Here is a 115343-nt window from a genome sequence, read left to right on the forward strand (position 1 = left end):
CGGTGGCGGCGATGGCCGACTTGCGGTTGGCGGCGTTGTTCTTGTGGATGACGCCCTTGCTCACGGCCTTGTCGAGGGAGCGGGTGGCAACCTTCGAGAGCTGGACGGCCTTCTCGTTCTCACCGGCGGCGACGGCCTCGCGGAAGGAACGGATGTGCGTGCGCAGCTCGGACTTGATGGCCTTGTTGCGCTGGCGCGCCTTCTCGTTGGTCTTGTTGCGCTTCTTCTGGGACTTGATGTTCGCCACTGGGGCTCGCCTCACTAAATGTCTACTCGGATTTTTCAGTCGCGCACTCGGCGCGACGACCCATACTACTGTCGCCCGACCCGACGGGCCAAATCACGGGTGAGAACTCCCTCCCGCGCTTCTCATCCACTCTAATCCTCGGCCGATGTACTGGGACCATGCGAAAGACCCTGATTGCCCTCACCACGGTTCCCCTCGTCCTCCTGGCCGCGTGCTCCGGCGGGCCCGCGGAGCCCGAAACCGTCACGCCGGCGCCCACCGTCTCCGGTGCTCCCTCCCAGACCACCCCGGCCGAACCGGCCACCACGGCCGAGGCCACCCCCGCCCAGGACGTGACCGCCGCGAGCACCCCGGACGCCGACGCCACCGGAGAGCAGACGGGTGGTTGTGCAGTCACTGACGACGACCTGGTCATCCGCGACGGCGAGGTCTGTGCGCTCACCGGCGCCACCGTCGGCGGCAACATCGAGGTGGAGCGGGGCGGCACCCTCGTGGCCACCGACGTCACCGTCGACGGCGACGTTCAGGGCGAGGGCCACGCGGCCATCACATTCGTCGACGGCAGGGTCGACGGCAACATCCAACTGGAGGAGGGCGGTTCCGCGACTGTGACGGGCACCACCATCGACGGCGACCTGCAGGCCGAGGGCAACTCGGGCGCCCAGGAGTTCAGTGGCAACACCGTCGGGGGCAACCTCCAGTGCGAGGGCAACCACCCGGCCCCCGCGGGCGGCGGCAACGCCGTCGAGGGGGACGCCGAGGGCCAGTGCGCCGCCCTGGCCTGACACGGGGCTGATCACCGGCCGATCGTCGCCACGCAACACCCCCGGGGGCTGACCCCTGACGGCACCCCCGACCCGACGCGCCGACGAGAACCGTCGAAGAGGGCACCCGCGACCCTTCCCAAGATCTTCGTCGGCGTGTCCGGTCGGGGCGAACGCTGGCGGCACGCGGCGACGCGGAACGGGCGCCGCTGTTTCGCCGCCCGGGGGTTCCGTGCGAGAATGTGAGTTCCCTGAGACCGACGAGGAATTGAATGCGCGCACCGAGTCCCGGCAGCACCCAGCCGGAGATCATTCGCAACTTCTGCATCATCGCCCACATCGACCACGGAAAGTCGACGCTCGCGGACAGGATGCTCCAGCTGACGGAGGTCGTCGACAACCGAACCATGCGGGCGCAGTACCTGGACCGCATGGACATCGAGCGCGAGCGCGGCATCACCATCAAGTCGCAGGCGGTGCGGATGCCGTGGACCGTCGACGGCCAGGTGCACGTCCTCAACATGATCGACACCCCAGGCCACGTGGACTTCACCTACGAGGTGTCGCGGTCCCTGCAGGCTTGCGAGGGCGCACTGCTGCTGGTGGACGCGGCCCAGGGCATCGAGGCCCAGACGCTGGCCAACCTCTACCTCGCCCTCGAGGCGGACCTGCACATCATCCCGGTCCTGAACAAGATCGACTTGCCCGGCGCCCAGCCCGAGAAGTTCGCCGAGGAACTGGCCGGCATCATCGGCTGCGACCCTGACGACGTGCTGCGGGTCTCCGCGAAGACCGGCGTTGGCGTGCCCGAACTGCTGGACCAGATCGTCAAGCAGATCCCCGCCCCCGTCGGTGACGCCGACGCGCCGGCACGCGCGCTGATCTTCGACTCCGTCTACGACACCTACCGCGGCGTGGTCACCTACGTCCGGGTGGTCGACGGCGAACTGAACCACCGTGAACGCATCCAGATGATGTCCACCAAGGGCACCCACGAACTCCTGGAGGTGGGCGTCATCTCGCCCGACCCCACCAAGTCCGACGCCATCGGCGTGGGCGAGGTGGGCTACCTGATCACCGGTGTGAAGGACGTGAGGCAGTCCCGAGTCGGTGACACGGTCACCACCATGTCGCGGCCGGCCGAGCAGGACTTGGGTGGCTACCAGCACCCCAACCCGATGGTCTACGCCGGCCTGTACCCGATGGACGGCGACGACTTCGGCAACCTCCGCGAGGCGTTGGAGAAGCTGCAGCTCAACGACGCCGCCCTCACCTACGAACCGGAGACCTCCGGCGCGCTGGGCTTCGGGTTCCGCATCGGCTTCCTCGGGCTGCTGCACATGGAGATCGTCCGCGAGCGCCTCGAGCGTGAGTTCAACCTGGACCTGATCTCCACCGCACCCAACGTGGTCTACCGCGTCGTCATGGAGGACGGCTCCGAGCACACGGTCACCAACCCCTCGGAGTACCCGGAGGGCAAGATCGCCGACGTGTACGAGCCGGTGGTCCGCAGCACCATCCTCGCGCCGGCGGAGTACATCGGCACCATCCTCGAGCTCTGCCAGACCCGTCGTGGCGTCCAGCTCGGCCTCGACTACCTCAGTGAGGACCGGGTGGAGATCCGCTACCAGCTGCCGCTGGCCGAGATCGTCTTCGACTTCTTCGACGCCCTCAAGTCCCGCACCAAGGGTTACGCGTCGCTGGACTACGAGCCCGACGGCGAGCAGGCCGCGCACCTCGTGAAGGTGGACATCCTCCTGCACGGCGACCCCGTCGACGCGTTCTCCGCCATCGTGCACCGCGACAACGCCTACAGCTACGGCCTGTCGATGGCGGCCAAACTCAAGGAGCTCATCCCGCGCCAGCAGTTCGAGGTGCCCATCCAGGCCGCCATCGGGGCCCGGGTCATCGCCCGTGAGACCATCCGCGCCATCCGCAAGGACGTCCTCGCCAAGTGCTACGGCGGCGACATCTCCCGCAAGCGCAAGCTGCTGGAGAAGCAGAAGGAGGGCAAGAAACGCATGAAGATGGTGGGCCGCGTGGAGGTCCCCCAGGAGGCCTTCGTAGCCGCGCTGTCCACGTCGGAGCCCACCAAGAAGTAGGCGGACCACCGGAGGGCCGGCTCAAAGGTTGGGCACAGGTTGGCCGGGTATCGTCGCAGCAGACCACTGCGTCCGGACGAGGTCCGGTGCGCAAGCACTCGAACACCAAGGATCCCCCTGAGATGAAACTGCCCTCCCGGACTATCGCTGCTCTCGGCGCCGCCACCGGTCTCCTGCTCGCAGGGTGCGCCACCCCCGCCCCGACCGATTCCGACGCGGCCTCCGAGCCCAGCGCGTCGGTCACCCAGCCCGCACAGGAAACCGACGCTCCCGTCGTCCCCGAGACCGGGGGCACCTGCGACGTGACTGCGGGCGAGGACGAGGCTGACATCACCGCGGACGCCGACACTTCGCTGGCCGCGCTGGAGACCGTCACCATCAGCGACGACGACTCAGCGCCGACGGTGGCCTTCGACGCGCCCCTGTCCATCGGGCAGGAGACGGTCCGCGTGGCCGCGGACGGCGACGGTGAAACCGTCGAGGCCGGTCAGCTGGTGACCTTCCACTACCTCGTGTGCGACACCGTTACCGGTGAGAAGCTCTACTCCACCTGGGGCCTGGCCCCCGAGGACGACGCCCCGGAGACATACGAACTGTCCGTGACCAGCTTCGGTGAATCGCTGTCCGCCGCCATGGACGGGGTTCGCGCCGGCGCGAAGCTGCTGTGGGCACAGCCAGGTCTGAGTGCCGAGGAGAGCCAGACGGGGGAGGCTGTCAACGGCTTCCTCTACGCCATGACCATCACCGGCTCCCAGGCCGTCGGCGAGTCCGCCGAGGGCACCGAGGTGGCTGTCGCCGACGAGTCGCTGCCGGTCATCGAGTTCGTCGACGGCAAGCCGGCAGTGAGCGTCCCGGACACCTTCACGGACCCGACGGAGCTGGTCGCCCAGCCGCTCATCCAGGGCGATGGCGCGACCGTTGAGGCCGGCCAGAACGTCCTGGTCAAGTACACCGGCTGGCTCACCGACGGCACCCAGTTCGACTCGTCCTGGGATCGTGAGGCCCCCAATGACGTGTTCACGTTCCAGGCCGGTGCGGGCAGCGTCATCCAGGGCTGGGACGAGGGCGTCCAGGGCCAGACGGTGGGCAGCCGCGTGCTGCTCGTCATCCCCTCGGAGCTGGGCTACGGGCCGGACGGCAGCGGTGAGACCATCCCGCCGGACTCCACGCTGGTCTTCGTCGTGGACATCCTCGCGGCGTACTGAGATCCGGGGCGCGTCGGCACGGTTCTGCGTGCCGACGCGCCCCGTTTCGCAGGGTTCGAACGTCTGCCCGAACCCCGGTATGATCCCAAGCCGTATGCGTGCTTCACCCTTCGAAACCCTGTCTCCCGCCTACCCCCGGCGGGCCCCTTGGGGAACCGCCTCCAGCCTGCGGGCATGGCAGCAGGAGGCCTTCGACCTGTACTGCGAGACCAACCCCCAGGACTTCCTGTGCGTCGCAACGCCGGGCGCGGGAAAGACCACCTTCGCGCTCCGCGTCGCCCACCACCTGCTCACCTCCCGCACCATCAAGCGGATCATCGTCGTGACCCCCACCGAGCACCTCAAGGTCCAGTGGGCCGACGCTGCGGCAAGGGTGGGCATCCAGTTGGACCCGGGGACCGGCGGCACCCGCAAGGGCCGGTCCAAGGAGTACGACGGCTCCGTGGTCACCTACGCCGGAGTCGCGATGCGGGCCTACGCCTACGAGGCCATCTGCCACAGCTCCGACGTGCTCGTCATCTTCGACGAGATCCACCACGCCGGCGACTCCCGGTCCTGGGGCGACGCCGTGGCCGAGTCCTTCAAGCCCGCCGCGCGTCGCCTGTCCCTGACCGGCACACCCTTCCGCTCCGACGACCACCCCATCCCCTTCGTCACCTACGACGAGGGCGCGGGCGGGGTCAAGACGTCGCGGCCCGACTACATCTACGGCTACGCCGAGGCCCTCGCCGACCACGTCGTGCGGCCCGTGCTGTTCATGAACTACGGCGGCCCCATGCGCTGGCGCACCAAGTCCGGGGAGGAACTCTCCGTGGACCTCGGCACGCCGCTGACCAAGGACCTCACCTCCCATGCGTGGCGCACCGCGCTGTCGCCGACGGGGGAGTGGATCCAGGCCGTGCTCAGCGCCGCCGACACCCGGCTCACAGAGGCCCGGCGCCACGTCCCCGACGCCGGAGGCCTCGTGATCGCCACGGACCAGACCCAGGCCCGCGCCTACGCCCGGATCCTGCAAGGTCTCACGGGGAGCAAGCCCACCGTGGTCCTCTCCGACGATACGAAGGCCAGCTCCCGCATCGACGAGTTCTCCGCCTCCGAGGAGCGCTGGATGGTAGCGGTCCGGATGGTGTCGGAGGGGGTCGACGTCCCCCGGCTGGCCGTGGGTGTCTATGCCACCGCCACGTCGACGCCGCTGTTCTTCGCGCAGGCAGTGGGCCGGTTCGTGCGGTCCCGCCGCCGCGGCGAAGTGGCCACCGTGTTCCTGCCCACGGTGCCCATCCTCCTCAGCCACGCCGCCAACCTCGAACGGCAGCGCGACCACGTCCTGGGCCGTCCCCGCAACCCCGACGACCTGTGGAGTGAGTCAGAGGCGTTGATGGCCGACGCCAACAGCAACGACTCCGCCGCCGACGACCTCCTCGGCTCCTTCGAGGCCATCGAGTCCCAGGCCACCTTCGACCACGTCCTGTTCGACTCCCAGGCCTTCGGCATGCACGCCGAACCCCTCAGCGAGGACGAGCAGGACTACCTCGGCCTGCCCGGGCTGCTCGAGCCGGACCAGATGCAGTCGCTGCTGGCCGATCGTCAGAGTCGGCAGCTGAAGCGGCGGGACAAGCAGGATCGCAAGGAGCGGGCCGAGCCTTCCGTCGCGCTCCACCGGGCCCTGGCCACCAAGCGCAAGGAGCTCAACTCGCTGGTCTCGCAGTTCGCCCAGTCCAAGGGGATGCCGCACAGCCACGTGCACGCCAACCTGCGTCGCGAGACGGGTGGCCCGAAAGTGCCCGAGGCGTCGCAGGAACAGGTGGACGAGCGCATCACGGTGATGCGCCGTTGGCTGCGGGGAGCCTGACACCGCACGACACCCGAACCCGGCGACTTCCGCCCCCGGCCGCGGCGGCGGGGTTAGGCTTGGGCATGAGGATCTCAGAGGTAATCAAGCGCAAGGGGAGCAGGGTGGTGACCATCGCCCCGGATGCGTCCGTGGCGGATCTCCTCAAGTCTCTCTACGACAACAAGATCGGCGCGTGCGTCGTCAGCCTCGACGACGGCGCGACGGTCGCAGGCATCGTCAGCGAACGCGACGTCGTGATCGCCCTGCACGAGCGGGGCACCGGCGTGCTCGAGAAACCGGTCAGCTCCATCATGACCCCCGAGGTGCAGGCATGCGCCGAGGACGACGAGCTCCGCACGCTCGCCGTGCGGATGACCGAGCACCGCGTCCGCCACATGCCCGTCCTCGACGACGACGGGAAGCTGCTGGCGATCGTGTCCATCGGCGACGTGGTGAAGAATCGGCTGGACGAACTCGAGGACGAGACCAAGCAGCTCTTCCACTACGTGCAGGGGGACCGTTCGACGGTGTGAGTGGTCATTCCTTCACCGGGGATCATTCCTTCACCGCGCCGGTCGAGGCGTTCATGATCCGCTTCTGGAAGATGATGAACACGATCGCGACGGGGATGGTCATCAGTGCGGCGGCGGCCAGTTTCAGCGGGTACTGGGTGCCCTGCGAGAGCTGACCCGATGCGAGCTGGGCCACGCCACGGGTCAGGGTGGTCAGGGCGGGGTCCTGCGTCGAGATGATGAAGTGCGTCAGTTCGTTCCACGAGCCCTGGAAGCTGAGGATCGCCAGTGTCATCAGTGCCGGGCGTGCCATGGGCAGGACGATGGACCAGAACGTCCGGAACGTGCTGGCGCCGTCGAAGCGAGCCGCCTCCTCCACGGCGGAGGGGATCGACTCGAAGAAGTTCTTCATGATGAACACGCCGGCGGCATCCACGAGCAGCGGCAGCACCATGCCGGCGTAGGAGTCGTAGATTCCCAACTGGTTGATGACCAGGAACTTGGGGATCAGCAGCACCACTCCCGGCACGGCCATCACGGCGATCACCATCCCGAAGACGACGGCGCGCCCCGGAAACTTCAGCCTGGCCAGTGCGTAGCCGGCAAGTGAGTTGAAGAACACGCGCCCGGCTGTCACCAGCACTGTGACGATGAACGAGTTCTTGAACCACGTCTGGTAGTCGGAGTGCTCGAAGAGCCGTTCGTACGCCGCCGTGGTGAAGGGGTTCGGGACCGGCGTCATCGGGTTGGCCGCCGCGTCGGCGTCCGTCTTGAAACTGGTGGCCACCTGCAGCACGAACGGGAAGAGGTAGGTTTCCGGGAGGAGTCCCTCCGTGTCGCCGAGGGCCTGCTCCGGGCTCTCGATGGCTTCGCCAACAGAGCACCCGAACTGTTCGGCGGCCAGTCCTCGGACGAGGGCTGGCCCCCCTTGCCGTACCCCGCCAGTTGCCGGCCGCAGGCGTGGGCCGCCGCGTCGGCGTGGGTGCTGGCCGAGGTCCTGGGGAGCTAGGCAGGCGTCAGCGCAGGCCGGAGGTGGTCAGTCCCCGTACCAGGAAGCGCTGCAGGAACAGGAACACGATCACCATCGGCACGATGGCCACCAGCGAACCCATGAACAGCTCCGGGTAGCGGACGCCCTGACTGGTCATGAACTGGCTGAGGGCCACCTGCACGGTGCGGGTGGCGTCACGGCCGACGAGGCTGGGCCACAGGAACGCGTTCCAGGATCCGATGAGGATGATGGTGCCCACGGCGGCGATGATGCCCTTGGAGTTGGGCACGACGATGCGCCAGAAGCTGGACCACGGGTTGCAGCCGTCGATCAACGACGCGTCCTCCAACTCGCTGGGGAAGTCCAGGAAGGACTGCCGGAACAGGTAGGTGGCGAACGCGGAGAACATGCCCGGGATGACCAGGCCGCGGAAGGTGTCGATCCAGCCGAACTGGGCGGTGATGATGAACATCGGCACGAACGTGGTGGCGGCCGGCACCATCAGCGTGAACAGCGTCATGGCCAGCAGGATCCGCGAGAACCGGTGCGTGTAGCGGGCCAGGGCGTAGCCGGCCAGCAGCGAGACGACGACGGTGCCGCCGGTCTGCAGCACCGCCATCACCGCGGAGTTGAACATGGCGCGCACGATCCCGATGGAGTCGTTGGCCAGCAGTGAGGTGAGGTTGGTCCAGTCCAACTGGTTCGGCAGCCAGTTCCAGTTGGCGGAGGTGATGTTGTCGTTGGTGGAGAACGCGTTGCGCACGATCACGTAGAAGGGCAGGCAGAACAGGGCCGCCAGCGCCACGAGTGCGACGTAGCGCAGCACCGTCGTCGAACGTCTGGTCCTCACTTCTTCTCACCCCGGTTCAGCACCCAGTTCTGCGCGAGGCCGAACAGCACGATGATGGTGGTCAGGATCATGGTGCCGGCACCGCCGACGCCCAGGTCCTGCTGCCCGCCGCCGAGGGCGGTGATGTACAGGTGCACCAGAGGGGGCCTGCCGTAGGGCGGGTAGGAGCCGATGGAGCCCAGCATGTTGTAGAACTCGTCGAAGGCCTGGAACGCGTTGATCAGCAGCAGCATGATCACCGCCACGCTGGTGGCCCGCAGTTGCGGCAGCGTGATCCAGCGCAGCAGCCGCCAGCCGGAGGCGCCGTCGAGCGCGGCCGCCTCGTAGGTCTCGTGCGGGATCCGCTGCAGGCCGGCGATGAACAGGATCATGTAGAACCCCACCTGCAGCCACAGCCGCACGCTCACCAGCGCCACCCAGTACAGGTCGTTGGTGCCGCCCAGCCAGTTGACCGGCTCGCCGCCGAGGGAGCGGATGATGGAGTTCAGGAACCCGAACCGGGCGCCGTTGAAGAACACGAAGCGCCACACGATGGCGGCCACCACGTAGGAGACGGCCGTCGGGATGAAGAACACCGATCGGAAGAACGCCTGGCCCCACTTGAGGTTGTTCAGCAACAGCGCCAGCCCCAGGGAGCAGACGTAGGTGACCGGCACGATGAACACCGCGAACACTACGAACACCAGGAGCGAGTCGATGAACAGGCGGTCGTTCAGCAGCCGCGCGTAGTTGTCCCAACCGACGAATCGCGTCGGGTTGACGGTGTTGCGGGCCTCGAAGAATGAGAGGTAGGCGCTCCAGACGATGGGCAGGTAGACGAACACCACCAGACCGACGAAGAAGGGCGCTACGAAGGCGGCGAACCAGAGGTTGCGGCCCTGCCGGCCCTTGATGCGTCGCCAGAGTCCGGCCCGCCCCTGGCTGGGGCGGGCCGGACTCGTGCTGGTGGAGGTGGACATCAGCCCTGGAGCTTCTCCAGTTCGGAGGCGGCCAGGTCCGCGAAGCCGGCGAACTCGGCTGCGGGATCAGCGTCCTGCTTGATGACGTTGCTGACCGCGGCGCCGAACGCGTCACCGAGGGCGCCGGACCACATGATGTCGTTGGCGAAGCCGCTCTCGGCGACGAAGCGGGCCGCGTCGGCGCCGGGACCACCGGAGAGCTTGTCGGCCTTCGCGACGAGCGCGTCCTTGGCGGGGATGTGGGTGCCGTAGGCATTGGAGAAGTCGACCTGCTTGTCCTCCTGGTCGATCCACAGCCACTTCACGAAGTCCTTGGCGGCCTCGACGTTCGAGCCGTCGGCCGCGACGCAGGCCCCGAAGGCGCCGAACGGCACGGCGACGCGGCCGTTCGCCCCGATCGCGGGGAAGGGCAGCACGCCGACGTCGTCACCGTGGGCCTCGATGATCTGCGGCAACGACCACAGGCCGCCCCACTGGAACGCGGCCTCACCGTTGATGAACGCTGCCCCGTCGTACCACTCGGCGGAGGCGGCCTGCACCACGCCACCGGACTTGGAGAGGTCGCGGTAGGCGACCAGGGCGTTGTAGAAGTCCTCGTTGAGGAACGCGGCCTCGGTGCGCTCGGCGTTGAGCTGGTCGTTGCCGGAGGCCCAGATGAACAGGGTGCCGAGGACGCCGACTCCGCCGTCGTTGCCGGCGAACAGGCCACCGATCTCGTCGGTCTTCACGGCCTCGATGGCGGCCACCAGCTCGTCGAAGGTCTGCGGCGGGGTGACGCCGGCGGCCTCGAGCAGGGAGGGGCGGTAGTAGAGCAGCTGCATGTCGATGGTCTGCGGGATGCCGTGGACCTTGCCCTCGAAGGTGAAGCGCTCCATCACCGACGCGTTGAACTGGTCACGCACGGGCTCGATCAGGTCGGTCAGGTCGGCCAGCTGGCCGCTGCGGATCATGTCCAGCGAGCCGCCCTGCTCCACCTCGAACACGTCCGGGATGTCGTCGGTGAGCAGCTGCGCCGCCAGGATGCTGCCGTAGTCGCCGGGGGTCCACTTCACCTCGACGGTGGCGTCGGGGTAGTCGGCGGCGTAACCCTCGACGGCCTCCTTCACGCCGGCCTCGCCGTACTCGTGGTACCACTGCTGCAGCGTGATGCCGGCAGCGGTTCCCTCACCGGTGGTCTCGGCGGTGGTGCCTGTGGTGGGGTCCTCCGAGGCGAGCGGGTTGTTGCTGCCGCATGCGGCCAGGGTGGCGGTGGCGGCGAGGCCACCACCGAAGGTGAGCAGGGTTCGTCGATTGAGCTTCATGGCCCAAGCATCCCACCGTGGCGGTCACCCCTGCCCGGAGCGCCACGCCCGTTCGCCACAGGCGGACTCGGAACGTAGGCTCGGGTGGTGCCCTCCCAACTCCCAGACGGCGTGGAACTGCCCGCCGACGGCTCGCTGCCGGAGTCCGCGCTCGTAGACCTCGCCGGCCGGCCGCTCTCGCTGTACCTGCACGTGCCGTTCTGCCGGACGCGTTGTGGCTACTGCGACTTCAACACCTACACCGCCTCCGAGCTGCCGGGCATGTCCACCTCCAGCTACCTCGCCGGAGCCCTGTCTGAGATCCGTCTGGCCCGCCGCGTCCTCGGAGACGCAGCCCCCGCCGTCGGCACCGTCTTCTTCGGCGGTGGCACCCCGACCATGCTGCCCGCCGCGGAACTGAACACCCTGCTGGGTGCCATCCGCGACGAGTTCGGGCTGCTGCCCGACGCGGAGGTCACCACCGAGGCCAACCCGGACACTGTCACGCCCGCCTACTTCGAGGAACTCCTCGCCGGCGGCTTCACCAGGATCTCCTTGGGCATGCAGTCGGTGGTGCCGCACGTCCTCCAAGTGCTGGAGCGCGTCCACACCGCCGGCCGCGGGTTGGACGCCGCCCGCTGGGCCAGCGAGGCCGGCTTCGAGCACGTCAGCCTCGACCTGATCTACGGCACCCCCGGCGAGTCCGCCGACGACTGGCGCCGCTCGCTGGAGGCCGTGGCCGCCACCCCCGTGGACCACGTCTCCGCCTACTCCTTGATCGTCGAGGAGGGCACCCGGCTGGCGCTGCAGGTCCGCAAGGGAGAGGTCCCCATGCCCGACGACGACGTGCTGGCGGACAAGTACCTGATGGCCGAGGAGTACCTCGCGGGACAGGGCTTCTCGAACTATGAGGTCAGCAACTGGGCCAGCCGGGAGTCAGGCCGCTGCCGCCACAACCTGGCCTACTGGCACGGCGCCAACTGGTGGGGCATCGGACCCGGCGCCCACAGCCACGTCGGCGGGGTCCGATTCTGGAACCGCAAGCACCCACGCTCATGGGCTGCCGAACTCGACGCCGGCCGCTCGCCCGTCCAGGCGGGGGAGTACCTGGCCCCCGAGGACCAGCGCGTCGAACGGGTGCTGCTCGAGCTCCGCCTGGCCGAGGGCCTCGCGCTCGACGTGCTCACGCCGTCGGAGCGGGCGAGGGTGCCCGACGTCGTCGCCGCCGGTCTGGGCGTGGTCACCGACGAGCGGCTGGTCCTCACGCTGCAGGGCCGGCTGCTGGCCGATGGCGTGGTCCGCGACCTCCTGGACTGAAGGGTCCAGTCTGGGAGGCCTTCTGACTGACTGTTGCGTTCGGCCTCGGAGACGGAGCAAATCGCGCCAGCCAAGTGCGCCACACCAATTGCGTGGCGCAGTTGGCTCCGTCTGCGAGGCCAAGTGCGCCACTGCATTCGCAAGGCTCGCGGCCGACGTCACAGGTTGGGCTGAACCAATGCGAACGGGCTTCGATGAACGATGGTCGGAGATCGTGTGCGAGCGACTCGACACGGTATTCGAGTCCGGCGGTGCCGGTTTCGCCAGGTCTCTGCCACGACAGCCCCAGAGCGGGACCGCGGAGGACATGCTCTGGGAAACAACGCCAGAGAAGTTTCTCGAGCGTTACCCGGACAGCGGGATCGTGGAGTCATACGGGCCGCAATCCCCGCCCATGTGCATCGACTTCTGGATCTATCTTGATGTTGAATCTCGACGGGCCACGCTGTCCACGGAAGGGTTGGGGGCCGGCACGCCAGAGGTCGAGCTGAGTGGCGACGGCTTCGAGGACGCGAACCGTCTGGAGAAGGTTGTCGCCCAAGCCCTGAGGGCCGAAGCCTGAGCCGAGTCTCGCGCTCGGTTGCCGCCGCCGCATCCCTGGCGCTCACCGTGGAGATCCAGATGGTTCACCGTCAGAGTCTCCACAGTGAGCGAGATGGCCGGAGGAGGGCCGACGCACGGGGGGGTCGCTAGCCTTGTGGCCCATGGCAGTCACGAGCAGTTCGAACCCGGCAAGCGGCACGGTCGTCACCCTGGGAGGCGGCGGCTTCTCGATGTCGGACGACGGCAGCTCGCTGATCGACGATCATCTTCTCGAGCTCACCGGGACTGACCGCCCGAAGGTCTGCTTCGTCCCGACGGCCAGTGGCGACTCACGCGACTACAGCGAGCGGTTCGAGCGGGCCTTCGCGGGCCGGGCCCGGACGTCGGTGCTGTCGCTCTTCTGCCAGGACCCGTGGGGCTACACCGACCCGTCGATGCTGCTCGAGCAGGACCTCGTCTACGTCGGTGGCGGCTCGACCGCCAACCTGCTCGCTGTGTGGCGCCACCACGGCCTGCCGGAGATCCTGCGCCGGGCCTGCGGGCAGGGGACCGTTCTCGCGGGGATCAGTGCCGGAATGACCTGCTGGTTCGAAGCCTCCTCGACGGACTCCTACGGGCCCCTCGCCCCGCTGCGTGACGGGCTGGGCTTCCTGCCCGGGGGAGCGTGCCCCCACCTGCTCGGCGAGGATGGCCGCCGCGCCAGCCTGCGCCGCTGGGTGGCCACCGGTGAGATGCCGACGACGCACGCCGCCGACGACCATGTCGCCCTCGTGTGGCGCGACGGCGCCCTCGTGGAGGCGGTCGGGGAGGCCGAGGGGCGCCCGGCGTTCCGGGTCGAGCGAACCGGTGACCAAGTGGTCGAGCACGAGATCGCAGTCCGACTGCTGGGCTGAGCCCTGCCTCCGCTCCGGCCGCACACCTCCCTGCGGGCGCCGCCCCCGTTCCTTGACTTGGTCCTTCCCCACGGTCCCTCCGCGTGCTACTGTATTAAGCACTTAGTACAGCAACACAACCCGCGAGGAGGTGGCCCATGGAGTTCGACAGCACCCAACCGATCTGGCTCCAACTGGTCGCGGAGTTCTCGCGACGGATCGCCGTCGGCTCCTGGCCGGCGGGAGAGCGGATCGCAGGAGTGCGGGAACTCGCGGCAGACCTCGGGGTCAACCCGAACACGGTGCAGCGCGCGTTCGGTGAACTCGAGCGGGACAGCCTCGTGCGCTCCGAGCGCACGACGGGACGGTTCGTGACTGATGACGGGGACCGCATCAGCGGGCTCCGACGGCGGCTCGCCACGGCGGCCGCGGACGACTTCGTACAGCGCGGGCGAGGGTTCGGGATGACCCTCGACGATGCCCGCGCACTACTGGAACAGAGGTGGAGCGATGACATCGACCATGAATTTGACGGCACCGGAAGGGAGGGCTGAAGCCATGACCGGTAACGCGATCGAGGTCCGGGGTCTGACCAAGACCTACGGCAGTCTCCGGGCCCTGGACGCCCTGGACCTGAACCTGCCCTACGGCCAGGTGGTCGGCCTGCTCGGGGAGAACGGCTGCGGCAAGACCACCCTGCTCAAGGTCCTCGCGGGGGTGCTGCAGGACCACGAGGGGGCGGTCGAGATCGCAGGTGCGCCGCTCGGACCGGAGTCGAAGGCCCGGGTCAGCTTCCTGCCCGACGTGAGCTTCCTGCCGGACAGGGCCAAGGTCTCCTACTGCCTGGACCTGTACGAGGACTTCTTCACCGACTTCGACCGCGCGGGTGCGCAGGACCTCATCAAGTTCTTCGGTCTCGAGCAGTCCATGCGGCTCAGGCAGATGTCCAAGGGCATGCGGGAGAAGGTCCAGATCGCCCTCGCCATGTCACGCCGGGCACGCGTCTACCTACTGGACGAGCCCATCTCCGGCGTCGACCCGGCCGCTCGCGACGTCATCGTCCAGGGCATCCTGCGCAACCTCTCCGAGGACTCGCTCCTGCTGATCTCCACCCACCTCGTCCACGACCTCGAGGCCATCCTCGACGGCGTCGTCATGATGCGCCACGGCAAGGTGCTTCTGGGCGGTCAGGTGGACGACCTGCGCGCGGAGCACAACAAGTCAATCGACCAACTCTTCAAGGAGGTCTACTCATGGTCGGCAAACTGATCAAGCACGAGGCCATCCGCACCGGCGGAATGCTCGGCGTCCTGTTCGGCGCCGCGACGCTGCTGGCCGTCGTCGGCGCCCTGCTGGCCGCCACCGGCTGGCCCGTGATCGCCCAGTTCGGGCTCGTGGTCTCCTTCGTCGGCGCCGTCGGGGTGCTGCCGGCCACGCAGCTGGCGCTCGGGCTGGACTACTGGCAGACCGGCTACCGGCGGATCGGCTACTTCACCCAGACCCTGCCCGTGAAGGGCGCCACCATCTACTGGGCCAAGTTGGCCTGGGGGACGCTCGTCGTGGTCGCGTCACTGCTGGTCGCGCTGGTGCTCAGTGGGATCACCTTCATGGGCAACGCTGAAACCCTGGGTTACGCCCCGATGGACCTGTTCGGCCTGGTCGGCCAGTGGTGGGCCGCGGTGGTCGCGGTGATGCCGTGGTGGGGATGGGTGGTCGGTGTGCCGATGCTCCTGTTGCTGGCCGTGTTCAACCTGCTGCAGTACTACTTCGCGGCATCGGTGGGCAGCGAGAAGCGGTTCGGCTCCCTCGGGCTCGGCGGACCAGTCCTGGTGTGGTTCGCGCTCTACATGGCCCTGCAGATCGTGCTCGTCGGCTTCATGCTGATCCCCCTCGGTGTGGGAGTGGAGGGCGGCTCCCTGACGCTGGTCTCGGAGAACTACCTCGCCATGGTGCTGAACAACATCAACCCCGCGACGGCGCCCATCGGATTCCTGCCGGGCTTCCTGGTGGCCGCAGTGTTCCTGGTGTGGCGCACCGTGGTCTCCTGGAACAGCAAGGTCTCGCTGGCCTGACCCAGGAATCCTTGGGTCGACCGCTGGTGGCTTCGGCTCGAAGGGTCTCGTGAAGGCCCTTCGAGGCTCGCTGCCGCTCGCTCCTCACGGAAACTGTGGGGCGGTCACGGGCACAGGCGGGCGGTCTCCCAGCCTCCCTCGACCGCGGTGAAAACCACCCGGTCGTGGAGGCGGGAGGGCCGCCCCTGCCAGAACTCGATCTCCTCCGGCACCACCACCAGCCCGCCCCAGTTGGGCGGGCATGGCACGTCCTGGCCCTCGAAGCGCCGCTCTGCCTCGGTCACCTTGGCCTCTAGTTCCCCGCGCGAGGCGATCCGCGCGCTCTGCCGCGACGCCCACGCCGCCACCTGCGACCCGCGCGGGCGCATCGCGAAGTACTCCTCCGAGACCGCCGTCGACGTCCGGCGCACGGTGCCGTCGATCCGCACCTGTCGGTGGAGTTCGGGCCAGTGGAAGTGCAGGCAGGCGCGGGCGTTGTCGTCGAGGTCCCGCCCCTTGGCGGAGTCGTAGTTGGTGAAGAACATGAACCCGGCCGTGTCCCAGCCCTTCAGCAGCACCACGCGTGTGCGCGGCTGCCACGTCCCGTCCGGGGTGGGGTGCGCGGTGGACAACGTCATTGCCGCCGCCTCGAACAGCTTGCCGGCGTCCTGGGCGTCGGTGGCGTCGTCCATCCAGTCGGCGAAGAGGTCGAACGGGTCGGCGGTGCGGCCGTCGTCGAGGGTCGTGGAGTCGTAGTTAATCCGTCGGTTCCGGAGGTCGTGCACGCTCATGGCTCCAGTCTGCTCCCCACCTCCCGGATTCCGGGGAGGCGGGGTGGCGTTCCGTGGATTCCCGGTGGGGAGGGCCTAGCCTTCCTCGGGTGAACCGCTACTCCCAAGACGTGCTGCGCCCCGGCTGGCAGAAGGCGCACCTCAAGCAGACCCGTGACGTCCCCGTCGAGAAGGACATCGTCGTCGAGTTCGACGACTTCGTGGGGGCCGTCGTCGGTTGGGAGAACGGCATCGTCGTCCTCGAGGACCGCAAGGGCAAGCGGCGCAGCTTCCCGTTCGGTCCCGGTTTCCTGCTGGAGGGCCAGCCCGTGGCGCTGCGGCCCCCGTTGCGCAAGGCCGCGAGCAAGCCGAAGTACACCGCTTCCGGGTCGCGCGCCTCGGCCACGCCGGAGCCGGCCCGCACGGCCCTGCCCAGCCGCATCTATGTCGAGGGCCGCCACGACGCCGAACTGGTGGAGAAGGTCTGGGGCGACGACCTGCGCCACGTCGGTGTCGTCGTCGAGTTCCTCGGCGGCATCGATGACCTGCCCGACGTCGTGGCCCAGTTCCGGCCCGAGCCGGGGCGACGCCTCGGGGTGCTGGTGGACCACCTGGTTCCCGGTAGCAAGGAGTCCCGGATCGTCGCCCAGGTCCACAAGGCCGGGTTCCGCGACGTGGTGCTCGTGGAGGGCCACGAGTACATCGACGTCTGGAACGCGGTGCGGCCGGCCCGCGTCGGCCTCAAGAAATGGCCGGAGATCCCGCGCGACGTCGACTTCAAGAAGGGCACGCTGAAGGCGCTCGGGCTCCCGCACGCGGACCAGAAGGACATCGCACGCGGCTGGCAGGCAATCCTGGCCCGAGTGGAGTCCTGGCGAGACCTGGAGCCCCGCTTCAACACCTTGGTGGAGAAGCTGATCGACTTCGTGACACAGGACCACGTCGGCCCCTGAGGGTGGCATCGTTGGGAGCCCGACCGGAAGGACTTTCCCAGATGACCGACCTCGGACAGGAGAAGACCGAACTCCTGGACATGCTGGACCTGCGCCGAAACTTCCTGCTGAGGACCGTCGAGGGCCTCACCGACGAGCAGGCCTCCGCCACCCCAACCGTGTCCACGCTCCGGCTCGCGGGCCTCGTAAAGCACGTCACCGCCAACGAGGCCGGGTGGGTGGACTTCATGCGGCACGGACCGGCCGCCAAGGCCGACGAGGACTGGGGCTCGCTGGACTGGGAGGCAATCTCGGCCGGCACCCAGGAGATGCCAGAGTGGCTCGCCGCCCAGGAGGCGCAGTGGAGCCTCGCCGTGGGCGAGACCCTCGCTGACCTGGTGGCGGGCCTCAACGAGCAGGCGGCCCACACCCGCGTCGTGGTCACCGACGTGGACCTGGACCACAAGCACGACCTGCCCGAGGCGCCCTGGTTCGAGCCGGGAGCGCAGTGGTCGAACCGTGAGGTGCTGCTCCACCTGATCGGCGAGACCGCCCAGCACGCCGGCCACGCCGACATCATCCGGGAGACCATCGACGGCCAGAGAACCATGGGCTGAGCGCTGGATGCCAGCCGCGGGTGCGCGGCGCTAGGGTTGCCACATGGATACCGCTGCCGTCCTCGAACTGATGCAGGAGACCGCTGCGGAGGTGATCAACCCCCGCTTCCGCGCGCTGGCCGACGGCGACGTCGAGACCAAGAGCCACGCCAGTGACTTCGTCACCGTCGCCGACAGGGAGGCGGAGGTCATGCTCACCGAGCGGCTCCGGGCCGCCAACCCGGACGCCGTGGTGGTGGGGGAGGAGGCGATCTTCGCCGAACCGGACCTGCGCGAGAAGCTCAACAACGCCGACCACGCGTTCATCATCGACCCCATCGACGGCACCGCCAACTTCGTCCGCGGCAAGGACGAGCACGGGATCATCATCGCCGAGACCAAGGGTGGCGTGACCACCCGCGGCTGGATCTGGCAGCCGCAGACCGGCCGCGCCTACGTCGCCGAGCGCGGTGCGGGCGTGCGGCTGAACGGCGAAGTTATCGTCCCCGACAAGCCGGAGCGGCTGCCGCAGGGCGCCACCTCCAAGGACGCCCTCCAGGGCTACGACGGCGGCGGCAAGCTCAGCCCCACCATCCACACGAAGTTCGCCTGCTGCTTCGACTACCCGGCAGCCCTGCACGGCGAGTACGACTTCATCTACTACACCAGCCTGATGCCGTGGGACCACCTCGCGGGTGCGCTGATGCTGACGGAGAACGGCGGCGTCAGCCGGACCATGGACGGCCTGGCCTACACCGTGCTCTCACGCAGCAAGGGACTGCTGGTGGCCAACGACATCCTCGTGTGGCTGACCGCCCAGCAGAACTGGAAGCGCTGAGTCACACCCCCATGATGGGCAGCTGGGTGCGGGGCTTGATGCCCTTGGCCTCCAGCTCCGCGTAGATCAGGGGCAGCGCGACGGCCATGGTCTCCGCGCTGAAGGGCCACTCCGCCTCAGTGGCCGCGTCCTCGAGTTTCACACCCTGCTGGATCAGCGCCTCGGTGGTCCCGTAGAGCATCCCCACCTCGGCGCGCTGGATGAACCCGAAGTTGCGTTCGACGACCTCGCCGTGGCCGGGCACGAAGCGGGTGCCCTCCCGGGACGCGCCGAGCACGCCGTCGAGGGCGGTGGGCCAGTTGCTGATGTTGGAGGTCTCGTCGAACTGCGGGTCCTGTCCCTCCTCGAGCATGTCCCCGACGAAGGTGATGTCGTCGTCCGGGACCAGCACGAACGCGTCGGCGCCGGTGTGGCCGCCGCCGAAGTGGACCACCTCGACACGCCGTCCCCCGAGGTCGACGGCCTTCGCGATGGAGAACGTGTCACTGGGGCGGGGGAGCTCGGCCAGGCCGAGCTCCGAGGCCTTGGCCGCCGTCTCGGCGGAGGGCTCGGTGTCGGTCAGGTTCTCGTGCGCGATGCTCACCAGGTCCGGCATCCCGGTGATCCCGAACCAGTGGTCCCAGTGGTTGTGGGTGACCACCACATTGGTCACGGGCACACCGGCGCGGGCATTAGCGGCTGCCAGGAGTGCTGCTCCCTGCTCGGCGGAGGAACCGGAGTCCACCAGCAGGGCCCGCTCCTCACCCACCACCAGCCCGATGTTCACGGAGGCCGGCTCCAGGGTGGTGAGCAGGACGTTGGGGGTGAGTTCACGCCAGGTGATGGTGTCGCTGTCAGGCATGCCCGCCAGCTTATGCCCTCCGTGATTCGCCCCTCCTGCGCAACCACAACTACACTGGCACTCGCATGCCGTGAGTGCCAGAATCGATCCCGGAGGTGAACATGCTCGACGACCGCAAGCTGTCGGTGTTGCGTGCCATCATCACCGACTACGTGGACCGCCGCGAGCCGGTCGGGTCGAAGGCACTGGTGGACCGCCACCGGCTGGACGTCTCGTCGGCCACCGTCCGCAACGACATGGCCGTGCTGGAGGAGGAGGGCTACATCACCCAGCCCCACACCAGCGCGGGGCGCATCCCGACGGACAAGGGCTACCGCCTGTTCGTCGACAAGCTCGCCAGCGTGAAGCCGCTCTCGGCGGCCGAGCGGCGGGCCATCTCGACGTTCCTGTCGGGCGCCCTCGACACCGACGACCTGGTCACCCGCACCGTGCGGCTGCTCGCGCAGCTGACCCGGCAGGTGGCAATCGTGCAGTACCCGGTGGCACAGCGCGCCGTGGTGCGGCACTTCGAACTCGTCCCGTTGACCACGGACCGGCTGCTCGTGCTGGTGGTGAACTCGACCGGGAAGGTGGACCAGACCGTCGTCGAGTTCCCCGTCCCCGACGAGCGCATCCTCGCCCCCATCCGCGCCAAGCTGCTCGAGGCCGTGGTGGGGCGCACCGCACCGGACGCAGCGCAGGCCCTCGGCAAGGTGCTCGACGAGTTCCCGCCCGTGGACCGTGCGCTGGCCGCACCCGTCGTGGCCACCCTCCTCGAACTCCTGGGACCGGACCACGCGGCACACGTCGTCGTGGCAGGGGTGCCCAACCTGGCGTCCTTCGACTCCGGGTTCCACAGCAATTTCCGCCCGCTGCTGGAGGCCCTCGAGGAGCAGGTGGTGCTGCTGCGGCTGCTCGACGAGGCCGCCGGTGACGACGTCACCATCCGCATCGGCCAGGAGAACCGGGCAGCCGGCTTCGAGTCCACCTCGCTGGTGGCATCCGGCTACGGATCAGAGGGGGACCTCGCGGCGAGCCTCGGTATCGTCGGTCCCACCCGCATGGACTACCCATCAACCATCGCATCCGTCCGCGCCGTCGCGCGGTACGTGAGCCGATTCCTGACGGAAGGCTGAACCCACCCGAATGAGCAAGGACTACTACGGCATCCTCGGCGTCGAGCAGGAAGCGACGGCCGAGCAGATCAAGAAGGCCTACCGCCGGCAGGCGATGAAGGTCCATCCCGACGTCGCCCAGGGCGACGACGCCGCTGACAAGTTCAAGGAACTCAACGAGGCCTACGAGGTGCTCAGCGACCCGAACAAGCGGGCCGTGTTCGACCGCGGCGGGGACCCGATGTCCAACCAGGGCGCCGGCTTCTCCGGGTTCGGCGGCGGCTTCGCCGGCGGGTTCGACTTCTCCAACCTCGTCGACGCCATGTTCGGCGCCCAGGGCACCCGCGGCCCGCGCTCCAGGGTCCGGCACGGCCAGGACGCGCTCATCCGCGTCAGGCTGCAACTGCACGAGGCCGTGTTCGGCGTCACCAAGTCCATCAAGGTGGACACCGCCGTCGTCTGCCCCAAGTGCCAGGGCCGTGGCGGCGAGCCCGGCTCCGAGCCCGTGACCTGTGTCACCTGCGACGGCGCCGGCGAGGTCTCGCAGATCCAGCGCAGCTTCATCGGCGACATCCGCACCGCGCAGCCGTGCCCAACCTGCCGCGGCTACGGCACCACCATCCCGCGCCCCTGCGGCGAGTGCTCCGGCGAGGGCCGCGTCCGCTCCGCCCGCAACATCTCCGTGCGCATCCCCGCCGGCGTCTCCACCGGCATCCGCATCCACCTGGAGAGCCAGGGCGAGGTGGGGCCCGGTGGCGGCCCCGCGGGTGACCTCTACGTCGAGGTGCAGGTGGCCGAGCACGAGACCTTCCGCCGCGACGGCGACAACCTCGAGATGGTCGTGAAGCTGCCGATGACAGCCGCGGCGCTCGGCACCACCGTCGACGTCACCACCCTCGAGGCGGAGTGGGAGAACTCCGACGAGGCCGACCGCAAGGTGGCCGTCGAGGTCCCCGCCGGGACCCAGTCCGGCACGCGGATCGCCATCAAGGGCCGCGGCGTCCCGAAGCTGCGCGGCGGTGGCCGCGGCGACCTCGGCATCACCTTCCTGGTCCAGACCCCCACGAAGCTCGACGAGCGCCAGCGCGAACTGCTGCGCGAGTTCGCCGACGTCCGCCACGAACGCCTCGACGAGGTGGAGGCCCACAGCGGCGGCAAGGGCGTCCTGGGGTGGCTGCGCGAGGCCTTCAAGTGAGCCTTCCCCTGTTCCTGGCCGAACTGGCCGGCGTCGTCGTCGGTGGCACGGCCACGGTGACGGGGGACGAGGCGCGCCACGCCGTGGCGGTCAAACGCATCCGGGTGGGGGAGCGGGTCCTGCTCTCCGACGGCGCCGGCCGCACCGCCACCGGTGAGGTGGTGGAGGCGGGCAAGCAGGAACTCGTGGTCCGGGTGGAGAGCCTCGAGGACACCCCTGCGCCGGAGCTCGAGGTGGTGGCGGTGCAGGCGCTCGCCAAGGGTGACCGCTCCGAGCTGGCCGTCGAGATGCTCACCGAGGTGGGTGTCACGCGGATCCTCGCCTGGCAGGCGTCGCGATCGATCGTGCGTTGGCAGGGGGAGCGCGCGGCGAAGTCGCTGGCCAAGTGGCAGTCCACCGCACGCGAGGCCATGAAGCAGTCGCGCCGCAGCTTCCTGCCGCAGGTCACGGCGGCCACCACCAAGGACGTCGCCGCACTGGTGTCAGAGGTGGACCTCGCGCTGGTCCTGCACGAGGAAGCCACGGGACACATCTCCGACGTCGCCCTCCCGGATCGTGGCCGGGTCGCGATCATCGTCGGGCCCGAGGGCGGCATCTCGCCCGAGGAACTCCAGACCTTCCGCAACGCCGGTGCGCAACTGGTGCTCATCTCCGACGGTGTGCTGCGCACCTCCACCGCGGGTGCCGTCGCCGTCGGGCAGGTCGAGGCGCTGGCCAGGGTGGCACGATGAGCTTCGGGTTCGAGATCAACAGCCGTCTCGACGGGCACGGCAGGACCGGCACCATCACCACGCCCCACGGCAAGATCGAGACGCCGGCCTTCATCGTCGTCGGCACCAAGGCCACGGTGAAGGGAATGCTGCCCGAGCAACTCACGGAACTGGGCGCGCAGGCGGTCCTCGCCAACGCCTACCACCTCTACCTGCAGCCCGGCCCGGACATCGTCGACGAGGCCGGCGGCTTCGGCGCTTTCATGAACTGGCACGGCCCCACCTTCACGGACTCCGGCGGCTTCCAGGTGATGAGCCTGGGCTCCGGCTTCAAGAAGGTGCTCGCCATGGACACCGCCGGGCTGGCGAACGACGACGTGGTGGCCGAGGGCAAGTCTCGGTTGGCCCATGTCGACGACGACGGGGTCACCTTCCACTCCCACCTCAACGGCGACAAGCACCGCTTCACCCCCGAGGTGTCCATGGGCATCCAGCACCAGCTGGGCGCCGACGTCATGTTCGCCTTCGACGAGCTGACCACCCTCATGAACACCCGCGCCTACCAGGAACTCTCCGTGGAGCGCACCCATGCCTGGGCCATCCGCTGCCTGCGCGAGCACGCCCGCCTGACCCGCGAGCGGGCGGACAAGCCGTACCAGGCGCTGTTCGGGGTGGTGCAGGGGGCCCAGTACGAGGACCTGCGCCGCCGCGCAGCCCGTGGACTGGCCGAGCTGGAGGTGGACGGTCAGGCCTTCGACGGCTACGGCCTGGGCGGTGCGCTGGAGAAGCAGAACCTGGGCACCATCATCGGGTGGATGGCAGACGAACTGCCCGAGGACAAGCCGCGGCACCTGCTGGGGATCTCGGAGCCCGACGACCTGTTCGCGGCCGTCGCCGCCGGCGCGGACACCTTCGACTGCGTCAACCCCTCCCGGGTGGCACGCAATGCCGCCATCTACACCGCCGACGGCCGCTACAACGTCAACACCGCGCGCTCCCGCAGGGCCTTCGCGCCGTTGGAGGAGGGCTGCGACTGCTACACCTGCGCCCACTACACCCGCGCCTACCTGCACCACCTGTTCAAGGCCAAGGAGATCCTGGCCTCCACGCTGGCCACCATCCACAACGAGCGCTTCACGGTCAGGCTCGTCGACGACATCCGCGCGGCCATGCGCGCGGGGGACTTCGAGGCGTTCAGGACCGAGTTCCTGGGCCGGTTCTACGCCTCCCGCACGGTGGGCTGATCGGCCGCTGGTGACCAGCGCTCGCGAGAAATCGGTTTCGATGCACTGGAGTGCAGGGGGACCGGCGTGTCGAGTGGCCCTGTCACCACCGCCCCGAGTGCCTTCCGCACCCCGACCCCCACGGAGTCGGTACCTGTCCTAGTCTGGAAGCGACTCTAGGAGGGCAGCCACATGGACAAGCGTCGGGTACTGATCACTGGGGCGACGGGCAACATCGGCTCCGAACTGGCAGTGCGGCTCAGGGACGACTACGACTTGGTGCAGCAGGGCCGCGAACCCAACAACGAGCGGCAGGAGCGGGAGCTGCGGATCGCGGACCTGACCGACTACGACGACTGGCCGCCTCTCATGGAGGGCGTGGACACGGTGGTCCACCTGGCGGGGGCCGCGTCGCCCGAGTCGGAGTGGGACACGGTGCTGGCGGCCAACATCGTCGGCATGCGCAACGTCCTCGAGGCGGCACGGCTGGCCGGGGTGCGTCGGATCGTCTACGCCTCGTCCAACCACGCGATGGGGATGTACGACAGGCACGAGCAGTGGCCCGTCTACCCCCACCACCTGCCCCGCGGTGACTCTTTCTACGGGGTCTCGAAGGGCTTCGGAGAACTACTCGGGCGGTACTACCACGACGAGTACGGGCTGGACTTCATCGCGCTGCGCATCGGCTGGGTTACCGAAGACCCACTAGCTGCCGACGAGGACGTGCTGCGCGCCATGTGGCTCAGCGTCGACGACATGGAGCAGGTGGTGCGCCGGGCCATCGAGGCCGAGATCCGCTTCGGCTTGTTCTACGCGATCTCCGACAACCCGAACCGCCGCTGGGACCTGACCAACACGCTCCTCGAACTCGGCTACCGGCCCAAGGACTCCTGGACGGACCTGCCCGGAGCGGAGGAGGACGTGGTCGAGGGCGGTGCCGAGGTCCGCAACACCTGGCCCGAGGGATCCTGAGTGCTGCGCTCGGTCCGGGAGCTGCTGCCCGGTGCCAATGACTACGCAGAACTGCCGCGCTCCTGGCGCGTGGACGTCTTCGCCGGCGTGACCGTCGGCATCGTCGCGCTCCCGCTGGCGCTCGCCTTCGGCGTCTCCTCGGGGGTGGGTGCCGCCGCGGGGCTGGTCACGGCCGTCGTGGCCGGCATCGTCGCCGCGGTCTTCGGCGGCAGCCACGTCCAGGTCTCCGGACCAACGGGCGCGATGGTGGTGGTGCTCGCCCCTATCGTCGCCACGCACGGGGTCGGGAGCGTGGCGCTGCTCAGTCTGATGGCGGGCATCATCGTGTTCGCCCTCGGGATCACCAAGCTCGGCCGGGCCGTGGCCTTCATCCCGTGGCCGGTGGTGGAGGGGTTCACCCTCGGCATCGGCGTCATCATCTTCCTGCAACAGGTGCCGTTGGCACTCGCCGCCGAGGGGGTCGAGGGCCTCAACGCCGTGGTGGCCGCCTGGCTGTCGGTGTCCGGGGCCGAACTCACGGGGCTGGGGCTCGCGCTCGTCCTGATCCTGCTCGTCGTGGCCGTGCAACTGCTGGTGCCGCGGATCCACAAGGCCCTCCCCGCAAGCCTAGTCGGCGTGATCCTGGCGACTGTGGTGGTGGAGGCCCTCGGCCTCGACGTTCCCCGCATCGGGGCACTGCCGCAGTCGCTGGCGCCGCCGTCGATGCCCGAGGTGTCCGTGGACCTGGTCACCCAACTCGTCGGCCCGGCCGTCGCCGTCGCCCTGCTGGCCGCCATCGAGTCGCTGCTCTCGGCCCGCGTGGCTTCCGGGCTGCGTGGCCCCGAGGGCACCACCACCGGGCCGTACCACCCGGACCGCGAGCTGGTGGGGCAGGGCCTGGCTTCCGTGGCGGCCGGCCTGTTCGGGGGGATGCCCGCCACCGGGGCCATCGCCCGGACCGCGGTGAACGTGCGCAGCGGCGGACGCACCCGGGTTTCCGTCGTCGTCCACTCGCTGGTCCTGCTGTTGGTGGTCTACGTCGGTTCCGGCCTGGTCTCGCGCATCCCGATCGCCGCGCTCGCCGGCGTCCTGATGGTCACCGCAGCCCGGATGGTGTTCACCTCGACTGCCAAGGTGGTGCTGCGCTCCTCTCGCTCCAGTGCCGCGCTGTTCACCATCACCGCCTTCGTGACGGTGGCCTTCGACCTGATCGAGGCCATCCAGATCGGCGTGATCGCCGCCGCCTTCTTCGCCCTGCGGGCGGTTGCGAAGATGTCCGGTGCGACGCGCGAGCAACTCCCGGGCAAGCGGCTCGACGGCGACTCCCGCATCGCCCTGTTCCGGCTGGAGGGCTCGATGTTCTTCGGCGCCTCCGAACGCATCATGACCGAGATCTCGGCCGTCAAGGGGGTGGAGGTGGTGATCCTGCGGATGAGTCACCTCGACCTGCTGGACGCCACCGGCGCCCACACGCTGGTGGAGACCATCGACGACCTCGAGAGCCGAGGCGTCACCGTCCTCATAAAGGGTGTCCGCTCCGTGCACACCCAACTGGTGGAGCGGGTGGGCGTGGTCAAGGCGCTGCGCCACCACAAGCACCAGTTCGACGAGTTGGAACCGGCCATCGAGCACGCCCGCAGCCACGTCTGCCGCAACGCCGAGGCCCGCGCCCGCGCCGCCGGGCAGGAGTGAACAGAACCGCTCGGGCACTACGCTGGCGCGCATGTCAGCTGCGCCGGGATGGTACCCGGATCCCCAGGACCCGAGCCGTGCCAGGTACTGGGACGGTGCGTCCTGGGGTGCGCCGGCGGACCCGCCCGCAGGCGGGGGCGGCACCGGACGGGGCCGCTGGTGGGTGCTCGTGGCCGCCGTCGTGGCCGTGGCGCTGGCAGCCGCCCTGATCGTTCCGCGCCTGCTCGACGGCGGTGGCGGTGCCCGGCCGGACCCCGAACCCACCGGCCCCCGCCCCACGGAGAGCCAGTGGGACGAGCTGCCGGTGACCGAGTCACCTACCCCCACGCCGGACGAGTCACCCTCCACCGGCGAGGAGGTGGAGTGCCCGGCCGGGCAGCCCGACGCGCGGACCTCCGTGTCGGACTCCCAGTGGCTCCGGGGCGGCGGGATCGCCCTCCCCATGCCAGGTGCGCCGGGCTGGGAACGCGCGTCCACGAGGAATCTGACCTGGGGACACGACGTCGATGGCATCCAGAGCAACGGGACCTTCTGGTACAACCCCATCATGGTCGGCCAACTGCGGGCCGAGGACGGGTTCACCGATCCGAGGCAAGCGGCTCGCGTGTCCCTCGACTGCCAGGCATCTCCCATGTACTACGCCGGTGACGCGCCCGGACTCGAGGTTCTCGTCGACGAGGCCGTCGAACTCGACGGCGCGCAGGGCTGGCACGTCCAGGGACTCGTCAGCACCGACACCCTCACGGACAGGGTCGACGTGTTCGTCTTCGACGACGGCCAGGGCAACTTCGCAACCGTGCAGGCCACCGTGAAGCACGACGAGGCGGACCGGGTGGCGCAGGTGGACGAGATGCTCGCGGGGATGCGACTCGACCGCTAGTCCTGCACCGCCCGCGGGATAATCTGCACCTCATGTCAGCTCAGCCCGGTTGGTACCCGGACCCGCAGGATCCCGGCCGCGTGCGCTACTGGGACGGCCACGCTTGGGCCGCCGCTCAGGGCGGCGCAGCCGGAGGAGGTGGCCGTCCAGGACGTGGCAACTGCTGGTGGGTGCTGCTCGTGGTGGCGTTGGTCGTCGTGCTGGCGCTGGTGCTCCTGGTGCCCCGGCTGCTGGGCGGCGACGACGTGGCTGAGCCTGACCCGGACCCCACGGGCCCGCGCCCCACCGAGAGCCAGTGGGACGAACTGCCCGTCACGGAGTCCCCGACGCCCACCCCGAGCGATTCGCCGTCGTCGGGCGAGGAGGTGCTGTGCCCGCGCGGGGAGCCCGAGGTCCGTACCTCGGTCTCCGATGCCGGTTGGATCCGGGGTGGTGGGCTCGCGTTCCCGCATCCGGGCGACGGCTGGGACACCACGTCGATGTCGGTCAACATCCCGTGGGCGCACGACGCCGACGGCCTGCGCAGCAGCGGCGACGCCTGGTACAACGTGGTCATCGTTGCCGAACTGCACGAGACCGAGGGGTTCACCGATCCGAAGGCCTCGGCCCACACCGTCTTCGACTGCCAGGCCTCCGAGGCGTACTACACGTCGGTGGAGCAGGTCGAGGTGCTGCTGGACGAGCCCATCGAGGTGGACGGCCTGCAGGGCTGGTACGTGCAGGGGCGGATCCATTCGAGCTCGGGACTGGTCGACCGGGTGGACGTGGTCGTCCTCGACGACGGCGACCGGCTCCCCACGTTCCATGGCGTCGTGAACTCCGAGGAGGCGCCGCGCGTGGCCGACGTGGAGGAGGTGTTGGCGGCGCTGCGGTACGAGGGGTGAGCCGCCCCGCACCGCCGCCGGTGTTCGCGCAGTAGGCTCCAGACGTGACCGACGCATTCGCAGGAATCTCCACCATCTGGGTGGTGATCGGCGTCGGCTGGCTCGTCGCGCACCTGCGACTGGCCGACCACAAGGGGCGCAAGCTGATGGCGCTGTTGGCGTTCAACGTCGGCTCCCCGGCCCTGCTGTTCGTGCTGGTGGCGCGCGCGTCGCTGGACCACGTGTTCTCCATGACCGTCGTCGTCTCCGCCATCGCAGTGGCTGCCACGGGTGCCCTGTACCTGGTGCTGGCGCGGCTGCTGGTGAAGCCGAAGCTGGGCGAGGCGGTCACGGGGTTCGTCGCCAGTTCCTACACCAACGCGGCCAACTTCGGCCTGCCCGTCGCGATCGCGCTGCTGGGCGACGCCACTTGGATGGCGCCCATCCTGCTGATGCAGGTGGCGGTGATCATGCCCATCTGGTTGGCGCTGCTGGACGTCGCGGGTGCCCGGGCGACGGGGGCCCGGCTCGGTCTGGTTCGTTACCTGACGCTGCCGCTGCGCAACCCCATCACCATCGCCATCCTCGCCGGGCTGCTGGTCAACCTGTTGGAGTTGCGGATCCCGGACCCGGTCTGGGGGCCCATCGAGATGGTTGGCGGCATCGCCGTCCCGCTGATGCTGATGGCCTTCGGGGTGTCACTGAGGCTGGACCCGCTTCCCGGTGGGGGCCCGCACAGCGGCCACTCCTGGCTGACGGTGGCGCTGAAGGTGGTGGCGCACCCGCTCCTGGCGTGGTTGGTGGGGCGGATGTTCGGGCTGAGCGGTCCGGAGCTCTACGCCGTCGTGGTGCTCGGTGCGTTGCCGGCGGCGCAGAACGTGCACGTGGTTGCCACCCGCTACAACGAGAGCGAGTTGCTGGCCCGGGACTCGGTGTTCTGGTCCACGATCCTGTCGGTGGGCTCCCTGCTGGCGATCGCCGCCCTGCTCGGCCCGGGCTGACCCGGCTCAGGCGGCCGGCCGGTAGGTGGGTTCGTGCTGCTTGACCAGCTTGACCACCCGGTAGGTCACCGGCAGCATGATCACCTCGACGAGCACCTTGTAGACGTAGCCGACGATGATGTAGTTGCCGAGCGTCCCCAACCCGACGACGCCGCCGAACGCCACGACGCAGAAGATGACGGTGTCGGCCGCCTCGCCGACGAGGGTGGAGCCCAGCAGGCGCGCCCACAGCGAGCCCTCCTTGGAACGCTCCTTCAAGCGCACCAGCACGAAGGCGTTCAGGAACTGTCCCGCGAGATAGGCCAGTCCGCTGGCCAGCACGATCCGGGGAACGAAACCCAGGATGGTGGTGAACGCGTCCTGCCCGCCCCAGTCGGCCGCCGGTGGCGCCGCTCCCACCACCAGGAACACCACCGAGGCGAGGATCGAGACCGCGAAGCCGATCAGGATCGCACGCCTGGCCCCCTTCAGGCCGAAGACCTCCGCCAGCACGTCGCCGAGGATGTAGGTCAGGGGGAACAGGAAGGCACCACCGTCGGTGATGATCGGCAGCACCGGGAACCCGAACACCTCGACGTCGGGGCCGAACTGGATCAGCTTGGTGGCCGCCACGTTGGAGATCAGCAGGAATGCGCAGAACAGCGCGACGATGACGTCGTAGTTGCCTGCCGGGCGGTGTGCGAAATGGGAATCGGTGGGGTTTGTCACCGCTCAACCATAGGGGTGGCAAGATTGGTTCATGGAAGCCACCGACGATTTCATGACAGAGCAGGTACCGGACGAGTCCGAGCAGCTGGACCAGCTGCAGGAGGGGGACTCGCTCGTCAACCGTGGAGTGGCCGACGTCCTCGACGAGGGGTACACCACCCCGGAGGGCTGGTCACCGGCGCAGCGCTACGGCAACACGGCAGAAGAGATGCGCCAGGGTGAGACGATCGAGCAGCGGGTCAGGCAGGAGGTGCCTGAACCCGACCCTGACAAGCAGTCCGACGGTGAACGCTGGAACAAGGACGGTGACAAGCGCCAGGTGGGCGGCGAGCGTGCAGGCCGCCTGATGGGGGTGCAGGGGCCCGGCGGGCGCCAGCACACCCTGGGCGTCGACGTCGGCTACTCCGGCGGGGCGGCCAGCGCCGAGGAGGCTGCGATGCACGTCATCTCCGACGAGGACGAGGACCAGCTCGACTGATCACCCCGGTACGTCCGGGGCTTGGCCTAGACTTGGCCCCGACGTGGGCGAACGGCGCCCGCTCGGAGACGAAGAAGGCACACCCTGACTCCCTCGAACGCACTGGAGACCCAGCCCGGCACCCGCGTGGTGCAGGTCCCGGCCTCCATCGACATGGTCAACCTGTTGGGTCCGCGGGACGACTTCCTGCGCATCCTCGAACGTGAACTCGGGGCCGAACTGCACGTCCGTGGCGGCCAGATCACGCTGAGCGGCTCGGCCGCCGACGTCGCCCATGCGGCCGACGTCCTGACCGAGCTGATCACCATCATCCGCACCGGGCAGGGCCTCACGGGCGAGGACGTCGAGCGCGTGGTGGGCATGTCCGGTGACCCCGACGCCAGCGCGAGCGAGATCCTGACCGCGGACATCGTGTCCTCGCGCGGGAAGACGGTACGCCCCAAGACGCTGAACCAGAAGCGCTACGTGGATGCCATCGACCAGCACACCGTCGTGTTCGGCATCGGCCCCGCCGGTACCGGCAAGACCTACCTGGCCATGGCCAAGGCCGTGCAGGCGCTCCAGGCCAAGCAGGTCAGCCGCATCATCCTCACGCGTCCCGCGATCGAGGCGGGGGAGCGGCTCGGCTTCCTGCCGGGCACCCTCAACGACAAGATCGACCCGTACGTACGGCCCCTCTACGACGCGCTGCACGACATGGTGGACCCGGAGGCGGTGCCGAAACTGCTGACGTCGGGCACGGTCGAGGTGGCGCCGCTGGCCTACATGCGCGGCCGTACCCTCAACGACGCGTTCATCATCCTCGACGAGGCGCAGAACACCTCCAGCGAACAGATGAAGATGTTCCTCACCCGTCTGGGTTTCGGCTCCAAGGTGGTGGTGACCGGCGACGTGACGCAGGTGGACCTCCCCGGTGGCGTGCGCAGCGGCCTGCGGCAGGTGCAGGGCATCCTCGACGGCGTCGACGACATCGCGTTCTGCACGCTGACCTCCCGCGACGTGGTGCGGCACCGGCTGGTGGGCCGGATCGTGGCCGCCTACGACCAGTTCGACTCCCTCAACAACACCCAGCCCGAGCACAGGTCGAGGACCAGATGATCGACATCAACAACGAGTCCGGGGTGGCCGCCGACGAGCAGGGCCTGGTGGCCCTGGCGGGGTTCGCCCTCGAGAAGCTGCGCATCCACCCGCAGGCGGAACTGTCCATCCTGCTGGTGGACGAGGAGACGATGACCGGCTACCACGAGCGGTTCATGGACCTGCCCGGTCCCACCGACGTGATGAGCTTCCCGATGGACGAACTCCGCGCCCCGGCCGAGGACGAGGACCCGCCGATGGGGCTTCTCGGCGACATCGTGATCTGTCCGCAGGTGACCCGCGCGCAGGCGGCCGAGAACGGTCGCGAGCCCGACGCCGAGGCCGAGTACCTGCTCATCCACGGGTTGCTGCACCTGCTCGGCCACGACCACGCCGAACCCGAGGAGAAGGCCGTCATGTTCGGCCTGAACGACAAGATCATCGCCGCCTGGGCGATCGCCCGGGCCGAACGCTCCGGCTAGCCGCGCGGCCGGCTGTCGCCGCTGTTTGTTCCGAACCGGTCGTCGACGGGAGTTGCAGTGACACAGTCACAGTTGAGCCGCCGCCTGGGGTTGTGGGACGCGTTCTTCATCGGCGTCGCCTCGATGGTGGGCGCGGGCGTGTTCGCGGTGTTCGCCCCGGCAGCCGCGGCCGCCGGGGGAGCCCTCCTGATCGGGTTGGCCGTGGCAGGGTTCGTGGCGTGGTGCAACGCGACGTCGTCGGCCCAGCTGGCGGCCCAGTACCACGGGGCGGGTGGCACCTACCTGTACGGGCGGGAGGTCCTCGGGCCCTGGCCGGGCTACCTCGCCGGGTGGAGCTTCGTCATCGGCAAGACCGCCTCCTGCGCGGCGATGGCGATGGTGTTCGCCGCCTACTGGGTCCCCGCGGCGTGGCAGAAACCAGTCGCGGTCGGCCTCGTGTGGGTGCTGGTGGCCGTGAACTACTTCGGAGTGACCCGCACCGCCCAGGCGGCGAAGGTGCTGGTCCTGGTCGCCTTGGCAGGGCTGTTGGTTGCGCTGGGAAACGGCTGGGGCACGTTGGATCCCTCCGGTGCCGCCCTCGTCGTCGCCCCGGCGGGCGCGGGCGGATGGTACGGCGTCCTGCAGTCCGCCGGCCTGATGTTCTTCGCCTTCGCCGGCTACGCCCGGATCGCGACGATGGGGGAGGAGGTCCGAGACCCAGCCAGGACCATCCCGCGCGCCATCGTCGCCGCCCTGCTCGTGGTGCTGGCGCTCTACGCTGCGGTGGCGGTGAGCCTGCTGGTGCTGCTCGGCCCCGAGGCCCTCGCGGCCTCGGACGCGCCGCTGACCCTCCTTGTCGCCGACAGTCCCGTGGCCCGGATGGTGCTGGTGGTGGGAGCGGCGGCAGCCAGCGCCGGTGCCCTGCTGGGACTGCTCACCGGCATCGGGCGGACGTCGTTGGCGATGGCGCGCGAGGGGGACCTGCCCCGCTGGTTCGCCGTCACCCACGCGGTGCACAAGGTGCCCCACCGGGTGGAGTTGGTACTGGCGCTGGTGCTGACCGTGGTCATCGTCGTGGCGGACCTCCGAGGAGCCATCGGGTTCTCCTCCTTCGGTGTTCTCCTCTACTATTTCGTCGCCAACGTCTCGGCGCACCAACAGCGCCCTGACAAGCGGTTGCATCCGCGTTGGCTGCAGGCCACCGGTGCGGTGGCCTGCCTCGTCCTGGTGGTCACCCTGCCCTGGCAATCCGTCGTCGCAGGCCTGGCCGTGCTGGCCGTCGGGATACTCCTGCGAGGGGTCGCAGAGCGGTTTCGGAGGCGATCCGCGCAGAGCTGATGCGCGTTCGAGATCATCTGACGTCTGACGCTTGACGCTCCCGAAACAGGCCAACCATAGTTGCGGGAACTGCCCATGAAGGGCGGGGGAGACATGGAGGTCTGCATGCGTCGCACTGGGCGTTCGCCGAAAATACTGGTCCTACTGACAGCAATCGTCACAGCACTCACCCTGGCCGTGCCGTTCGGGCTGCCGAGCCTGGCCAAGGCGGCCGAGGTGGGCGTGTTCGTGCCCGCCGCCAACGGGGACATGAGAATCGAGACGCTCACTCCGGAGAAGGCCCTCTACGAGGTCGGCGACGTCGTGACCCTCACCTTCCGCATGGAGTCGAATGCCGCTGCTCCGGCCCGTGAGTTGGTGGCATCGTCGAACACCCTCGCCAACGCCGAGAACTGCACCTGGCGCTACGCCGACGGCAGGACGAATCCCCAGGTCCTGCCGGCGGGATCGGGAGGCAAGTTCAACTGCGCCATCTTCGGAGGCGAGGCGCTGACCTACACGGTCACCGCTGCGGACGCTGCAGCAGGCGTCGCCAACTTCGACCTCACCTGGACCGAGTACCCCGTCGACGAGGCGGGCGTGCGCACCGGTGACTCGGAAATCTCCACGATCACCGGCAGCCTGCCCGTTGTGCAGGCCGAGGAGCCGCTGACCGCCTACCCGATCGGCACCGGCGCGGACGGCTACGCCGTCGGGACCCTCGGCCAGATCCGCCTCAACCAGGTGGCCGACGCCAAGGAGATCTACGCGGAGGGCGACGTCCTCCAGCTCACCTACCGCTACGAGACGAACCTCGAGACCATGCCGAGAAGCACGCCCCGCTCGGTCACCATGACCTCCGAGACTGTTGACACGAACTCCACGGATGTCTGCACCGAGAACTTCGCCGGAGACGGCTGGCTGGCAGGCACCTGCATCGCGTCCTACACCATCACTGCGGCCGACGCCGCCGCGGGCAAGGCCACCATCACCACCTCATGGGCGCTGGCGCGCACCGGCGAGGGTGCCGTCTCCGAGACCATCGTCCACACCTCCGAGGTCCCGGTGACCGAGCCCGTCGTGGAGCCGAGCGAGGAGCCCACCGAGGAGCCGCTCACCATCTACCCGATCGGCGAGGCCGCCGAGGGGTTCGCCACGGGTGAGCTGGGCCAGATCCGGCTCAACAGCATCGCCAACGCCAAGGACGCCTACGTGGCCGGTGACGTGCTGAGCCTCGCCTACCGCTACGAGTCGTCCCGGGACCTCGCCACGAACGTCGAGCGTTCCGTCGCGATGACCTCGGAGACCGTGACCAGCAGCAACTGCACCACCAGCTACGACGGGCCCAACTGGTTCGCCGGCACCTGCAGCGGTTCCTACACCGTCACCGAGGCCGACGCGGCCGCGGGCACGGCCACCATCACCACGTCGTGGACCTTCACCGACGGTGGGGGCAACACCGAGACCCTCGTCCACTCCTCCGAGGTCCCCACCACCACCGAGGAGATCCCCACCGAGCCCCGTGAGGAGGGCGAGTGGGTCTCCCTGGCCACCTCCGGCCAGTGGGGCTTCTCCTGCCACCGCATCCCGGCTCTCACCCAGGCCGCCAACGGCGACATCCTGGCCGCATGGGACGGCCGCCCCGGCTGCGGTGACTCCCCGAACCCGAACTCGATCCTGCAGTCCATCTCCTCCGACGGCGGCCAGACCTGGTCCGACGCCGTCAACATCGCCTCCGGCAGCCAGGTGGCGCCCGTGCACGGCTACTCCGACCCGGCCTACGTGACCGACCAGGAGACCGGCAAGGTGTTCCTGTTCTTCGTGAAGTCCTTCGACCAGGGCTTCTTCGGCTCCAAGCTCGGAACCGATCCCGAGGATCGCCAGGTCCAGCACGCCGCAGTCATGGAGTCCAGCGACAACGGCAAGACCTGGAGCGAGCCCGAGGTCATCACGGCAGACATCACCAAGGACCCCGCCACCTGGCAGAGCCGGTTCGCGTCCTCCGGTGAGGGCATCCAGCTGCGCTACGGCGAGGCCAAGGGCCGCCTGATGCTGATGTACCCGCTGATGCTGTCCAACGGCACCATCCAGGCCTACACCGTCTACTCCGACGACCACGGGGACAGCTGGCAGGCCGGCACCCCCGTCGGCACCTCGATGGACGAGAACAAGGTGGTGGAGCTCTCCGACGGAACGCTGATGCTCAACACCCGCGACAACGCACGTCGCGGCTACCGTCGAGTGGCGCTGTCCACGGACCAGGGCATCACCTGGGGCCCCGTGTCCCAGGACCTCCAGCTCCCCGACCCGACCAACAACGCGTCCATCATCCGCGCCTACCCGGACGCGGAGCAGGGCTCGGACGAGGCCAAGATCCTGCTGTTCAGCAACGCCAACAGCCTCAACGGCCGCGTCAACGGCACCGTCCGCGTCTCCTACGACGACGGCCAGACCTGGGCGGCTTCCCGAGTGTTCGAGCCGGGCTACATGGCCTACTCGACGCTCACCCCGCTCGACGAGCCCGGCAAGTACGGCCTGCTCTACGAGGGCGACGGCAACAACATCCGCTACACCACGATCTCGCTCGACTGGGTGGATCCGCTGGGCGTCGCCGTCACCCCGGCGAGCAGCACGGCCCTGCACCGCGGGACCAACGAGCTCACCTTCTCCATCAGCAACCACGGCGACGCGGCCATCACGCTCAAGCCGGCCGTCACCGGGCCTGCCCACGTGACCGTGGACGAGCTCGCCGAGGTCACCGTCGAAGCCGGTGCGTCCGTCGACGTGACGGCCACCGTCACCGTCGCCGCGGGCACCGACCCGGGCAACGTCAACCTGCTGTTCGAGGTGACACAGGGCGAGGAGACCGTCTCGGCGGGCACCCCGTTCCCGGTCGTGCTCCGTGCGGGAGAGAACCCGAGCGAGCCGATCAGCGACAGCGAGGCGGTCAACACGGTTCCCGCCCAGGGTGGCGCCGCCATCGACCAGGCGTTCGACGACGACCAGGACACCATCTGGCACAGCCCGTGGGACGGCAGCATCACGCTGCCCCTGGACGTCGACATCGAACTTGGCGACGAGCCCGTGGCGACCACGTGGTTCCAGTACGTGCCCCGCCAGGTCGGCCACAACGGCCGGATCAACGGGTTCGAGATCTGGGCCGGCAACGACCTCGAGGCGCTGACCCTGGTGGAGGCCGGCAACTGGCCCAACACCTCCGACGTCCAGGCCGTATTCCTGGGTGGCGAGCACCGCTACGTCCGGGTCCGCGCCATGAGCACCTACGGTGACGTCGCAGACAAGTTCGTCTCGGCCGCGGAGTTCCGCGTCACCCAGGCCGTCCCGGACACCGAGATCCCCGAGGAGCAGGTGGCCCTGGAGCTCGTCAACGAGCTCCCCTCGCAGGCCACCTTCCCGGCGGCGAACATGTTCGACGGGAACACCGGCACCTACTTCCACAGCCCCTACACGGCGACGCAGGAGTTCCCCTACAACGTCGACCTGTCGCTCGGTGACGAGCCGGTCGCGCTCACGCGACTGGTGCTGACCCCGCAGCAGGGTGGTACCGGCGACGGCGCCAACAACGGCCGCCCCGGCCCGTACCGGATCCTGGCCGGCGACTCCCTCGACGACCTGACCGAGATCGCCTCGGGCACGTGGGAGGACACTGCCGCGGCCAAGACCGTCGAGCTGACCGGCGAGGCCCGCTTCGTCCGCGTCGAGCTGGGCGAGACCTACGGCAACCCGGCGGCCACCTTCGTGGCGATCGCGGAGATCGAGGTATTCGGCACGGAGGTCGTCGAGGCCCAGGACATGATCCTGCTCTCGATGGAGCGCACGGACGACAACGGCACCCCCGTCCAGGTGGGTCACGAGCTGACGTTCGACGTCAGCTACACCAACACCACCGGTGAAGCCGTGACGGCGTTCCCCCGTTCCAGCAACCTGGACGACGCGCTGCCGCCGACGGCCCCGAACTGCCGCTACGCCGCGCTGCCCGCGGGCCAGACGCACACCTGCACCACCGCCTTCCACGTGGTCACCGAGGCCGATCTCGAAGCAGGCAGCTTCACGCCTGAGATCGTCTTCGACGCCACCGCGGACCGCGACGGCAACCAGGTGCTGCAGGCCGGCCTCGTCGCCACGCTGCCCGCGATCGCCGTCGGCAGCGGGACCGAGCCCTCCGAGGACCCGAGCGAGGAGCCCAGCGTGGAGCCGAGCGCGACGGCCACCGTCACGGTGACCCCGACCGCCACGGCCACCGCAACCGTCACGGCGACCGCCACGGCCACTGCGACGGCATCGGCCACGGCCACCGTCACGGCGAGTGCCACGGCCACCGCGACGGCGACGGCGACCACCACGGCCACCGGCACCGTGGACCCGACGGTCACGCAGACCGTGACCGCCAAGCCGACGCAGCCGAGCCAGTCGGCCGAGCCGACGGCCGGTCCCGTGGACATCTACACCACGCCCGGCTACCACAAGGTCAACGGACGTGAGTGGTTCACCTCCTGCGAGCCCTACTCGCAGACGCAGCGCTGCCGCACCGACATCTGGGCCTCCCAGGTGAAGGTGGTCGACGGGACTGCGCAGTGGGTGCACGGCTGGGTGTTCAACAACCTCACCTACCTGCCCATCGCCCGCAGCGTCTGGGGCGACAACCCGCTGGCGCACAACGGGGCCTGGACCGCGACGGACGGGCGCAGGTGGACCACTGAGTGCGACAACGCCACCACCGGCCGCAACGGCTGCCGCAGCTACGTGTGGGCCCAGGTCTGGCAGCCCGTGAGCCCCGGCTCCAGCCAGTTCCAGCTGGTGAGCAAGTGGGTGCTGAACAACATGGTCCGCTTCTCCTGAGGCTGATCCCCCGTGAAGGGCTGCCCCGGTCGGATAGACTGGGGCAGCCTTTTAACCTTCAGCAGAGATGAGTTGATCACCCACCGTGACGCAGTCGGAGTGGACCACCCTGGCGGTCGCGCTGGTGAGTGCCCTGGTGGCCTCGGTGCTGGCGGCGGTGGAGACGGCCCTTTCCACGCTCTCGCGCGGGCGGGCGGACCGCATGGTGGAGGAGGACGTCCCCGGTGCGGGGCGCATCCAGCAGATCGCACAGGACCCGGCCCCCTCCATCAACGCCGTGATGTTCACGCGGATGCTCCTGGAGACCGTCACCGTCGTCCTCGTCGCCCTGGTGGTCTTCGACAACGTGGCGGGCCTGTGGCCGCGGCTGGGCCTGACCGCGGGCAGCATGCTGCTGGTCTCGTTCATCTTCTGGGGCGTGGCCCCCCGCACCATCGGACGGCAGCGGCCGGAGGGTGTGATGCGCGCCTTCGGACTGCCGGTCTCGGCGCTGACCACCGTGCTGGGTCCGCTCACCGCGCTACTCGTCCTGATCGGCAACGCACTCACGCCGGGCCGCGGCTTCGCGGACGGGCCCTTCGCGTCCGAGGCCGAGCTGCGCGAGTACGTCGACCTCGCGGAGGCCAACGACCTGATCGAGGCGGAGGAGTCGAAGATGATCCACTCCGTCTTCGAGCTCGGCGACACCCTGGTCAAGGAGGTGATGGTCCCGCGCCCGGACATGGTGTTCGTCCCCGTGGAGCGAACCCTGCGCCAACTGTTGTCGTTGTCGCTGCGCTCCGGCTTCTCCCGGATCCCGGTGGTGGGGGAGGGCGGCATCGACGACGTGCAGGGGATCGTCTACCTCAAGGACGTGATGCGGCGGGTCTACGACAACCCGGACGCGGAGCACAAGGAGAGCGTGGGGGAGCACATGCGCCCCGCCTCGTTCGTGCCCGACTCCAAGCCCGCGGCGGACCTGCTGCGGGAGATGCAGGTCACCCACTCCCACCTGGTGGTGGTCATCGACGAGTTCGGCGGGACCGCCGGCCTGGTCACCATGGAGGACATCGTCGAGGAGATCGTGGGCGAGATCGTCGACGAGTACGACGACGAGATCGACGCGGTGGTCTCGCTCGACGACGGGCGCTACCGGGTCTCGTCGCGGATGCCGCTGGACGAGTGCGGCGAACTGTTCGACAGGGAGTGGGACGACGAGGACGTCGAGACCGTCGGTGGGCTCATGGCGAAGCTGCTCAACCTCGTTCCCATCCCGGGATCGAAGGTGGTCCACGACGGGATCGAGATGGTGGCCGATCGTGCCGTCGGACGCCGACACCAGGTGGGGACGGTCCTGGTCCGGCGCCTCACGCAAGCAGAACTGGAGCCGCTCGACGGCACGGAGGAGACAACCGATGACTGAGAAAACCACGGGCTTCCGGTCCGGATTCGCCTGCTTCGTCGGCCGGCCGAACGCCGGCAAGTCGACGCTCACCAACGCCCTGGTGGGGCAGAAGATCGCCATCGCGTCGTCGAAGCCCCAGACCACCAGGCACGTGGTGCGCGGCATCATCACCCGACCCGACGGGCAGCTCGTCCTCATCGACACCCCCGGCCTCCACAAACCCCGCACGCTGCTTGGCGAGCGTCTCAACGACCTGGTCAAGGACACCTGGAGCGAGGTGGACGTCGTCGGCATCTGCCTGCCCTGCGACCAGCGCATCGGCCCCGGTGACACCTACATCGCCAAGCAGATCGCAGAGCTCGAGAACAAGCCCCGGATCATCGCCATCGCCACCAAGACCGACCTCGTGTCCAAGGACCGGGTGCTCTCACACCTGGTGGACATCGCCAAGCTCGGTGAGGAACTGGGGATCGACTGGGCCGCCGTGGTGCCCTGCTCGGCGGAGGTCGGCGACCAACTCGACGACGTGGAGGACGTCCTGCTGGACCTGCTGCCCGAAGGCCCCGCCTGGTACCCGGACGGCGAGATCACCGACGAACCCGAGGAGACCCTGATCGCGGAGCTGATCCGCGAGGCGGCGCTGGAGGGTGTGCGGGAAGAGTTGCCTCACTCCATCGCCGTGATGATCGACGAGATCCTCCCTCGGCCGGACCGCCCCGAGGACAAGCCCCTGCTGGACGTGTTCGCCACCATCGTGGTGGAGCGCGACTCCCAGAAGGGCATCGTCATCGGCCACCGCGGCTCCCGGCTGAAGGACATCGGGACGCAGGCCCGCCTCCAGATCAACCGCCTGCTGGGCACGCCCGTGCACCTGAAGCTGCACGTGAAGGTGCTCAAGGAGTGGCAGCGCGACCCGAAGTACCTCAACCGCCTCGGCTTCTGAGTGCGCGTCCAGTTCGCGCGTCGCGCTTGCCGTCGAGGTGCACCTGGGCCTAAAGTCGCATCCGTGGCACAGCATCTCCTGCTCCTTGGTTGCCGCAGCGGGGCCCGCTCCTGAATGGAAAAGCCAGCCCCCTCGCTGCGGAGTCTCGTCGTGCCTGGCGCCCACCCCTCCAGCTGAGGAGCTGAATCCCGATGGAAATCAACACCCGCATCCAGCCCACCCCCGTGCAGCAGCCCACCCCGATGCCGGTGGACCGCTACAAGCCGTTCCGGCCCGTGACCGTCCCGGACCGCACGTGGCCGGACCAGAACATCACCAAGGCGCCCCGGTGGCTCTCCACTGACCTGCGCGACGGCAACCAGGCGCTGATCGACCCGATGACCCCCGCCCGCAAGCTGCGCATGTTCGAGATGCTGGTGGACCTGGGGTTCAAGGAGATCGAGGTGGGTTTCCCGTCGGCCTCGCTGACGGACTTCGACTTCGTGCGGCAGCTCATCGAGGGCGACAAGGTCCCCGACGACGTCACCATCTCCGTGCTGACCCAGGCCCGGGAGGACCTGATCGGCCGCACCGCGGAGTCGCTGGTTGGTGCCAAGCGCGCCACCATCCACATGTACAACGCGACGGCGGAGCTGTTCCGCCGGGTGGTGTTCCGGATCTCTGAGACCGAGTGCGTGGAGATGGCCGTGCGCGGCACCGAACACGTCATGAGCTACGCCGACAAGTACCTGCGCGACGTCGAGTTCGGCTACCAGTACAGCCCCGAGATCTTCACCCAGACGCCCACCGACTTCGCCATCGAGGTGTGCAACGCAGTCTCCGACGTGTGGCAGCCCTCCGAGCAGCGGGAGATCATCTTCAACCTGCCCGCGACGGTGGAGCGGTCCACGCCGAACACCTACGCCGACCAGATCGAGTACTTCTGCCGCAACGTCCGCAACCGTGAGCACGTGGCCGTCTCGCTGCACCCCCACAACGACCGCGGCACCGCCGTCGCCGCCGCCGAACTGGGCCAGATGGCCGGCGCGGACCGGGTGGAGGGCTGCCTGTTCGGCCACGGGGAACGCACCGGCAACGTGGACCTGGTGACGCTGGCGCTGAACCTGTACACCCAGGGCGTCGACCCGCAACTGGACTTCTCCGACATCGACCACGTGCGCCGCACCGTCGAGTACTGCACCGGCCTGCCCGTGCACCCGCGGCACCCGTACGCGGGTGACCTGGTCTACACCGCCTTCTCCGGCTCCCACCAGGACGCCATCAAGAAGGGGCTGGAGTACCTGGAGGTGGAGGCCGGCAAGCAGGGCAAGTCCGTCGACGAGATCGCGTGGGAAGCCCCTTACCTGCCGATCGACCCGCACGACGTCGGCCGCACCTACGAGGCCGTCATCCGCGTGAACTCCCAGTCCGGCAAGGGAGGCATGGCCTACCTGATGAAATCGGAGGCGAAGCTGGACCTGCCCCGTCGGCTCCAGATGGAGTTCAGCCGCGTCGTCCAGGACCACACCGACAGCGAGGGCGGCGAGGTGACCGCCGGCGAGATGGTCGACTTCTTCAACAGGGAGTACCTCGCCGACGGCGTCTGGTCGCTGGCCAAGTCCGGGTCCACCTCGGAGAACGGGCAGTTCCACATCACCGCGACGGTCTCGGGCCCAGACGGTGAACTCGAGGTGGAGGGCGAGGGCAACGGCCCCGTCTCCGCCTTCGTCGACGCCCTGGTGGAGGCCGGTGCCCACGTGCGGGTGCTGGACTACCACGAGCACGCCATGGACACCGGCGACGACGCCAAGGCCGCGGCCTACGTCGAGTGCGAGGTGGGCGAGGGTGAAGACGCCCAGGTGTACTGGGGCGTCGGGATCGACCCGAGCATCACCAGCGCCTCCATGAAGGCCATCCTCAGCGCCATCAACCGCGCTCGCCGCGATGCCTGAATCCCACTGCTGCCACCCCGAGACCGTGCCAGAGCGCGGGCGGGGTGGTGACCAGCGCCCGCACGAAATCGATTTCGCGGCCCTGTAGGGCCTGCCATCGGCGTGTCGCTCACACCTGTCACCACCCCCAACTTCACGGCCTCGCAGGTGGCGGGCAGGTCAAAGGGCTCGACCACGATGGTGCGGTTGTGCATCAGGGTTCCGTCCGGGTGGGATGCCGGGGAGCGCTGCTGCACTCCCCGGCACGGTTGCGGGGCTTACCTCTGGAAGGGCGACTGGGCACCCTGTGCCCAGGCGCGGGCGAGCGCCTGCGCGTGTTCGTCCCGAGCGGCGTCGGAGACGTGCTCGAGATCGTTGAGTTGCCGGCACTGCTCGTCCCGGGCTGCGTGGCGGGCGCCCCGCAGCAGCAGCCAAAGCCCGATCCGCATCGAGATGCGGTCGGCCAGCGAGGCGCCGGGGATCTGGGGCAGGTCCGTGATGGTCTCAGCCACCAGGAACTGTTCGGGTGGGTGGGCGGTAGGGGGCAAGTGCATCGTGTTCACGATGGATTCCTTCGGGTCGGGTCGGTTCTTGAACCCGGCGACGCCGATCGTCACCGGAAACTCAGGGTTGCGAAAGCAGGACCGAGGGCGGGGACGGGTCACGTCAGGACCCGGTGATTCGCCGGTGGGCATGCTTGCTGGAAGTGCGACGGGCAGCTGAGCCCGTCGGATCACATGGTGAGTGGGGTGCGTTCCCGGAGGGAACGCGGCAGCGGCGCGGCCTTACGCCTGGCGGGAACGGATGAGGTTTCCGTTCCTTACCGAGAAGCCCTTGTGCTTGGCGGCAACGGCATTGCGGACGGGGCCGAGCGTGGTGGCCTTCATGGTGGGAGCCTGGGTGATGTCCATCAGGATCCCCTCCTCTCGTCGCGCATTTCGAATCCGGAGTGGACTCGGTCGGATCCCGAGGCTATCCAACAGCGTCACCCCGCGTCAAGAAAATTGGTGAACAGCCTCAAACAACTCTTTACAACGGTTGACCTGAACCTCTTTACAACGGTTAACTTCTCGTGCAGCATGGGTTCCGCGACGCCTCGCAGCCACTGGTTCCGCCCCTCGACGTCGACGGATTGGAACCACATCGGTGGCTGCGCGGGCGCCGTCGATGCATCACCGAACAATCCCCCCAACGCAGTCTGGAGAAGTGATGAGGAACAGATCTTTACGCGTCCGGTTCGCGCTGCTGTGTGGCTTCCTGGCCGGCGCTCTGGCGGTTCCCCTCGTGGCACCCGCCCAGGCGGAGGAACCGGCCCCGGCCGAGACGTCTGCCGCCACACCGAAGGAGTACACCAACCCGATCACGGCGGACTTCGCCGACACCTACGCCGACCCGGTCATCATCCGTGGCAAGGACGGCCTGTGGTACCTGTACGCCACCTCCGACCCGCTGGTCTCGGGCGGCGAGTTCGGCGTCATGCACGTGGCCAGTTCCGCGGACATGGTGGACTGGAACTACCTGGGCACCGTTTTCGACGAGGACTCTGCCCCCAGCTGGGCCACGGACTCCTCCTACTTCTGGGCGCCGGACGTGCGCTACGTCGACGGCCAGTACGTCATGTACTTCACGGTGACCGACACCACCATCAACCCCGGTGGCGACTCCGCCATCGGTGTGGCCACGGCCCCAACGCCGGCCGGTCCCTGGACCTCGGCGGACGAGCCCGTTGTGGCACCGCGACCCGCCCCCGGCGGAGACTTCTTCTGGACCTTCGACCCGGCGATGCTGCTGGACGACGACGGCTCCCGCTACCTCTACTTCGGCAGCTACCACGGCGGCCTCTGGGTCACGGAACTGGACGAGAGCGGGCTGAAGGCCACAGGCGAGCTCACCAGGGTGGCCGCGGCCGACCGCTACGAGGGGGCGTTCGTGGTCAAGCGCGACGGCTACTACTACCTGATGGGATCGTCGGCGAACTGCTGCGCTGGCCCCGTCACCGGCTACAGCGTCTACGCGGCCCGCTCGACGGATCCGCGGGGGCCGTTCCTGGACCACGAGGGCCAGTCGACGCTCGATTTCAGCCCGGGCGGCACACAGATGCTGGTGCAGAACGGCAACCGCTGGGTGGGCGTCGGGCACCACACGGTGGTGCAGGACCTCTCCGGGCAGGACTGGATCCTCTACCACGGCATCGACAGGGACGAGCCCTGGCTGGCCGCCCCCGGTGGCGTGAACCGTCGCCCCACCCTGATGGACAGGCTGGACTGGATCGACGGCTGGCCCCTCACCCGGGCAGGTGCCGGGCCCAGTGAACTGCCCCAGACCGCCCCGGTCACCGGATCGCTCCTGGGTATCGACAGCGCCGACCCGGCGGCCGGAGACGCCATCCGAGGCGACATCTCGTCAGCCTCCGAGCCGTTCTCCGGTCCCCACGCCGTCCTCGAAGGCACGGCCAGGAGCAGCGGCAAGGCGCCGAAGGAGGTGCATGTCGATCTGGACCTGCGCTCCCAGGGAGCCCCGCTGGAGCTCACCCTTGCCGGGGCCGGGCGCAACGGCATCGTCGTGACCGTGGACCCGGGAAAGCGGAAGCTGACCGCCAACTACTCCCTCGGGCCACACTCCGGGACCACCAGCGCAACCATCCCTGCCGGCCACGACCTGGGACACTGGACCGCGCTGAGCGTCCACGCCGCGGACGGGCAACTGACCGTCCGCCTGTCCGAGTCGCGGCTCGGGGACGTCGTCGCGGAGGTGATGCTGCCGCTGCGCAACGGCTCGCTCAAGAGCAGGCCGCTGGCGCTGTCCGGGCAGGGTGTCGACGTGGACAACCTCACCGTCAACCAGGCGCACGAGCCGGTGACCGAGAAGGTCCCGGAGCCGGTGCCGGGCGAACTCGTCATGAACGAGGAGTTCGACGGGGACCTCAGCTCCTGGCAGTGGGTCCGCGAGGACACCGCCGCCACGGTGGCCGACGGCGCGCTGAACTGGCCGCTGCGTTCGGTGGACATCACGGGCTCCGGTGGCAGTGGTGGTCTCCTGCTGCAGCAGCCGCCGGCCGTTGACTGGATCATGGAGACCAAGCTCCACCTGGACCTCGGTGAGGACGGCATCCGCAACTACCAGCAGGCAGGTCTGCTGGTCTACGTGGACGACGACAACTTCCTCCGGCTCGGCGACGTCGCCATCTGGGGCTCGAGGCAGGTGGAGTTCGGCAAGGAGATCCGCGATGGCGGCCAGACCCGGTTCGCGGCCCACCTCGGTGGTCCCACCGCAGCGACGATGTGGCTGCGGATCCACCACACCACCAGCGCCGAAGGGGAACTGCTCTACCGGGCAGCCACCTCTCGTGACGGCGACCACTGGCGCTGGGGTGCCACGTGGACGCTGCCCGCAGGCTCGGATCCGCAGGTGGGTCTGTACACCGGTGGCGGCGCCAACCCGGCTACCGTCGCACAGTTCGACTACGTGCGGATCCACACCGCCTGAGGGGGCTCTGACCGCTGCGGCCTCTGGGTCAGGCGCTGCCGAAGCGTCGTTCGCGCGTCGAGTACTGCTCGACGGCGGCCCAGAGGTCGCGGCGGTCGAAGTCCGGCCAGAGCCGGTCCAGGAAGATGAACTCCGCGTAGGCGGACTGCCACAGCAGGAAGTTGGAGGTGCGCTGCTCCCCGGAGCTGCGCAGGAACAGGTCCACGTCGGGGATCTCGGGCTCGTCGAGGAACTTGGCGAACCGGGCCTCGGTGAGTCGTTCGGGGTCCAGCTTCCCGGCGGCGGCCAGGCGGGCGATCTCTCGGGCGGCGTCGACGATCTCGGCGCGGCCTCCGTAGTTGACGCAGAACTGCAGCGTCAGCTTGTCGTTGCTGCGGCTATGCTCCTCCGCGGTCTCCAGTTCCCGGATCACGGATCCCCACAGCCTGGGCCGACGCCCGGCCCACCGGATCCGAACGCCCATGGCGTCCAGCTCGTCGCGGCGCCGGTGGATGACGTCGCGGTTGAAGCCCATCAGCCAGCGCACCTCGTCGGGCGAGCGCTTCCAGTTCTCCGTGGAGAAGGCGTAGGCGGACAGGTAGGGGATCCCCAGCTCGAGGGCCCCGTGGATGACGTCGAGCAGGGAGGCCTCGCCGCGGGCATGGCCCTCCGTGCGCTTCAGCCCGCGCTGCTTGGCCCAGCGGCCGTTGCCGTCCATCACGATGGCGACGTGTCGTGGGAGTGCCTTCGCAGGAAGCTTCGGGGCGGTCGCGCCGCTCGGGTGCGGGGGCGGGAGCCGGTAGGAGTCTGCCACCCTGCGAGCCTACCGGGAGCTGTCGGTGGCGGCTCGTAGACTGGCAGCGTGGCGACCTATCGTGACGAGGCAGTTGTGCTGCGCACCTACCAACTCGGCGAGGCCGACCGCATCATCTGCCTGCTAACCCGGAGCCACGGGAAGGTGCGCGCCGTAGCCAAGGGGGTACGCCGCACCAGCAGCAAGTTCGGTTCCCGCCTGGAACCCTTCACCCACGTCGACATCCAGTTCGCCGAGGGCCGCGGCAACCTCGAGGTGGTCACGCAGGTGGAGACCCTCCACCCCGGCCTGCTGGGCATGGACTACGACCGCTTCACCGCCGGCCAGGTCCTCGTCGAGACGGCCGAACGGCTGGTGGCGGAGGACGGCGTCCCGGCACTGCAGCAGTACCGGCTCCTGCTGGGGGCACTGCTGGCCATGCGCCGCCCGGAGATGGTGCCCAACGCGGTGGTGGACTCCTACCTGCTGCGGTCGCTCGCGATCGCCGGCTGGGCCGTCGTCCTGGACAGCTGCTCCAGCTGCGGCTCGGTCGACGACGTCGGCTGGTTCAACCCGCAGGGCGGCGGCACCGTCTGCGTGCGGTGCAGGCCCCCGGCGTCGGCGCGGGTGGAGCCCGAGTCCCTGCGGCACCTGACGGCGCTGCTCACCGGTGACTGGGACACCGTCGGCAGCACCGATCCTGCCGTGGCCAGACGCTGCCACGGCCTGGTGGTGGCGTTCGCGAGCTGGCACATGGACCGGGGACTGCGGTCAATCCCGTTCCTCGACCGCTGAGCACTCAGCGCACAGCCCGAAGATCTCGATCTCGTGGCCCGCGTCGGTGAACCCGTGCAGTGCAGCGACGTCGTGGGCCCATGCCTCGACCGCCTCGGCGGCGATCTCGACCGTCGCGCCGCACTCCCGGCACACGAGGTGGTGGTGGTGCCCGGTGGAGCAGCGGCGGTAGGCGGCCTCGCCGTCGGGGGTGCGCAGGACGTCCACCTCGCCGGAGTCGGCCATGGCCTGCAGCGCCCGGTAGACGGTGGCGAGCCCCACCTTGTCGCCCAGCCTGCGCAGGTCGTCGTGGACCTGTGCGGCCGTGCGGAACTCGTCCATCCGGTTCAGCAGGTCCCGGACTGCGGCGCGCTGCCAGGTCTGGCGGGTGGGGGTGGCGGTGGGGCGGTCAGTGCTCGTCATAGTGGTCTCCGTGGCGGGCGTGTCTGTGTCCGTCGTGGACGTAGTCGAGGTGGTCGCCGTGCTGGATCACCTGCACCCCGGCGTCGTGGGTGTGTGACGCGGCGTGGGTCTCGGCCGGCTCGTGCTCGTGCTCCCCGTGGTCCTCGATGTAGGGGATGAAGCGGCGGGAACGCTGGAGCGGGCCCGCCACCACCCATGAGACGCCCAGGAGCACGATGGCGACCACCACGATGGTGGCTCCCGAGGCGGTGTCCAGGTAGAAGGAGCCGACGGTCCCGAGCAGGGCTGCGAGCATGCCGATTCCCATGGCGCCGAAGAAGGCCGCCTTGAAGCCGACGAACAACTGCTGCGAGGTGGCCACCGGGATCACCATGAGCGCGCTGATCAGCAGCAGGCCGACGGTGCGCATGGAAACGCTGACGGTCACGGCTGCGACCACGACGATCATCAGGTTGAGCAGGTTCACCCGCACACCCAGGACCTTCGCGTAGTCCTCGTCCGCGGCGACGGCGAACAGGCGCTGCGACAGGCCGATGGTGAGCACCAGGACGACCACGGCGAGCGCGAGGATCACCCACAGGTCGGACCCGCTGACGGAGGTCAGTGAACCGAACAGGAAGGCCGAGAGGCCGGCGGATCCCTGTCCCGAGATGCCGGCCATCATCACGCCCGAGGCGAGCCCGCCGTAGAACAGGATCGCGAGGCCCAGGTCTCCCGAGGCCTTGCCGTGCTGGCGGGCGAGCTCGACGGCGACGGCGCCGAGCACGCTCACCACGATCGCCATCTGGAGCGGAGCCGTGTTGGTGAGGAACGCCAGGCCCACGCCCATGATGGCGACGTGCCCCAGGCCGTCGCCGAGGAGGCTGAGCTTGCGCTGCACGATGTACATCCCGATGGCCGGCGCCATCAGGCCGCTGAGCAGGGCGGCGACCAGGGCGCGCTGCATGAAGGGGTAGGCGAGGATCTCCATCAGTTGCCCCTCGCCACCGGGTCAAGGAGACCGATGCCGGAGTCATGGGTCTCCGCCGGGTCGCACTCGAAGGTGGTGCCGGGAGGTTCGTGGTCCACCAGACGGCCGTCGCACAGTGTGATGCTGCGGTCCAGCACGGTTGCCATGGGGCCGAGCTCGTGGAGCACGACGGCGATGCCGAGACCGTCGGCGCGCAGGCCCGCGAGCAGGTTGGCCAGGCCGGCCTGGCTGTGCAGGTCCACGCCCGCGAAGGGCTCGTCCATCACCAGCAGTTCGGGCTCGGTGGACAGCGCACGGGCGATCAGGGTGCGCTGCTTCTGGCCGCCCGAGAGGCTTCGGAAGGGCCACTTCGCCCGGTCCGCCAGGCCCACCAGTTCCAGCGCGCCGGCCACGGCGACGCGATCCGCGCGGCGGAACCAGTGGAAGGGCTTGCGGTGTGCCAGCCTGCCGGAGGTGACGATCTCCTGCACGGTGGCATTGGACACGTTCAGCGAGGAGTGCTGCGGCACGTAGCCCACGCGTGACCACTGCTTGAAGCCGTGCAATGGCTGGCCGAACAGCCGGACAGTGCCCTCCTGCAGCGGGTTCAGCCCCACCACGGCGCGGATCAGCGTCGACTTCCCGGAACCGTTGCCGCCGAGCACGGCGACCGCCTCCCCCCGGTCCACGTGGAGGGAGACGTCGCGCAGGATGGGCAGGCCGCCGAGGGAGACGTAGATTCCCTCGGCGGACAGCAACTGGTTCTCAGGAACAGCCATTGGCGTCCCGGATGGCCTCGAGGTTGGCGTGCATCACAGCAGGATAGTCCTCGCCGGCGGACTGCTCGGTCAGCGCCTCCAGCGGGTCGAGGACGGCGGTGCGCAGCCCGAGGTCCCCGGCGATGGACTGGGCCACCGCGTCGGAGGCCCGCGACTCGAAGAAGATCGTCGTTGCGCCGTGCTCCCGGGCGAGCTCCTGCACCTCCGCGATCCGCGACGGGGACGGCTCGGCGTCGGGGGAGAGGCCGGCCACGGAGACCTGCTCCAGGTCGTAGCGTTCGGTCAGGTAGCCGAAGGCTGCGTGGGAGACGAAGATCTCCCGCCGCTCGCACTCGGCCAGACCGGTGGCGAACTCCTCGTCGAGGGCCGCCAGCTGCTCGGCTCCGGCCGCGGCGTTCGCAGCGAACGTCTCGGCGGCCGCGGGGTCGATCGCGCCCAGTTCGTCGGCGATGGCCTCCACCACCTTGGCGAGCCGGGTGGGGTCGAGCCAGAAGTGCGGGTCCAACTCGCCGTGGTCGTGGCCCTCGTGGCCTTCGTCCCCGTGCTCGTGGGCGCCGTGGTCGTGGTCATCATCGGCGTGGTCATCTTGGTCGTGGCCCACGGGCTCGGTGAGGTCGGCGAACCCGGAGACCTCGATCACGTGTTGCGAGTCCGACTGGGCGACGGCGTCGTCGACGGCCGGCTGGAACCCGGCCAGGTAGACCACGACGTCGGCCTCCGTGAGTGCGACGATCTGCTTGGGGGACAGCTCGAGGTCGTGCGCCTCCATGCCGGGCGTGGTCAGGTTCTCCACGGTGACGTCCCCGCCGCCGGCCAGTTCAGAGGCGAAGGCCAGTGGGTAGAACGCGGCGGCCACCTGCAGGTTGTCGTCCCCGGGCTCGCCCGGGGACTGGGTGCCACAGGCCGTCAGGGCCAGGGCGCCGGCGACGAGGGCTGCGGTCAGTGCGCGAGATGTCATGAGAATCAGTATCAATAAGGGTCGGGGTTGCTGTCAACTCCGCTCCGCTAGGCTGCCGCCATGCTGCTGGCCATCTCCCGCTTCCAGGACCCCGGTGCAGACTTCGAGCCCGCGGCCGACGCCGTGGTGGCGTTCTGGCGCGAGTGTGCCGGATGCCTGTCCGCCGAGCTCGTGCGCAACCTCGACGAGCAGGCGCTGTGGGCCATCGTCAGCCGCTGGGACTCGGTGGGGAGCTACCGACGCTCGTTCGGTGGGTACGAGGCGAAGATGGTGCTCACCCCCGTGCTCTCCCGGGCGATCGACGAGCCGTCCGCCTACCTGGCGCCCGGTGAGCTGGGGGAGAACCTGCCACGCGGGATCTGAGTCCTCAGTCCCGGAAGAGGTGGGGTCGGATCCGTGCCCCGAACCGGTCCTGCAGCACGCTGTTGTGCTCGTCCCCGCCCGGGATGTTGGCCGAGATGAACATCGGCGGCAGGGTGCCGGCCGCCTGCAGCCGCGCGGCCGTCTCGATGGTCAGCAGTTGGGCGATGTAGGCGGCCGTCAGGGAGGAGACCGGGCCCACCTTCAGGCCCTCGGTGATCTCCAGGGTCGCGTCGCCGTAGGGGGCGTGGTTGTCGATGACGACGTCGGCCACCTCGAACAGGCGCTTGCCCGAGCTGTGCTTGGAGGTCACCCGCGAGCTGTGGTCCAGGCTGGTCACGGCGATCACGGGGAGTCCCTCGGCCCGGGCGCGAAGGGCCAGCCCCACCGTCGAGCCGTTCGCTCCGGAGTTGGAGGCGATCACCAGGGCGTCGGTGGGGTGGATCTCGTAGAGGTCGTAGAGCTGGTCGGCGGTGGTGTCGTCACGCTCCAGCTCCGCGCCACCCAGGTCGCTGACGCTGGTGCGGCCGCCCAGGAAGAACAGGTCCTTCTGGGTCATGTGGTGGGTGGGGATGAAGCCGCCGGCGCGTCCGGCGATCTCCATCGCGAAGGCCTCCGAGTGGCCGGTGCCGAAGGCGTGCAGCACCCCGTCCCGCGCGAACGTGTCCACCATGATCTCGACGGCCGCGTCGAAGCGGCCCGCGGCGGCGTCCGCGTCGAGTGCTCGCAGACGGCTGGTGACCTCTTCGGCGAACGAGGTGGTCAGTTCGTGCATCGGTTCTCCTTGTGGACGGCTCAGGGTTGTGGGCGACGGCGTGGTCTGGTGTGGTTCTCGATGACCGAGGCGCTGCGGGCCAGTGACTCCTGGGTCCGCGAGTAGGTGGCCTTGGCCACCAGCATGTACAAGACGTTGCAGGCGAACATCTGCACGGTCTGGGCGGCGATGCCGCCGGCGCTGAAGAACTGGTCCGGCGGTGAGGTGCGCAGGTAGATGTCTGCGAGCTCGGTCAGCGGTGCCTGCGGGTCGCTGGACAGTGCGATGGTGGTGGCCCCGGCGTCCTTGGCCGCGCCGAGCATCCCCAGCACCTCGGCGGTCCTGCCGGAGTTGGAGATGCCGATGGCGGCGGTGCCGGGGCCCAGCAGTGACGCGCTCATCAGTCCGTGGTGCACCTCGGACCAGTAGTGGGTGTTCACGCCGATCCGGTACAACCGGTCGTGCAGGCTGTGCGCCACCGTTGCGCTGCCGGCCACACCGTAGATGTCGACGTGCGTGCTGCCGGCGACGGCGTTCGCGGCGGCCTCGAAGTTGTCCAGGTCGATCAGGTCCGCCGCGGCCTGGATCGAGTTGATGTGGCTCAGGCGCAGCGTCTTCAGCAGGGCGGAACTGCTCTCGTCCGGGTCGAACGTCCGGCCCAGCTCGTGGACGAACTCGCTCTGCGCGTCCGAGCGTCCCAGGTCTGCGGCCACGCCCACGCGGAGGGGGACGTAGCCGCCGTAGCCGAGTTGCCGGCAGAACCTCGTGACCGTGGGCGGGGACGTCCCCGCGCGCTCGGCCAGTTCCGTGATTGACAGGGACAGCGGAAGTTCGGGGTTCTCGAGCAGCAGGTGGGCGATCTTGGCCATCGACGGCGACAGGTTCGGCAGGGCGGCCTGGACCCGCGCGAGCAACCCGAACTCTGGGCTCGGTGCCCCGGTGACAACCGGTTCGGATTCCATGGCGGAAATTCCTGTTCGTCTGTAGGCTGACTACGTGAAACATACTTTCAGGCGTAGGGGGGTGTCAACCTGATGGGCGAACAATTGCCCGCGCCAACACTAGTGCTCGCGGTCGACGCCGGGGGGACTTCCTGCAGAACTGCCGCGGTTGCCCCGGACGGCACGTGTTGGGGCCTTGGTTTCGCAGGTTCCGCGAACCCGCTGTCCACTGCCGACGCCGATGCGGCGGGTGCCGTCGTCGCCAGCGCACTGGCCGCGCTGGAGCAGGCCGAGACCGGTGGGGACGCGGTCGCTCTGGTGCTGGTCGCCGCCGCCGGAGGCGGCCACCGGCCAGAGTTCCTCCGCCTCGTCTCGCAGTCCCTCGCCCAGCGCGGCATAGAGGCCCGGATCAGGCTGGAGGCCGACGGTCTGGCCGCGTTCTGCTCCGGCACCCACGAGGGTGACGGCTGCGTCCTCGTGGCCGGCACCGGCGCGGTCGCGCTCCGGGTCGAGGGCGGGCGCAACGTCCGCTCCGTCGACGGGCTCGGCTGGTTGCTGGGGGACATCGGCTCCGGTTTCTGGGTGGGGCAGCGCGTGGTGCGCGCGGTCCTGGCCCATCTCGACGGCACCGGCCCGGCCACCGCCCTCACGCCCCTGCTGGTCGCCGCCATGGGGCTGGGTGACCTGGCGGGCGAAATGGACGCGGCCAATGGGCGGTCGCGCCTGGTGCACGAGATCGGGATCGCGTCCTACGCCGAACTGCCCGTGCGGCTGGCGCGCCACGCCTCGCTCGCCTTCGACGTGCCGGAGGACCCGGTGGCCTCAGGGATCCTCGACGAGGCCGCCGCGGGGCTCGCCACCACCCTGCGGACCGCGATGGCCTCCGGGGTGCCCGGGCCGGTCATCGTGGCGGGCGGCCTGCTGGCCGGTCCTGCCGGACTGCGGGACCGGCTCGGCAAGGCCATGGGCGACGTCCTGCCCGTGGCTGGCCTGGTGCCGGTGGTCGACGGTGTGGTCGGGGCCTGTGTACTGGCACTGCGGGAACTGGGTGCCGACGTGGACGCGGCGGTGTTCGAGCGCATTGCGGGGACCGTCGCCGCGCACCGCGGCTGAGGCTCACTCCAGGCCGAAGCGCTCCAGCAGGTGGCGGACGTCCGGGTCGGACCCGCGGAAGTCCCGGTAGGAGTCCATCGCCTCGACGGAGCCGCCAGGGGCCAGCAGCCGGCGCCGGAACCGTTCGCCGGTTTCGCGGGAGAGGCCCCCGGCCTCCCGGAACCACGCGACGGTGTCGGCATCCATCACCTCGGACCACAGGTAGGAGTAGTAGGCCGCGCCGTAGCCGCCGGCGAAGATGTGGGCGAAGTAGGCGCTGCGGTAGCGGGGCGGCACCAGCGGGAAGTTGACACCGGCCTCCTCCAGCGCCCGGGCCTCGAACGTCTCGACCTCCTCGGGGGTGGCGGGCAACCCGTCGGGCGGGCTCTGGTGCCAGGCCTGGTCCAGCAACTGGGCCGCCACCGTCTCGAACGTCTCGTACCCGATGCCCTGGCGGCGTCCGGCCACGAGTCGTTCCACCCACTCCGACGGAATCGGTTCACCGGTGGCGTGGTGCACCGCGTAGCGCTCCAGCAGTGCGGGCTCCCACGCCCAGATCTCGTTCACCTGCGAGGGGAACTCCACGAAGTCCGTCGGCACCGCTGTCCCGGACAGGGAGGCGTAGCGGACGTCGGACAGGAGCCCGTGCAGGTCATGGCCGAACTCGTGGAACAGCGTGATCACGTTGTCCCAGGTGAGCAGGCTCGGGGAGCCCGGTGCGGGCTTCGGGAAGTTGCAGGTGTTGGTCACCACCGGCAGGTCGCCGAACAGGTCCGATTGGTCCACGATGCTGGTCATCCAGGCGCCGCCCTGCTTGGTGGGGCGCGTGAACGGGTCGATGACGACGGCACCCAGGACCGTCCCGTCATCCTCCCGGACCTCGAAGACCCGGGCGTCGGGGGTGTAGCCCACCAGTTCGGGGCGCTCGTGGAACGTGATCCCGTACAGGGCCGTGGCGGCGGCGAAGACGCCTTCCCGGAGGACGCGCTCGAACTCCAGGTAGGGGCGCAGGGCCTGCTGGTCGACGGCGTTGGCCGCCGCAGCCCGGGCCGCGTAGTACTGCCAGTCCCACGGCTCGAGGCCGGCCCCGGGCTCATCGGCCTCCAGCAGGGCCTGCAACTCCACGGCCTCCCGCTCGACGAGTTCCCGGACCCCGGGCGCCACCTGCGCCAGCAGCGCGTTCACGGCCTCGGTGGTGCGGGCGCAGCCGTCGTCCGCGACGTAGGCGGCGTGGTGCTCGAAACCGAGCAGGACGGCCCGCTCGTGCCTCAGGCGGGCCATGCGGATCGCCAGCGCGCGGGTGTCGTGCTCCCCGGCGAGCCCCCGGCCCACGGAGGCGCGGAAGACGCGCTCGCGCAGTCCCCGGTTCTTGAGGTCCTCCAGCGCCGGCTGTCCCGTGGTGTTGACGATGTCCAGCAGCCAGCCCTCCAGCCCGGCGGCCTCGGCTGAGGCCCGGGCGGAGGCGCGGTCGTCGTCGGAGAGCCCGTCGAGTTCCGAGACGTCGGTGACGTGCACGCCGGCGGCGTTGCGGCCGGCGACGAGCAGCTCCTGGAACTGGGCCGAGAGCGTGGCCAGCTCCACGTTCAGCTCGCGGAGTCGTGCCTTCTGGTCGTCTGCGAGGGTGATGCCGCCGCGTCGGAAGGCGCGCAGGTGCTCCTCGACCAGGTGGGCATCCTGGGCGTCGAGTTCGATCTCGCCCCGCTCGGCGCGGTCCTTGAGCTCGAGCAGCCGCTCGTAGAGGCGGGCGTCCAGGAGGATCGCATCGGCATGGGCGGCCAGCTTGGGGGCGAACTCCTCCTCGATGGCGTCGCGCTCGGGATTCGTGTCCGCGGCCTTGGCCACCCAGAACGCGTTCATCGCGCGATTCAGCGTGGCGCCGCTGCGCTCCCAGTCCTCGAGGGTGTTGGCCACAGTGGGGATGTGTGGGTTGGTGGCGAGCGCGTCGAGGGTGTTGAGCTGCTCGGCCATCCCGATGCTGATGGCTTCGCGGACGTGGGCGTCGCTCAGGTTGGCGTAGTCGGGCAGCTGGAACGGCAGTTCGGACGGCTGCAGCAGCGGGTTGTTCATGACGCCATCAAACAGCATCGGGAGGGCATCTATGAAGTGGCGTCGCGATCTAGGTTCCGGAGCAGGCGTTCGGGCCCATGGCCGCCTTCGCACGGCAACTGGCGGACCGGGAATTGTCCGAGGGGCCGCACGAGCCCGTCGGCCTGTTCCGGTCGCTGGTGCCGCGCAGCGCCTCGGAGTGGGGGACCACGGCTGTCACCGTCCTGCTCAGCTTCGTCGGCGCTGGTGGGGTGACGACGGGCATTCTGGCGCTGACCGTGGGCACGGGTACGTGGTTCGGGCTGCCCGCTTGGCTTCTCCTCGTCGTGGGCGTGCTGGTCCTCGTCGTCCTCGTCGTACGGCTCAGGGGCATGGACGACCCGATCATCGACCCGCGCACCGGCAAGCGCGTCAGCTTCGACAGGCCGGGGGCGGCGCAAGCCCTCCGAACAGGCCTAGACGGCGTCGCGGTGCCGCGCCAGGAAGGCGTCCACCGCCTCGTGGAACTCCTCCGGACGGTCCCGCCGCACGCAGTGTCCGGCGCCGGGGACCTCCACCCGGGTGACCAGCGGGTTGTCGTAGGAGCTCGGATCCGGTCCCATGCCGCGGTCACCCGGCAGCATCAGCAGCGTCGGCACCGCCAAGCCTGTGAACAACCCGGCCCACTCGGACCCTGACAGGAGCAGGCCCCGTTCGATCATCAACGGGTCCACCCGGGCCTTGGACTGCGCCCAGGCGAGGAGCTCCGTCTCCGACCAGTCGGTCGCCGAGCGCATCCGCTCGATCTCGGCGGCGGTGTGTTCGGGGAACGGCGCCAGGAAACGCTGCTGGTGGGCGACGAAGTCCGGATCCGCGGCCGCCCGGTTGCTGGGGGCCGCCGGGTCCTCGAGCACCAGCGCCCGCACCAGCGACGGCTCGGCGAGCGCTGCCCGGAGTGCCACCAGACCGCCCAGGGAGTGACCAACCACCACCGCAGGCCGTCCGAGCGCCCGGAGCAGCCCGATGAGGTCCTCCACCCACACCTCCTGGCTGTGGCCGACCTCATCCGGGGTGAACCTCGGGGACAGTCCGTGGCCGCGCTGGTCGGGGGAGTGGATGTCCCAGTGGAACGCCCACCTGAACACGGCATCGGGCCAGTTGGTGCCGTCGTCGGTCAGCCCGTGCACCAGCACCAGCGGCGGGGCGTCGGGATTGCCGAAGCGATGGACGTTGAGCGGTTCGCGGGCGGCGTCGTCGGTCATGCCTCCACCGTCGCACCCCGGTGGGTGGGCCGCAAGGGATTCGGCCAGTTCGGGGCCCCGGCGTAGAATCGACGGGTTGCACACGCCCATGGAGGAACATGACCGCCGAGACCGCCACCCGCTACGCCCCGCTGCGGTTGAGCGCGCCCAGCCGCGCCGACGCCGTCGTCGTGGACCTGCCCGTGGTGCTGGCTCCCATGGCCGGCGTCACCAACGCGGCCTACCGCCAGCTCTGCCGCGAGCAGGGGGCCGGCCTCTACGTGTGCGAGATGATCACGTCCCGCGGCCTCGTGGTGGGGGACCACAAGACCCACGACATGCTGCAGTTCGACCCGGGTGAGACCACCCGCTCGGTCCAGCTCTACGGCGTGGACCCGGACGTGATGGCGGATGCGGCACGCATCCTGGCCCGGGACTTCGCCGTGGACCACATCGACCTCAACTTCGGCTGCCCAGTGCCCAAGGTCACCCGCAAGGGCGGCGGGGGAGTGCTGCCGTACAAGCGGGACCGGCTGCGCGCCATCGTCCGCGAGACGGTCCGGGCCGCCGACGAGTTCGGCGTCCCCGTCACCATCAAGACCCGCATCGGCATCGACGAGGACCACCACACCTTCCTCGACGCCGGCCGCATCGCCCAGGAGGAGGGTGCCGCCGCCATCGCGCTGCACGGACGCACCGTCCAGCAGGCCTACTCCGGCGAGGCGAACTGGGACACGATCGCCGCGCTCAAGGCCGAGGTGGACATCCCCGTGCTCGGCAACGGTGACATCTGGGAAGCCGAGGACGCGCTGCAGATGATGCGCGAGACGGGTGCCGACGGCGTCGTCATCGGCAGGGGCTGCCTCGGGCGGCCGTGGCTGTTCGGAGACCTCGCGGCCGCGTTCACCGGCCAGCACTTCCGCAGCCGCCCGAGCCTGGGAGAGGTGGGCCGAACCATCATCCGGCACGCGCAGCTGCTCACCGAGATCATGGGCGAGCGCGGGATCGTGGACATCCGCAAGCACATGGCCTGGTACTTCAAGGGCTACCCGGTGGGGGAGCTGCGTCGTCGGTTCGCAATGGTGTCCTCCCTGACCGAGCTGGAGGAACTGGTGGGCCTGCTCGACGCCGAGGCTGCCTTCCCGACCTCGGAGCTGGGGACGCCGCGGGGCCGGCAGGGCACGCCACGTTCCAAGGTGGTGGTGCCCTACGGCTGGTACGACGACACCTCCGGCATGGACCTGGACCTCGGCGACGCCGAACTCGACACCAGCGGCGGCTGACCTCACCCGGGCATTGGATAGATTTGCCCACGACATGAACGACACCCTCCTGCCCCGCACCAAGCTCTGGGCCCAGACCATGCACGGCCACGGCGACGACGTCGTCACGGCCCACCGGACCTCGAGCGCCGCGCTGGCCGGGGACGGCAGCCGGGTGCGGGAGCGCCGCGAGGAGGCCGAGCGTCTCCTGCTGGACCCGAACGCCACCTTCTCCCTCGGCGCCGGGAACCGGGCCCGCGAGGAGGAGCCGGACCCGTTCCGCACCTGCTTCGAGCGTGACCGGGACCGGATCGTGCACTCCGCAGCCTTCCGCAGGCTCGCGGGCAAGACGCAGGTCGTGGTCTACCCCACCGACCACCAGCGCACCCGCCTGACCCACGCCATCGAGGTGGCCCAGTGCGCCGTCGCGATGGCACGTGGGGTCGGTGCCAACGTCGCGCTCGTGGACGCGATGGCGCTGGGCCATGACTGTGGCCACGGCCCCGGTGGGCACGCCTCCGAGGACGCCTTCGACGAGTTCATCACCGGCGGCTACGACCACGGGCCGTGGGGTGCCGACGTCGTGCTGAAGGACCTCAACCTCTGCCTCGAGACGCTCGACGGCATCCGTAACCACTCCTGGTCCAGGCCCGCGCCGTCGACCATCGAGGGGGAGCTGGTGAGCTGGGCGGACAGGATCGCCTACTGCGCACACGACCTCGAGGACGCCATCTTCGCCGGCATCGTCACCGAGCAGGAGATCCCGGAGATCGTGCGCGAGGTGGCCGGCACCACCCGTCGCGCCCAGTTGGCGACGTTCATCAACGCCGTCATCCGCACCACCTCCGACGGCGGCGTCGTCGGCATGGACCGGGACACCGGTGAGGCGCTGGGCGAGCTGCGCCGCTTCAACTACGAACGCATCTACACCCGCCCCGAGTCGGTGCAGCAGTCCCGCACAGTGGTTCGGGTGCTCACCGGGCTGGTGGAGTTCTACCTCGAGAACCCGCACATCCTGCCCAGCGACTACCGCACCGAGGACGCCGTCCACGGCGTCGTCACCTACGTGGGCGGCATGACGGACCGGTTCGCGTTCGACCGGGCGCAGGAGTTCCTGGGCTGGGACCCCACCCAGCTGCCGCGGGGGATCGGCCGCGGCGCCTGAGGTTTCCACAGCTGCGAAGGGTGGCGGTACGAGGAGTGGCCGCCGCGGGCTAGACTTCCGGCCATGGCTGGACGCATCAACGAGGACGACATCGCGTCGGTCCGGGAACGCGTCCGGATCGACGAGGTGGTCTCCGAGTACGTCGCGCTGCGCAACGCGGGCGGCGGCTCGCTGAAGGGGCTGTGCCCGTTCCACGACGAGAAAACCCCGAGCTTCACCGTGACGCCCTCCCGCGGCTTCTACTACTGCTTCGGCTGCGGCGAGGGCGGCGACGTCATCACCTTCCTCCAGCGCCAGCAGAACCTCAGCTTCACCGAGGCCATCCAGGTCCTGGCGGACCGGGTGGGCATCGTGCTGCGCGTCACCGACGACGGCACCGGGCCGAGCCAGCCCCCGGGCCAGCGCAAACGCATCCTCGAGGCCAACGAGGCGGCCGAGGAGTTCTTCGCGGCCCAGCTGGAGACCCCGGAGGGCGTCGTGGGGCGCCAGTTCCTCGACGGCCGCGGCTTCGACAGGGGCGCCGCCCTCCACTTCCGGGTGGGGTACGCGCCCAAGCACGGCAAGGCCCTCGGCCAGACCCTGCGCGCCAAGGGCTTCGACGACGCCACCCTCAAGGCCGCCGGCCTCGTACGGGACAACGGTTGGGACTTCTTCTCCGGACGGGTGCTGTGGCCCATCCGGGACTCCGCCCAATCCGTGCTCGGCTTCGGTGCCCGCCGCATCTACGACGACGACCGGCTCCCTGCCAAGTACATCAACACCCCGGAGACGCCGGTCTACAAGAAGTCCCACGTGCTCTACGGCCTGGACCTCGCGCGCCAGAGCATCGGCAAGCGCTCGCAGGCCGTCATCGTCGAGGGCTACACCGACGTGATGGCCGCCCACCTGGCCGGCGTGGACACCGCGGTGGCCAGCTGCGGCACCGCCTTCGGCGACGACCACGCCCGCCTGCTGCAGCGCCTGATGGGAACCCGCGACGGCCTCCACGGCGAGGTGATCTTCACCTTCGACGGCGACGCCGCCGGCCAGAAGGCCGCCCTCAAGGTGTTCAAGGGGGACCAGAACTTCATCTCCCAGACCTACGTCGCCGTCGAGCCCACCGGACTGGACCCGTGCGACCTGCGGCTGGAGCACGGTGACGCCGCCGTGCGCGAGCTGGTCGGGCGGCGCGTGCCCCTCTACCGGTTCGTGATGGCCAACGTGCTGGAGGGCTACGACCTGGACCGGGCCGACGGCAGGCTGAGCGCCCTGCGGGAATCGGCCGGACTCATCAGCTCCATCCGCGACGGCTCGCTGGTGAGCCAGTACCTGCGCGAGCTGGCGGGCATGCTCGGCATGGACATCGAGGACGTGCGCCGCGAGATCTCCAACCGGCAGCGTGGCGGCACCGCGCAGCAGGAGGCGCCGCCGGAGGAGGAGCCGGCGGGCCAGGTGGACGTCAACTGGCCCAACCCGGATGATCGCTCCCTGCGCCTCGAGCGGGACACGCTGAAGCTGATGCTGCAGCACCCGCTGACCTTCGACGCCGCCTGGAACGGTGTCCGGGAGGGGGACTTCACCCACCCGGGCTACGCTGCGGTCTTCCGCGTGATCAGCAGCACGCCCCTGGTGGAGGGGTGGGTGGACCAGCTGCGCGCGGCCGCGCCCAATGAACTGGTCACCCAGCTCCTGGTGGCCCTGCTCGTCGAGCCGCTGGTGCGGGAGGCCAGCGAGAACTACTCGCTGGCCCACTCCAGCCGGCTGCAACTCGCACGCGTGGTGCGGGAGATCGCCGACTGCAAGTCCAAGCTGCAACGGACCGATCCGGTCAAGGACCCGACCGGTCACCGCAGCCAGTTCGCAGAACTGACCCAGCTGGAGATGCAGCGCAAGCAACTCCTCGTCGCCAGCGCGGGGGAGTAGCCCTCAGGCAGCGGCCAGGGCCAGCAGCCGGGGCCCGAGGGCCTGCAGCGTCGGGTCGGGCTCGAGGTCGGTGCGCAGCAGGCAACGTTCGTCGTCGGCGGTCAGCACGCGCCTGGCGAGCTCCAGCGCGGCCGCCTCCAGCCGTCGGGCGGTGGACTCCGAGACCTCCAGCCGCCGCGCCAGGACGCGCAGGCTGTGGGTGGGGCGCTCGATCCCGAACCGCAGCCGGAGGAACTCCGCGGCCTCCCCGCAGATCAGGTTGAGGAAGTCGGTGCCCACGCTCTCGACCCGGTCGAAGTCTGCGAGGAAGACCGCCTGGGCGCTGGGGATCTCGTCGATGGGGGCGGTGTGCACCTGGGCGATGGCGACCGCCTGCCGGCTCGTGCCGATGACGTCGGCCAGCTCCTGGTGTCCCAGCTCTCCGCGTTCGGCCTCCACCCTGCGGATCCGCTGTCGCACACGCTGCCGGTGGAGCGGGCCCTCCAGCATCCCCCCGCGGCGCGCCGCGCTGGCGGCGACGGCGTGACGGACGTAGTCGTGCGCGAGCGTGGTGAAGCGCAGGCCTCGCCGGTGGTCGTAGCGCTGCATGGCCTCGGCCAGCCCGATGCACCCGTCCTGGAACAGGTCGTCCACGGGCAGGGACTGCCGTTTGGCGAAGTCCATGGCATGGCGGCGCACGAGGCGCAGGTTGGCGATCCAGAGCTCCCGCCAGGCCTCCCGCCCGTCGTCTCGGACCTTGCGCAGCAGGTGTTGGTCCGGCCGAGTGCCCTCGCGCAGCAGGTGCTCGGCATAGACCCCCGCCTCGATGCGACGGGCGAGCTCGACCTCGTCCTCGGCGCGCAGGAGCGGTGCTTTCAGGTGGTCATCAAGGAAGGCCATGCACGGCAGTCTGGACACCCGAGGGGTGGCCGGGCCAGAGTCATGCCCGGATCGACAACACCTCGGGTCGGGTTGCCAACACCTTCGGCCGAACTGACAACACCTGGCCGTGATTTGGCAACACTCAGGCCGCCTTCGCCGTCTCCAGCTTCCCGGCCCTGCGCAGGTTCGCCACAGCCACCCCGATGATCGCAAGGGTCAGCACGCCGCCCAGCAGCTTGGCCCACAACTGGCCTGCGATGAACAGGCACATCATCGCCAGCAGCGTGGGCAGCAGGTACCGGCAGGACCACACGATGTAACCGCCGAAGCTGGGCATCTTCACGCCGGTGTCCTCGGCCACGGCCTTGACCATGAAGTTGGGACCGTTGCCGATGTAGGTCATGGCGCCCCAGAACACGGAGCCGAGGCTGATCGCGGTCAGGAACCCGACGGGGACGCCTGCGACGAGCTCCACGCCGGTGGCGTCCCGGCCGAGGGTCTGCGCCATCTCGAAGAACGTGGCGTAGGTGGGGGCGTTGTCCAGGACGGCCGAGAGGCCACCGCTGAACAGGAAGAACGTCACGTCGTTGAGGGGGAGCTTCGGTGCCAGCTGCCCCAGCACCCGCAGTGCAGGGATCATGGTGAGGAAGATGCCGACGAACAGTGCCGCCACCTCCAGGATCGGACCCCAGGTGAACTTGTTGTTGACGTAGCGGACCTCGTTGCTGCCCAGGCCCAGCGAGAGCGCCGCGGCACCGAGCATCACCAGTTCGCGCCACGGCACGTACTGGTGCCACAGGGCGTGACCCGCCTCGATGGCGTGCAGGTCGATCGACGGCGCCAGGGCCACCGCGAGCACCACCATGACGAGGAAGAACAGGTGGCGTCGGCCGAGGACATAGAGCTTCTTGACCTCTTCGAGGTCCCACATGATGTTCGCGGGCGGCTCCTTCTCGTAGAGCACCTTGTCCAGGGCGTAGTAGCTGAGGATCAGCAGCGCGTTCACGAACAACCACTGCGGGAACAGGGTGAGGGTCCACGTGAACGGGACGCCGCGCAGCATGCCGAGGAACAGCGGCGGGTCACCCAGTGGGGTGAGGAGGCCGCCGGCGTTGGCGACGGTGAAGATGAAGAAGATCACGGTGTGGGCGCGGTACTTGCGCTGCTGGTTGGTCTTCAACAGCGGCCGGACCAGGAGCATCGCGGCCCCGGTGGTCCCGATGAAGGAGGCGATCAGGGCGCCGAAGGCGATGAACTTGGTGTTGGTCACCGGCCGGGCGGCGATGTCGCCACCGAGGTGGATGCCGCCGGAGATCACGAACAGGGCCAGCAGCAAGATGATGAACTGGGCGTACTCGACCAAGGCGTGCACCACGGGGGAAGGCCCCTCGAGGACCGTCATGAACAAGGCGACGGGGATGCCGAGGGCGAGCGCCACCACGAGCTTGCTGCGGTTCTTGTCCCACCAGTGTTCGGTGGCGGGGATGAGGGGGAGGACGGCGATGCACAGCAGCATCACGACGAACGGGATCACCGTCCACCACGCCAGTGAGGTCTCAAGCAGCACGATTCGTCCTTTCCGGTTCGGCCAATCTAGTGGCGCTGTTCGCGACGGGCACAATGGATGCCATGAGTTTCATGGCATCCCGTCCGGACAAGTCCCTGCTGCGTGAGCTGGCACAGGAGGCGGGCCGCAAGGTGGCCGTCCTCGCACACGGCTCCGGCCCCGAGACGACGGTCCTGGCCGGTCGTGAGTTGCTGGCGTTGCGGCACCTCGGCACATGGGAGCTCTGGGGCTGGGACGAGGTGCTGAAGGGATCCTGGAAGGCCGAGCAGTCCACCTTCACCTGGACCGTCGGAGGCAACCGCAAGGTGGAGGCGAAGCTCGACGACGTGGGCCGGCTGCCGGAGGTGTTCCGGGAGCGCGTGCAGGCCTCCACCGTCGCCACCGAGGCCCACGACCTGCCGCGGGGCAGCATCCAGATCGTCGGCCGGCGGCGCCTCGACGGCAGCGACGAGATCACCTGGTACACCTCCGCCAGCGGCGGCGCCTCCTTGGCGGACCCGGCGACGGCGGCGTTCATCGTCGAGCGCACCGACGCCCTGAAACAGGAGTGGGTGCGCGGGTAGGCGCCCCTCACCCGGCGAGGTGGCGAGCCTCGAACGTGCGCACCGTGGCGTGCAGGTCAGCGTCCTCCAGCGTCGTGCCGCCGAACCCGCCGTGCGGCATCGCCTCGAACACGTGCAGTTCGGCCTCCACGCCGGCGGCCAGCAGCCGGCGGTGCAGCCTGACCGTGTTGGACAGGAACAGGTCCCGGGTGCCCGACTGCAGCAGCGTCGGGGGGAACCCCTTCGGGTCACCGAACAGGGGAGACACGTACGGGTCGGTGAGGTCCGCGCCGGCGGCGTAGAGCCGGTTCGGGACCTCCAGGGACGCCAGGACGTTGTCGATGCCCGCGAGGGTCCGGAACGAGTCACCGGACTCGGTGAGGTCGGCCTCCGGGCTGCGCAGCACCAGCGCGGCAGGCATCGGCAGGCCCTCGTCGCGCGCCCGCAGCAGCAGCGCGGCGGCGAGGTTGCCGCCGGCGGAGTTGCCCGACACCAGGATTCGGTCGGGTGAGCGCACCTCCAGGGCCCGCCGGTAGAGCGCCAACATGTCCTCGAGCGCGGCCGGGTAGGGGTGCAGCGGAGGGACGCGGTAGTCGGGAGCCCAAGTGATGCCGTCGCGGCCGACGGCGTCGGGAACCGCCTGGATCCAGGCCAGCTCGCCCCCGCCCAGGTAGAGCGCGCCGCCGTGGGCGTCGATGAAGATCGGGGTCTCGCCGTCGTCCACGAGGCTGGCCGGGGTGATCACGTGGGTGGTGGTGCCGTCGATCTCGAAGGTGGAGCGGGTGTAGGTGTCCGCGGGCGGCAGGCCGGCCTCGTACATCGGGCGCACCGCCGTGTTCACGGCGTCGGTGAATGCCAGCCAGCCATCTGTGTCGCCGATCTCGGGGAACGGTGGGCTGGGGAAGTCGGGGCGGGACAGGAACTCCCGAGCGGGGGTGCTCAGGGCTTCGGGCGGCTCGGGGCGGTAGCGGGGCGCGGGCTGGTCCACGGGTGTCCTCTCAGGCAATGGTGACCTGGGTCTCGGTGTCCACCAGTTCGACGAAGGTGCGGCCCGGGGTCATGAGCAGGGGTGAACCGTCGTCGAGGGTGAACCTGAACGGTTCAGCCTCGGAGCCCTTGGTCCAGGTGCCGGTGACGTACCTGCCGCCGCTGGCGTAGAGGAAGGTGTCGGTGCCGTCGATGACCTCGTAGATGGGTTCGGCGCCGCCCGAGCCCGCGTGGATCTTGTCGCGGTACAGTTCGGCGCGGATCACCAGGATGTTGTCGGTGGTGACGCGGCTGCCGTCGAGCAGGACGTGCTCGCCCCAGGGCATGCTGCGCAGCCACGTCCCGGTGGCCTCGTCGAAGTCGTAGGCCATCCGGTAGTCGTCGCCCTGGTGGGGGACCTCGACGCGTGCCGCCGGGTCCCCCTTGTTGATGCTGGGTTCGTCCACGTCGGTGGCGAAGGGCAGGTAGGGCACGGGTGGGCCGTCGGGGAAGACGCCGGAGACCTCGGCCAGTTTGCCGGGATGGCACACCAGCGCACGGTCGTAATAGGTCTGGCCCTCGTACTTGCGGATCCGGTCCTGGTTGACCGAGTAGGCGCCGGTGCCCTTCATGTCGATGTAGACCAAGTCGCTGGAGATGACCTCGGAGAAGCTCTCGAGATAGTTCACCACCCAGCGGGCGCCGCCGCTGCTGCCCAGGACTGCGTGCATGGGGGCGAGCAGCGGTACGTCGACGGGGCGCAGCGAGCGCACCGGTGCGGCATTGGCTGCCATGACGGAGTGGAATACCGGCATCAGGCGGGTGCCGTCGTAGCCGTTGGGGTTGCGGTACCCGTCGGCCTGCACGAAGACGATGTCGGCCTCGTTGATGCCCTCCTGCGGGTGCTCGTTCTTGTTGTCGGGCACCTTCACCGCCACCGCCGGGTGCGCTCCCGCCGTCGGGTCCGTCATCAGCATGCCGGTGAGTGGCCACCGGGGCCGGTCGTCGACGGTGGGGGTGGGGCTCGGGGTGGGCGTCGGTGTGGGGGACGGCGACGGCGAGGGTGACGGGCTGGCGCTCTCCGCAGCGACGCTCGGGGCGCAGGCCGAGACCCCGACGGCAGCGGCGGCCAGCACGCCGCCGAGCGCATGGCGTCGTGTGATCTCTTGCATGTGGGGTTCCCCTCCGAGCAATTGTTTCCCGCCGGCGAGCGTATCGGTTGCAGGCACTGCGGTCACCATCGCGATCACGGACCGAGCACTGCGGGACGCTACCCCGACCGCTTCCCGCTACCGCCATGGCGGTAGCGTCTGCGATCCGGGTAGCGGCTGCGAAACGGGTGGCGTCCGGCGGCCGGATGGTGCTCCGCCGCGCACACCATCCAGAAACAAGAACCGCCCCGACCCGGCCCAAGGCCTTGTCGGAGCGGTTTGCGTTGGGTTGGCTCCCCGGACTGGACTCGAACCAGTAACCCTTCGATTAACAGTCGAATGCTCTGCCAATTGAGCTACCAGGGACCGGTGGCTGTTCCCAACCACGCGAGGTGAAACACTACCAGAGAGATCGCGGGACTGAGAAATCAGCCCTCCCGGCCGACGGTGCGGGCGCTGCCGGCGTCGAGGGCGGCCAGGAAGTTGTCCGCCCAGTCATTGATGGTGTGCTCGCTGACCTGCTTGCGCAGCGAGCGCAGCCGCCGCCGCTTGGCGGCGGGCGTGTCGTTCAGGGCCTTGAGGAAGACTTCCTTCATCCCGTTGAGGTCGTAGGGGTTGACCATGTAGGCCTGCCGCAGTTCCCGCGCCGCGCCGGCGAACTCGCTGAGCACCAGCGCGCCTCCGTCGGAGGGGTGGCAGGCGATGTACTCCTTGGCGACGAGGTTCATGCCGTCGCGCAGCGGGGTGACGAGCATGACGTCGGCGATCCGGTACAGGGCCGCCATGGTGGCCCGCGGGAACGAGGAGTGGCGGTACACGATCGGGGGACGGCCCACACCGCCCACCTCGGAGTTGATGCGGCCCACGAGGAGGTCGATGTCGTCGCGCAGGCGCCGGTACTCGTCGACCCGTTCCCGCGACGGCGTCGCCACCTGGAAGAACACGACCTCCTCCGGGTCCAGCTTCCCCTCGGTGAACAGCTCACCCATGGCCCGCACCCGCTGGCGCAGCCCCTTGGTGTAGTCCAGGCGGTCAACGCCCAGGAACACGGTCTTCGGATTGCCCAGCTCGGCGAGGAGCGCTTCCGCCTCGGCCACCACCTCGGGGCTCTCGGCGAGCTCGCGGAAGCCGTCGGTGTCGATGGAGATCGGGAACGCACGTGCGATGCAGACGTGGGTGCCGTCCACCTGCACCGAGTCCTTGTCCACCTTGTGGCTGGTGCGGGTCCGCACCAGGCGCAGGAAGTTGCTGGCGCCGCCCGGCACCTGGAAGCCGACGAGGTCCGCGCCCAGCATGCCCTCGAGCAGTTCCTTGCGCCACGGCAACTGCTGGTACAGCTCCACCGGTGGGAACGGGATGTGCAGGAAGAACCCGATCCGCAGGTCGGGCCGCTGTACGCGCAGCAACTGCGGCACCAGGAGGAGTTGATAGTCCTGCACCCACACCGTCGCGCCCTCGGCGGCCACCTCAGCCGCGGCGTCCGCGAAGCGCTGGTTCACACGCTTGTAGGCGTCCCACCACTCGCGATGGAACTCGGGGAAGGCGACCGAGTCGTGGAACAGGGGCCACAGGGTGGCGTTGGAGAAGCCCTCGTAGTACTCCTCCACCTCCTGCGCGCTGAGCGCGACGGGCTTGATCTCGTAGCCGTCGTGCTCGAAGGGCTCGACCACCTCGTCGGGGGCGCCGTGCCAGCCCACCCAGGCGCCACCGCGCTTGCGCATCACCGGCTCCAGGGCCGTCACGAGCCCACCGGGCGCGGTCCGCCACGAGACCTCGCCGTCGGGTCCGGTGTCCCGGTCCACGGACAGTCGATTCGCAACTACAAGGAACGTTGCACCAGTTTCAGCGATGGGCACTTCGTCGGCCACGTCTACCTCCATTGTCGGACCCACCCTACCGCCGCGGCATGGCAGGCTGGCTCCATGGACACCAACACCTGGCATCCCGTGACCGATGCGGGCCGCGACTTCGGAGACCTCGTGGCGGCCCATCCGGACCGTGTGCTGCTGGCCCTGGACTTCGACGGAACCCTCGCCCACCTCGTGCCCGACCCCGAGGACTCCCGGCTGCACGACACCTCGGCCACGGCCCTCGGGGAACTGGGGCGCCGCCTCGGGCAGCTGGCCATCATCACCGGTCGGCCCGTGGACGCGGTACGCAGGCTGGGAGCGCTCGAGGGACGCCCGGGCCTGGACCGGCTCGTGGTGCTGGGACAGTACGGGGCCGAACGCTGGGACGCGGCCACGGGCGAGGTCCACGTGCCCGAGGCCGACGACGGCGTGGCGGCCGCCAAGCGCGATCTGGTTTCCCTGTTGGCTGAACTGGCTGCGGCGGGTCACCCCGTCGCCGGCGTCCACCTCGAGGACAAGGGCGGGCGCGCCATCGGCGTCCACACCCGTCGCGCCGACGATCCGGAGGGTGCGCTGGCCGTGCTGGACACCGAGGTCCGCCGGATCGGGGAGCGGCATGGGCTGCACGCCGAGCCGGGACGACTGGTGCTGGAACTGCGCGCGTCGAACAGGACCAAGGGCGACGCGCTGGCCGAACTGGTCGCCGCGCACTCGCCCGCGCTCGTCGCGATGGTGGGCGACGACCTGGGCGACCTGCCCGCCTTCAACCTGCTCGCGCAGCTGCGGGAGCAGGGGATGGCTTGTTGCGCCGTCGTATCCTCGTCCCAGGAGCAGCCCGCGCTCACCGAGGTGGCCGACGTCGTGTGCGACGGTCCCGACGGCGTGGCGGACTGGCTCACCGAGCTTGCGAGGAGAGTGTCATGACTGGGACCACCGCGGTGCCGGCCGGCGAGGCCGTCGACGAGCACGCCCACCACCACGGCTACATCAGCGACAAGGCCCGGTACCTGACCAGGCTCAAGCGCATCGAGGGCCAGGTGCGGGGCGTGCACCGGATGGTGGACGAGGACGTGTACTGCATCGACATCCTCACCCAGATCAGCGCGCTCACCTCCGCCCTGGAGAACGTGGCGCTCGCGCTGCTGGACGACCACATCGCGCACTGCGTGGTGGATGCCGCCAAGAACGGCGGCCCGGACGCGGAGGCGAAGCTGAAGGAGGCCTCGGCCGCCATCACGAGGCTGGTCAAGTCCTGAACCGGTCGCCGGTTCCGAGGCACGCGGTGGGGCGTGCGGGGCTCGAACCCGCGACCGAGTGGTTATGAGCCACCTGCGCTAACCGGCTGCGCCAACGCCCCCGTAGTGGAATGTGTTGGCGATACTACCCCTCATGGACCCGCTGGTCAGGGGTGTGTCGCAAGTTTCGTTCAGCGGTTGCCGCGGTAGAGCGAGATTCCCTCCGGCAGCAGCCGGGGGAGTTCAGCGTGGACCATGTCCGCCAGCTGGTCCTGGCGCCCCGGGGTCATGCGGCTCGCGAGCGAGGTGATCGAGAGCGCGGCGACGGCGTCGTCGCCCCGCATCAGGGCCATGCCGATGCAAGCCACGCCGGGTTCGTTCTCCTCGTTCTCGACGGAGTAGCCGCGTTCGCGGGCGAGTGCGATCTGCTCGCGGAGTTGCGCGAGCGTCACGTCCCGGTCCGCGGGCAGGCTGCGGATGTAGATGTCGAGTTGGTCGTCGGGCACCCCGCGCGCAGCCAGCAGCGCGCGACCGAGGGAACTGGCCGCGATGGGAACCCGCTGTCCCACTGCGGACCACACCCGGATGGCACGCGCCCCGGGCTCCACCTTGTCCAGGTAGACCACCTCGTCGTCGGACCAGGAGCCCAGGTGCACGAGTTCCTCGGCCTTGCGGGCAACCTCCACCAGCGCGGGGTGGAGCACCGCCACCAGGTTGTCCCCGGTGAGGAAGCGGTCCCCGAGTGCGATGGCGGTGGGGCCGAGCCGGTAGTCGCCGCCTTCGGTCTGGACGGCGTAGCCGCGGCTGCGGAAGGTGGACAGCGCCCGGTAGGCGGTGGACTTGTTGACGCCGGTGCGCTCGGACAGGGCCGCCAGTCCCACGCCTGCGGGTCCGGCCTCGGCGAGCGCGCTGAGGATCGCGAGGGCGCGGTCGATCGCCTCGATCCGTGGTGCATCCGTCATCCCTCCAGTCTGGCACCCCCGCCGCGAACCTGCTAGATTGCGGCTATCGAAAAGCTGAGTTTCAATGAATGAAACGCGAGGAGATGAGAATGGCTGTACTCGACGAAATGGTCGAAGCGCTGCTGGTGCCCGTGGTGGTGCTCGACGACGCCGCCGACGCCACCCCACTCGGTGACGCCCTGGTGGCAGGCGGGATCCCGGTGGCCGAGGTCACCTTCCGCACCGCTGCCGCCCCCGATGCGATCAAGGCGCTCGCCGGGCGCGACGACCTCCTCGTCGGGGCCGGGACCGTCGTCAGCCCCGAGCAGGTGGACCGCGCCGTCGATGCCGGCGCACGTTTCATCGTCAGCCCGGGTCTCCTGCCCGAGGTTGTGCGCCGTGCCCAGGAGCGCGACGTCGCCATCGTGCCCGGCGCGGTCACGCCGTCGGAGATCATGACGGCCCTCAGCCTGGGACTGGACACCGTCAAGTTCTTCCCCGCCAACGTCTACGGCGGCCCCTCGGCCATCAAGGCCCTCGGTGCCCCGTTCGGCCAGGTGAAGTTCGTGCCCACCGGTGGCGTGTCCGCAGAGAACCTGGACCAGTACCTCTCCCTGCCCAACGTCATCGCCGCCGGCGGCTCGTGGATGGTCAAGCCGTCCCTGTTCGCCGATGGTGACTTCACCGCCGTCACAGACCTGTCCCGGGCCGCCGTCGCGGCCGCGAAGAAGATCAAGGAGAACGCATGACCATCCAGCTCCGCCCCGCCGAGGAGTGCCGCTACGACGCCGTCTCGCTCGGCGAGATCATGCTGCGGCTGGACCCGGGGGAGTTCCGGATCCGCACCGCACGTCGCTTCGAGGCCTGGGAGGGTGGCGGCGAGTACAACGTCGTGCGCGGCCTGTCCCGGGTCTTCGGCCTGCGCTCGGCCGCCATCTCCTCGTTCGTCGACGACGAGGTGGGCCGCCTCGTCGAGGGGTTCATGCTCGCCGGCGGCGTGGACACCTCCCTGCTGAAGTGGGTCAAGTCCGACGGCATCGGCCGCACCGTGCGCAACGGGCTCAACTTCACCGAGCGCGGATTCGGGCTGCGCAAGGCCAAGGGCGTCTCGGACCGCGGCAACACCGCCATCTCCAAGCTCCGCGCCGACGACGTGGACTGGGACCACGTCTTCGGTGACCTGGGCGTGCGCTGGCTCCACACCGGCGGCATCTACGCCGCCCTGTCCGAGCAGTCGGCCGAGACCGCGCTGGCCGCCCTGAAGGCGGCCAAGAAGCACGGCACCATCGTGTCCTACGACCTCAACTACCGCCCCAGCCTGTGGGCCTCCATCGGCGGCCAGGCCCGGGCGCAGGAGGTCAACCGCGAACTGGCGCGCCACGTCGACGTCATGATCGGCAACGAGGAGGACTTCACCGCCTCCCTCGGCTTCGAGATCGAGGGTGTCGACGAGAACCTCACCGAACTGCCCATCGAGGGCTTCAAGCGGATGATCGCCGACGTGTCCGAGGAGTTCCAGAACTTCCAGGTCATCGGCACCACGATGCGCGGCGTCACCAGCGCGTCGGTCAACGACTGGAGCGCCATCGCGTGGTCCCGCGAGACCGGCGTCGTGCAGGCCGCTGACCGCAAGGGCATCGAGATCATGGACCGCGTCGGCGGCGGCGACTCCTTCGCCTCCGGCCTGATCTACGGCCTGATCACCGGTGAACCACTGCAGACCGCCGTCGAGTACGGCGCCGCGCACGGAGCGCTCGCCCAGACCACCCCGGGAGACACGTCCATGGTGACCGCCGCGGACGTCATCCACCTGGCGGGCGGCGGCAGCGCACGCGTCGACCGCTGAACCGATCACTCCACCACCGGGCCCGGGCGCGCTGCGTCCGGGCCCCGTGCGTCTGCGCCCTGGGTGATCGCGCGGCGGCTCCGGAGCGTGAACCCGTCGCACGGCACTAACGTTGGGGCATGATCGAGCTCCTGACCGCCTCCCCTCTGCTCACGATCATGCTCGTGGTGGCGCTGGGGGCCGCGATCGGCATCATCCCCTTCGGTCCGGTGCGTTTCGGTGCCGCGGGGGCGCTGTTCGTCGGCCTCGCCGTCGGGGCCCTGGACCCGGCGCTGGGGGAGAACCTCACCCTCGTGTCCAACCTCGGCCTGGCCCTGTTCGTGTACATGGTGGGCATCGCCGCAGGTGAGACGTTCTTCGCGGACCTGCGTCGACAACTGCCGCTGATGGGCCTCGGCGTGGGCGTGATCGCGGTGGTGGCGGTGCTCGCGGTGGTGCTGGGTCTGGCCCTCGGACTGGACGCCGGGCTGATCACCGGCACCCTCGCGGGCGCGCTCACCTCCACACCCGCCCTGGCGGCGGCGACGGCGGCCACCGGCAGTGCCGAGGCCGGCGTCGGCTACTCCATGGGCTATCCGGTGGGAGTGGTCCTGTCCATCCTCGTGGTGTCGGTGGTGATCCGCCGCAAGTGGCCGGCGAAGCGGGACTCCGCCTCCGCCGACGGCGAGGCCATCGTCGCCGAGTCGGTGCAGGTGGACCGGCCGACGCCGCTGCGCCGGGTGCCCGGGTGGCGCGAGCAGACCATCAAGATGAGCTACCTGATCCGCGACGGGCACACCCGGGTCCTGGCCCCGGGGGAGGACCTCCTGCCGGGGGACCGGGTGCTCGTGGTCGGGTCCCACGACGCCGTGACGCCGGCGGTCGAGTACCTCGGCACGCCGCTCGGCAAGGAACTCACCAACGACAGGGAGGACGTCGACTTCAAGCGCTTCGTCGTCTCCGAGCCCGACGTGGCCGGCCGAACCGTGGCGCAGCTGAACCTCCCCAGCCGCCTGGGTGGGGTGATCACCAGGGTCCGCCGTGGGGACAGCGACCTGCTCGCGCGCGACGACCTCGTCCTGCAACTCGGTGACCGCGTGCTCGCCGTGGTGCCGCGAAGCGAGCTCCCGGCCACCGCGAAGTTCTTCGGCGACTCGGAGCGCAAGGTCTCCGAGGTCGACGCCCTCGCCCTCGGCCTCGGCGTCACCCTGGGCCTGCTGCTGGGCAGCGTCACCGTCGGCATCGGCGCCGTGCAATTCTCCCTCGGTGCGGCGGCCGGACCGCTGCTCGTCGGGATGGTGCTCGGTGCGGTCCACCGCACCGGCCCGCTGAACTGGGACGTCCCGCACTCCGCCAACCTGACCATCCGACAGCTCGGGCTGCTGTTGTTCCTCGCCACCGCCGGCCTGGCAGCCGGGCCCATGTTCGCCTCCCAGGTGCTCACCCTCACCGGCGCGAAGGTGGTGGGCCTCGCGGCCTTGGTGGTGGTGGCCTCGGCCGTCGCCTTCCTGCTCGGGGCCCGGCTGCTGGGGCTCAGCGCCCCGCGCGCCTCCGGCGGCTTCGCGGGCTACGTCGGCCAGCCGGCCATCCTGGCGTTCGCGCAGGGGCGGGTCAACGACGAACGGATCGAGGCCGGCTACGCGGCGCTGTTCGCGCTCGGGATCATCGCCAAGATCCTTGCGGTGCAGGTCATCGGCGCCCTCATGACGGGCTCCTGAGCGCCAACCGTGTCCCAGTACCCGGCGTGGGTGGCCCCTCCCATGGTTGGCGATAGACTCGCCCGCGTGCTGACGATGCAAGAAGCCCTGCGTGCCCTGTCCGACTACTGGACCTCCCGCGGCTGCCTCACCTGGCAGCCGTTCAACACGGAGGTCGGTGCCGGCACCATGAACCCCGCCACCGTGCTGCGCGTGCTCGGTCCGGAGCCGTGGGACGTGGCCTACGTCGAGCCATCGGTGCGCCCCGACGACTCCCGCTACGGCGAGAACCCCAACCGCCTGCAGCAGCACACCCAGTTCCAGGTGATCCTGAAGCCGGAGCCCGGCAACCCGCAGGAGCTCTACCTCGGTTCCCTCGAGGCGCTCGGCATCGACCTGGACGCCCACGACGTGCGCTTCGTCGAGGACAACTGGGCACAGCCGGCAATCGGCGCCTGGGGACTCGGCTGGGAGGTGTGGCTCGACGGCATGGAGATCACGCAGTTCACCTACTTCCAGCAGGTGGGCGGCCAGGACCTCGGCCCCATCCCCGTGGAGCTCACCTACGGGATGGAACGCATCCTGATGGCGCTGCAGGGCGTCACCCACTTCAAGGAGATCGCCTACTCCCGCAAGCCCGACGGCAGCCTCGTCACCTACGGGGAGGCCTTCGGCCAGCAGGAGTACGAGATGAGCCGCTACTACCTGGACGACGCCGACGTCGAGGTCAACCAGAAGCTGTACGAGGCCTACGTCTCCGAGGCCACCCGCATGGTGGAGGCCCGCCTGCCCGTGCCGGCCCACCAGTACATCCTGAAGTCCTCGCACGCCTTCAACGTGCTCGACGCCCGCGGCGCCATCTCCACCACGGAGCGTGCCAAGGCGTTCGGCTCCATGCGCCGCCTGATGCGCGACACCGCAGCCCTGTGGATCGAGCGCCGCGAGGAGCTGGGTTTCCCGCTGCTCAAGCAGTCCGAGGCCGCCGAGCCCACCGAACTGGTCGTGCCCGAGGTGCCGGCCGACGCCGCCCCGGAGACGTTCGCGTTCGAGATCGGTGTGGAGGAACTGCCGCCGCACGTCGTCGGCCAGACCATCGACGCCGTCCGCGAGGCCGTCACCGCCGGGCTGTCCGGCAGCCGCCTCGAGCACGGTGACATCACCGTCGACGGCACCCCACGCCGCGTCCTCGTCGTCGTCGACGGCGTGGCCGCCCGTGAACCCGACGCCGAGAACCTGCGCAAGGGCCCGAAGTGGTCCGCCGCCTTCGACGCCGACGGCAACCCCACCAAGCCGCTGCAGGGCTTCATGCGCGGCCAGGGCGTCGAACTCGACGCCGTGGTCAAGGCGGAGGTGGGCGGCAACGAGCACGCCTGCGTCCGCGTGCCCGCCCCCGGCCGTGGTGTCCTCGAGGTGCTCGCCGGGATCATCACCAGCACCGTCACTGGCCTGCGCGCCGAGAAGAACATGCGCTGGAACGACTCCGAACTGTCCTTCAGCCGCGCCGTGCGCTGGGTGCTGGCGCTGTGGGGACCCACGGTGGTCCCCGCCCGCATCTCCGGTCTGGAGACCGGCCGCCGCACCTACCTCCAGCGCGGCACCGAGGCAGCCCCTCAGGCGCGGCCCGACGGCACCGTCGTCGGCCACCACGACGTGGCCTCGGCCTCGGAGTACCTGGACAAGCTGGCCGCCGGCCGCATCCTCGCCTTCACCGAGCAGCGGCGTGCAGCCGTCGTGGAGCAGGCCACGGCGCTGGCCGCGGGGGTGGGTGGCACGATCGACTTCGACGCCAACTCCGCGCTGGTGGACGAGATCACCAACCTCGTCGAGGAGCCCCACGGCGTGCTCGGCAACTTCGACGCCCGTTACCTCGAACTGCCGGACCGCATCACCACCTCCGTCATGGCCAAGCACCAGCGCTACCTGCCGGTGCGCGCCGCCGACGGCTCGCTGCTGCCGCACTTCGTCACCATGGCCAACGGCCACTGCGACGACGCCGTGGTGCGGGCCGGCAACGAGTCCGTGCTGCGCGCCCGCTACGAGGACGCCCTGTTCTTCTGGAACCAGGACCTCGAGGCGGACTCCGTCGAGGCGTTCGTGCCCGGGCTGGAGCAGCTCACCTTCGAGAACCGTCTCGGCTCCGTCGGCCAGCGCGCCAACCGGATCGCCGACGTCGCCGCCAAGCTCGGCGACGCCGTCGGGGTGGGGGAGGCCGACGCCGCCACCATCGCCCGGGCCGGCCAGTTGGCAAAGTTCGACCTCGCCACCGCCCTCGTCACGGAGATGACCAGCCTCGCCGGCTTCGTCGCCCGGGAGTACGCCGTCCGCAAGGGCGAGCCGCAGGCCGTGGCGGACGCGCTGTACGAGATGGAGCAGCCCCACACCACCGCCGACGAGGTGCCCGCCTCGACGCCCGGTGCGCTGCTGTCCCTGGCCGACCGCTTCGACCTGCTCGCAGCCATGTTCGGCCTCGGTGCCAAGCCCAGCGGCTCCTCCGACCCGTACGGCCTGCGCCGCGCGGCCCTCGGCGTGGTGCGCATCCTGCGCGAACTGCCCGCCCTGTCCGCGCTCACCATCCGCTCCGGCCTGGAGGCCGCCGCCGCCCGTCTGCGGGAGCAGGGGATCGAGGTCGGCGACGAGGCGCTGGAGGCCGCCGAGTCGTTCACCATCGGACGGTTCGCCCAGTTCCAGCGCGACGAGGGCCTCTCCGCCGACGTCGTGGCCGCCGTCGCACCTTCGGCCGGGACCCCCGGTGCCGCCGACGCGCACGCCAGGGCACTGGTGGAACTGAGCTCCGACGAGGGCTTCGGCAATCTCGTCGAGGGTGTGGTTCGCATCTCGCGGATCGTCCCGGCCGGCACCGAGGCCTCCTACGACGAGTCCAAGCTCAGTGAGCCGGCAGAGCGGGAGCTCCACGAGACGTTGGCCGCAGTGGAGGCGAGCTCCGACCTGCGCGGCTTCGCCGAGGTGGGCTCCGCCCTGGTGGCGCCCGTCGCGAAGTTCTTCGACGAGACCCTGGTCATGGCCGACGACGCGGCGGTCCGCGCCGCGCGCCTCGGCCTGCTGGCCACGATCCTGGACAGGGCCCCCCAGGGCCTCGACTGGGCCGCGGTGGACTCCGTCGTGAACTGACCGGTCCGGCCATGCCGTTGGCGGCGCCGAACTCGGCGTCGCCACGGCCCGGACGCCTACCCCGGCCGTCACCGGCGGGTTAGGCTGGGCGCATGGTCGTGGTCACTGCTGTTCACGTGCGGGTCAACCCCGAATCGATCGACGCGTTCGTCGAGGCGACGCTCGACAACCACCGCAACTCGGTCCAGGAGGCGGGCAACCTGCGCTTCGACGTGCTGCAGTCCCCGGACGACCCGGGGACGTTCATGCTCTACGAGGTCTACGCGTCACAGGCCGACGCCGACGCGCACAAGGAGACCGCCCACTACCTGCGCTGGCGGGAGACCGTGGCCCCGATGATGGCCGAGCCGCGGCGTGGCGTCGGCTACCGGCCGCTCGCGCCGGCGGAGGCCGCCGACTGGTGACGTCGCGGCGGCCGACGGCGATCCCCGGTCAGGCGAGGTAGGTGCGCCACAGGTCGCCGACGGCGCCCTCGTGGTGGTGCCCGATCACGGTGAACCCGTGTTCGAACATGGTGGGGTGGGACCCGGCCATGACGTGGGGGCCGCCGACGAGGCGGAGCATCTCCAGGTCGTTGGGCATGTCACCGAATGCGGCGCACTCCGCCGCCGTGACCCCCAGGTCTGCGATCACCTCGGACAGCGCCGTGCCCTTGCTGACTCCGGCGGCGCTGATCTCCACGGTGCCGTGGTCGGCGCTCCAGGAGAACGTCACAGTGAGGTCGTCCCCGGCAGCGGCGGTCGCGACCTCGGCCAGCTGCTCTGTGTTCGCGCGTCGGGTGTGGGCGATCACCTTGATGATCGGCTCCCGCGCCACCAGTTCCTCGAGTGAACCGATGATGGGGTCCCGGTCGGGGATGTGCGGGAAGTCCGGCGCCACGCCCCAGTCGTCCTCGAACTCGACGCCGTAGGTCATCTCCAGGTCGGCCGGCAGCTCACCGGCGAGGTGGTGGATGACGTCGGGGGAGATGGGGTGGATGATCTCGGGCCGCGGCGAGGCCAGCCTTCCGATGGAGGCGCCGTTGCTGGCGATCAGGATCGGGTTGATGTCGCGCAACTCGTCGAGGGCGGCGAGGTTGCGGCGGGGCCGTCCGGTGGCGATCACCAACTCGATCCCGGCCTCGTGGATCTGCCTTGCGGCTTCGAGGTTTCCGGGGTGGGGCAGGCCACCTTCGCCGAGGAAGGTGCCGTCCAGGTCGGTGGCTACGAGGGCGGGCTTCATGAACATGACCCTAGCCCAGTGGGCAACCCGGCCGAGCCGGCGTGGCCGGCGCGAAATCCTCACGGGCGACGGCGTGTCGCGTATCAGCGTCCGGACCAGCTTCCTCCTTGACGGTGTCGGTGCAGTCCGCACCGAACACGATTCCCAGGAGGCACCATCATGGCCCAGGCAATCGGACCGACGTATGCCGGCGGTTCGCAACCCATCACCAAAGACGGGTACGACGTGCTGTACCTGCCTGACACCCACAACCGGGAACTGATCGCGGCCGGGGAGGCCCCGGTCTTCTACTACATCCCCAACCAGGTTCGGATGGCCCGCAAGGAGGGCCCCGACAAGGGGGACTACCTGTTCAACCTGCTCCGCTTCGCCGGGACCGGCGGTGAGGGCGTGATCGGCGGTGGCGGCGACGTCGCCGGCGGCATGCTGACGTTCTCCGTGACCGGCGCACTGCCGGAGGAGACCCGCCGTCAGGCCGAGTCCCAGATCAAGTCGCAGTTCGGCGACTCACAGGACGCCTTCTTCGGCCTGAAGAACGCCCGCAAGGAACCCCTGTTCCGGCCGGCCATCATCGCCGAGAGCACCACCAGTGTCTCGAACCTGGCGCCCACGGACACCGGGTTCCCGGTGGTGGACCCGGGTGGCACCCGCGGACCGGGGGGCGGGTTCCGCACCGTCGGCATCCCCTCGAGCCAGGTCCGCTCCCGCGACGCGGAGCCGGCCGGTGCCGACAGCAACCTCGATCCCTGGTACTGCGTGCTGCAGGGGCAGGGCTCGGGCTCCATCGACCCCTCCGGCACCCACGCCTTCTCCGGGCTGTTGGGCACCTACCCGACCTCCATCGCGTGGGCCTCGTTCCACGGCGGCGGCAGCCCTCTGATCGTGATCCAGAACTACAAGCTGAAGGTCTGGTCGCCCGTGTGCACCATCAAGATCGACGGCAACTGGGACTCGGTGTTCCAGCACTTCTCAGCCGCAGCCTCGGGACGCTACCTGTGGGCCAAGGTCGACGTCGCGGCCGAGTTCAACAAGATGAAGAAGTCCGGCACCATCACGGTGGACGTCAAGGTGGACACGACGCTGCCCAACGCCGACGAGATCGCTCGGCGGATGGAGGAGCGCTCGGACCTGGTGTTCAACAAGTTCATGGAGATGGCCCAGCGCACCATCTTCGACCAGCCGGCCCCGCAGGTGGAGGCCGCGAAGGCCGACTCCGGCGGATGGTCGCCGTGGGGTGTGGGACTGTCCCTGAAGTACCGCCGTGACGAGAACCACCTCGACCTGCACTACGAGGAGACCAAGCAGTTCGCCTACCTCCAGGACCACACCATCTCGAGTTCGCTGGCGGGCATGGCCGACGAGATCAAGGCGGACCCGGACGCCGAGCGCAAGTACTTCCAGACCGTCTACCTGGACGACTGGCCGCAGCGGCTCGCGCGAGTGGTGCGTCCGGTGGCGAGCTGGTCGGACAACACCGTCCAGTTCATGTCGGTCCAGGTGGGCTACCCGAACACCGACGGCGACCTGAACTGGGCCGGCCACAGCTTCGCCTCCAGCGACGGCGTGGACCCCACCTGGAAGTACCAGACCGCGAAGAAGGCCTCCGGCGACGTCAGCAACGCGCCGCAGGACTGGACGCCGGACAAGACGTTCGTCAAGCGCAAGGTGCACCTGGCCGAACCGCCCAGCGAGATCCTCGACCCGTACCACCGCGTCCAGGTGGAGCGGAACGTCATCGACCTCGATCCCGAGCCCAACGGCACCCTGCTCAACGACACCACCCTCGAGGTGCGCGCCGACACCGCAGGCCGGATCGCCGTCGGGCCCATCGGGCTGGGCGTGATGCTCGAGGACAACTCGCAGACGGTCGAGGTGGTGATGGAACCGACGGACCGGGACTACCAGCCGCTCGGCATGCCACCGGTGCGGTTCCGCTGGAGCCTGTCCGACATCGACACCGACCGCAGCTGGACGGTCTTCTCAGGGGACCCCGAGCTGCTTCCGTACTACCGCTACCAGGTGACCGCCACCGTGAAGGGCACGCTGTTCCGCAAGGGGCAGAGCTGGACCGGACCGTGGGTCCCGGGCAACGGCAACGGGCCGATCATCATCGACGTCCCACCGCCCGACGGCGAGGGGGTCACCACCCGCTCCCTGACCGAGGACCGGGTACGCACCCTGCGCCAACTCGGGGCCCGGAGCAGGGGAGTGGCATCCGATGGGCAGGCCGACCAAGCCGCCGAAGTCACCTACGAGTCCGCCGGCGTCGAAGGTGATGACGCCCCGGTCTCCCGTGGTGAGGACGGCGAGCCACTCACCTTCCTGTCCTACCGACTCTGAGCGGACACTGTCATGGCCGGTACTGATGCTCATCCGACCGGGGACCCGGTGGACCCCGGCATCCTGGAGGTGCGCAGGGACGACTCCGGCAGGCCGCACCTGTCGGTCACCTTCCTGCTGGGCCGGACCCCGGCACCCCACGAGCCGATCGGTGACCTCGTCCTGAGCGCCACCGTCGCCGTCGGGCTGGTCAGCCGGCTGGAGGACCTGGCCTGGATCGGGGTCGACCTGGAAGTGGCTGCTCCCGTCGGCGCCGAGTCCAGCGGGCCCTTCGGCACCATTTCACTGGCCACCACGCTGGCGGGTGAGGAGGCCACCCGCCTCCTCACCGCGCTGGCGCAGGGGCGAGGCGGCCCGATCCTCGACCTGCGTGCCCGCCGCGCCGACGGCATGACGGGACACTGGCGCTTCGACTTCGTCGAGGTGCTGGCGCCGGTGGTCAACCCGGACCCGGGCGCCTGCGTGCACCTGGTCACCGTCGAGGGTGGGGTGGTGGCCGACGTCCTGCCAACGCGTCCGGCAGCAAGGAGCCGTGGTCCCGGTGACCCAGGGGTGCTGATGCTGCGCAAGGAAGTGGCCACCCCCGTCGCGCAGGTGGTCCGTCCACGACCATCGAGGACGGCCGGCACGTTCGGACGGGTGGAAGGGGTGCTGAAGGGCGAGGCACTCCTGGCGGTCCACTTCACGGAGCAGGCGAAGGGACCGATCCTGGGTTCCGGGCCCCTGCTGGGGGACCGGGAGGGGAACCGACGTTGGTACCTGCCGGAGCTCACCCTGGTGTCCCCGACAGCAGGGGGTGAGGCCGAGACCGCGCCGTTCCGCTTCGACCTGGCGACCGTCGGCCACCAGGGCGACGGCACCCCGGGCCTGGAGGCCACCGTCACCCTGACCCTGGCGGCCGGACCCTCCGCGGCGACGCTGGCGGCTTGGGAACAGGCCGGCAAGCCAGTCCTCGAACCGCTGCCCTGCACCGCACAGGTGGCGCTACGGATCCCGTTCCGGGACGAGCAGGGACGCAGCCTGACCGAGACCATCCCCGCGACGTCGGTGATCCCCACCGGCGAACTCGGCAAGGAGGGCTCCACCCTGGTGGCCACCTTCCGGCTCGCGAACAGCTGGGCGCGGATGGCCTACGGGTCCCTGTCCACACCCGGCTTCCAGGAGACGGCGCCCACGGTGCAGGTCAGCCTGGCGCACGAGGGGTGGCGCTCCAGCGGCAAGCCGATTCCTCACCAGATGCTCGAGCAGATCGCCGGGACCAAGGTCCTGGCCCTTCGGCGCGCCGGCGACGCGGCCCGCCCGATCTCCCAGAGCCAACTACTCAGCATGGCCAAGGCGAAGGTGCAGCTCACACCCGCCATCAGCAAGCTCGACCACATCAAGGCGGGCATCCAGAGCTGGCAGTGGGTCCACCGGAACAGCGCCGTGGAGCTGCCGGCGGTGGTTCCCTGCGCCGAGCACGGACAGTTGTACCGGCAGGCGGGCGAGCAGGGCTGGGAGGCCATCGGCTGCCGGCCCGCGCTGCAACTCGGGCACGCGGAGTACCGGACCTGGCAGGCCGAGACCATCTCCTCGGCCGAGGGGGTGCGCGTGTTCCGTTCCCTGACCCAGCCCGGCCGCTTCCTCGTGGTCCCGGAACGCTACGACATCGGACGGCACCCGGCCGATGACCCCGAGCGGGCGTTGCAGCCGACGCTGCTGCTCACCTCCACCATCGACGTCGAGAACCCGGCCAACATCCTGTGCGTGTTGGCCGCGGCCCTCGAGCCGGTGCCTGGCGCCGCCGACTTCGCACTCATCCGTGAGGAACTGCGGGCCCGCACGAACCGGGAGGTGGAGTTGCTGTCACCGGCTCAGGCGGGTCTGGAAGCGGAGGTCACCTGGGCGATTCCGGAGGTGCGCAGCATCGAGTGCCTGCCCATCGGGGTCGGGTTCACGGTGGTTGTCAGCACCGGGGTCCCGGGATTCCTGGCACTCAAGACCCTGCTCCGGACCGGATCCGTGGTGGGTTCGGCACGCTACGAACTCCCGGGTGGCATCGGTTTCGCCAGCACCCTGCGCCTCTCGCTGGGCAATGTCGTCGGCCCCGCCGAGGGCGGCGTCGTCGCCCACGACGTCGGGGACCGGATCACGCTTACCAATGAACTCGGCAGGCAGGCGGCCGTGCACCGCGTCATCGGGAACGGTGCGGTGGTGGCCACGCCGGAACTGCTGCTGGAGCCCGGCACCTCGGGCGAGATCGCGAGACCGACGGGCTCGGAGGCCCCGTTCCTCGCCGACTTCAGCGTCGCCCCGGGGACCGAGAGTCTGGACGAGACCCGCAGCTACGTCGAGGATCTCCAACTGGGGGTCACGTTCATCGCCACGGGCTCCTTCGACGGCCTGGCCGGGTTGGAGGTCGCCTGTCAGTTCCTCGGCCAGCACGACGAGGTCTTCACCCTCACAGACCAACAGCGCAGCAGGGAACGCGAGTTCGTGCTGCCGCTGACCGCGTACGCCACCGACCCGGCGCTGGTCTTCACGGTGACCGCCGTCACCGCCGACGGCACGCGCACCAGCGCCGCCCCGGTCACGTGGCCGGTCCGGACCCAGGGCGTGCTGATCCCACTGGACACGCCCACCAGCTGAGGGCCACCAGGCCTTCAGGTGAACTCGAAGCAACTTCTTGAGGAAGGAAACTCCAATGACTGGATACTCACTCCACATCGGGGTCAACGTGGTTGACCCGAACGCCTACATACCCGCCCCGAGCGTCCTGGCCGGCTGCGTGAACGACGCCAACTCGATGCGGGACATCGCCCAGAGCCAGGGCTTCCAGGTCCGACAGCTCCTGGACGCCCAGGCCACCTCCGGTGCGGTGCTAACCGCCCTGTCCGACATGGCGAGCATGACGCGCGCCGGCGACATCGCCCTGATCACCTACGCCGGCCACGGCGGCCAGATCCCCGACGCGAGCAACGACGAGGACGACGGTATGGACGAGACCTGGTGCCTCTACGACAGGCAGGTGCTCGACGACGAGCTGCACCGCATGTACGCACAGTTCCCGGCGGGATCCCGCATCGTCGTGGTCTTGGACTCGTGCCACTCGGGAACGGTGGCCCGCACGGTGCTGGCCCTGGCCACCCGCGAGGCGCTGGTCCGCAACCCCCTCGGGGAGGAGTTCTGGGGGGACCAGGTCGAAGTCCCCCGACTCGTCCCGCGGAACATGCCGCTGAGCGTCTGCATCGCCGACGCCGAGCGCCGCCGCGACCTGTACTCGTCGGTCCAGGCGCTCGCCGGTGGCGGGGACCGCAGCACCGATCTGGCTGCCGAACTCATCCTGCTCTCCGGCTGCCAGGACAACCAGCTCTCCAGCGACGGATCCTTCAACGGCCTGTTCACCGAGCAGCTGCTGAACGTGTGGGCCGGGGGCTCCTTCTCCGGTGACTACGTCTCCTTCCACGGGGCGATCGCCCGGCGGATGCCGCCGGACCAGACCCCGAACTACTTCACCGTCGGCCCCATCTCGCAGGGGTTCCAGGGCCAGCGGCCGTTCACCGTGGCCGCGCCGAGCGGGCCGAGCGGCGGCGGGTCCGGTGGTGGGCAGCAACCCACGAACACCGCCCGTCCGACACTGCGGCGCGGCTCGTCCGGGGAGGACGTGCGCTACCTGCAGCAGAAGCTGACCGAGCACGGCGCCTGGTTGTCCCTGGACGGCCAGTTCGGCGCGGCCACCGAATCTGCCGTGCGCAGCTTCCAGGCCCGTGTCGGTCTGACCGCTGACGGCGTCGTCGGTCCGAACACCTGGGCGGCGCTCGAGGGTGCCACCACCGGCGGCGGGACCACTGGCGGCGCCACCGGAGGCTCGACGGGAGGTTCCAGCGGTGGCTGGGGCGGATCCTCGGGTGGTTCCGGTGGTTCGTCGGGTGGTTCCAGCGGAGGCTGGGGCGGCTCGTCCGGCGGTTCCGGGGGTGGCGATTCAGGCGGCTCCGGTGGGTGGGGCGGTTCCTCCGGTGGTTCGACGGGCGGCTCCGGTGGCAGCACGGGCGGGACGACGGTGCGGCCCACTCTCCGTCGCGGCGCCACCGGTGAGGACGTCCGCCACCTGCAGCAGCGGCTCAGCTTCTGGGGCTACTCGCTGACCGCCGACGGCCAGTTCGGGCCGGCGACGGAGTCCATGGTGCGCAGCTTCCAGCGCAGTCGGGGACTGGTGGCCGACGGCGTGGTGGGTCCCCAGACGTGGGCCGCCCTGGGCTGAGACGGCCCTGACGTGCACGGTGCCGTGCGGAGGAGCTCCGCCCGGCACCTGCATGTCACAACTTCTTGTTCGGCGACGGGTCGCCCGGGCCGGACTCGTCGCCGGAGGGCTGCATCATCGAGGGGTCGTCCGACGGCGGCGGCTCGTTGCCCCGCGAGTCCTCGGGCGAGGCGCTCTGGGACTCGCCCTCGGTCGGTTCGCCGCTGGTCGGCTCACCGGACTGGGGTTCCCCGGAGCCGTCACTCGGGATCGGCGGGGGAGGGCTGACTGGGGGCTGGTTCTGGAACACGAGGATGGCCAGCAGCACCGCCACCGCCGCGATCAGCAGCATCAGCAGCCAGGACACCAACATCGAGATCCAGCCGGCGCGGTCGGAGCGGCCCGGCCACGGCAGCGGCCACAGCCGCGTGGTGCCGTGGGCCGTGTTGTCGGACCAGTGCAGCTTGTAGTCGGGGCCCGAGGGCTTGCCCAGAGGGGCGGTCAGTTCGAGGTCGACGGCGTGCAGCACGCGCTCCGCCTCGCCGACGGCGCGCAGCGTCCCGTCGAAGGCGATCGCCACCCACGGGGCCAGTGGCTGGTGCTCGGCGACGATCGGGTCGTCGGACTCGTCGCGGAACCGGACGGCCATCCGGCCCTCGTCCTGTCCCTCGCCGCCGCGGGCGACGACGGTGTCGATGTGCATCGCATTGATCTCCCCGGAGAACCGGGAGCGGGCAGCCGCGTCGGCCGCGGCGCCACCGCTGAGGAGGATCACCATCACCGAGTCGCCGTCGTTCTCGTGCGCCGAGAACGCCATGCCGGCCTTCGTGGCCGTCAGCCGGGAGTCCAGCCAGTAGTCACCGATCTTGACCGGATCCTCCGCCGACAACGGGTAGTGGGCCGCCAGACCCGACAAGGGGTCAGCGGGTTGCTGGGGTCCGGATGGCTCGCTCATCACCCCCTATGACACCACATCCCGATGCCAACCGGCTCCCCGAGCCACGTCGGGGTGGATGGATCGGGCTGTAGGGTTGTCCCGGGATCCACGATCCCGAACGCGAGGAACCATCAGGAGTCAATCAGTGAGCACACCAGCCGTCAGCCCGGCCCTCCCGGCAAACGTCGCCGATGCGTCCAAGCTGTTGGGCACAGCCATCAGCATGGTCCAGCGAGTCATCGTGGGCCAGGAGCACATGGTCCAGCAGTTGATGGTCTCGCTGCTCGCAAAGGGCCACTGCCTCCTCGAGGGTGTTCCCGGCACCGCGAAGACCCTCGCCGTGCGCTCGTTCGCCACCGTCGTCGGCAGCGACTTCGCGCGCGTGCAGTTCACCCCGGACCTGGTGCCCTCGGACATCGTCGGCACCCGGATCTACTCCCAGAACTCCGAGAGCTTCGAGATCGAGCTCGGCCCGGTGTTCGTGAACTTCGTCCTCGCCGACGAGATCAACCGTGCACCAGCCAAGGTGCAGTCCGCGATGCTGGAGCTGATGGCGGAGAAGCAGGTCTCCCTGGGCGGCCAGACCTACCCGGCACCCGATCCGTTCATCGTCATCGCAACCCAGAACCCCGTCGAGTCCGAGGGTGTCTACCCACTGCCGGAGGCCCAGCGTGACCGCTTCCTGCTCAAGGTGGACGTTCCCTACCCGCGCGGCAACGAGGAGTTCGAGATCCTGCGCCGCATGAGCGTCAAGCCGCCGGTGGCCGAGCCCGTGCTGAACCCGGAACTGGTGCGTCACCTGCAGGACATGGCGTCCAACGTGTTCGTGCACAACCTCGTCAGCGAGTACATCGTGCGCCTCGTGCTGGCATCGCGCACCCCGGCCGAGTTCGGGATGCCGGACCTCGAGCCCGTCATCCAGATCGGCTGCTCCTCGCGAGCCACCCTCGGTCTCGTCGCCGCCGCCCGTGCGCTCGCTCTGATCAACGGCCGCGACTACGTCCTGCCGACGGACGTGCAGGCCGTGGCGCGCGACGTGATGTCGCACCGCCTCGTGCTCGGCTTCGACGCCGTCGCGGACAACATCCAGACCGCCGACGTCGTCGAGCGCATCCTCGCGATGGTGCCCGCACCCACCCCCGTGTGGAACTCCGAGCAGCGCCAGACCAGCCACCAGCAGCACGCCCACCAGCCCGCACGTCGATAAGGGGGACCGTCTTGGCTGAGGTCTCCTTCGCGCCCCCCAGCGGCGCCCCGCTGCTGCCGGTGCCCGGCAGGGGCCGGGACGCCGGGGCCGCGACGTCGGTGCTCAAGGTCCCCACGGGCCCGACCATCCCACTCAACCGCCTCGCACCCGAGGCGGCGCTGCGACGGCTCGAACTGACGGTGGTCCGTCGGCTCGAGGGGTTCCTGCACGGCGACCACCTGGGCCTGCTGCCCGGGCCCGGCTCGGACACCAACGATGCCCGCGTCTACCAGCCCGGGCAGGACGACGTCCGCAAGATCGACTGGGCCGTCACCGCCCGTACCACCGTCCCGCACGTCCGTGACACCATGGCGGACCGCGAGCTGGAGATCTGGGCGCTGCTGGACGTCACCCCGTCGATGAACTGGGGGACCGAGGGCATCACCAAGCGCGACCTGGGGATCGCCGCGATCGCCACCATCGGGTTCCTCAGCCAGAAGATGGGCGACCGCTTCGGCGGCATGATGATGCTGCCCGACCGCGTGAAGCGGCTGCAGGCCCGCTCCGGCCGCAACGCCCTCTACGCGCTCCTGCGCAAACTGCTCACCGAGCCGATCGTGCCCGACAACGCCCCCGGTGGGATGGAACTCGCCGACGGCATCGAACAGCTCGCCCGCTCCCAGCGCCGCCGCGGCATGCGGGTGGTGGTCTCCGACTTCCTGACCGCCGGCGACCATGAGCTCAACCCCGACGTCGAACCCCCATGGGAGCGGGCCATCCGTCGGCTGGCGGTGCGCAACCAGGTGCTGTGCGTCGAGGTCATCGACCGGCACGAGATGGAGTTCCCCGACGTGGGTGAGATGCTGATCCGGGACCCCGAGACCTCGTTCCGGCGCTACATCAACACCTCCGACGCCGAGGCGCGCGCCCGCATGGACGCCGCCACCCGCGCACAGCGAGAGCGGGTGAAGGTGGCCATCCGCCGCGCCGGCGCCGGCCACATCCAGCTCCGCACCGACAGGGACTGGGTCACCGACATCGCCCGGTTCGTGCTCAACTACCGACGCGTGGCGAGCATGCTGCACCAGCCGCCGCAGGGGGTCAGCAAGTGATCCCACAGCTGGTCCCGCTCTTGCTTCCCGAGTTCAAGACCCCCGAGCGGCTCTGGGTGCTGGTCGCCCTGCCCATCCTGGTGCTGGTCTACATCCTCCTGATGCGGATGAAGGGCAAGGTCTCCTTCCGTTTCACCAACACCGGTGTCCTGGGTTCGGTCGTCGGGTCACAGCGCCGTTGGACGCGGCACCTCGCCGTCGCCATGAGCCTGTGCTCGCTGGTGGCGCTCGGCCTGGCCTGGGCGCAGCCGCTGGGCACGGACCGGGTGCCACGGGAGCGCGCCACCGTCGTGATGGTGGTGGACACCTCCCTGTCCATGCAGGCCGAGGACGTCGAGCCGGACCGGCTGGCTGCCGCGAAGGAGGGGGCGCTGACGTTCGTCAACGGCCTGCCGGTGGGCTACAACGTCGCGTTGGTCTCGCTCAACGGCACGCCCCAGATCAAGATGCCGCCGTCCACGGACCGGGGCGCGTTCGAACGGGCGCTGATGGCGCTCCAGTTGGAGGAGGGCACTGCGCTCGGGGAGGCCATCACGGTCTCCCTGGAGGCCATCGAGCAGGCGCCCGTCGGGGACAACGAGGAGCCGCCTCCCGCCATGGTGGTGATGCTCTCCGACGGCACCAACACCGTCGGCGCGGGCCACTCCGGGCCGGCCGCTGCGGCGAAGGCCGCCGAGGTGCCTGTTTTCACAATTGCCTACGGCACGCAGAATGGGTACGTGGACATCGACGGCGTGCGGGAGAACGTCGCCCCCGACGTCGCCACGTTGCAGGCCATCGCGCAGGAGACGGGAGGCAGGGCCGTGAACGCTGACAGCGCTGACTCGCTGGCCGACGCGTACCGGGAGATCGGCTCGTCGGTCGGGTACGAAGAGGTCGCCAAGCCCATCACCGCCCAGTACGCCTTCGGCGCCCTCGGGTTCGCGATCGTGGCCGCACTGGGCGCTGTGATGATGGCTGCGAGGTGGCCGAGATGACCCCCCTCGCCCTCGAGTTCCTGGCCCCCAACCGGCTGTGGGCGCTGCTGGTCATCCCACTGGTGGCCATCCTCTACGTCGTGCTGTCCGGCAAGCAGACCAAGTCCAAGGTCTCCAACCGCCTGAAGCTCGTCCTGCCCAAGGACGCCGCGTGGAAGCGCCACGGCGCCGTGCTGCTGGCGCTGCTGTCCCTGGCATCGCTGATCATCGCGTGGGCGATGCCGAAGGACTACGCGAACCAGCCCCGGGACCGAGCCTCGGTGGTGGTGGTGATCGACGTGTCGTGGTCCATGGAGGCCACCGACGTGGAACCCAACCGGCTGGACGCGGCCAAGGCATCTGCGAAGCAGTTCGTGATGAACCTGCCGGAACGGTTCAACGTGGCTTTGGTGTCCTTCGCCGGCACCGCCAACGTCGCCGTCCCGCCCACCATCGACCGCGGCGCCGTCACCCGTGCCATCGACGCCCTGAAACTGGCCCCCTCCACCGCCACCGGTGAGGGGATCTACGCCAGCCTGGAGGCCCTCAAGATGGTGCCGCCGGACCCCGACGACCCGGACTCCGTACCGCCCGCAGCCATCGTGCTGCTGGCCGACGGCGCCACCAACATGGGCCGCAACTCCGCCACCGCTGCCGAGAAGTCCAAGGAACAGGGCGTCCCGATCTACACCATCGCCTACGGCACCCAGGACGGCTGGGTGGAGTCCAACGGCCAGCGGCAGCGGGTGGCCGTGGACCACTACGAGCTATCCGAGATCGCCAAGCGCTCCGGCGGCAAGAAGTTCTCCGCCGAGACCGCCAGCGAACTGCGCGAGATCTACGAGGCCATCCGCTCCGACATCGGCTACGAACGCGTGCCGATGGAGGTCACGGACCGCTACGCCGGTCTGGCGATCATCTTCGCCATCGGTGCCGCGCTGGGCGTCATCTCGCTGGGCGCCCGCTGGCCCTGATCGCTGGAAAGCCCTTCGAGGCTCGCGAGCTCGCACCTCAGAGAAACTTGACCCCAGTGGCCCTTCGAGGCTCGTACCTCAGGGAACTGGACCCCCGTCGCCCTGAGGTGCGAGCGGCAGCGAGCCTCGAAGGGCCGAACTCAGCCGAGCACCACCGTCGCGCTGCTTGCCACGAAGCCTGCCTCCAGCACGGCGGCGCCGTTGTGGTCGGAGGTGGCGTCGAGGACAAGGGCCGGGGTGAACCGCCCGGCCGCGACATCCGCCGCCGTCACGGTGTGTGAGGCCGACGTGCAGGTGTGCGTGACCCCGGCCCCCAGGCTCTTGTAGCGGCAGTTCGGCGCCCCGGTGGTGAGCGTCCCGGACAGGTTGCTGCTGCGCGGGAACACCGTCACCGCCGTCGCCGTGTTGTTGGTGTAGGTGACGTCGAAGGTGAGCACGTCACCCACCCCGGGTGACGTGATCGTGTCAGTCCTCGCCATGGTCACCGACAGCGCCCCGGGTGCTTGGCCGAACACCTGGAGTTCACGGGCCGAGACCCACTTGTCCGGCGTGGTGCCGTAGCTCCCTGCGATCTCGAGGCGCACGAACTTCGCCCGGCCCTGCAGCGGCACCACCTTGGCGGTGGCGTCGTCGGCGAAGGTACCGGAGGCGACCTCCGCCAGTGACGAGGCGTCGTCGCCGGCCAGCACCCGGTACTGTGCAGGCCGCCCGTTCGACGAGCCGCTGCCGCCCGGGTCGTGCGGGACCAGCACCAACGAGTCCAGCTCGATCGGATCAGCCCCCAGGTCGAGGTCGATCTCGTAGGGGAAGGTCACAGCCGTTGCCCAGGGCGAGTGGAACGCGGTGGTCAGGTCACCGTCGAACAGGTTCGACGACGGCTGCCCGGCCTGCGCGGCGAGCGGTGTCGCGAGGGCGAGGTCGACCGCGGCCGTCGTGGCCGGCCGCACCAACCCGTCCAGGAGCGTGCCGTACTGCGCCAACAGGTCAGCGCGGGCTGTGGCGTCGGTCAGCTGTGCGACGGCGTTGCGCAGTGCGGATGCCGCCACCTCGAGCCGGGCGCCCGGGTTCGCCGAAGCCGTCTGCTGCAGCCGTGCGAGCGCTGCCGTCAGGGCCGTTTCGAACTCGGCCTCGACGTCGGCGCCGCCGCCCACCTTGACCAGACCGAACTCGGTGACCTCGTACTGGGTGGTCTCGGAGGAGGCGTTGAGGCTGGGCTTCGCCGCGCCCGTCACGCCGTCGGTCTCCTGGAGCCGGGTGGAGTACTCGCGGTGCCGGACGGTGATGGTGGTGCCCACCGCGGCCGGCACGGTGGTGATCCGCTCCAGGGCGGGCCGTGCGGCGTCGCCGACGAAGCTGCGGTCGAACAGCGTGGTGCCGCCCGAGGTCACCGTGACGTGCGCGTACTCCTCGCCGATGAAGTAGGTGTGCGGGGCGCCGAGCCCGTCGGTGATAGTGATCTCACCGGCAGCGGCGTCGTGCAGCACCTCGGCGAAGTTGCCGTTGCCGAGGCCCTGCAGCACGAGACGGGTGCCGTTGACCGAACTGGGGGCGGCCGTGCTCGGGTAGGTGACGGCCGCCGCGGTCGCCTCGCCGTCGGCCACCCGGACCGCCTGGCGTTGCGGCACGGTGCCCGTGACGGCGTCCTGCGGGAACCGGAGCGTGTAGCTGCCGATCGGCAGGGTGCCGAAGTCGGCCACGCCGTCGACGAACTGGGCCTGTCCCACCAGGGAGGTCCCGGTCCACAGCGACGCGGCTCCACCCTCGACGCGGGACACATCTGCGATGTCGGCAGCCACCGTCAACGTGCCCGTGTGGCCGAGGTGGAGGAGGTCGGTCGTGGGGACCAGCCGGCCGGGGGAGTCCAGCCCCAACGCCGTGGCCGCGGCCTGGGCGCGCGCGCGGTCGTCGAAGTAGTCGCCCACCGGCAGCACCCCCGGCAACCGCTGGTGGTCAACGATCCCGGCCTCCATGTCGGCGCTGACAGGCAGGTTGAACTGGGAGAACCAGGGCAGCAGGTCGTAGCCACGGGCCTGCCCCCAGAGTTCGGCCACCAGGTCGTTGCGGCTGGGCCAGGAACTGAACCCCGAGTCCGCCCGCAGTTCCCGCAAGCCGCGGTTGAAGCCGACGAAGCCGTCGACACCGGTGAGCTCCGCGATCCTCGTCAGCACGTCCAGGCGCAGGCGGACGTTGATCTCGTTGAAGTCCTGCCCGCCGGTGGCGTGCCGGGCGTCGTCGTAGCCCTTCTGGCCGGCGGCGCGGCCGTTGCTGTACAGCCAGTTGGAGGCTTCCTGCCCGGCGATTGTGGTCTGGTACAGGTAGGCGTACACGTTGTTCCAGACCTCGCCCAGGTGCATGTCCGTGGGGCCGTTGTTGCCGGTCATCATGCCGTCGTAGCCGTGGCCCACCTCGTGCAGGATCAGCCAGGAGCCGGGGCCCTGCAGGTAGTAGCTCACCGATTCGTTGTTGGTGCCGATGGCGTTGTTCGGGCCGTAGTAGGCCAGACCCGGACCGTTGACGTCGGGGCGGATGAAGTAACCCTGCGGCAGGTCGTGGTGGACCGGGTCCGCGTGGGCGTCGTCGATCCCCAGCCACTGGTTGTAGGTGCCGATCAGGAGCCGGTAGCTCTCGATCACCTCGTCCAGGTCCGCGAAGTCGGACCACGACATGTCCTGCACCTTGGGCAGGTCGACGCGGGGCAGGAGCATGGTGAACGCCTGGTCCACCACGAGCGCGAACGGCGAGGCCCCGCCGGCCCACTGGGCCACGAATGCCGACTGGGACCCACCCAGGTTGTACTCGGGGGTGACGTGCTCGGTTCCGGAGGCGACGCGGTACTCCACCTGCGGTGCGGTCGCCCACTCGCGTGAGCGGACGAACACGGCGCTCGCCTTGTTGGCGGTCAACGACTTCCACGAGCCGTCGACGGGCAGCGTGCCCTGGACGTCCTGCTGGTGGTCGTCGGTGGTGAGCGCCACCACGACGTCGGCCACGCCATTAGTGACGCGGGCCTCGATTACGGCGTCGGCGTCGACGGAGATCCCGAGCGACTCCCGCATCATGCCGCGGCCGCGGTTGGTGCCGATCTGGGTGATGACGTCGTTGCCATCGGCCAACGGGGTCAGGGTTCGGGAGTGGGTCACGGGATCGGCCTTCGCGGCCGAGGGGGCGACGAGCACCAAGGTGGTCGACAACGCCCAGGCAAGCAGTAACGCGAATAGCGTCCTGGTCCTGCGGTTCGGGTTTGACAAGGATTCCTCCAGCACCTGTCGTGGTGCGACGACGGCATCTTCTCCCGTCCGACGCTGGACGGGCCGTGCCGCGCTCGCACGTTAAGGCGCTGGTGGGGTCAGTTTCAGCAGGGTTCGTGGCATCGCTCAGGGAAAGTGATCAGACGTGTGATCACTGAGGGAGGTTCTCGATCTCCAGGACCGGGACGTCGTCGCTGTGTTCCATGCCGAAGACCTGCTGCAGGAACGAGACCTTCGACTCCAGCGCCGTGCGCCTGGCCGCCATCGAGCGGAAGCCGTGGCCCTCGCCCTCGAACGTCACCAGTGCCAGGGGCTGCCCCTTCGCCCGCACGGCCTCGGCCATGTCGAAGGCCTGGTTGGGCGGCACCACCTTGTCGTCCATCCCCTGCAGGATGAGCATCGGGGTGGAGAGGTTCTCCAACTGGGTGATGGGGGAGCGCTCGAGGTAGGTCTGCTCGGCCTCGGGCCACGGCCCCACGAGCGAGTCGGGGTAGCGGGACTCGGCCTTGTGGGTGTCGGTGGCCAGGGTGCGCAGGTCCCCGATGCCGTAGGAACTCATGCCGGCCGCGAAGACGTCGGTGGTGACCAGCGACTGCAGGGTGGTGTAGCCGCCGGCGCTGCCGCCCATGATGGCCACTCGGTCGGCGTCGGCCAGCCCGGCTGCGGTGACCTCGCCGACGGCGGCGACGACGTCGCTCACGTCGAGCAGTCCCCAGCGGTGCTTCAGGCGGTCGCGGTAGGCGCGGCCGAAGCCGGTGGATCCGGAGTAGTTGACGTCCAGCAGCGCGAACCCGCGGGAGACCCAGAACTGGATCTCTCGGTCGTAGTCGGAGCGGGCGGCGCTGGTGGGTCCGCCGTGCGTCTTGACCAGCAGCGGCGGGTTCTCGGCGCCCTCGGGTGCGTAGAACCAGGAGTGGACGGGACCTGCCTCGCCGTCGGCCCAGCGGGCCTGGGGCGCCACTGGATCGGGCAGCGGCTCCCCGCCGACGATCTCGCTGACCTGCCCGTCGGGGGAGATGTGCACCAGGGTCTGGGGGCGCTTGGCCCAGGCGGCGATCACGTAGATGTGCTCGTCGATGCTGGAGATGGACTCGATGAAGGAGGTGCCCGGCAGCAGCCGGGTGACGCCACCGGTGCTGGGCTGCCACAGTGTCAGCGCCCCGGCGCCGTCGGCGATCTCGACCGTGGCCACCAGGTCATCGTTCACGATGCAGGCCGGCGGTGCGTCCAGCACCCAGGTGGGGATGTCGCAGTCCCGCTCCACGGCGAAGCTGACGTGCCGCTCCTGGTTGCCGTGGTACCAGTTCCAGTGGCCAGTCTCGTCGGAGGTCCAGGCCAGGGCGCTCTGCAGCCACAGGGGGTGCTGCGCGCTGACGCCGTTGCCCCCGGCCACCACCTGCATGTCTGCGGGGTCGTCGAGGGAGCCGAGCATCACCTCGGCACTGTCCCAGCTCATGTTGGGGTGCATCCACTGGAACCAGGCCAGGCGGTGGCCCTTGACGGCGGGGCCGGCGTAGAAGTCGGCTCCGGTGACCAGGACGCGGCCGCCGTCGGCGTTGTCGCCGTCGAGGTGGAGCGCGACGATCTCGGTGCGCGGCTCGGGGGTGGCGTCGTGGTCTTCGCGGACCGCCACGACGATGCGGCGCTCCGGGACCAGGTGGAGGCCGCCGAAACGGAAGCGTTCCTGCGACGGGGTGAAGGGGCGCCGGGCGTCGCCGTCGAGCAGCCAAACCTGCTTGGTTAGGTCGTCCACCCACACCACGAGGTCATCCGCGGCGTCGTAGGCGCCGCCGCCGTACTCCATGACACGGGAGCGGACGTTGGCCTCCGGCGTCAGGTCGGTGACCTCGCCGTCGCGGAACCGACGGACCGTCGTGCGGTTGTCCTGGGTGGCGATGCTCGCGAGCCAGTGCACCCCGGCTTCGGTGGCCCGCACCTGGCGGATCGAATCGGTACCGGTCAGTGCATCGTCGAGGGAGATCATTGCGCTCACGAGCCCATGTATACCCGACTCCGGTGGGGATTTCGCTCCCGTCGTAGTCAACCGAGGTTGGGTCCCGGCGTGCGCGGGGGAGTCCACGAGCAGTTGTACTGGCCGCCCGGCTGGTGCAAGATGGACTGACTGGCTCGGATGGATCGCAGGGGAAGGCAATCCGGCCGAGACCAGGAGGAACTGAACATGACCGCACGCATGACTGCTGTGAGTCAGCCCAAGGCGCGAGGGATGGTCTTCATCCACTCGACGCCTGCAGCGCTGTGCCCCCACGTCGAATGGGCCGTGGGCGCCGTCCTCGAGAACCAGGTCTCCCTCGAGTGGGCGGACCAGCCCGCGGAGCGCGGCTCCCGTCGCGCCGAACTGTCCTGGGTGGGACGCGCCGGCACCGGTGCCGAACTGGCCAGCAAGCTCGGCGGATTCCAGCGCCTGCGCTTCGAGGTCACCGAGGACGCGTCCCCCGGCGCCGACGGCCAGCGCTTCAGCTTCACCCCCTCCCTGGGTGCCTTCAGCGCCACCACCGGCGTCCACGGCGACATCCTCGTGGGCGAGGACCGGATCAAGCGTGCCGTCGCCAATGACGCCCTGGGCGGCGAGGGTATCCACAAGGCGCTCGAGGGCCTGCTCGGGGTGCCGTGGGACGAGGAACTCGACGTGTTCCGCTACGCCGGCGACGACGTACCCGTGCGCTGGTTGCACCAGGTGGTGTGAGGGCGGCTCAGCGCACCAGTGCTGCGTGGATGGCCACCAGCGCCTCTGCGAAGTCCTCCGGGGTGTGCAGCGGATCCTCCCAGCTGCCGATCGGGCCCTGCAGGCGGAGGCCGATGCCGCTGTGCTCGTCGTTGAGCACGCAGTTGGGGGCCTCGACCTCCTGCATCTCAGAACTGTCCCCGTTCGAGACGTAGTAGGTCTCCACCGCGCAACGGACGTCCCCCACGGTCACCTGGCGCTGGCCGAGGTCCCCGGGCACCTGCGCGGCGTCCGGCAGCCAGGGCAGGGGCGGTGCGAGGAAACCGTTCACAATGCTGAGGCGCACCGCCATCGCCCCGTTGGAATCGACGTAGCCCACCTCCGCGCCGTCGCCGCCGTAGGCGAAGCGGTGGTTGGCCAACTGCTGCTCGAAGTAGGCGTCGAACCGGTCCTCCAACTGCCTGCCCATGGCCCGGGGCTTCAAGTCCTCGCGCTCCAGCCCCAGCACCTCGTCGGGGAAGGTGTCCCAGGCGACCGGCAGTGGCTCCGGATCCCCGCCACCGAGCAGGAACCCAGCCGCTGTGATGCACGCCCCGGCGACGATGCCGGCGATCCCTGCGACGAGCAGCCCGCGCGACGGTGACCGGGGTGGATCCTCCTGCGCCACGCCGTCGGCATCGAGGAGTACGACTTCGGGTCCCTCTTCCCGGTCCGGGTGGGCTGGTTCGAGCATGCCCGCCAGCCTAGCCGTCGGCCCGTCGCCAGTCCTCTAGGCTGGGCCGCATGGACTCACCCGCTGTGCGCGTCGTCATGGCCACGCTGTTCACCATGGTGCTGGTGGTGGCGGTGTTCATCGTCGCGGGGCTGACCGTGGGCAACGCCATCGGCCGGTTGGGCATGGTGGTGGTGCTCATGGTCGCCGGGATCGGCGGCTGGGTGCTGGGCGCCAAGCTGTTCCGGGTGAACCAGCGCCGCTGAACCTCGCGCGGGTCAGTTCGCGTTCTGGTTCGTGACCGCGATCGCGACGTTGTGGCCACCGAAGCCGAACGAGTTGTTCAGGGCCGCCAGGTCACCCTCGGGAAGGTCCCGTGTCTCGGTGGCGACGTCGACGCCCAGGCCTGGCTCGAGCTCGTCGACGTTGATGGTGCCGGGAACCAAGCGGTCGTGCAGCGCCATCACCGTGGCGAAGGTTTCCAGCGCACCCGCCGCACCCAGGAGGTGGCCGGTCATGGACTTGGTGCCGGTCAGGATGGCGGTGGTGTCGTCGCCGAGCGCCTTGCGGATGGAGCCGGCCTCCGTGGTGTCGCCCTGCGGGGTTGAGGTGGCGTGGGCGTTGACGTGCACGACGTCGCTGGGGGCCAGGTCGGCCTCCGCGAGGGCGCGCTTCATGGCCAGGGACTGGCCGTAGCCGATCGGGTCCGGCTGCACGATGTCGTGGGAGTCAGCCGAGATTCCGGCACCGGCGAGCGTGCCGTAGATGCGCGCACCGCGGGCCTGGGCGTGCTCGAGGGTCTCGATGACCATGAGGACGGCGCCCTCGCCCAGGACGAAGCCGTCACGGTTCACGTCCCACGGGCGCGACGCGCGCTCCGGCTCGTCGTTGCGCCGGGACAGCGCCTGCATGTTGGCGAACGAGGCGATCGGCAGGGGATGGATGACGGCCTCGGTACCACCCACGACGGCGACGTCGGCGCGCCCGAGACGCAGCATGTCGATGCCCAGGGAGATCGCCTCGTTGGACGAGGCGCAGGCGGACACGGGGGTGTGGATGCCGGCGCGGGCACCCAGGCGCAGGCCGATGTTCGCCGCCGGGGCGTTGGCCATCAGCATCGGGATGGTGAAGGGGGACACGCGGCGCGCACCCTTGTCCTTCTGCACGTCCCACTGGCCGAGCAGTGAGTGCAGGCCGCCGATGCCGGTGGCGCAGGCCACCCCCAGCCGGTCACGTTCAACCGGGTTGTCCTCCTCCAGCCCGAAGCCGGCGTCGCGCCAGGCCTCGAGGCCGGCAACGAGGGCCAGTTGCGACGAGCGGTCGAGGCGCCGTGCCTCGACGCGGTCGATCAGCTCGGTGGGCTCGACGGCGGCGGAGGCCGCGATGCTCACCGGCAGTCCCTCCACCCAGTCCTGGGTGAGGGTCTTCACGCCGGAGCGGCCCGCGAGCAGGCCCTCCCACGTCTCCTTGGCGGTGCCGCCGAGGGGGGTGGTGGCTCCGAAACCGGTGACGACTACGGTGGTCGCGCTCATGTCTGGCTCCTGGTTGGGTGAACGGCTGGGGGTGAGGGGTTCAGCTTGCGGCGCGCTCGATGTAGGCGACGGCGTCGCCCACGGTCTTGAGGTTCTTGGAGTCCTCGTCGGGGATGGAGACGCCGAACTTGTCCTCGCAGGCGTAGATGATCTCGACCATCGACAGCGAGTCGACGCCCAGGTCGTCGACGAAGGACTTGTCGAGCTGGACGTCCTCGACAGCGACGCCGGCGACGTCGTTGACGATCTCGGCGAGGTCGGTACGGATTTCTTCGGTGCTTGCCATGGGTGGCTCCCTTTCAGGTGGTTGGGTTTGTGATCAGGGTAGGACGATGGTCTGGCCGGCGAAGACCAGACCCGCGCCGAAACCGATGATCAGTGCGGTCTGACCGCTGGTGGCCTCGCCCGATTCGAGCAAGGTCTCCATCGCCAGCGGAATGGAAGCCGCAGACGAGTTGCCCATGTTGACGATGTCGCGTGCGACGACGACACCCTCGGGCAGCTTCAGGTGGCGCAACATCGAATCGGTGATCCGGTTGTTCGCCTGGTGGGGGATGAAGACGTCCAGTTCCTCCGGCTGCAGTCCCGCAACCTCGAGCGCCTCGAGCGTCTTGCCCGCGATGTAGGTGGTGGCCCACTTGAAGACGGCTCGCCCCTCCATGTGGATGTAGGGCGGCTCACCGCCGCGGTCCTCGCGCCAGTCGTCGATCTCGATGACCTCGTGCTGGTCCGGGTTGGATCCCCACACGACGGGGCCGATGGCGGGGGTCTCGGATGGGCCGACGATGACCGCACCCGCGCCATCGGAGAACAGGAACGCCGTGGAGCGGTCCTTGATGTCGATGAAACGGGACAGCAGCTCGACGCCGATGACCAGGACGTGCTTGGCCTGGCCGGTGCGCACCATGGCCTCGGCGGAGGCGACGCCGTAGCTGAAGCCGGCGCAGGCAGCGGAGATGTCGTAGGCGGCGGGGTTGCCGGGCAGGCCCAGCTCCGCGGCGACGATGGTGGCCAGCGACGGGGTCTGCTGGAAGTGCGAGACGGTGGAAACGATCACGCCGTCGATGTCTTCGAGCTCGATCCCGGCGCGCTCGATCGCCTTGCGGGCGGCGTCGGAGGCGAGGGAGACGGCGGTCTCGTCCTCGGTGGCCCAGCGGCGCTCCTTGATGCCGGTGCGCTGCGTGATCCACTCGTCGGTGGAGTCGATCATGGTGCACATCTCGGCGTTGTCGACGACGCGGCTGCCGCGAGCACCTCCCACCGACATGATGCGTGCGTACTGCGCGCCCTGCGAGGTCTTGATGGTCAACTGGGTCTCCTCAGGCTTCCACGGGGGTGTTGCCGGCGTGCGCTGCCACGAAGGCGCGGGCGTCGTCGATCTGGTCGGGGGTGTTCAGCGAGAAGAGCCCGACGCCCTTCAGGTTGCGCTTGGCGATCCCGGTGAGCGTACCGGATGGGGCGAGTTCCAGGAGTCCCGTGACGCCGTGTCGCGCCATCGTCTCCATGCAAAGGTCCCAACGCACCGGGTTGGCGACCTGGGCCACGATCCGCTCGAGCACCTCCCGGCCAGCGGCCACCAGGGCGCCGTCGCGGTTGCTGAGCAACTTGGTAACGGGATCGGCCACCGCTACGTCGGAGACGACCTGCTCGAGGTGTGCCACGGCGGGCTGCATGTGGACGGTGTGGAACGCGCCGGCGACGCTGAGCGGAACCAGCCGTGCGCGTCGCGGGGGCTCCGCGGCCAGGGCGTCGAGCTGCTCGACGGTGCCGGCGGCGACGATCTGGCCGCGGCCGTTGTTGTTGGCGGGAGTCAGGCCCGCGCGATCGATGGCGGCGAGCACGTCCTCGGGCTCGCCGCCAACGACCGCGGTCATGGAGGTGGGCCGGGCCGCGGAGGCCTCGGCCATGGCGCGTCCGCGCTCACGGACGACGACGAGGGCGTCGGTGTCGGAGATCACGCCGGACAGTGCGGCTGCGGTGAGCTCACCCACGGAGTGGCCCGCCAAGAGCGTGTCCCCGGTGAAGGCGTCGGTGCCTTCGAGGGCCAGTGCGGTCACGATCCCCGCGGCGACCAGCAGTGGTTGTGCGACGGCCGTGTCACGGATGGTGTCCGCGTCCGCCCGGGTCCCGAACCGGGCCAGGTCCAGCTCGCTGGCCGCGGCCAGGGCCCCGAGCTTCTCGGCGAAGCGGGGTTCGGCGAGCCAGGGTGAGAGGAAGCCGGGGGTCTGGGCGCCCTGACCGGGCGCGACGATTGCAAGCACGGTTCTACTGTGCCCGCCGAGGGGTCGGAAATGCCGGATCGAAAGGCACGAACTTCTCAAGCACCGGTTTGTGGGGTTCCCACAAGGCGTCCCAGGGTGACGGCCATCCGCAGGACGTAGGCCTCGCGGGCGTCGGTGGGGTTGTACCCGGTGATGTCCTGGATGCGCTTCACGCGGTAGCGCACGGTGTTGGGGTGGATGAACAGGGCCCGCGCCGTCGCCTCCGTCGACGAGCCGCTGTCGAGGAAGCCGACGCAGGTTTCCAACAATTCCTTGGAACCGCGCAGTGCGCCGTAGATGTCGTGGGAGAGGGTGCGGCGGGCGTGTCCGTCGCCGGCGAGGGCACGCTCGGGCAGCAGGTCCACCGAAAGCATGGTGCGGGGACCCTCGGGCCACGCCTTCGCTGCGCGGAACCCGGAGGCGGCGGCCCGGGCCGATGCCGGTGCACCGGCGAGGTTCTCCGCGACGGGGCCGACGATGACGTTGCCCTCTGCGAAGTGGTCCTCGAGTTGAGAGATCAGGTCGCAGGTCTCCACCGGGTCGGTGACGCGGGGGCCCCCGAAGATGCACACGAGTCGGTCACCCTGGGGTGCGGCCAGCATCTCGAGCCCGAGATGACGCGCAGCGCGTCGCAGGTCCTCGATGCGGGCCTCCTTCGGAGCGCCGGCGATGGCCACCACCACCTTCGACGAACTGGGCCATCCCAGGGTGGAGGCGCGGGAGAGGACGGATTCGTCGGTCTCGGCGCGGACGACGGCGTCGACGACGGTGGCCTCGATGCGGGAGTCCCAGGCGCCCCGGGCCTCGGCCGCCCGGGCGTAGATGGCGGCCGCGCCGAAGGCGATCTCGCGGGAGTAGTGAACGATTCCGAGCAGCAGTGCCTGACGGTCCCCGCGGGGAAGGAGGTGCTGGATCTGTTCCTCGACCACCTCGGTGGTGGTCCGGACCAGGTCCACCGTCTGCCGGAGGGAGATGCGGCCGGCCATGGCCCGCGGCGCGGCGGCGAAGACGGACTCGGGCTCGAAATCCTCCCCTGACAGCCAGGTCACGAAGCCGTCGATACCGCTGCGGGCCAGCACGTTGATCCAGGAACGAGACTCGGCGTCCAACTCGGTGAACCACTCGTGTCTCGATTCCATCGCGGCCAGCGTCGCCGTGTTCATCGTCGCGGTGGTCGCCCGGAGGCGTTTCAGGATGGCCGAGCGGGTGCGGCTGGATCCAATCTGTGCGGGCAGGGTGCCCGCCCTCGGGCGCTGCGCAGAGTCCATCCCGACAGACTAGTGGCTACGGCCGGGTGGTGAGTCAGCGGCGCCGCGGGCCCTCGTGCACGAGACGCTTGTCGACGATCGTGGTGACCGGGTTCTCCCAGTCCTCGCCCTGCCAAGCCTTCACGCCGGAGACGACGGTGAGCACGAACCAGGTGATGCCCCAGATGCCAGCGAGGAAACCGAGGTGGAAGATGCCCGCTGCGATGCCGAGCACTGCACCGAGGACCCAGGCGATCACCTGGAAGTTCAGTGCCTTGGCAGCCTCGCGCTTGACTGCAGTGCCCTCGCCGGAGAACAACCAGACGGCCCCGGGGCCGAACGGCCCGAAGGGCAGGGCGGACAGGTGCGTGAGTCCGGCGACGGTCCCTTCACCATGGCTGCGGGACACCGTGGAGGAGTCGGTGAAGCCGGGGTGGATGACGGGCGGCGTAGCCGGGGCGAACGGTGACTGGAGTCGGGTGCTGCCGAGGCCCTCGAGGCACTGGTTCAGCTCGAGGCGCGTCCGTGCGTCGAGGGCGAGCTCCAGACGGCGTTCGAGGTTGGGTTCGTCGAGGCGCCCGTCGGCATAGGCGGCCTGGATGGCTGTTATGGCGGCGTTGCGTTCCTGGTCCGAAACGCGGAGGTTGGTCGAGGGGCTCATGCATCCATGGTTCCCTTCGGAGCGCCGCAACAACATTGGGCATCCCCCTGAGCTGACCCGGGGCGATCCCCGAGGGTGCCACCGATCCGGGACAGGTCCTTGACCATTTCAAGTTCCCGCTGGGCCGGGTTGTTCGGGTACGGCTGCGTCCCCCCGGTCTCGCTGAACCCGGACCGGGCGTAGAACCGGCGGGCCGCTGTGGCGTGCTCGTGGACGTCCAGGAACAGCCGCTCGTGGCCCCGCCCCCGCACCCAGTCCTCGACGGCCGCCAGCAGCTGCTCGGCGACGCCGTGTGAGCGAAAGCCGGGGGAGACGAAGACCTCGAGGAGCCAGATCCTTGCAGGCTCGTGGCTCAGGTACTCGCGGGCCCCCATCTGGCCGCGCCAGTTCCCGTCGGGGCCAACGGCCACCACGAGGACCGAGTCCTCCCACACTGCGGACGTGAGCCTGGCGCGCCAGCGGTCGTCGTCCCAGAGCTGCGCTTCGGCAAGGCGGTCGGAGAAGGCCTCGGGCGCGTCGCCCAGCATCTCGAGACGCAGGCGACGCGCCTGTTGCCACTCATCGGGACGTGCCCGACGGATGACGAGATCCATTCAGCCCTTGACGGAACCCGCCAGCATGCCGCGCACGAAGAACCGCTGCAGTGCGAGGAACACGATGACCGGGACCACCATGGAGATGAACGCACCGGCGCTGAGCAGGTGCCATGACGACCCCCGCGAACCAGCCAGTTCCGCCACACGCACCGTCAGTGGGGCGACGTCCTTGCTGCCACCGGCGAACGTCAGCGAGACCAGGAGGTCGTTCCAGACCCACAGGAACTGGAAGATGCCGAAGGACGCGATGGCGGGCACCAGCAGCGGGAGCAGCACCCGGAAGAAGATGCGGACGTGGCCCGCACCGTCGACTCGGGCCGCCTCGATCAGCGAGCGCGGGATCTCCTTCATGAAGTTGTGCAGGAGGAAGATCGCCAGGGGCAGCGCGAAGATCGAGTGGGACAACCAGACCGTCCAGAACGAGCCGGCCAGCCCCCAGTTGACGTAGGTGGTCAGCAGTGGGACCAAGGTCACCTGGATGGGGACCACCTGGAGTGCGAACACGGCCACGAACAGGATGTCGCGCCCCGGGAACTCGATCCAGGCGAACGCGTAAGCCGCTACCAGCGCCAAGGTGATCGGGATGACCACCGCCGGGATCGTGATCACGAACGAGTTCAGGAAGAACGTGCTCAGGTCTGTGCTGGAGCCGAACATGGTGGTCTCGTAGTTGTCCAGCGTCAGTTCCGGGTTCGTGAACCAGGTCCACCAGCCGGTGCGGCGGATCGAGTCCTCGGGCCGGAAGGACGTGATGAACAACCCCAGCGACGGGATGGTCCACAGCAGCGCGAGCACGAGGGCCAACGCGGACGCCCATGGCGACGAGAGCTTGTTCTTGGCCTCGATGGCCCGCTTCTCTGCGCGTGTCAGCTTGCGGGTCGTCTCATCCAGTGCCTTGGCAGTGGTGATGGTGTCGTCGCTCATCGTTCACCCTCCGAAATCCGCATCTGGCGCACGTTGTAGATCACGATCGGGATGACCAGGATGAACATGATCACGGCCAGCGTGGCTGCGATCCCGTTGTTTCCCTGGGTGAACTTCTGCGTGTAGAACTCGTTTGCCACGACGGAGGTCTGGAACTGGCCACCAGTGGCCGTGCGCACGATGTCGAAGACCTTCAGGGTGGCCATCGCGATCGTTGTTAGCACGACAATCAGAGCGGGTCTGATCGATGGGATCGTCACGTTGAAGAACGTCCGCAACCCAGTGGCACCGTCGATCGACGCGGCCTCGACGATCTCGTCGGGAATCGCCTTGATGGAGGCGGACAGGATCGTCATGGCGAAGCCGGTCTGGATCCAGATCATGATCAGGATCAGGAAGAACGTGTTCCACGGCGGGTTCAGGAGGAACTGCTGGGGTTCGAAGCCCATCCAGACCAGGAACTGGTTCAACAGGCCTGTCTGGTTCACGTTGGCCGGCTTGTACTCGTACATGAACTTCCAGATGATCGACGCACCGACCATGGAGATGGCCATCGGCAGGAAGATCAACGTCTTGGCGAACTTCTCGAATCGGGTCCGGTCCACCAGGACGGCGTACAGCAGACCGAACACCGTGGACAGCAGGGGCACGAGGATGGTCCAGGCCAGCGTGTTGAGGAGGATGACCTGGAAGCTCGGCTCGGTGAGTACCCTGACGTAGTTCTCCCAGCCGACGCCCTCTCGGCCAGCCGCGTCGTTGAACGAGTCGATGATGGTTCTGATGCCCGGCCACAACAGGCCGAACACGAGCATCAGGACGGCTGGGGCGAGGAAGCCGACGGCGGGCAGCCACTTCGGCAACTTGTCCGAGGCGAAGAGGATCAACGCCATCACCGCCGAGAAGAGCAGGACGGCAAACACCATCACTGCGATCTTCTCGGCGGGTGACGAGGCGTTCAGCAACCAATCCATCGGATTTGGTTCCGGTTCCGGTGGATCAGCTCGGCCAGCTGGCCGCGATGGCGTCGAGTACCTCCTGGCCGTCCTTGTCGAGGGCGATCCAGTTGGTCATCTCCGTCCAGAAGGAGCCGGAGCCGACTGCGCCGGGCATCAGGTCGGATGCGTCGAAGCGGAACACCGTGTTCTCATCGGTCAGCAGCTGGAAGGCGAGCTGGTCGATCGGGGACTTCAGGTTCGCGGGGTCCAGTTCCTTGTTGGCGGAGAGCCAGCCGGGGGTGGAGACCAGTGCCTTCTCGTTCGACCACTCGGGCGAGGTCAGGTAGGCCTGGAAGGCGGCGACCTCAGGACGATCGCTGAACGCGGTGGCGAACTCGCCGCCGCCCAGCATCGGAAGGGTGTCGGTGGTACGGCCCGGGAGGTAGAAGGCGAACACGTCGCCATCCTCGGCCACGGTGGTGCCCTCCGGCCAGTTCGCCTGGTAGAACGAGGCCTGGCGGTGCAGGAAGCAGTTGCCGTCGAGGATGGGCAGGCCGGCCTCGCCGAAGGGCGTGGTGGCGATGCTCGCGACGTTGCCGAGGCCGCCGTTGACGTAGTCCTCGTTCTTCAGGATGGTGCCGGCCATGTCCAGGGCCTCGAGCACCTTCGGGTCGTTGAACGGGAGGTCCCCGCTGACCCACTGGTCGTACTCCTCAGGGGTCACTGTCCGCAGCATCATGTCTTCGAGCCAGTCGGTGGCCGGCCAGCCGGTGGCGCCACCGGACTCGATGCCTGCGCACCAAGGCTTCACGTCAGGGTGGTCTGCGATGATCTGGTCGCTGAGGGCGATGAGATCATCCCAGGTCTCGGGGATCTCATAACCATTGTCGGCGAAGGCCGACGGGGAGTACCAGACGAAGGACTTCGCGTTGGCACCCACGGGGACTGCGTAGTAGGTGCCGTCGACGGTGCCGTAGCCCTTCCACGCTTCGTTGAAGAACTCGTCGACGTTGGCCTCGGCGGCCTCGGAGACCGGCACCACCGCGTCGGGGAACCGGTCCACGAGAGTGGCGAGCAGGCCCGGCTGAGGGATGTAGGCGATGTCCGGGGGGGAGCCGGACTCGATCTTGACGGGGAGCTGGGCCTCGAACTCACGGGACCCCTCGTAGTTCACCGTGGCTCCGGTGCACTCCTCGAACTTCTTGTACGAATCGATGTGGGGCTGGTCCTCCGGGCTGACGATCGAGGTGTAGACGCTGATCTCGGTGCCGGAGAGGTCGCCGTAGGTCTCGAAGGCGGCGCAGTCGGTGTCTCCTCCGACGGTGGTCCCCTCGCCACCCGGATCAGCATCTCCGCTGCAGGCGGCCACCAGCAGCAGCGAGAGACCCGCAACTGCCGAGGCAGCGAGTCGGTTCTTCTTGTTGAACATCTTTGTCCCCTTCCTGAAAAAACTTGTTGGATCCCATGCAAGCCCTCTTGGAGGGTCTCTGGCAAGGGATGAAACGGCCCAACGTGGTCACGATCCTGTAACAAAGTCTCTGCAAATTTGCAGGGCTGGAGAGGGTGTTCTTGGTACGAAGGTGTTGGCACACCGTGGGTGGCGCTAAGTTTGGATGTGTCTAGCGTGCGCGAACGGTGTGCGTAGTCGAACAACGAGAGGACTCACGTGACTGAAGAGGCCGGGCCGATCCTCAACGGGCTCCCCACCAATCTTCCCGACACCGATCCTGACGAGACTTCCGAATGGTTGGAGTCCCTCGACGGCGTCATCGAGCACGGCGGGCAGAACCGGGCCCGTTACGTGATGCTCAAGCTCCTCGAGCGGGCGCGCGAACGTCACATCGGCGTCCCCTCGCTGACTGGCACTGACTACGTCAACACCATTCCCGCCTCGGAGGAGCCCAACTTCCCGGGCGACGAGGACCTCGAGCGCAAGATCCGGCGCCTGCTGCGCTGGAACGCCGCCATCACGGTCCACCGTGCCCAGCGGCCCGGTATCGGCGTCGGGGGTCACATCGCCTCCTACGCCTCCTCGGCGACGCTGTACGAGGTGGGCATGAACCACTTCTTCCGCGGCAAGGACCACCCCGGTGGCGGGGACCAGATCTTCTTCCAGGGCCACGCCTCGCCCGGCATGTACGCCCGCGCCTTCCTCGAGGGCCGCCTCGAGGAGGCGGACCTGGACGGTTTCCGCCAGGAGCACAGCCACTACGTCGACGGTGAACTCCGCGCGCTGCCGTCCTATCCCCACCCGCGGCAGATGCCGGACTTCTGGGAGTTCCCGACTGTGTCCATGGGCATCGGCCCCATGAACGCGATCTACCAGGCCCAGTTCAACCGCTACCTGCACAACCGCGGCATCAAGGACACCTCAGACCAGCACGTCTGGGCCTTCCTCGGCGACGGCGAGATGGACGAGCCGGAGTCTCGCGGCTTCCTGCAGGTTGCCGCCAACGAGGAGCTCGACAACCTCACCTTCGTGGTCAACTGCAACCTGCAGCGCCTCGACGGACCGGTCCGCGGCAACGGCAAGATCATGCAGGAGCTGGAGGCCCAGTTCCGTGGTGCCGGCTGGAACGTCATCAAGGTGGTCTGGGGGCGCGGCTGGGACCCGCTGCTCGCCAACGACACCGACGGCGCCCTGCTCAACGTCATGAACTCCACCAGCGATGGCGACTACCAGACCTTCCGAGCCAACGACGGGGCCTACGTTCGCAAGCACTTCTTCGGACGTGACCCCCGCACCGCGGCCATGGTGAAGGACTGGAGCGACGAGGAGATCTGGCGGCTGTCTCGCGGCGGCCACGACTACCAGAAGGTCTACTCCGCCTACAAGGCCGCCACCGAGTTCACCGGCGCCCCCACCGTCATCCTCGCCCACACCATCAAGGGCTACTTCCTGGGCAAGCACTTCGCCGGCCGCAATGCCACGCACCAGATGAAGAAGCTCGCCCTCGATGACCTGAAGACGTTCCGTGACCGTCTCGACATGCCCGTCGACGACAAGGTCCTGGAGGCGGATCCGTACCGCCCGCCGTACGTCAAGCCCGCCGACGACGATCCCCGGATCCAGTACCTGCAGGAGCGCCGTCGCGAACTGGGCGGCTACCTGCCGGAGCGACGCGGGGACCGCAAGTTCATCTCACTGCCGTCTGAGAAGACCTACGCCTCGGTGCGCAAGGGCTCCGGCAACCAGGAGATCGCCACCACCATGGCGTTCGTCCGACTGCTGAAGGACCTCATGCGGGACAAGGAGTTCGCGCCCCACGTCGTGCCGATCATCCCCGACGAGGCCCGCACCTTCGGCATGGACGCGTTCTTCCCGACGATCAAGATCTACAACCCGCACGGCCAGAACTACACGCCCGTCGACAACGAGCTGTTCCTGAGCTACCGGGAGGCCAAGAACGGCCAGATCCAGCACACCGGCATCAACGAGGCCGGCTCGGTGGCCGCGTTCACCGCCGCCGGAACGTCGTACGCCACCCACGGTGTGCCGATGGTACCGATCTACATCTTCTACTCGATGTTCGGCTTCCAGCGCACCGCCGACTTCATCTGGGCGGCCGCTGACCAGCTGGCCCGTGGCTTCCTCATCGGCGCCACGGCGGGACGCACCACGCTCACCGGTGAGGGCACCCAGCACATGGACGGTCACTCGCCGATCATCGCCTCCACCAACACTGCGGTGGTGTCCTACGACCCGGCCTACAGCTACGAGATCGCCCACATCGTCAAGGACGGCCTCCAGCGCATGTACGGGGAGACGCCCGAGGACATCATCTACTACCTGACGGTCTACAACGAGCCGCTGGTGCAGCCGGCCGAGCCCGAGGGAGTTGACGTCGAGGGCATCCTGCGAGGCATGTACCTGCTGCAGCCCGGCTCCTTCGAGGGCGTCGGGGAGGACGCGCGCCGCGCACAGATCCTCGCGTCCGGCGTCGCCGTGCCGTGGGCCCTCGAGGCCCAGGAACTGCTCAAGCAGGACTACGGCGTCGTCGCAGACGTGTGGAGCGTCACCTCCTGGGGCGAGCTCCGTCGTGAGGGCCTGGAGAAGGACGAGGCCATCCACGCCGATCCGTTCGGCGAGCACGCCGACACCTGGGTGGAGAGCAAGCTCGCAGGCACCGACGGACCCGTCGTCGCCGTCTCGGACTACATGCGGGCCGTGCCCGACCAGATCCGCCAGTGGGTCCCGCGCGACTACACCGCGCTCGGCGCCGACGGCTTCGGATTCTCGGACACCCGCGCGGCCGCCCGTCGCTACTTCCACATCGACGGCCCCTCCATCGCCGTCGCCGTGCTGCAGCGCCTGGCCCGCCAGGGTGAGGTCCCGCAGGAGTGGGCCACGGACGCCGCCGTGAAGTACAAGCTGGACGACGTCACGGCCGGAACCTCCGGCAACGCCGGAGGGGATGCCTGATCTCAACCCCGAGGTGCACCACCGGACCAACATCTGGCAGGCTTGTCCACGTGGTACCTATCTGTGAAGGGAACGTACGGTGAGCACGGCTGACCATGACGGAGCCGACCCGCTCGGACTTGAACCTGGGATGGTTGTCCAGGAGCTCGGGTGGGACGAGGATGTCGACGCGGAACTGCGCGACGACATCATGGACATCATCGACGCCGACATGATCGAGGATGCGGTCGAGGCCGTCGACGTGGTGATCCTGTGGTGGCGCGAGGACGACGGTGACGTCGTGGACGGGCTGGTTGACGCCGGTACCGACCTCGCCGACGACGGCTACATCTGGTTGCTGACGCCCAAGGTGGGAAGGCCGCAGTTCATCGAGCCTGCGGCCATCTCCGAGGGCGCCACCACGGCAGGTCTGCAGCTGACCCGTTCGGCGAACGTCAGTGCAGACTGGCAGGCGCACCGGATGGTACGCCCGAAGGGCGCCCGTCGGTCCTGACCCCGGATCCACCACAACACCAATAGGAGCGCCATGCCGCGCATCGGAGTCCTGACCTCTGGCGGTGACGCACCCGGGATGAACGCAGCCGTGCGTGCCATCACACGCGCAGCCATCCACAGCGGGGCGGAGGTTTTCGCCATCCGCGAGGGCTGGCAGGGTGCCCTCGCCGGGGGTGACCACATCGTCGCCCTGGGATGGAGCGACGTCTCCGGGATCCTCAACAAGGGCGGCACCGTCATCGGCACCGCCCGCTCCTCGGAGTTCAAGGAACGCCAGGGGCAGCGGCGGGCCGTGCGCAACCTGGTGGAGCGCGGCATCGACCGTCTCATCATCATCGGCGGCGACGGCTCCCTCACCGGCACCCGCGAGCTCAGCCTCGGCTGGGGTGGGCTGCTCGATGAACTCGTCGAGGCCGGCGAGATCACCCGGGCGCTGGCCGACGCGCACCCCGCCCTGCACGTCGCCGGGCTCGTCGGCAGCATCGACAACGACATGGTCGGCACCGACATGACGATCGGCACCGATTCCGCACTGCACCGCATCACCGACGCCGTCGACGCCATCAGCTCCACCGCTGAGTCCCACCAGCGCACGTTCATCGTCGAGGTCATGGGACGCCGTTGCGGCTACCTGGCCCTGATGAGCGCCATCGCCAGCGGCGCGGACTACACCTTCCTGCCGGAGTCGCCCCCGCCGGAGGGCTGGGAGGACCAGATGGTGGAGGTCCTGCACAACGGTCGCGCTGCCGGCCGGCGCGACTCCATCATCATCGTCGCCGAGGGCGCTTCGGACACCCACGGCAACGCGATCACCGCGCAGTTGATCAGTGACGTGTTGGCCGAGCGTGCCGGCGAGGAGGCGAGGATCACCATTCTCGGCCACGTGCAGCGCGGCGGCGTGCCCAGCGCCTACGACCGGTGGATGGCCACGGTCTGCGGCGTCGAGGCGGTTCGGCAGGTTCTTGCCGCCGCCGACGGCTCCGAACCTGTACTGGTGGGCGTCCACCGGGACCGGGTGCGGGCGGTCCCGCTCGTGGAAGCGGTCTCCGACACGCACGCCGTCGCCGACCACATCGCCCTTGGTGACTACCCGGCCGCCATCAGCGCCCGCGGCCAGGGGTTCGAGACGATGATCGACATCTACCGCACCGTCACCGAGGCCAGGCCGACCGTCGTCGACGCGGCAGGCTCCCGGCGGATCGCCATCATGCACTCCGGCGCGCTGGCGCCCGGGATGAACCCGCTGGTGCGGGTGGCCGTGCGCACGGGCATCGACCTGGGCTATTCGATGGTGGCGGTCGAGGGTGGCGTGCCCGGCCTGCTGGAGGGCAACTTCCGAGAGCTGGCCTGGGGCGACGTGGAGGGCATGGCCCACACTGGGGGCGCCGACCTGGGCACCCGCCGCTACATCCCGACGGACGCGGACCTCTACACGATCGCCCGGCGGATCGAGGAGCAGCGCATCGACGCGCTGATGGTGGTGGGCGGCTACCACGCCTACGCCACCGTCGACCTGCTGGAGCGGGAGAAGCGTCGCTACCCGGCCTTCGACATCCCTATCACAGTGGTTCCTGCGAGCATCGACAACAACCTGCCCGGCTGGCCGATGGCCGTCGGCGCGGACACGGCCCTGAACACGGTGGTGGGCGCCATCGACATGGTGCGCATGTCCGCCTCCGCCTCCCGCCGGGCGTTCATCGTCGAGACGATGGGGCGGGGCTGCGGCTTCCTGCCCCTGATGGGCAGCATCGCCGCCGGTGCGGAGAAGGCCTACCTGCCCGAGCTGGGCATCAACCTGGCGGGCCTTGAGGAGGACATCGCCGCACTGGTGGACTCGTTCCAGTCGGGGCGCAACTTCTACCTCGCGGTCATGGGGGAGAACGCCAGCGAGCACTACACCACCGACGTCCTGCGTCGGCTCTTCGACGCCGAGGGTGATGGCAGCTTCACCGTCCGCGCGAACGTCGTGGGCCACGTCCAGCAGGGCGGAGCGCCCTCACCCTTCGACCGGATCAACGCCACCCGGCTGGCCTGGAGCGCCGTGCATCGGCTGGACCGGCAACTGCAGGCGGGGGAGACGGGCTACTGGGCGGCCTCGGCCCACGCACCGGGATTCTTCGCGCCGCTGCGCGACATCACCGACGCCATGGACTGGGACAACCATCGTCCCCGGGAACAGTGGTGGATGGAGCTGCGGCCGGTCTTCGAGAGACTCAGCCGCCGCCCCGGCCAGGACTAGACGAAGCGCACCCAGCGGGCCTTGCCGCCGACGCCTGCCCGGTCCAGTTCCAACAGTGAACCGTCGTCGGCGACGCGGAACAGCACCGCGTCGGGGGACCGCTCGCCGACTGCCACCACGAGGGTGCCGTCGTCGGAGACGCCGAAGCCGCGGGGCTGCGTCGGGACCGGGGTGATGGCCGCCACCTCGCGGAGGCGACCGTCCGCGTCGAGGGCGATCGAGGTGATGGTGGAGGCGGTGCGCTCCGAGCACAGGAGGTAGTTGCCTGCGACGTGGACGTCGGCGCCCCAGCGCAGGTGGCCTGCGAGGGGGTCGGCACCGAAGCGGCTGTGCTTCAGCTCGGCCGCCGGGTCGTCGAAGCGGACGGACTCGGCGGTGGTGAGGGTGCCGCCGGCGGCGACGTCGAAGCGGATGGCCTCGGCGGAGAACTCGGTCACCAGGTAGGCGTTGGCGCCTGCGACGGTGACGTGCCGCGGGCCGCTGCCCTCCGGTCCGGCCACCGTCGCCGGCACCAGCGGTGTCAGGACCGCGTCGCGGGAGACCCGGTACTGGGCCACGAGGTCGTCGCCGAGGGAGGCCACGTAGACCACGTCGCCGTCGACGAAGGCACAGTGCGCGTTCGCGTGGTCGAAGCGGGCCACGGGCTCACCGAGGACGCCGTCGGCCACGTTCCACGCCGTCGTGTAGCCGGCGTTGTAGGACGCCCCAACCAGCACGGTGCCGTCGTGGGCGAGGTCCAGGGAGACCATCTGCCCGGCGTCGTCGCGGCGGGACACCTCGGACAGGGCGCCGCTGGTACGGTCCAGGCGCATCGTGACCACGGCGTGGGCGGCGGCGACGTGGACGAGGTCCCGGGCGCGGTCCACGACGAAGGCGCTGCACCCGTCCGCGACGGTGGACACCACCAGTTCGGAGAGTGTCTCGCCTTGGAGTGAGAGCGTGGAGATCGTGCCTTCGGCTGCGTTCGCGACAAGGACCAAGGAGTTCATGCCTCCAGAGCCTACTGGGCTGCCCACCGCCCGGCCCAGCCTCTCAGCACAGCGGGAGGCCGACTCCGAAGTTCGTGCTGGCCGAGCAGCTCATTCGGGTCAGGTCCCGCCGCGGCTGGTCGCCGACCCCGATCGAGTCCGGGATGGTGGTGCGGAGCATCAACACGTGCGAGTCGGTTGCTCGGCGGAGCAGGGTGAACGAGACCGTGTTGGCGAGGCCGTCGCTCGAGCGAACCCCTGCGAACCCGCAACTGACGCCCGAACCCTCCGCGGCCGGGACGCCCACGGGGCGGGCGAGTTGTTCGCTCGTGATCGCGAACTGTCCCTTCTGGGCCGCGACGAGCGCCTCGCAGGACGCGGTCAGGTCGGGATCCTGCACCAGCGTCAACGCCTGCAGGCGGGCATCCGACCCCGGGTCGCTCAGGCGCACCACCCGTCGGTCGCCCTCCACCAGGTCGTCGCCGTAGATGACCCAGCCGTCGGCGGCGGTGAAGGAGGTGTCGTTCAGTTCGACCACCCCAGCCGGCAGGGCTGTCTCGGCAGGCTCCTCCTCGGGGTCGGGAGGGGGCTGGGGTGAGTCGTCGGGCGGTGTGCTCGTCGGGTTCGGGCTTGGCAGCGGCGCACTGTCGGAGGCAGGCGGGGACGAGGGTGCGGCCGGTTCGGTGCTCTCGGCGGGCTTCGGTGCCGTACTGGCCTCGGACGGCGACGGGCTCGTCGCGAGGGCGGTGGCCGGCGGCGTCGGCTGCGTGGTGGTCGAACGTGGCCCGAAGGCGAGGTACGCGCCGCCGACGGCGAGCGCTGAGACCAACGTGGTTGTGATGAGGACGGCGGGGATCCGGGAGCGTGCTTGCGGCTCCTCGGGCTCGACGAGGGCGCGGCGAGGCTTCGTGCTGATGGCCCGCTCCTAACTCCCCAACTCCGTCTTACTGATACCGAGCGTACCCGCAGGGCATCGGCGCTACGGTTGCGGCACGGGCCTACGTGAGCAGTCGAGGAGGACATGTGAACGCTCCGGAGAAGATCGTCATCGTTGGTGGTGGCCTGGCAGGGGTCAACGCCGCGGAGGAACTGCGTGAGCGGGGCTACGGGGGCGCGATCACGCTCATCGCGGCCGAGGACCACCTGCCGTACGAGCGGCCGCCGCTTTCGAAGGGGGTCCTGCTGGGCAATGACCCGCCCGAGAGTGTCTTCGTGCACGACGAGCCCTGGTTCTCCGAGCACGACGTGGAACTGGTCGTCGGTGCCGCAGCGAGCGCCGTCGACCTCGCAGCGCGGACGGTGCGGGTGGGCTCACGTGAGGTCTCCTACGACAGGCTGCTGCTGGCCACTGGCTCCCAGCCGCGCCACCTGCGCGCCGTCGACGAGTCCGGCGCGCCCGGCTGCTACCTGCGCACCATCGAGGACTCCCGGGAGTTGAAGGAGCGGCTGAGGGGCCAGGTGCTGGTGGTGGGGGCCGGGTGGATCGGGCTGGAGGTGGCCGCGGCCGCTCGGCAGGTCGGTGCCGAGGTCACTGTCGTGGACCCGGCCGCGGTGCCGTTGGAGAAGGTCATGGGTGCCGAACTCGGCGAGGTGTTCGCGGGGCTGCACCGGGACCACGGCGTGGACCTGCGGATGGGGGCCCAGGTCTCCGAGATCTCCCACTCCGACGACGCCACGCACGTCCGACTCTCCGACGGGCACGAGGTTCGGCCGGACCTCGTGGTGGTGGGCGTGGGGGTGATCCCTGACGTCGCCCTCGCGGAGGCGGCGGGTCTGGACGTGGACAACGGGGTGCTGGTCGACGCCGGACTGCGCACCAGCGACCCGCACGTCTGGGCGGCGGGCGACATCGCCAACCATGACCACCCGCGCCTGGGCCGGGTGCGGGTGGAGCACTGGGACGTCGCCATCAACCAAGGGCGCCACGCTGCGCGTGCCATGCTCGGAGACGATGCCCCGTACGATACCGAGCCGTACTTCTTCACCGACCAGTACGACTGGGGAATGGAGTACGTCGGCCACGTCGGACCCGATGGCTACGACCGCGTCGTCACGACGGGCGAGGCGGCCGACGGTCTGCGGGCCTACTGGGTCAAGGACGACATCGTCATTGCTGCCATGCACCTCAACGACTGGGACGCGATCGGCGCCCTCCGCGAGACCGTGGGCGGTTCGCTGCCTGAGGGGATCTAGGAGCGCGCGGGCCGCTGCGAGGCGCGGACGTGGGCTCGCTCACCGTGCTTGCCGACGAGGCTGAGGTACTCCACCGGCCCTTCGCCGGTGGCTCCGAACCAGTGCGGGGTGCGGGTGTCGAACTCTGCGGCCTCGCCCGGCTTCAGGCGCAGGTCGTGTTCGCCCAGCAGTAGCCGCAGCGTGCCGTCCAGGACGTAGACCCAGTCATAGCCTCCGTGGGTGCGCAGTTCCGGCCGTTCGTTGTCGTCGCCCGGGGGCAGGATGAACTTGTAGGCCTGGATGCCGCCGGCCCGGCGCGTCAGCGGCAGGATCGTGGAGCCGCCCCAACCCTTGAGCGGCCTCAGGTTGACGCGTGGATCTCCCGTGGGCGGCGCGTCGACGAGTTC

At 69.4% G+C, this 115343-nt stretch carries 102 protein-coding genes, 2 tRNA genes and 1 pseudogene (2 of these 105 only partly in view); 60 read left to right on the plus strand and 45 right to left on the minus strand.

Annotated features, from left to right (window positions below; all coding sequences use genetic code 11):
* A protein-coding gene (gene rpsT, locus ACYU7G_RS14380; protein ID WP_461108986.1) for a 30S ribosomal protein S20 crosses the window boundary here: on the minus strand, positions 1-247 show its 5' portion. It extends 17 nt beyond the left edge of the window; the window shows 247 of its 264 coding nt (coding positions 1-247); its start codon is at positions 245-247; the stop codon falls past the left edge of the window.
* Positions 248-405: 158 nt separating this feature from the next.
* On the opposite strand from rpsT, the gene ACYU7G_RS14385 reads away from it, so the two are divergent.
* From ACYU7G_RS14385 to ACYU7G_RS14405, 5 genes are all read left to right on the plus strand, one after another.
* Positions 406-1032 carry a bactofilin family protein gene (locus ACYU7G_RS14385; protein WP_461108988.1) on the plus strand — a complete coding sequence of 209 codons (627 nt, stop codon included), beginning with the start codon at positions 406-408 and terminating at the stop codon, positions 1030-1032.
* A 251-nt stretch (positions 1033-1283) separates the two neighbouring features.
* On the plus strand, positions 1284-3113 hold the full coding sequence (gene lepA, locus ACYU7G_RS14390) for a translation elongation factor 4 (RefSeq protein WP_461108990.1): 1830 nt from the start codon (positions 1284-1286) through the stop codon (positions 3111-3113).
* A gap of 86 nt (positions 3114-3199) precedes the next feature.
* A complete protein-coding gene (locus tag ACYU7G_RS14395) occupies positions 3200-4318 on the plus strand; it encodes an FKBP-type peptidyl-prolyl cis-trans isomerase (RefSeq protein ID WP_461108992.1) in 1119 nt (372 codons plus the stop codon).
* A 94-nt stretch (positions 4319-4412) separates the two neighbouring features.
* Complete coding sequence (locus tag ACYU7G_RS14400) at positions 4413-6167, plus strand: DEAD/DEAH box helicase (RefSeq protein WP_461108994.1); 1755 nt, start codon at positions 4413-4415, stop codon at positions 6165-6167.
* Positions 6168-6232: 65 nt separating this feature from the next.
* Complete coding sequence (locus ACYU7G_RS14405; protein ID WP_461108996.1) at positions 6233-6682, plus strand: CBS domain-containing protein; 450 nt, start codon at positions 6233-6235, stop codon at positions 6680-6682.
* 22 nt (positions 6683-6704) lie between these two features.
* Here the strand turns inward: ACYU7G_RS14405 and ACYU7G_RS14410 are convergent, their stop codons facing one another.
* From ACYU7G_RS14410 to ACYU7G_RS14425, 4 genes are all read right to left on the minus strand, one after another.
* Positions 6705-7448 (minus strand): carbohydrate ABC transporter permease, encoded by a 744-nt coding sequence (locus tag ACYU7G_RS14410; RefSeq protein ID WP_461108998.1) that lies wholly within the window; start codon positions 7446-7448, stop codon positions 6705-6707.
* A gap of 229 nt (positions 7449-7677) precedes the next feature.
* The gene (locus ACYU7G_RS14415; RefSeq protein WP_461109000.1) at positions 7678-8502 is read right to left on the minus strand and encodes a carbohydrate ABC transporter permease; all 825 of its coding nucleotides are present in this window, start codon (positions 8500-8502) and stop codon (positions 7678-7680) included.
* On the minus strand, positions 8499-9461 hold the full coding sequence (locus ACYU7G_RS14420; protein ID WP_461109002.1) for a carbohydrate ABC transporter permease: 963 nt from the start codon (positions 9459-9461) through the stop codon (positions 8499-8501). Before ACYU7G_RS14420 ends, ACYU7G_RS14415 begins: the two co-directional genes overlap by 4 nt.
* Positions 9461-10762 carry an ABC transporter substrate-binding protein gene (locus ACYU7G_RS14425; protein ID WP_461109004.1) on the minus strand — a complete coding sequence of 434 codons (1302 nt, stop codon included), beginning with the start codon at positions 10760-10762 and terminating at the stop codon, positions 9461-9463. Before ACYU7G_RS14425 ends, ACYU7G_RS14420 begins: the two co-directional genes overlap by 1 nt.
* A gap of 87 nt (positions 10763-10849) precedes the next feature.
* Between ACYU7G_RS14425 and hemW the strand changes: the two genes are divergently transcribed.
* The 6 genes from hemW to ACYU7G_RS14455 all read left to right on the plus strand — a co-directional run bounded on the left by hemW (position 10850) and on the right by ACYU7G_RS14455 (position 15545).
* On the plus strand, positions 10850-12058 hold the full coding sequence (hemW, locus tag ACYU7G_RS14430) for a radical SAM family heme chaperone HemW (protein WP_461109006.1): 1209 nt from the start codon (positions 10850-10852) through the stop codon (positions 12056-12058).
* A 178-nt stretch (positions 12059-12236) separates the two neighbouring features.
* Positions 12237-12620, plus strand: coding sequence for a hypothetical protein (locus ACYU7G_RS14435; protein ID WP_461109008.1), 384 nt, complete (start codon positions 12237-12239; stop codon positions 12618-12620).
* Positions 12621-12762: 142 nt separating this feature from the next.
* On the plus strand, positions 12763-13494 hold the full coding sequence (locus ACYU7G_RS14440) for a Type 1 glutamine amidotransferase-like domain-containing protein (protein WP_461109010.1): 732 nt from the start codon (positions 12763-12765) through the stop codon (positions 13492-13494).
* Positions 13495-13631: 137 nt separating this feature from the next.
* Positions 13632-14027, plus strand: a complete 396-nt coding sequence (locus ACYU7G_RS14445; protein ID WP_461109012.1) for a GntR family transcriptional regulator — start codon at positions 13632-13634, stop codon at positions 14025-14027.
* Positions 14028-14031: 4 nt separating this feature from the next.
* A complete protein-coding gene (locus ACYU7G_RS14450; RefSeq protein WP_461109014.1) occupies positions 14032-14742 on the plus strand; it encodes an ABC transporter ATP-binding protein in 711 nt (236 codons plus the stop codon).
* A complete protein-coding gene (locus ACYU7G_RS14455; protein WP_461109016.1) occupies positions 14727-15545 on the plus strand; it encodes a hypothetical protein in 819 nt (272 codons plus the stop codon). The genes ACYU7G_RS14450 and ACYU7G_RS14455 overlap by 16 nt, the downstream gene beginning before the upstream one ends.
* Before the next feature lie 104 nt (positions 15546-15649).
* On the opposite strand, the gene pdxH is transcribed toward ACYU7G_RS14455, so the two are convergent.
* A complete protein-coding gene (gene pdxH / locus ACYU7G_RS14460; protein WP_461109018.1) occupies positions 15650-16315 on the minus strand; it encodes a pyridoxamine 5'-phosphate oxidase in 666 nt (221 codons plus the stop codon).
* 89 nt (positions 16316-16404) lie between these two features.
* On the opposite strand from pdxH, the gene ACYU7G_RS14465 reads away from it, so the two are divergent.
* The 3 genes from ACYU7G_RS14465 to ACYU7G_RS14475 are packed head-to-tail and all read left to right on the plus strand — an operon-like array spanning position 16405 to position 18660.
* Positions 16405-17247 carry a DUF3097 domain-containing protein gene (locus tag ACYU7G_RS14465; protein ID WP_461109020.1) on the plus strand — a complete coding sequence of 281 codons (843 nt, stop codon included), beginning with the start codon at positions 16405-16407 and terminating at the stop codon, positions 17245-17247.
* A gap of 41 nt (positions 17248-17288) precedes the next feature.
* Positions 17289-17843, plus strand: a complete 555-nt coding sequence (locus ACYU7G_RS14470; protein ID WP_461109022.1) for a DinB family protein — start codon at positions 17289-17291, stop codon at positions 17841-17843.
* 43 nt (positions 17844-17886) lie between these two features.
* Entirely contained in the window at positions 17887-18660 is a 774-nt protein-coding gene (locus ACYU7G_RS14475; protein ID WP_461109024.1) for an inositol monophosphatase family protein, read from the plus strand.
* A gap of 1 nt (position 18661) precedes the next feature.
* Here ACYU7G_RS14475 and ACYU7G_RS14480 read toward each other — a convergent pair whose 3' ends face one another.
* Positions 18662-19501: an MBL fold metallo-hydrolase gene (locus ACYU7G_RS14480; protein WP_461109026.1), complete on the minus strand. Its 840-nt coding sequence runs from the start codon at positions 19499-19501 to the stop codon at positions 18662-18664.
* 101 nt (positions 19502-19602) lie between these two features.
* Here ACYU7G_RS14480 and hrcA point away from each other — a divergent pair, with 101 nt between their 5' ends.
* The 9 genes from hrcA (at position 19603) to ACYU7G_RS14525 (ending at position 29110) form a co-directional block, all read left to right on the plus strand.
* Complete coding sequence (hrcA, locus tag ACYU7G_RS14485) at positions 19603-20616, plus strand: heat-inducible transcriptional repressor HrcA (protein ID WP_461109610.1); 1014 nt, start codon at positions 19603-19605, stop codon at positions 20614-20616.
* Positions 20617-20626: 10 nt separating this feature from the next.
* Entirely contained in the window at positions 20627-21790 is a 1164-nt protein-coding gene (gene dnaJ, locus ACYU7G_RS14490) for a molecular chaperone DnaJ (protein WP_461109028.1), read from the plus strand.
* Positions 21787-22521, plus strand: coding sequence for a 16S rRNA (uracil(1498)-N(3))-methyltransferase (locus tag ACYU7G_RS14495; protein ID WP_461109030.1), 735 nt, complete (start codon positions 21787-21789; stop codon positions 22519-22521). Before dnaJ ends, ACYU7G_RS14495 begins: the two co-directional genes overlap by 4 nt.
* Positions 22518-23744: a tRNA guanosine(34) transglycosylase Tgt gene (gene tgt, locus ACYU7G_RS14500; RefSeq protein WP_461109032.1), complete on the plus strand. Its 1227-nt coding sequence runs from the start codon at positions 22518-22520 to the stop codon at positions 23742-23744. The genes ACYU7G_RS14495 and tgt overlap by 4 nt, the downstream gene beginning before the upstream one ends.
* A gap of 171 nt (positions 23745-23915) precedes the next feature.
* Complete coding sequence (locus ACYU7G_RS14505; protein ID WP_461109034.1) at positions 23916-24695, plus strand: NAD-dependent epimerase/dehydratase family protein; 780 nt, start codon at positions 23916-23918, stop codon at positions 24693-24695.
* On the plus strand, positions 24696-26366 hold the full coding sequence (locus tag ACYU7G_RS14510; protein ID WP_461109036.1) for a SulP family inorganic anion transporter: 1671 nt from the start codon (positions 24696-24698) through the stop codon (positions 26364-26366).
* Between the two features lie 31 nt (positions 26367-26397).
* Positions 26398-27246 (plus strand): DUF2510 domain-containing protein, encoded by an 849-nt coding sequence (locus tag ACYU7G_RS14515; RefSeq protein ID WP_461109038.1) that lies wholly within the window; start codon positions 26398-26400, stop codon positions 27244-27246.
* Between the two features lie 32 nt (positions 27247-27278).
* On the plus strand, positions 27279-28130 hold the full coding sequence (locus ACYU7G_RS14520; protein WP_461109040.1) for a DUF2510 domain-containing protein: 852 nt from the start codon (positions 27279-27281) through the stop codon (positions 28128-28130).
* 44 nt (positions 28131-28174) lie between these two features.
* Entirely contained in the window at positions 28175-29110 is a 936-nt protein-coding gene (locus ACYU7G_RS14525; protein ID WP_461109042.1) for an AEC family transporter, read from the plus strand.
* Between the two features lie 6 nt (positions 29111-29116).
* Here ACYU7G_RS14525 and ACYU7G_RS14530 read toward each other — a convergent pair whose 3' ends face one another.
* Positions 29117-29818 carry a queuosine precursor transporter gene (locus ACYU7G_RS14530; RefSeq protein WP_461109044.1) on the minus strand — a complete coding sequence of 234 codons (702 nt, stop codon included), beginning with the start codon at positions 29816-29818 and terminating at the stop codon, positions 29117-29119.
* Positions 29819-29849: 31 nt separating this feature from the next.
* Between ACYU7G_RS14530 and ACYU7G_RS14535 the strand changes: the two genes are divergently transcribed.
* The 8 genes from ACYU7G_RS14535 (at position 29850) to leuA (ending at position 42269) form a co-directional block, all read left to right on the plus strand.
* Positions 29850-30296, plus strand: coding sequence for a DUF5709 domain-containing protein (locus ACYU7G_RS14535; RefSeq protein WP_461109046.1), 447 nt, complete (start codon positions 29850-29852; stop codon positions 30294-30296).
* A 153-nt stretch (positions 30297-30449) separates the two neighbouring features.
* Entirely contained in the window at positions 30450-31394 is a 945-nt protein-coding gene (locus ACYU7G_RS14540) for a PhoH family protein (protein WP_461109612.1), read from the plus strand.
* A complete protein-coding gene (gene ybeY / locus ACYU7G_RS14545; protein ID WP_461109048.1) occupies positions 31391-31855 on the plus strand; it encodes an rRNA maturation RNase YbeY in 465 nt (154 codons plus the stop codon). Before ACYU7G_RS14540 ends, ybeY begins: the two co-directional genes overlap by 4 nt.
* A gap of 57 nt (positions 31856-31912) precedes the next feature.
* The gene (locus ACYU7G_RS14550) at positions 31913-33172 is read left to right on the plus strand and encodes an APC family permease (protein ID WP_461109050.1); all 1260 of its coding nucleotides are present in this window, start codon (positions 31913-31915) and stop codon (positions 33170-33172) included.
* A gap of 105 nt (positions 33173-33277) precedes the next feature.
* Positions 33278-38011 (plus strand): exo-alpha-sialidase, encoded by a 4734-nt coding sequence (locus ACYU7G_RS14555; protein WP_461109052.1) that lies wholly within the window; start codon positions 33278-33280, stop codon positions 38009-38011.
* Positions 38012-38096: 85 nt separating this feature from the next.
* Entirely contained in the window at positions 38097-39413 is a 1317-nt protein-coding gene (locus ACYU7G_RS14560) for a hemolysin family protein (RefSeq protein ID WP_461109054.1), read from the plus strand.
* A complete protein-coding gene (gene era, locus ACYU7G_RS14565; protein ID WP_461109056.1) occupies positions 39406-40338 on the plus strand; it encodes a GTPase Era in 933 nt (310 codons plus the stop codon). The genes ACYU7G_RS14560 and era overlap by 8 nt, the downstream gene beginning before the upstream one ends.
* A gap of 191 nt (positions 40339-40529) precedes the next feature.
* Entirely contained in the window at positions 40530-42269 is a 1740-nt protein-coding gene (gene leuA, locus ACYU7G_RS14570) for a 2-isopropylmalate synthase (RefSeq protein ID WP_461109058.1), read from the plus strand.
* 257 nt (positions 42270-42526) lie between these two features.
* Here leuA and ACYU7G_RS14575 read toward each other — a convergent pair whose 3' ends face one another.
* A complete protein-coding gene (locus tag ACYU7G_RS14575; RefSeq protein ID WP_461109060.1) occupies positions 42527-42811 on the minus strand; it encodes a hypothetical protein in 285 nt (94 codons plus the stop codon).
* Between the two features lie 222 nt (positions 42812-43033).
* Complete coding sequence (locus ACYU7G_RS14580) at positions 43034-43159, minus strand: hypothetical protein (protein WP_461109062.1); 126 nt, start codon at positions 43157-43159, stop codon at positions 43034-43036.
* 298 nt (positions 43160-43457) lie between these two features.
* On the opposite strand from ACYU7G_RS14580, the gene ACYU7G_RS14585 reads away from it, so the two are divergent.
* Positions 43458-45734 carry a family 43 glycosylhydrolase gene (locus ACYU7G_RS14585; RefSeq protein ID WP_461109614.1) on the plus strand — a complete coding sequence of 759 codons (2277 nt, stop codon included), beginning with the start codon at positions 43458-43460 and terminating at the stop codon, positions 45732-45734.
* 28 nt (positions 45735-45762) lie between these two features.
* Here ACYU7G_RS14585 and ACYU7G_RS14590 read toward each other — a convergent pair whose 3' ends face one another.
* The gene (locus ACYU7G_RS14590; RefSeq protein WP_461109064.1) at positions 45763-46527 is read right to left on the minus strand and encodes an isoprenyl transferase; all 765 of its coding nucleotides are present in this window, start codon (positions 46525-46527) and stop codon (positions 45763-45765) included.
* A gap of 48 nt (positions 46528-46575) precedes the next feature.
* Between ACYU7G_RS14590 and recO the strand changes: the two genes are divergently transcribed.
* Positions 46576-47301, plus strand: coding sequence for a DNA repair protein RecO (recO, locus tag ACYU7G_RS14595; RefSeq protein WP_461109066.1), 726 nt, complete (start codon positions 46576-46578; stop codon positions 47299-47301).
* On the opposite strand, the gene ACYU7G_RS14600 is transcribed toward recO, so the two are convergent.
* Genes ACYU7G_RS14600 through ACYU7G_RS14615 form a run of 4 tightly spaced genes read right to left on the minus strand, consistent with a single transcriptional unit; the run spans position 47278 to position 50389 of the window.
* Positions 47278-47703 (minus strand): Fur family transcriptional regulator, encoded by a 426-nt coding sequence (locus tag ACYU7G_RS14600; RefSeq protein ID WP_461109068.1) that lies wholly within the window; start codon positions 47701-47703, stop codon positions 47278-47280. The two genes, recO and ACYU7G_RS14600, sit on opposite strands and share 24 nt — an antisense overlap.
* Positions 47690-48673: a metal ABC transporter permease gene (locus tag ACYU7G_RS14605; RefSeq protein ID WP_461109070.1), complete on the minus strand. Its 984-nt coding sequence runs from the start codon at positions 48671-48673 to the stop codon at positions 47690-47692. Before ACYU7G_RS14605 ends, ACYU7G_RS14600 begins: the two co-directional genes overlap by 14 nt.
* Positions 48673-49431, minus strand: coding sequence for a metal ABC transporter ATP-binding protein (locus ACYU7G_RS14610; RefSeq protein WP_461109072.1), 759 nt, complete (start codon positions 49429-49431; stop codon positions 48673-48675). The genes ACYU7G_RS14605 and ACYU7G_RS14610 overlap by 1 nt, the downstream gene beginning before the upstream one ends.
* Complete coding sequence (locus ACYU7G_RS14615; RefSeq protein WP_461109074.1) at positions 49418-50389, minus strand: metal ABC transporter substrate-binding protein; 972 nt, start codon at positions 50387-50389, stop codon at positions 49418-49420. Before ACYU7G_RS14615 ends, ACYU7G_RS14610 begins: the two co-directional genes overlap by 14 nt.
* 60 nt (positions 50390-50449) lie before the next feature.
* On the opposite strand from ACYU7G_RS14615, the gene ACYU7G_RS14620 reads away from it, so the two are divergent.
* Positions 50450-50752 (plus strand): antibiotic biosynthesis monooxygenase family protein, encoded by a 303-nt coding sequence (locus ACYU7G_RS14620; protein WP_461109076.1) that lies wholly within the window; start codon positions 50450-50452, stop codon positions 50750-50752.
* A gap of 4 nt (positions 50753-50756) precedes the next feature.
* Here the strand turns inward: ACYU7G_RS14620 and ACYU7G_RS14625 are convergent, their stop codons facing one another.
* Together ACYU7G_RS14625 and ACYU7G_RS14630 are read right to left on the minus strand one after the other, a co-directional pair.
* Positions 50757-51524 (minus strand): sugar isomerase domain-containing protein, encoded by a 768-nt coding sequence (locus ACYU7G_RS14625; RefSeq protein ID WP_461109078.1) that lies wholly within the window; start codon positions 51522-51524, stop codon positions 50757-50759.
* A 20-nt stretch (positions 51525-51544) separates the two neighbouring features.
* A complete protein-coding gene (locus ACYU7G_RS14630) occupies positions 51545-52465 on the minus strand; it encodes a MurR/RpiR family transcriptional regulator (protein WP_461109080.1) in 921 nt (306 codons plus the stop codon).
* Positions 52466-52537: 72 nt separating this feature from the next.
* Here ACYU7G_RS14630 and ACYU7G_RS14635 point away from each other — a divergent pair, with 72 nt between their 5' ends.
* Entirely contained in the window at positions 52538-53557 is a 1020-nt protein-coding gene (locus tag ACYU7G_RS14635) for an N-acetylglucosamine kinase (RefSeq protein WP_461109082.1), read from the plus strand.
* A 3-nt stretch (positions 53558-53560) separates the two neighbouring features.
* On the opposite strand, the gene ACYU7G_RS14640 is transcribed toward ACYU7G_RS14635, so the two are convergent.
* Positions 53561-55621, minus strand: coding sequence for a M3 family metallopeptidase (locus tag ACYU7G_RS14640; RefSeq protein WP_461109084.1), 2061 nt, complete (start codon positions 55619-55621; stop codon positions 53561-53563).
* Positions 55622-56037: 416 nt separating this feature from the next.
* The gene (locus tag ACYU7G_RS14645) at positions 56038-56823 is read right to left on the minus strand and encodes an alpha/beta fold hydrolase (RefSeq protein ID WP_461109086.1); all 786 of its coding nucleotides are present in this window, start codon (positions 56821-56823) and stop codon (positions 56038-56040) included.
* A gap of 98 nt (positions 56824-56921) precedes the next feature.
* Here ACYU7G_RS14645 and dusB point away from each other — a divergent pair, with 98 nt between their 5' ends.
* The 3 genes from dusB to dnaG all read left to right on the plus strand — a co-directional run bounded on the left by dusB (position 56922) and on the right by dnaG (position 61131).
* Complete coding sequence (dusB, locus tag ACYU7G_RS14650; RefSeq protein ID WP_461109088.1) at positions 56922-58085, plus strand: tRNA dihydrouridine synthase DusB; 1164 nt, start codon at positions 56922-56924, stop codon at positions 58083-58085.
* A 79-nt stretch (positions 58086-58164) separates the two neighbouring features.
* The gene (locus ACYU7G_RS14655; RefSeq protein WP_461109616.1) at positions 58165-59229 is read left to right on the plus strand and encodes an HD domain-containing protein; all 1065 of its coding nucleotides are present in this window, start codon (positions 58165-58167) and stop codon (positions 59227-59229) included.
* Positions 59230-59292: 63 nt separating this feature from the next.
* Complete coding sequence (gene dnaG, locus ACYU7G_RS14660) at positions 59293-61131, plus strand: DNA primase (protein ID WP_461109089.1); 1839 nt, start codon at positions 59293-59295, stop codon at positions 61129-61131.
* 3 nt (positions 61132-61134) lie between these two features.
* On the opposite strand, the gene ACYU7G_RS14665 is transcribed toward dnaG, so the two are convergent.
* Together ACYU7G_RS14665 and ACYU7G_RS14670 are read right to left on the minus strand one after the other, a co-directional pair.
* Positions 61135-62010, minus strand: a complete 876-nt coding sequence (locus tag ACYU7G_RS14665; RefSeq protein WP_461109091.1) for a sigma-70 family RNA polymerase sigma factor — start codon at positions 62008-62010, stop codon at positions 61135-61137.
* 124 nt (positions 62011-62134) lie between these two features.
* Entirely contained in the window at positions 62135-63559 is a 1425-nt protein-coding gene (locus ACYU7G_RS14670) for a sodium:proton antiporter (RefSeq protein ID WP_461109093.1), read from the minus strand.
* Positions 63560-63621: 62 nt separating this feature from the next.
* Between ACYU7G_RS14670 and ACYU7G_RS14675 the strand changes: the two genes are divergently transcribed.
* Positions 63622-64122 carry a hypothetical protein gene (locus tag ACYU7G_RS14675; protein ID WP_461109095.1) on the plus strand — a complete coding sequence of 167 codons (501 nt, stop codon included), beginning with the start codon at positions 63622-63624 and terminating at the stop codon, positions 64120-64122.
* Between the two features lie 7 nt (positions 64123-64129).
* Here ACYU7G_RS14675 and ACYU7G_RS14680 read toward each other — a convergent pair whose 3' ends face one another.
* The 4 genes from ACYU7G_RS14680 to ACYU7G_RS14695 form a co-directional block, all read right to left on the minus strand.
* Positions 64130-65089 (minus strand): alpha/beta hydrolase fold domain-containing protein, encoded by a 960-nt coding sequence (locus tag ACYU7G_RS14680; protein WP_461109097.1) that lies wholly within the window; start codon positions 65087-65089, stop codon positions 64130-64132.
* A gap of 10 nt (positions 65090-65099) precedes the next feature.
* Positions 65100-66239 (minus strand): DUF3048 domain-containing protein, encoded by a 1140-nt coding sequence (locus tag ACYU7G_RS14685; protein WP_461109099.1) that lies wholly within the window; start codon positions 66237-66239, stop codon positions 65100-65102.
* A gap of 269 nt (positions 66240-66508) precedes the next feature.
* Positions 66509-66584 (minus strand) — tRNA-Asn (locus ACYU7G_RS14690).
* A 62-nt stretch (positions 66585-66646) separates the two neighbouring features.
* Positions 66647-68098: an alpha,alpha-trehalose-phosphate synthase (UDP-forming) gene (locus tag ACYU7G_RS14695; protein WP_461109101.1), complete on the minus strand. Its 1452-nt coding sequence runs from the start codon at positions 68096-68098 to the stop codon at positions 66647-66649.
* A 42-nt stretch (positions 68099-68140) separates the two neighbouring features.
* On the opposite strand from ACYU7G_RS14695, the gene otsB reads away from it, so the two are divergent.
* Together otsB and ACYU7G_RS14705 are read left to right on the plus strand one after the other, a co-directional pair.
* Positions 68141-68992 (plus strand): trehalose-phosphatase, encoded by an 852-nt coding sequence (gene otsB, locus ACYU7G_RS14700; protein WP_461109103.1) that lies wholly within the window; start codon positions 68141-68143, stop codon positions 68990-68992.
* Positions 68989-69324, plus strand: a complete 336-nt coding sequence (locus ACYU7G_RS14705) for a metal-sensitive transcriptional regulator (protein ID WP_461109105.1) — start codon at positions 68989-68991, stop codon at positions 69322-69324. Before otsB ends, ACYU7G_RS14705 begins: the two co-directional genes overlap by 4 nt.
* Positions 69325-69351: 27 nt before the next feature.
* Here the strand turns inward: ACYU7G_RS14705 and ACYU7G_RS14710 are convergent.
* Positions 69352-69425: transfer RNA gene (locus ACYU7G_RS14710), tRNA-Ile, on the minus strand.
* 69 nt (positions 69426-69494) lie between these two features.
* Positions 69495-70265, minus strand: coding sequence for an IclR family transcriptional regulator (locus tag ACYU7G_RS14715; protein ID WP_461109107.1), 771 nt, complete (start codon positions 70263-70265; stop codon positions 69495-69497).
* Positions 70266-70354: 89 nt separating this feature from the next.
* Here ACYU7G_RS14715 and ACYU7G_RS14720 point away from each other — a divergent pair, with 89 nt between their 5' ends.
* The 5 genes from ACYU7G_RS14720 (at position 70355) to ACYU7G_RS14740 (ending at position 77299) form a co-directional block, all read left to right on the plus strand.
* Entirely contained in the window at positions 70355-70993 is a 639-nt protein-coding gene (locus ACYU7G_RS14720; RefSeq protein WP_461109109.1) for a bifunctional 4-hydroxy-2-oxoglutarate aldolase/2-dehydro-3-deoxy-phosphogluconate aldolase, read from the plus strand.
* On the plus strand, positions 70990-72090 hold the full coding sequence (locus ACYU7G_RS14725; protein ID WP_461109111.1) for a sugar kinase: 1101 nt from the start codon (positions 70990-70992) through the stop codon (positions 72088-72090). Before ACYU7G_RS14720 ends, ACYU7G_RS14725 begins: the two co-directional genes overlap by 4 nt.
* A 119-nt stretch (positions 72091-72209) precedes the next feature.
* Complete coding sequence (locus ACYU7G_RS14730; protein WP_461109113.1) at positions 72210-73787, plus strand: aspartate-alanine antiporter-like transporter; 1578 nt, start codon at positions 72210-72212, stop codon at positions 73785-73787.
* Positions 73788-73862: 75 nt separating this feature from the next.
* Positions 73863-76895, plus strand: a complete 3033-nt coding sequence (locus tag ACYU7G_RS14735; RefSeq protein ID WP_461109618.1) for a glycine--tRNA ligase — start codon at positions 73863-73865, stop codon at positions 76893-76895.
* A gap of 92 nt (positions 76896-76987) precedes the next feature.
* Entirely contained in the window at positions 76988-77299 is a 312-nt protein-coding gene (locus ACYU7G_RS14740) for an antibiotic biosynthesis monooxygenase (protein WP_461109115.1), read from the plus strand.
* Positions 77300-77327: 28 nt separating this feature from the next.
* Here the strand turns inward: ACYU7G_RS14740 and ACYU7G_RS14745 are convergent, their stop codons facing one another.
* A complete protein-coding gene (locus tag ACYU7G_RS14745) occupies positions 77328-78116 on the minus strand; it encodes an HAD hydrolase family protein (protein WP_461109117.1) in 789 nt (262 codons plus the stop codon).
* Between the two features lie 159 nt (positions 78117-78275).
* On the opposite strand from ACYU7G_RS14745, the gene ACYU7G_RS14750 reads away from it, so the two are divergent.
* The 3 genes from ACYU7G_RS14750 to ACYU7G_RS14760 are packed head-to-tail and all read left to right on the plus strand — an operon-like array spanning position 78276 to position 84696.
* The gene (locus tag ACYU7G_RS14750) at positions 78276-80456 is read left to right on the plus strand and encodes a hypothetical protein (RefSeq protein WP_461109119.1); all 2181 of its coding nucleotides are present in this window, start codon (positions 78276-78278) and stop codon (positions 80454-80456) included.
* 12 nt (positions 80457-80468) lie between these two features.
* On the plus strand, positions 80469-83084 hold the full coding sequence (locus ACYU7G_RS14755) for a hypothetical protein (RefSeq protein ID WP_461109121.1): 2616 nt from the start codon (positions 80469-80471) through the stop codon (positions 83082-83084).
* A 55-nt stretch (positions 83085-83139) separates the two neighbouring features.
* Positions 83140-84696 carry a peptidoglycan-binding protein gene (locus ACYU7G_RS14760; RefSeq protein WP_461109123.1) on the plus strand — a complete coding sequence of 519 codons (1557 nt, stop codon included), beginning with the start codon at positions 83140-83142 and terminating at the stop codon, positions 84694-84696.
* 55 nt (positions 84697-84751) lie between these two features.
* Here the strand turns inward: ACYU7G_RS14760 and ACYU7G_RS14765 are convergent, their stop codons facing one another.
* Complete coding sequence (locus ACYU7G_RS14765) at positions 84752-85630, minus strand: hypothetical protein (protein ID WP_461109125.1); 879 nt, start codon at positions 85628-85630, stop codon at positions 84752-84754.
* A gap of 181 nt (positions 85631-85811) precedes the next feature.
* On the opposite strand from ACYU7G_RS14765, the pseudogene ACYU7G_RS14770 reads away from it, so the two are divergent.
* The 4 genes and pseudogenes from ACYU7G_RS14770 to ACYU7G_RS14785 form a co-directional block, all read left to right on the plus strand.
* Positions 85812-86819 (plus strand): annotated as a pseudogene (locus ACYU7G_RS14770) (AAA family ATPase); the annotation flags it as partial.
* A gap of 59 nt (positions 86820-86878) precedes the next feature.
* Positions 86879-87910, plus strand: a complete 1032-nt coding sequence (locus ACYU7G_RS14775; RefSeq protein WP_461109620.1) for a DUF58 domain-containing protein — start codon at positions 86879-86881, stop codon at positions 87908-87910.
* Positions 87907-88887 (plus strand): VWA domain-containing protein, encoded by a 981-nt coding sequence (locus tag ACYU7G_RS14780; protein WP_461109127.1) that lies wholly within the window; start codon positions 87907-87909, stop codon positions 88885-88887. Before ACYU7G_RS14775 ends, ACYU7G_RS14780 begins: the two co-directional genes overlap by 4 nt.
* The gene (locus ACYU7G_RS14785) at positions 88875-89840 is read left to right on the plus strand and encodes a VWA domain-containing protein (protein ID WP_461109129.1); all 966 of its coding nucleotides are present in this window, start codon (positions 88875-88877) and stop codon (positions 89838-89840) included. Before ACYU7G_RS14780 ends, ACYU7G_RS14785 begins: the two co-directional genes overlap by 13 nt.
* 140 nt (positions 89841-89980) lie before the next feature.
* Here the strand turns inward: ACYU7G_RS14785 and ACYU7G_RS14790 are convergent, their stop codons facing one another.
* Together ACYU7G_RS14790 and ACYU7G_RS14795 are read right to left on the minus strand one after the other, a co-directional pair.
* The gene (locus ACYU7G_RS14790) at positions 89981-93031 is read right to left on the minus strand and encodes a putative mucin/carbohydrate-binding domain-containing protein (RefSeq protein WP_461109131.1); all 3051 of its coding nucleotides are present in this window, start codon (positions 93029-93031) and stop codon (positions 89981-89983) included.
* A gap of 208 nt (positions 93032-93239) precedes the next feature.
* Positions 93240-95072: an alpha/beta hydrolase family protein gene (locus ACYU7G_RS14795; protein ID WP_461109622.1), complete on the minus strand. Its 1833-nt coding sequence runs from the start codon at positions 95070-95072 to the stop codon at positions 93240-93242.
* 195 nt (positions 95073-95267) lie between these two features.
* Between ACYU7G_RS14795 and ACYU7G_RS14800 the strand changes: the two genes are divergently transcribed.
* Positions 95268-95792, plus strand: coding sequence for a DUF3145 domain-containing protein (locus tag ACYU7G_RS14800; protein WP_461109133.1), 525 nt, complete (start codon positions 95268-95270; stop codon positions 95790-95792).
* Between the two features lie 7 nt (positions 95793-95799).
* On the opposite strand, the gene ACYU7G_RS14805 is transcribed toward ACYU7G_RS14800, so the two are convergent.
* A complete protein-coding gene (locus ACYU7G_RS14805; RefSeq protein ID WP_461109135.1) occupies positions 95800-96504 on the minus strand; it encodes a hypothetical protein in 705 nt (234 codons plus the stop codon).
* Between the two features lie 50 nt (positions 96505-96554).
* Here ACYU7G_RS14805 and ACYU7G_RS14810 point away from each other — a divergent pair, with 50 nt between their 5' ends.
* Positions 96555-96749, plus strand: a complete 195-nt coding sequence (locus tag ACYU7G_RS14810; protein WP_461109137.1) for a hypothetical protein — start codon at positions 96555-96557, stop codon at positions 96747-96749.
* A 12-nt stretch (positions 96750-96761) separates the two neighbouring features.
* On the opposite strand, the gene ACYU7G_RS14815 is transcribed toward ACYU7G_RS14810, so the two are convergent.
* From ACYU7G_RS14815 to ACYU7G_RS14860, 10 genes are read right to left on the minus strand one after another with little or no spacing between them, the layout of a single operon-like run.
* Positions 96762-98015, minus strand: coding sequence for a beta-ketoacyl-[acyl-carrier-protein] synthase family protein (locus ACYU7G_RS14815; RefSeq protein WP_461109139.1), 1254 nt, complete (start codon positions 98013-98015; stop codon positions 96762-96764).
* Between the two features lie 40 nt (positions 98016-98055).
* Positions 98056-98301: an acyl carrier protein gene (locus ACYU7G_RS14820; protein ID WP_143936555.1), complete on the minus strand. Its 246-nt coding sequence runs from the start codon at positions 98299-98301 to the stop codon at positions 98056-98058.
* A 33-nt stretch (positions 98302-98334) separates the two neighbouring features.
* On the minus strand, positions 98335-99324 hold the full coding sequence (locus ACYU7G_RS14825; RefSeq protein ID WP_461109141.1) for a beta-ketoacyl-ACP synthase III: 990 nt from the start codon (positions 99322-99324) through the stop codon (positions 98335-98337).
* A 10-nt stretch (positions 99325-99334) separates the two neighbouring features.
* Entirely contained in the window at positions 99335-100276 is a 942-nt protein-coding gene (locus ACYU7G_RS14830; RefSeq protein WP_461109143.1) for an ACP S-malonyltransferase, read from the minus strand.
* Between the two features lie 56 nt (positions 100277-100332).
* On the minus strand, positions 100333-101544 hold the full coding sequence (locus tag ACYU7G_RS14835) for a PucR family transcriptional regulator (RefSeq protein WP_461109145.1): 1212 nt from the start codon (positions 101542-101544) through the stop codon (positions 100333-100335).
* A 34-nt stretch (positions 101545-101578) separates the two neighbouring features.
* A complete protein-coding gene (locus ACYU7G_RS14840; protein ID WP_461109147.1) occupies positions 101579-102184 on the minus strand; it encodes a DUF4870 domain-containing protein in 606 nt (201 codons plus the stop codon).
* A complete protein-coding gene (locus tag ACYU7G_RS14845) occupies positions 102181-102777 on the minus strand; it encodes a GNAT family N-acetyltransferase (RefSeq protein ID WP_461109150.1) in 597 nt (198 codons plus the stop codon). The genes ACYU7G_RS14840 and ACYU7G_RS14845 overlap by 4 nt, the downstream gene beginning before the upstream one ends.
* Positions 102778-103704: a carbohydrate ABC transporter permease gene (locus ACYU7G_RS14850; RefSeq protein ID WP_461109152.1), complete on the minus strand. Its 927-nt coding sequence runs from the start codon at positions 103702-103704 to the stop codon at positions 102778-102780.
* Positions 103701-104675, minus strand: coding sequence for a carbohydrate ABC transporter permease (locus ACYU7G_RS14855; protein WP_461109154.1), 975 nt, complete (start codon positions 104673-104675; stop codon positions 103701-103703). The genes ACYU7G_RS14850 and ACYU7G_RS14855 overlap by 4 nt, the downstream gene beginning before the upstream one ends.
* A gap of 25 nt (positions 104676-104700) precedes the next feature.
* Positions 104701-106068 carry an ABC transporter substrate-binding protein gene (locus ACYU7G_RS14860; RefSeq protein WP_461109156.1) on the minus strand — a complete coding sequence of 456 codons (1368 nt, stop codon included), beginning with the start codon at positions 106066-106068 and terminating at the stop codon, positions 104701-104703.
* Between the two features lie 237 nt (positions 106069-106305).
* On the opposite strand from ACYU7G_RS14860, the gene aceE reads away from it, so the two are divergent.
* The 3 genes from aceE to ACYU7G_RS14875 all read left to right on the plus strand — a co-directional run bounded on the left by aceE (position 106306) and on the right by ACYU7G_RS14875 (position 111796).
* The gene (gene aceE, locus ACYU7G_RS14865; protein WP_461109159.1) at positions 106306-109062 is read left to right on the plus strand and encodes a pyruvate dehydrogenase (acetyl-transferring), homodimeric type; all 2757 of its coding nucleotides are present in this window, start codon (positions 106306-106308) and stop codon (positions 109060-109062) included.
* 79 nt (positions 109063-109141) lie between these two features.
* Entirely contained in the window at positions 109142-109555 is a 414-nt protein-coding gene (locus ACYU7G_RS14870; protein ID WP_461109161.1) for a DUF3052 domain-containing protein, read from the plus strand.
* Positions 109556-109588: 33 nt separating this feature from the next.
* Positions 109589-111796 carry a 6-phosphofructokinase gene (locus ACYU7G_RS14875; protein WP_461109163.1) on the plus strand — a complete coding sequence of 736 codons (2208 nt, stop codon included), beginning with the start codon at positions 109589-109591 and terminating at the stop codon, positions 111794-111796.
* Here ACYU7G_RS14875 and ACYU7G_RS14880 read toward each other — a convergent pair.
* The gene (locus ACYU7G_RS14880) at positions 111793-112785 is read right to left on the minus strand and encodes a lactonase family protein (protein ID WP_461109165.1); all 993 of its coding nucleotides are present in this window, start codon (positions 112783-112785) and stop codon (positions 111793-111795) included. The two genes, ACYU7G_RS14875 and ACYU7G_RS14880, sit on opposite strands and share 4 nt — an antisense overlap.
* Before the next feature lie 43 nt (positions 112786-112828).
* Entirely contained in the window at positions 112829-113302 is a 474-nt protein-coding gene (locus ACYU7G_RS14885; RefSeq protein WP_461109167.1) for a hypothetical protein, read from the minus strand.
* On the opposite strand from ACYU7G_RS14885, the gene ACYU7G_RS14890 reads away from it, so the two are divergent.
* Positions 113283-113693, plus strand: a complete 411-nt coding sequence (locus ACYU7G_RS14890) for a hypothetical protein (RefSeq protein WP_461109169.1) — start codon at positions 113283-113285, stop codon at positions 113691-113693. The genes ACYU7G_RS14885 and ACYU7G_RS14890 overlap by 20 nt on opposite strands.
* A gap of 94 nt (positions 113694-113787) precedes the next feature.
* Positions 113788-114957: an NAD(P)/FAD-dependent oxidoreductase gene (locus ACYU7G_RS14895; protein WP_461109171.1), complete on the plus strand. Its 1170-nt coding sequence runs from the start codon at positions 113788-113790 to the stop codon at positions 114955-114957.
* On the opposite strand, the gene ACYU7G_RS14900 is transcribed toward ACYU7G_RS14895, so the two are convergent.
* On the minus strand, positions 114954-115343 hold the 3' portion of the coding sequence (locus tag ACYU7G_RS14900) for a helix-turn-helix domain-containing protein (protein WP_461109173.1). It continues 201 nt past the right edge of the window; the window shows 390 of its 591 coding nt (coding positions 202-591); its start codon lies beyond the right edge, outside the window — the gene reads right to left on this strand; the stop codon is at positions 114954-114956. The two genes, ACYU7G_RS14895 and ACYU7G_RS14900, sit on opposite strands and share 4 nt — an antisense overlap.

The organism is Tessaracoccus terricola (genome assembly GCF_054776555.1).

Coding starts and splice junctions, on each gene's coding strand:
- ACYU7G_RS14385 (WP_461108988.1), top strand. CDS start 406: ATGCGAAAGACCCTGATTGCCCTCACCACGGTTCCCCTCGTCCTCCTG.
- lepA (WP_461108990.1), top strand. CDS start 1,284: ATGCGCGCACCGAGTCCCGGCAGCACCCAGCCGGAGATCATTCGCAAC.
- ACYU7G_RS14400 (WP_461108994.1), top strand. CDS start 4,413: ATGCGTGCTTCACCCTTCGAAACCCTGTCTCCCGCCTACCCCCGGCGG.
- ACYU7G_RS14405 (WP_461108996.1), top strand. CDS start 6,233: ATGAGGATCTCAGAGGTAATCAAGCGCAAGGGGAGCAGGGTGGTGACC.
- ACYU7G_RS14420 (WP_461109002.1), bottom strand. CDS start 9,461: ATGTCCACCTCCACCAGCACGAGTCCGGCCCGCCCCAGCCAGGGGCGG.
- ACYU7G_RS14425 (WP_461109004.1), bottom strand. CDS start 10,762: ATGAAGCTCAATCGACGAACCCTGCTCACCTTCGGTGGTGGCCTCGCC.
- ACYU7G_RS14435 (WP_461109008.1), top strand. CDS start 12,237: ATGCGAACGGGCTTCGATGAACGATGGTCGGAGATCGTGTGCGAGCGA.
- ACYU7G_RS14440 (WP_461109010.1), top strand. CDS start 12,763: ATGGCAGTCACGAGCAGTTCGAACCCGGCAAGCGGCACGGTCGTCACC.
- ACYU7G_RS14445 (WP_461109012.1), top strand. CDS start 13,632: ATGGAGTTCGACAGCACCCAACCGATCTGGCTCCAACTGGTCGCGGAG.
- ACYU7G_RS14450 (WP_461109014.1), top strand. CDS start 14,032: ATGACCGGTAACGCGATCGAGGTCCGGGGTCTGACCAAGACCTACGGC.
- ACYU7G_RS14455 (WP_461109016.1), top strand. CDS start 14,727: ATGGTCGGCAAACTGATCAAGCACGAGGCCATCCGCACCGGCGGAATG.
- pdxH (WP_461109018.1), bottom strand. CDS start 16,315: ATGAGCGTGCACGACCTCCGGAACCGACGGATTAACTACGACTCCACG.
- ACYU7G_RS14470 (WP_461109022.1), top strand. CDS start 17,289: ATGACCGACCTCGGACAGGAGAAGACCGAACTCCTGGACATGCTGGAC.
- ACYU7G_RS14475 (WP_461109024.1), top strand. CDS start 17,887: ATGGATACCGCTGCCGTCCTCGAACTGATGCAGGAGACCGCTGCGGAG.
- ACYU7G_RS14480 (WP_461109026.1), bottom strand. CDS start 19,501: ATGCCTGACAGCGACACCATCACCTGGCGTGAACTCACCCCCAACGTC.
- hrcA (WP_461109610.1), top strand. CDS start 19,603: ATGCTCGACGACCGCAAGCTGTCGGTGTTGCGTGCCATCATCACCGAC.
- dnaJ (WP_461109028.1), top strand. CDS start 20,627: ATGAGCAAGGACTACTACGGCATCCTCGGCGTCGAGCAGGAAGCGACG.
- tgt (WP_461109032.1), top strand. CDS start 22,518: ATGAGCTTCGGGTTCGAGATCAACAGCCGTCTCGACGGGCACGGCAGG.
- ACYU7G_RS14505 (WP_461109034.1), top strand. CDS start 23,916: ATGGACAAGCGTCGGGTACTGATCACTGGGGCGACGGGCAACATCGGC.
- ACYU7G_RS14515 (WP_461109038.1), top strand. CDS start 26,398: ATGTCAGCTGCGCCGGGATGGTACCCGGATCCCCAGGACCCGAGCCGT.
- ACYU7G_RS14520 (WP_461109040.1), top strand. CDS start 27,279: ATGTCAGCTCAGCCCGGTTGGTACCCGGACCCGCAGGATCCCGGCCGC.
- ACYU7G_RS14535 (WP_461109046.1), top strand. CDS start 29,850: ATGGAAGCCACCGACGATTTCATGACAGAGCAGGTACCGGACGAGTCC.
- ACYU7G_RS14540 (WP_461109612.1), top strand. CDS start 30,450: ATGGTCAACCTGTTGGGTCCGCGGGACGACTTCCTGCGCATCCTCGAA.
- ybeY (WP_461109048.1), top strand. CDS start 31,391: ATGATCGACATCAACAACGAGTCCGGGGTGGCCGCCGACGAGCAGGGC.
- ACYU7G_RS14555 (WP_461109052.1), top strand. CDS start 33,278: ATGCGTCGCACTGGGCGTTCGCCGAAAATACTGGTCCTACTGACAGCA.
- era (WP_461109056.1), top strand. CDS start 39,406: ATGACTGAGAAAACCACGGGCTTCCGGTCCGGATTCGCCTGCTTCGTC.
- leuA (WP_461109058.1), top strand. CDS start 40,530: ATGGAAATCAACACCCGCATCCAGCCCACCCCCGTGCAGCAGCCCACC.
- ACYU7G_RS14580 (WP_461109062.1), bottom strand. CDS start 43,159: ATGGACATCACCCAGGCTCCCACCATGAAGGCCACCACGCTCGGCCCC.
- ACYU7G_RS14585 (WP_461109614.1), top strand. CDS start 43,458: ATGAGGAACAGATCTTTACGCGTCCGGTTCGCGCTGCTGTGTGGCTTC.
- ACYU7G_RS14600 (WP_461109068.1), bottom strand. CDS start 47,703: ATGACGAGCACTGACCGCCCCACCGCCACCCCCACCCGCCAGACCTGG.
- ACYU7G_RS14605 (WP_461109070.1), bottom strand. CDS start 48,673: ATGGAGATCCTCGCCTACCCCTTCATGCAGCGCGCCCTGGTCGCCGCC.
- ACYU7G_RS14610 (WP_461109072.1), bottom strand. CDS start 49,431: ATGGCTGTTCCTGAGAACCAGTTGCTGTCCGCCGAGGGAATCTACGTC.
- ACYU7G_RS14615 (WP_461109074.1), bottom strand. CDS start 50,389: ATGACATCTCGCGCACTGACCGCAGCCCTCGTCGCCGGCGCCCTGGCC.
- ACYU7G_RS14620 (WP_461109076.1), top strand. CDS start 50,450: ATGCTGCTGGCCATCTCCCGCTTCCAGGACCCCGGTGCAGACTTCGAG.
- ACYU7G_RS14625 (WP_461109078.1), bottom strand. CDS start 51,524: ATGCACGAACTGACCACCTCGTTCGCCGAAGAGGTCACCAGCCGTCTG.
- ACYU7G_RS14630 (WP_461109080.1), bottom strand. CDS start 52,465: ATGGAATCCGAACCGGTTGTCACCGGGGCACCGAGCCCAGAGTTCGGG.
- ACYU7G_RS14635 (WP_461109082.1), top strand. CDS start 52,538: ATGGGCGAACAATTGCCCGCGCCAACACTAGTGCTCGCGGTCGACGCC.
- ACYU7G_RS14640 (WP_461109084.1), bottom strand. CDS start 55,621: ATGCTGTTTGATGGCGTCATGAACAACCCGCTGCTGCAGCCGTCCGAA.
- ACYU7G_RS14645 (WP_461109086.1), bottom strand. CDS start 56,823: ATGACCGACGACGCCGCCCGCGAACCGCTCAACGTCCATCGCTTCGGC.
- dusB (WP_461109088.1), top strand. CDS start 56,922: ATGACCGCCGAGACCGCCACCCGCTACGCCCCGCTGCGGTTGAGCGCG.
- ACYU7G_RS14655 (WP_461109616.1), top strand. CDS start 58,165: ATGCACGGCCACGGCGACGACGTCGTCACGGCCCACCGGACCTCGAGC.
- dnaG (WP_461109089.1), top strand. CDS start 59,293: ATGGCTGGACGCATCAACGAGGACGACATCGCGTCGGTCCGGGAACGC.
- ACYU7G_RS14665 (WP_461109091.1), bottom strand. CDS start 62,010: ATGGCCTTCCTTGATGACCACCTGAAAGCACCGCTCCTGCGCGCCGAG.
- ACYU7G_RS14675 (WP_461109095.1), top strand. CDS start 63,622: ATGAGTTTCATGGCATCCCGTCCGGACAAGTCCCTGCTGCGTGAGCTG.
- ACYU7G_RS14685 (WP_461109099.1), bottom strand. CDS start 66,239: ATGCAAGAGATCACACGACGCCATGCGCTCGGCGGCGTGCTGGCCGCC.
- ACYU7G_RS14695 (WP_461109101.1), bottom strand. CDS start 68,098: ATGGAGGTAGACGTGGCCGACGAAGTGCCCATCGCTGAAACTGGTGCA.
- otsB (WP_461109103.1), top strand. CDS start 68,141: ATGGACACCAACACCTGGCATCCCGTGACCGATGCGGGCCGCGACTTC.
- ACYU7G_RS14705 (WP_461109105.1), top strand. CDS start 68,989: ATGACTGGGACCACCGCGGTGCCGGCCGGCGAGGCCGTCGACGAGCAC.
- ACYU7G_RS14715 (WP_461109107.1), bottom strand. CDS start 70,265: ATGACGGATGCACCACGGATCGAGGCGATCGACCGCGCCCTCGCGATC.
- ACYU7G_RS14720 (WP_461109109.1), top strand. CDS start 70,355: ATGGCTGTACTCGACGAAATGGTCGAAGCGCTGCTGGTGCCCGTGGTG.
- ACYU7G_RS14725 (WP_461109111.1), top strand. CDS start 70,990: ATGACCATCCAGCTCCGCCCCGCCGAGGAGTGCCGCTACGACGCCGTC.
- ACYU7G_RS14730 (WP_461109113.1), top strand. CDS start 72,210: ATGATCGAGCTCCTGACCGCCTCCCCTCTGCTCACGATCATGCTCGTG.
- ACYU7G_RS14735 (WP_461109618.1), top strand. CDS start 73,863: ATGCAAGAAGCCCTGCGTGCCCTGTCCGACTACTGGACCTCCCGCGGC.
- ACYU7G_RS14740 (WP_461109115.1), top strand. CDS start 76,988: ATGGTCGTGGTCACTGCTGTTCACGTGCGGGTCAACCCCGAATCGATC.
- ACYU7G_RS14745 (WP_461109117.1), bottom strand. CDS start 78,116: ATGAAGCCCGCCCTCGTAGCCACCGACCTGGACGGCACCTTCCTCGGC.
- ACYU7G_RS14750 (WP_461109119.1), top strand. CDS start 78,276: ATGGCCCAGGCAATCGGACCGACGTATGCCGGCGGTTCGCAACCCATC.
- ACYU7G_RS14755 (WP_461109121.1), top strand. CDS start 80,469: ATGGCCGGTACTGATGCTCATCCGACCGGGGACCCGGTGGACCCCGGC.
- ACYU7G_RS14760 (WP_461109123.1), top strand. CDS start 83,140: ATGACTGGATACTCACTCCACATCGGGGTCAACGTGGTTGACCCGAAC.
- ACYU7G_RS14765 (WP_461109125.1), bottom strand. CDS start 85,630: ATGAGCGAGCCATCCGGACCCCAGCAACCCGCTGACCCCTTGTCGGGT.
- ACYU7G_RS14795 (WP_461109622.1), bottom strand. CDS start 95,072: ATGATCTCCCTCGACGATGCACTGACCGGTACCGATTCGATCCGCCAG.
- ACYU7G_RS14800 (WP_461109133.1), top strand. CDS start 95,268: ATGACCGCACGCATGACTGCTGTGAGTCAGCCCAAGGCGCGAGGGATG.
- ACYU7G_RS14805 (WP_461109135.1), bottom strand. CDS start 96,504: ATGCTCGAACCAGCCCACCCGGACCGGGAAGAGGGACCCGAAGTCGTA.
- ACYU7G_RS14810 (WP_461109137.1), top strand. CDS start 96,555: ATGGACTCACCCGCTGTGCGCGTCGTCATGGCCACGCTGTTCACCATG.
- ACYU7G_RS14815 (WP_461109139.1), bottom strand. CDS start 98,015: ATGAGCGCGACCACCGTAGTCGTCACCGGTTTCGGAGCCACCACCCCC.
- ACYU7G_RS14820 (WP_143936555.1), bottom strand. CDS start 98,301: ATGGCAAGCACCGAAGAAATCCGTACCGACCTCGCCGAGATCGTCAAC.
- ACYU7G_RS14835 (WP_461109145.1), bottom strand. CDS start 101,544: ATGGACTCTGCGCAGCGCCCGAGGGCGGGCACCCTGCCCGCACAGATT.
- ACYU7G_RS14840 (WP_461109147.1), bottom strand. CDS start 102,184: ATGAGCCCCTCGACCAACCTCCGCGTTTCGGACCAGGAACGCAACGCC.
- ACYU7G_RS14845 (WP_461109150.1), bottom strand. CDS start 102,777: ATGGATCTCGTCATCCGTCGGGCACGTCCCGATGAGTGGCAACAGGCG.
- ACYU7G_RS14850 (WP_461109152.1), bottom strand. CDS start 103,704: ATGAGCGACGACACCATCACCACTGCCAAGGCACTGGATGAGACGACC.
- ACYU7G_RS14855 (WP_461109154.1), bottom strand. CDS start 104,675: ATGGATTGGTTGCTGAACGCCTCGTCACCCGCCGAGAAGATCGCAGTG.
- ACYU7G_RS14860 (WP_461109156.1), bottom strand. CDS start 106,068: ATGTTCAACAAGAAGAACCGACTCGCTGCCTCGGCAGTTGCGGGTCTC.
- ACYU7G_RS14875 (WP_461109163.1), top strand. CDS start 109,589: ATGCCGCGCATCGGAGTCCTGACCTCTGGCGGTGACGCACCCGGGATG.
- ACYU7G_RS14880 (WP_461109165.1), bottom strand. CDS start 112,785: ATGAACTCCTTGGTCCTTGTCGCGAACGCAGCCGAAGGCACGATCTCC.